The following is a 114,149-nucleotide window of genomic DNA, read 5'->3' on the forward strand; positions in this document are numbered from 1 at the left end:
ATCGTCAGTGAGGCGTCGCGGACCACGGGATCGCGGGAGTCGTATCCGGCCGTGACACGGGTGAGTTCAAGCATGGGCGGACTCCTCCGCGGCTGTCCGCACACCGTGGTGGCAGGCGAGACGGCCGTCGAACGGGGGTGGGACGGAGCACTGTTCGTCGGCGCGGCCGCAACGGGCCGCGAAAGCACAGCCGTCGGGGAGCGCTCCGAGTTCCGGCGGCATTCCGGGGACGGGTGCGAAGGCACGCTCCGGCAGGGCGTCGAGGAGTCCGCGGGCGTACGGGTGGCGCGGTCCCGGCTCTCCGAAGAACGGTCCGCCGTCGGCGAGTTCGACGATGCGGCCCGCGTACATCACGGCGACCCGGTCGGCGATCCGCTCGGCGGCCGCCAGGTCGTGGGTGATGATCAGCAGCGCCCTGCCACCGTCGGTGTGCCGGCGCAGTTCGTCGACGGTCCGCTCGACCAGGTCGCGGTCGAGTCCGGTGGTCGGTTCGTCGGCCAGGAGCAGGGGCGCGTCGCCGATCAGGGCGAGCGCGGTCGCGGCACGCTGGGCGAGGCCGCCGGAGAGTTCGTGCGGGTACCGGTCCAGGTGGCCGGCCGGGAACGCGGCACGCGCGGCGGCCTGCTCGGCCGCGGCGCGCAGGGCGGGCTTGCGGCTGCCGGTCAGCTCACGGAGGGTCTCCTCCAGTTGGGACCGTACGGTGCGGACCGGGGTGAGGTGGGCCGCGGGGCTCTGCGGTACGAGTCCGACGCGGCGTCCCCGTACCGTGCGGGCGAGGGTCCGTTCATCGGCGGTGAGGAGATCGGTACCGTCACCGAGCACCGCCGACCCCGCGGTCCGCGCGTTGCCGGGGAGCAGGCCCAGCAGCGCGGAGGCGAGTACGGACTTGCCGCAGCCGCTCTCGCCGACCAGGGCCAGGCACTCCCCCGCCGCGAGCTCGAAGTGTGCGTCGCTGACGGCCGCGACATGGCGCCCGCCGCGCATCCGGAAGCGTACGGAGAGCCCGCGGACGGAAAGGACCGGAGGCTGTGATTCCGATGTCTGCGGGTCCGGGGTCCGAGTGCTCGGGGTCCGAGTACTCGGCGTCTGCGGGTCCGGGACCTGCGGGTTCGGGGTGCTCTTCACAGCATCAGCTCCGATCGGCGGCGCGGGTTGATCCTCTCCCGCCAGGCACCGGCGAGACCTGCCAGGGCGAGGGTCGGAATGATCAGGAACAGACCGGGGAAGAGCGTCGGCCACCAGTCCCCGGCGAGCAGCGAACCGCGCGCGGTCTGCACGAGGTTGCCGAGGCTCGCCTGGTGGGTGGGCAGCCCGAGCCCCAGGAAGGAGAGCGCGGACTCGTGCCACATGGCGTGCGGCACCATGAGTACCGCGGCAAGGCCCGCCTGCGGGAGGACCGCGGGCAGCAGATGCCGGACGACGACCCGGGCGCGCGAGGCGCCGCCGGAGATCGCCGCGTCGATGTACGGGCGCGAGCGCAGCGACAGGACCTCGGAGCGGACGATGCGGGCCGTCGAGAGCCAGTGGGTGAGGGCGACGGAGACGATCACCGGGCCGACGCCGGGCCGGAACATCGCGACGATGAAGATGCCGAGCAGCAGATGCGGGACGGAGGAGAAGGTGTCCACGAGCCGCATGACGATCCGGTCGGTCCAGCCCCCGAACGCGGCGGCGAGCGCACCGACGGCGGTCCCGATGACGGTGGCGGTGAGTCCGGCGACGATACCGACGAGCAGCGAGACGCGGAGCCCGTAGACGCAGCGCAGGAGCAGATCGCGGCCGACGTCGTCGGTGCCGAACGGGTGCTGCCAGGAGGGTGGCCGGAGTTTGGCCGCGAGATCGACGGCCTGCTGGTCGAGCTGGACCAGGGGCGGTACGAGCAGGATCGCGAGCAGCACCGCGGCGACGATCCCGGCGGAGCTGACCACCCGGATGCGGCGGGTGGTACGGCGGGCGGATCCGAGGACGAGTTCAGCCATCGAAGCCCACTCTCGGGTCGGCGATCGCGTACAGCAGATCGGAGAGGAGGTTGCCGAGGACGACCGCCGCGGTGGCGAGCACGGTGAGCGCCGCCAGCAGTGGGAAGTCGACGGAGGTGGCGGCCTGCACGGTGGCGGCGGCGATGCCCGGCCAGCTGAAGACCGTCTCGACGAGCAGGGCGCCGGTGATGAGCTCGGGAACGCGGGAGCCGATGAGGGTGAGCATGGGCAGCATCCCGGAGCGCAGGGCGTGGCCGAGCAGCACGGTGCGTTCACGCAGTCCGCGGGCGCGGGCGCCGCGTACCGGGTCCTCGCCCAGCGCGTCGGCGACGCCCTGGCGTACGTAGAGGAAGAACCAGGGAAGTTGGGAGATCCCGAGCACGGCCGCGGGGAGCACCAGATGGGAGGCCACCTGCCCGAAGGTGACGGTGTCGCTGGCCGCGTCGGTGAGTCCGCCGGCCGGGAGCACATCGAGTTCGAGGGCGAAGAACCAGATGGCGAGCAGTCCGAGCCAGAAGGCCGGGGCGGCTTCGAGGGTGTACGCGGCGGAGCTGACGCACCGGTCGAGCAGGCCGCCGGGCCTGCGTGCGGCCAGGACACCGAGGCCCGTGCCCAGGACGACGGCGAGGAGGAAGGCGGTCGCGGCCAGCAGCACGGACCAGCCCAGGCGTTCGCCGATGACGTCGGCGACCGGCTGGCGCATCACGCTGGAGTCGCCGAGGTCGCCGCTCAACGCGGAGGTCAGCCAGTTCCACCAGCGGGTCACGAGGGGCTGGTCGACACCGAGATTGGCTCGCAGCTGATCGAGGTTCTCCTGCGAGGCGGTGAGACCTGCGGTGCCCGCGTACGCCTTGACCGGGTCGAAGGGGGAGGCGGCGGCGACGGCGAACACGCCGAACGTCACGGCGGCCAGGACGGGGACGGCGAGCAGCACCCGCCGGCCCGCCATCCTGCCCATCGGCCCCCAGGGGAGGCGGTGGTTCACTTCTTCGGCGTCCAGTCCTCGACGTTCCACCACGGACCGGATGCCAGGCCGTGGTCGTGCGGTTCGACCTGGGTGGTGAGGGCGCCGAAACGGTCCTTCACGACGTAGAGGTGGTCGATGTGGGTGAGGAAGGTGTAGCCGGGGTTCTTCACCAGTTCGCGCTGGACGGTGTCGTAGGCGGCCTTGCGCGCGGCCTTGTCGCCGCTCCTGCGTCCCGCTTCGAGGGCCTGGTCGACGGCCTTGTTGTCGTACCAGGCCATGTTGTTGAAGCCGTCGCCCGCGAGCGAGGACTTCAGCAGGGTGTACTGGTCGAAGTCGGGGTCGGCGGGCGAACCGCCGCCCGCGAGGACCGCGTCCTGCTTCATCCGGGGCTCGATGACCTCCCAGGTCCCGGCCTCGGTGGTGATGTCGATGCCGGCCTTCTTGGCGTCGGAGGCGTAGGCGAGTGCGTGGTCCTGGCGGAGCTTGTCCCCGGTGAGGTACCAGAGCGGAAACGCGGCGCGCACGCCGTCCTTGCTGCGGATGCCGTCCTTGCCCGGCTTCCACCCGGCGTCGTCGAGGATCTTCTGCGCGGCGGTCAGGTCGTGGGCGCGTTCGGTGCCCTTCGCGAACCACTCGCTGTCGGTGGGTACGGGGCCGTAGGCGGGCCTGCCCTCACCGTTGAGGATGGAGGCGACCATGGCCTCGCGGTCGACGGCGACATCGAGGGCGCGCCGGATCGCGGTGTCCCCCGCGACCTTGTTGTGGGTGGGAAGGGTCACGGTGCGGTAGTCGTACGTCGTGGCGGCGTAGGTCCGGGTGCCGCTGCCGCGGGCGAAGCCCTTGGCCAGGTTCGGCGGCAGGATCGCGCCGTCGAGTTCGCCGGAGCGCAGCCGGGTGGCGCGTACGTCGTCGTCCTTGATGATCGCCATGGTGAACTTCTTCACCTTCGGCGCGCCGCCCCAGTAGTCGGGGTTGGCCCGGAAGCTGAGCTTCTCGCCCTTGGACCACTTGGTGAGGAGGTACGGTCCGGTGCCGATGGGACGGGTGGTGAAGGCGCCGGTGTTGACGTCCTGCCGGCCCGCGACATGTTCGGGGGCGATGGGCAGAACGGTGCGCTGGGCGAAGGGTGCGTAGGGGTACTTGAGCGTGAAGACAACCGTGTCGTCGCCGGACGCCTCGACACTCCGCACCGCGTCGAGTTCGGTGCGGGAGGCGTTGTTGGTCTTCTCGTCCAGGATGGTGCGGTAGGTGAAGACGACGTCCTTGGCGCCGAACGGCTTCCCGTCGCTGAACTTCACGCCCCGGCGGAGCTTGTACGTGTACGTCAGTCCGTCGGCGCTCACCGCGGGCAGCGCGGTGGCGAGCGCGGGCCGCAGTCCCATGTGCGCGTCGAGGGCGAGCAGCCCGTCGAAGATCTTGGAGTTGCCGTCCTTGCCGTAGCCCAGCAGCGGGCTGAGGCTGTCGGGCTCGTAGGCGATTCCGACCACCGCCGAGTCCCCCGCACCCGAACCGGAGTCGCCGCCCGAGCCACCCGGCTGTGAGCAGGCTGCCGCGGTCAACGACAGCACGGTCGCCAGTGCCACGGCGACCGCTCCCCGTATCGATCGGCCCGTCATACTCTGCACATCCCTTATTGAAGATCGACTGTTATTGCGAACTGATCGCAATTAAACAACAGGTAAAGGGATGCCCGGTACCACGCCGGACGACCGGAACAAGGGAGCGGAGGTGCGTGGACACGCACCTCCGCTCCCAAGTCCCCCAGCGCCGCGGGCCGTTCGTTCTCCTCTCCTACGGCGCGGGCAGTTCGGCCAGCTCGGCGATCACTTCGCGATGGTGCCCGGCCGTCCCGTACGCGATCGAGTCGGCCTTGGCTCGCTTGAGATACAGGTGCGCCGGATGCTCCCAGGTCATGCCGATGCCGCCGTGCAGCTGAATGCACTCCTCCGCCGCGCGCACCGCGGCCTTCGAGCAGTACGCCTGGGCCACGGCCACCGCCACCGGAGTGTCGGGGCTGCCGGTCGCGAGGGCGTCCGCGGCGTTGCGCGCCGCGGCGCGGGCCGACACCACGTCCAGCCAGATGTGCGCCATGCGGTGTTTGAGAGCCTGGAACGAGCCGACCGGCCGGTTGAACTGGTGCCGTTCCCGGGTGTACCGGACCGTCTCGCTCAGGCACCACTCGGCGATTCCGAGCTGCTCGGAGGCGAGCAGTCCGGCGCCTGTCAGCAGCCCCCGGCGTACGGCGGAGACGGCGGCCGCGCCGTCGGCCAGGCGGGTTCCGGCGGCCCCGGCGAGGGTGGCGGTGGCGAGCGGACGGGTCAGGTCGAGCGGGACGAGGGGGGCGACGGTGACCCCTGCGGCGGCGGTCTCCACCGCGTACAGGCCATCGGTCGTGGGCACCAGCAGCACATCGGCCGCGGACGCGTCGGCGACCCCGGTCACGGTCCCCTCCAGCACGCCGGCCACGACGCCGGCCGGTTGCGCCGCGCCGGGCTCCGGGGCGGAGAACGGCACGGCGAGGACCGCGACCTTCCGTCCGGCGGCGAGGTCGCCGAGGAGTTCGGCGACCGGTCCGTCCTGTGCTCCCAGTCCCAGAAGTGTCTCGGTGGCGACGACCGCGCTGGTCAGGTAGGGCGCGGGGGCGACGCTGCGACCCAGTTCCTCCAGCACCACGGCGGCCTCGCGGTGGCTTGCGCCCTGCCCGCCCAGTTCCTCCGGCACCAGCAGTCCGGCGGCGCCGATGCCGGCGGCGAGGGCCTTCCAGAGCTGCGGATCGTACGGCGTGCCGGACTCGACGCGGGCGAGCACCGCCGTCGCGTCGCACCGGTCGGCGAGCAGCGAACGCACGGCTGCCCGCAGATCCTCCTCGGCCTCCGAGTACAGCAGGTCGGGCGCCTGGGATTCTTCGGTCGGTACGGTCATCGGGCCAGGTCCTTCCAGGGGACGTCCTTGTCGTCGCGCGGCTCGGCGGGCAGGCCGAGGACGCGCTCGGCGACGATGTTGAGCAGCACCTCGCTGGTGCCGCCCTCGATGGAGTTCCCCTTGGAGCGGAGATAGCGGTAACCGGCGTCACGTCCGGTGAAGTCGACGAGCTCCGGTCGGCGCATGGTCCAGTCGCCGTACAGCAGACCTTCCTCGCCGAGGAGTTCGACTTCCAGGCCGCTGATCTCCTGGTTGAGGCGGGCGAAGGCGAGCTTCATGCCGGAGCCCTCGGGGCCGGGCTGTCCGGCGACGAGTTGCTGGCGCAACCGGATGCCGGCGAGCCTGGCGACCTCGGCCTCGACCCAGAGGGTCAACAGGCGCTGGTGGAGGTCGTGGGTACGCAGTTCGGGGCGTTCGCGCCAGGTGCGGGCGACCGGTCCGATCATGCCGCCCTCGCGCGGGACGCGTGCCCCGCCGATGGAGACCCGCTCGTTCATCAGGGTGGTCCGGGCCACCTTCCAGCCTTCGCCCACCGGGCCGAGACGCCTGCTGTCCGGGATGCGTACGCCGGTCAGGAAGACCTCGTTGAACTCGGCCTCGCCGGTGATCTGGCGCAGCGGCCTGACCTCGACGCCGGGGTCGGTCATATCGCAGATGAAGTAGCTGATGCCGCGGTGCTTGGGCCGGTCCGGGTCGGTGCGGGCGATGAGGATCGCCCAGCGGGCCAGATGGGCGCTGGACGTCCAGACCTTCTGTCCGTCGACCACCCATTCCTCGCCGTCGCGGACGGCCCGGGTGCCGAGGGCCGCGAGGTCGGAGCCGGCGCCCGGTTCACTGAAGAGCTGGCACCAGACCTCCTCGCCGACCCACAACGGCCGCAGGAAGCGCTGCTTCTGTTCGTCGGTGCCGTAGCCGAGGATGGTGGGCGCGGCCATGCCGAGGCCGATGCCGATCCGGCGCGGGTCGTTGTCGGGAGCACCCGCGGCGGCGAGTTCGGCGTCGACGGCGGATTGCAGGGTGCGCGGCGCGTCGAGGCCACCGAGGCCGAGCGGATAGTGCACCCAGGCGAGTCCGGCGTCGAAGCGGGCCCTGAGGAAGTCGGTGCGGTCGGTGGTGGCCGGGGGGTGTGCGGCCAGCAGGCCCTGGGTGCGGCGGCGGAGTTCGGCCGCGTCGGGGGTGGTCATCGGGCGGCTCCTGCCGGGAGGACGACGATCCGGCCGGTGCTGGTGCCGTCGGCGACCCGCTGGACGGCGGCCGCGGCCCCGGCCAGTGGGACCCGCTCGCTGATCAGCGGCTTGATGACACCCTGCGCCGAGAGGCGGGTGAGTTCGTCGTGGCAGGCGCGGACGGCTGCCGGGTCCTGGGCGTTGTACAGGCCCCAGTGGAGCCCGGCGATCGAGTAGTTCTTGACAAGGGCGTGGTTCAGCGCCGGGGAAGGGATGACGCCGCTCGCGAATCCGACGACGATCACCCGGCCCTCGAAGGCGATGCACTTGACCGAAGCGGCGTACGCGTCGCCGCCGACCGGGTCGTACACGACGTCGGCGCCGCGTCCGCCGGTGGCTTCCTTGACGGCGGCGACGATGTTCTCGCTGCGGCGGTCGACGACCAGGTCGCAGCCGAGCTCGCTGGCGGCCTCGGCCTTCTCCGGGCCTCCCACGACGCCGATGACGGTGGCTCCGGCGGCCTTGCCGAGCTGGACGGCCGCGCTGCCGACACCACCGGCCGCCGCATGGACCAGGAGCGTCTCGCCCGCCCGGAGGTGCGCCCGGCGGTGCAGGCCGAACCAGCCGGTCTGGTAGCCGATGTGCAGGGCGGCCGCCTCGGCGTCGTCGAGGGCCTCCGGGGCGGGCAGCAGGGCCGCCTCGTCCGCGACGACGTATTCGGCGAGTCCCCCGTCCGGCAGGGCGGGGGTGGCCAGGACCCGCCGCCCGTCCGGTGTCCGGCCGCAGATCTCCACGCCGGGGGTGAACGGCAGCGGTGGCCGCACCTGGTACTGGCCGCGGCAGAGCAGCGCGTCGGGGAAGTTGACGTTCGCCGCGAGCACCTCGATGAGCACCTGCCCGTCGCCGGGCGTGGGCCGGTCGGTCTCTTCGAGCCGCATCACCTCGCTCGGCTCGCCGTTCCGGTGCACTCGCCATGCCTGCATGAGGGGCCTCCACAACACTGTCGGCATTACCACTGCTCCGGCGCATACTAAGCGGTCGCTTGCCCCTCTGGGAACAACCTGCCGTACCGGTTTCGGCCGGGGGCGCACAGGGAGGCGCCCGGTCCGGCCCGAAGCGGTTCGGGCCGGACCGGGCGTGCGGCCGGTGGAGTCGGCGGGCGGCACCCGGCCGTGATTCGCCGGGCGGCCCTCAGCCCTGCCCGGCCACCACTTCGGCGATCTGCGGAGCCGCCGACCCCGCGTTCCAGACGAGGCGGACGGCGTCGGCCGCACTGTCCCCGCCGGACACCACGGTGTACGGGCCGTCGAGCGCACCGATGGTCCGCCACTCCCCATCGGCACCCCGCAGCTGGATGTCGGCGCGGCCCGCGGCCCCGGCCGGCTGGAGGACGGTGACGGAGCGCACGGGACGCCCGGCGGCGAGCCCCACCTCCAGCGACTCCCCGGCCTCCGGGGCACGGGCCGCCCGGTAGACGGTGCCGGGGTCTCCGTCGGAGGCCGCCCGCAGCGAGGATCCGGTCGCGGCGGGCGGCCCGCCCGTCACCGCACCGTCCTCGGTGGCGACGCCGAACTCCCGTACGACGAGCCAGTTGTCCTGGCCCGCGGTCGCCCGCGCCCGCACATAGCGGGCCTTCGTTCCGGCGGGCGCGGTCGTGGTGACGTACGGCTTCCCGGAGAAGGCGGTGAGCTGCTGCCAGCTCTGCCCGTCGGCCGAGTACTCGAGCACCCCTTCGTGGAGGTAGTCCTCGGTGCTGCCGGGCTTGGTCATGGCGAGGGTGATGTCGCCGATGTCCCGCGCCCGGCCCAGGTCCACGGTGATCCCGTCACCGGCGGCGGGCGCCCCGTCGCTCCAGAAGTAGGTGGAGTCGTCGCCGTCCAGCATCCGCGCGAGCGTGTTGCTCTGGTACGTGCCCAGGCTGGTCGACGCCGAGGGCCGCCCGTTCACCCCGAGGATCCGGTCGTGCTCGGCCATCGCCGCGTCGATGAACCGGTCCAGCACCCCGTCCCCGACGACGACCGGCACCTTGCGGCCGTCGAGGCCGGTGTACATGAAGGACTTCGCCGCGGCGACCTGCGCGGGCAGCCGCTGCCGGAGTTCCCAGGCCCGCGCTCCCTCTCCGGCGCGGGCCGCCTCGACCATGCGCAGGGCGGTACGGGCGGCAGCAGCCCAGGACTCGGTGGCGTCCAGCCAGGGGCCGGAGTCGGCGATGAAGCCGCGGTCCGGGAGGTGGCCGCGCAACCGGTCGGGGGCGGAGCCGAGCGCACCGAGCACCGAGCTGAGCCGCGCGGCGTCACCGGATGTCCAGTAGTCGGCGAACTCCGCCGCCAGTTCGGGGGCCTGGTCCTTGTTGAGGGCCGAGCTGTAGTTGACGTCGGCGAAGGCCCGCAGCGCCTTCTCGGTACGGGGGTCTCCGCCCGCGTACTCCTTCAGTCCCGCGCCCCACGAGGTGCGGGGGTCGTACGCGGCGTCGTTCCAGGCGTAGTCGGAAACGGTGTGGAGCGCGATCTTCGAGGCATACGGCTGGATCATCGGGTTGGCGGTGATCCCCGCCAGCTTGCCGGGCAGCCCCTTCTCCCGCCCGTTGAACGGCCCGAGCAGCAAGCGGTCGGTCGCGTAGTCGTTGACCGGGTAGTTGTCCCAGGTCAGGATCGGGTGGTCGAAGACCGTACGGGCCGCCTGGGCCTGCGCGACGGTCATCGTCGGCGCGACGACACCGACCCCGGTCCATTCGACGAGGACATCGGGGTCGAGCTGCTCGGCCAGCGCCTTCTTGTACGGCGACACGGCAACGTCGTAGTACTCGGTGGGGACCATCTGGAGCGGCTGGGCGCCCGGGTGGGTGGAGATGAACTCCTTGTTCACCCGGTTGAGCAGATGGGCCTGCGCCGCACCCGCCGCACTACCGCCGGTCCCCCACTTCGCCTTGTCCTCGGCGCAGTTCCAGTCGGTGTAGCTGATGTCGTCCAGCGGTACGGCGAAGGTCCGTACGCCGATGTCCCAGATCGTCTGGAACTTGTCCACCAGCGCCTTGGCGTCGGCGTCCGAGCTGTAGCAGACGGAGAGGCCGGGCGAGAGCGCGTAGGTGAACTCCACGTGCCGCTGGACGGCGCGGTCGGTGAGCTCCTTGATCTGGGCCAACCGGTCGGCGGGGTAGGCGTCGCGCCACTTCGCGCGCAGATACGGGTCGTCCTTCGGCGAGTACACGTAGATGTTCATCTTGTGCTCGCCGTAGTAGTCGAGCTGATCGAGCCGGGCCTCGTGCGACCACGGGGTGCCGTAGAAGCCTTCGATGACGCCGCGCAGGGCGGTGCCGGGCCAGTCCCGTACGGCGAGTCCGGCGACCCGGGTGCCCGGATGCTTCGCGCGCGGCAGGACTTGACGCAGCGTCTGCGCGGCGTAGTACGTGCCGGTGGTGTCCTTGCCGGCGAGGACGATGCGCCCGGCGCCGACACCGAGGACATAGCCGTCGGCGGGCAGCGCGGACGGGCCGTCGAGGTGCTGGGCGGCGAGCGCGGCGGAGTCGCCGACATGGACGGTGAGCCCGCCCCTGCCGGGTCTGTCGCTGCGCACGACGCGCTGCGCGCCGGCCCGGCGCAGCGCGGTCTCCACCACCTTCAGGGACGGCTCGTCGGAGACCGGGCCCGCCACCAGGGTGACGGTGGGGCTGATGGTGATCCGGTCGGGCCGGCTCTTCACCGACTGCGGGGTCGGTGTGATGGCGGGCGTTCTCCGCCCCTCGGCGGCCTTCGCCGGGCCGGCGGTCCGGGTGGTGTCGGCTGCCTGGGCGGGCGGCGCGGCGGTCAGCAGACCGGCTGCGAGCAGGGTCGCCGCCCTACCGAACGCGGTGAGACGGGGTGGGCGAGGCGTCACAGGTCCTCCATTGATCACTCAGGTCACCGGAGTCGCACAACACAACAACACTGAATTCAACATCGTGTCGCTTACATGTCAATGGTCTGGACAACATCAACACGTGGACCTGCTGTTTTGCCTTCAGAAGCGATACCCATGCATGCGTGACGGAGAACATCCAGACACTTCACTCGGGCGATAAATACCCCCTGGGGTATGAGTGTTAATCTGAAGAACAGATACCCCCCGGGGTAACCCGAATCGGAAGGAGCCGTGTCATGTTCTTCGTCGACACCATGGAGACGGCGGGCCTCGGCAATCGCAGCTATCTGGCGGGCGGCCGGCGGACCGCCGTGGTCGTGGATCCGCCGCGCGACATCGACCGGGTCATATCGGCGGCCGCCCTGCGCGGGGTGCGGATCGCCGTGGTGGTGGAGACGCATCTGCACAACGACTACGTGTCCGGCGGTCTGGAGCTGGCGCGCGTCACCGGGGCCCGGTACCTGGTGCCGGCCGCGGCGGAGGTCTCCTTCACCCGGGTTCCGGTGGCCGACGGCGACACCGCACCGGTCGACGACGGCCTCGTCCTGCGTGCGCTCGCCACTCCCGGGCACACCCCGCACCACACGTCGTACGTGCTGGAGGAGCACGGTCGCGCCGTCGCCGCCTTCACCGGAGGCTCACTGCTGATCGGCGGTGTGGGGCGGCCGGACCTGGTGGAGCCGCGGCTCACCGCCGCACTGGCCCGCGCCCAGCACGCCTCCGCGCACCGGCTCGCCGACGAGCTCGAAGACGCCGTTCCCGTGCTGCCGACGCACGGCTTCGGCAGCTTCTGCTCCTCCTCGCAGACCGGGGGAACGGCGACGACCATCGGCGAGGCGCGCAAGCACAACGACGCACTGGTCAAGGACGTGGACACCTTCGTCGCCGAGCTGCTCGCCGGTCTCGACGACGTACCCGCCTACTACGCGCACATGGGACCGGCCAACGCGGCAGGCCCCGCGTCGCTCGATCTGACCCCGCCCGGCACGGCCGACGCCGAGGAGATCTCCCGGCGGCTGGCCGCGGGCGAGTGGGTGGTGGACCTGCGCAGCCGGGTGGCGTTCGCCGAGGGCCATGTCGCCGGATCGTTCAATTTCGAGGGCGAGGGACAGCTCGCGACCTACCTGGCCTGGCTGATCCCGTGGGGGAAGCCGGTCACCCTGCTGTCGAGCACGGCCGACGAAGTCGCGCGGGCACAGCGGGAGTTGTCGCGCGTCGGCATGGGCCGGCCGGTGGCCGCGGCCACCGGCGGCCCCGAGGACTGGGTACCCGAGCCGACGGATCTGCGGTCCTTCCGCAGGTCCGACTTCGCGGGCCTGGCGGCCGCTCGGGCGCTCGGCGAGGACCTCGTGGTCCTCGATGTGCGCAGGGACGCCGAACACGGCGTCGGCGCCATCACAGGGGCGGTGCACATCCCGGTCCACGAGTTGCCCCGACGGCTGGCCGAGGTGCCGCCGGGCGTCGTGTGGGTGCACTGCGCGGGCGGGATGCGGGCGGCGATCGCGGCGTCGGTGCTGGATGCGGCGGGACGCGAGGTGGTGGCCGTCGACGACGGCTTCGGTGCGGCGGCAGCGGCGGGCCTGAGCCTGACCGTCCCCGCTCCCGCACCCTCCCCCGCGTCCGTGGCCTGACCGCACGGCATCGGCGCCCGCACCCGCGTCCTCACCCTCACCCTCACCCTCACCCTCACCCTCACCCTCACCCTCACCCTCACCCTCACCCTCACCGGAGGATCGTTCTCCATGCCCTTCCTGATGTCCTTCTTCCGACGCGGCCCCGGCCGCGTGACTCCGGCCGAGGCCGCCCGGCGGGTCGCCGACGGCACGGCGGTTCTGCTCGACGTCCGTGAATCGTCCGAGTGGGACGCCGGGCACGCCCCGGATGCGATCCACCTGCCACTGTCCCGGCTCGCCGGGGGTGCGTCGCTGCCGGACTCGGCGGCGGGCCGTCAGGTGGTGGTGATCTGCCGCTCCGGCAACCGGTCCCGGCAGGCGGCCCGGATGGTCGCCGACCGCGGCTCGCGGACCGTCGACGTCGTGGGCGGCATGACCGCGTGGGCCGCCGAGGGGCTGCCCGTGCGCGACCGGCGCGGGGCGGCGGGAACCGTCGCATGAGCACGCTGATCCTGGCGCTGACCGCCGGGGCGGTGGTGGGGCTGGCGCTCGGCGGGCTGGGGGGCGGCGGAAGCGTACTCGCCGTTCCCGCCCTGATCTACCTGCTCGGCTTCACCCCGGCCGCCGCCACCACGGCCGGCCTGCTCATCGTCATCGCCACATCCCTCACCGGACTGGTCGCCCATGCCGGCGAGGGCAGGGTCCGCTGGCGAACCGGCGGGCTCTTCGCCGCGGCCGGAATCGTTCCGGCCGCGGTCGCCGGGGCCCTGTCCGCGCGGATTCCGTCCGGAGTGCTCACGGCGGCGTTCGCCGGGCTCGCGGTGGTCGCCGCGGTACGGATGCTCCGCCCGCGGACCGGGCCGGCGCCGCAGGACGCCGTGTCCGCCGGGCGGGCCGCGCGGGCGGGCGCCGGGCTCGGCGCCGTGACCGGGTTTCTCGGCGTGGGCGGCGGGTTTCTCGCGGTGCCCACGCTGGTCACCGTGGTGGCCGTCCCGATGAGCGAGGCGGTCGGTACCAGTCTGCTGGTCATCACGGTGAACTCCACGGCCGCTCTGGTCACCCGCCTCGCCACACCGACCGCGCTGGACTGGGCGGTGATCGCCCCGTTCACGGCGACGGCGGTGCTCGGTGCCTGGGACGGGCGGCGCCTGGCCGCGAAGGTGTCCACCGCGGCGCTGCAGCGGATCTTCGGCGCGGCGCTGCTGGCCGTGGCCGTGTTCATGCTCGTCGACGCCGTCGTGTGAGCCGCGGCATCGCCCCCGGCCCCGCACTGCCCCTGCCCCTGCCCGGCTCCTGGCTCAGGCCAGCGAGAGAAAGAGCTTCTCCAGTCGCGCCCGCATCTGGTCGCGGTCCGCCGGCTCGGCGCCGCCGTCGGCCATGCAGTGCTGCAGGCCCGTCGCGATGATCGCGAAACCGGCCCGGTCGAGCGCCCGGGACACGGCCGCCATCTGCGTGATGACGTCCTCGCAGTCCCGGCCCTCCTCGATCATCTTGATGATCCCGGCGAGCTGGCCCTGAGCGCGGCGAAGGCGGTTGAGAACCGATTTCAGTTCGTCGGCCGCCATGTCGAGTTCCACAACATCCTCCTCCTGATACCCCGAGGGGTATTCTAACCTGAATGGGGAAGGAGAGGCCGAGTCCCTCCTCATCCCCGGTGAACGAAAGGAAACACTTCTCGTGACCAGCCCCGTCTCCCTCTCCCCCGCCCAGGCCGCGGCCCGTCTCGCGGAGTTCACCGTCATCGATGTGCGAGCCCCCGGCGAATACGCCTCCGGACACGTTCCCGGTGCCCTGAACATCCCGCTGGACCGCCTCCACGAGGCCGTGCCCGCCCTGAAGTCCGTGGCGGCCCGCGGTTCACTCCTCGTGGTGTGCGCCTCCGGTGTCCGCTCCACCCGGGCATGCGACATCCTCGCGGCGGCCGACATCGACGCCGTGACCCTGTCCGGTGGTACCTCCGCCTGGGAGGGCGAGGGCCGCGATCTCGACCGCCCGGCCGGCGGCCGGGCAACCTGGCCGATGGATCGCCAGGTCCGGCTCGCCGCGGGTTCGCTGGTGGTCGCCGGCCTGCTGGCCGGGGTGCGCTTCCCGGCCGCGCGCTGGCTCGCCGCGGGCATCGGATCCGGGCTCGTCGTCTCCGCCGTGACCAACACGTGCGGGATGGCGGCGGCCCTGTCGAAGCTTCCGTACAACCGCGCCCCGCACTCCGCCGCGAACCTGGACGCGACGCTGGACGCCCTCCAGAGCTGACGCGCGCCGCAACGGGAGGAGCCGGTCACGCACCCCGCGCGACCGGCTCCTCCCGTTGCGGGAACGGCTCAGACCTCGTCCCGGACCAGAGCGAGCAGCCGGTCCAGTACCCGCGGTCCCCCGGCACGCAGCCCGTCGTGTTCGTACTCGTCGGTCACCCAGGTCCGCAGCCCGCGGATCGCCGCCGCCGTGCGCAGCGCGTGACCGGTGTCGACGTACATGTCGTCGTGGTAGACAGCGGCGGCGACCGGCACCTCGTTGGCCGCCAGGCGGTCGAGGTCGTACAGGGGCGCCCAGTCGGTGCGGGAGGCCAGCAGCTCGGCGGTCTCGCGCAGCGGGCGCAGCGCCGGGTCGACCTCGAAGTGCCAGGGGTGGATGCTCTCACCGGTGAAGAGCACCGGTCCGTCGCCCTTGAGCGCGGCGGCCGCGTCGAACTGCGGGAATTCGGCACGGACCCGCTCGGCGGCCCATCCGGTGGGCCGCCCGCCCTGGCCGTAGATCGCCTCGTGCATCAGCGCGTACAGCGGATGTCCGGCGAACGAGCTCGCCGTGCGCATGGCCTCCTGGAACGTGTCGGAGAGTTCGGTGCCGAGCGGCGTACGGACGAAGGCGTTCTCCAGCAGGTAGTGCAGTTGGTGGCTGCCGGTGCCGCTGCCCAGCAGGATGCCGAGGGACTGGAAGCCCTCGGGCGTCAGCCGGTGGCCCGCGCTTTCCGGGCGGTGCTCCGCGAGGTGAGCGGTGATCTCGCGGGCACGCTCGACGTCCTGCGGGTAGCGGGCGTAGTGGGCGGCGACCTTGCGCTCGATCCGCGGGTAGGCGGCCCGGTAGACGTCGTCCGCGTGCGCGTCGAGCGCGGGCAGCCCACCGGTGACGAGGACGGCCCCGAGCCCTTCGGGGGCGGCCGACAGATAGCGGACGGCGCAGAAGCCGCCGAAGGACTGGCCGAGGACCGTCCACGGTTCGCCCCCGGTCAGCCGCGGACGGATCAGCTCGCAGTCGCGCACGATGGCGTCGGACCGGAAGTGGGCCAGGTAGTCGGCCTGCTCGCGCGGACCGCCGCGCAGCGGCAGGGTCTGGCGGTTGGCCGGGGTGGACAGGCCGGTGCCGCGCTGGTCGAGAAGCAGTACCCGGAACTCCTGCACGGCCCGTCCCAGCCATGCCTCGGTGCCGATGAAGCGCCGGGCGCCGAAGCCGGGGCCGCCCTCCAGATAGACGAGCCAGGGCAGCTCCTCGCCGGCCCTGCCGCTCGCCACGGCCTCCCTGCCGAAGACCTCGATCTGCTCACCGCCCGGATCGGTGTGATCGAGCGGGACCGTGAAATAGCGGTCGGTGAAGACGATGCCGGGTTGCCGGTAGCTGCTCACAAGGTGCTCCTGAATCAGATGTGCCGCGGACAGTTCAGCACACGGCCGTGACACGGACAGTCGCGGCCCGTGTGCGGCACGCCCTGAGGCCTCCTACCGTGCAGGCATGATCCGGTTCGAGCAGGTCGGCAAGGTCTATCCGGACGGAACGAGCGCGGTCGACGGACTCTCCTTCGACGTGGCCGAGGGGGAACTGGTGACCCTCGTCGGACCGTCCGGCTGCGGCAAGACCACCACGATGATGATGGTGAACCGGCTGATCGAGCCGTCGTCGGGCCGGATCCTGGTCGACGGCCGGGACATCTCCGGCGTCGACCCGGTGCGGCTGCGCCGCCGGATCGGGTACGTCATCCAGCAGGTGGGCCTCTTCCCCCACCGTACGGTCCTGGACAACACCGCGACCGTTCCCGCGCTGATCGGCTGGAGGCGGGCCAGGGCCCGGGGGCGGGCGGCCGAGCTGCTGGATCTGGTGGGCCTCGACCCGAAGACGTACGGCTCCCGCTATCCCGCGCAGCTCTCCGGAGGCCAGCGCCAACGGGTGGGCGTGGCGAGGGCGTTGGCCGCCGATCCGCCGGTGCTGCTGATGGACGAGCCGTTCGGTGCGGTCGACCCGGTGGTACGGGAGCGGCTGCAGAACGAATTCCTGAGCCTCCAGCGGACGGTCAGGAAGACGGTCCTGATGGTCACCCATGACATCGAGGAGGCGGTCCGGATGGGCGACCGCATCGCGGTGTACGGGGCCGGGCGCATCGAGCAGTTCGACAGTCCGGGGGCCGTGCTCGGGTCTCCCGCCACCCCGTACGTGGCACGGTTCGTCGGTGCCGACCGGGGCCTGAAGCGCCTTTCGGTCACTGCGATCGAGCCCGACGATCTGGAGGAGCCGCCGGTCGCCCGGCTGGACGAACCGGTCCGGTCGGCGGCGGCGCGGCTGAGCGGAGCGGGTGCCCGCTGGGCGGTGGTGCTGAACGGTGAGGGCGATCTGCACGGCTGGGTGTCGGCGGACGCGCTGCGGATCGCCGGGGAGCACGGCACGGTCGGCGAACTGGCCCGCCGGATGGACGCCTGGGTGCCGGTCGGCGCCTCGCTGAAGCGGGCGTTCAGCGAGATGCTCCAGCACGACGCGGGGTGGGTCGCGGTGCTGGACGGCTCACGGTTCCTCGGCGTGCTGACCCCGGCCAAACTCCACGAGGCGCTGCGCCGCTCGGTGGACGCGGACGCACGGGGGGTGGGACGGGACGAGGTGCAGTTCGACTCGGTGTCCGACGCGTAGGACACGGTCGTGGGCGCGCCCCGGCCGATCGGGACACGCCGATGTACGGACGCCCCGGCCGGTCGGGACATGCCGTTGTGCGCACGCCCCGTCCGGTCGGGCCCGTTCTACCGGCCGCGCCGGTAGCTGCTGCCGTCCTTGGGCCGGACCAGCAGACCGGCGACGACCAGATGGCGGCGCAGTGCCGAGCAGTCCTCGTGCACCGTGAGCAGTGCCTCGTTGACCTCGCGCTCGGTGTAGGTCCGGTCCCGCTCGAAGAGCGTCTCGGCGAGGTGGACCAGCAGCTGCTCTCGGCGGGCCGTCCTGCGGGGGATCGCCGTCAGGCGGCCGTGCGAGAAGAGGGCGGCGACCGGGTGCTGCGGACCGCTGGGATCGTTGTGGGGCATGGGAGGGAGCGTCGCAGGCGCCGGGCCCGCGGGCAACGTGATTTCGCATCACCCGCGGGCCGGACGGCCCTCACACCGACCGGGCCACCGCGATGGCCCCCTGGGTCCGGGGCCGGTTCACGGGTGAACTCCGTCCCGGGAGGTGTCAGACGAGCGTGATGCCGGAGTCGAAGACGCCGGGGCGGTGCATGCCCCGGGTGAGGATGCGGCGGAAGCCCCACAGCTCCTTGCCGCCCGCGTCCGCGCTCTGGTCGGCGCCGACGGCGAGCGGGTCGATGTCCGGGTGGGGGACGAAGGTGCGCGGTACGGATTCCGGGGAGCGCGGGTCCGGCGCCTGGAAGCCGAGGAGCGGGCCGGACAGAAGCCGGGGCGGTAGGAGCGCCAGAAGTCGTGGTCGGCGGGGCGGTCGACGGTGTGGTTCTCGCCTTCGTGACGGGAGACCGCGAAGCAGACGGTGACGCCCTGCTGGTTGAGCGGCTGTGCCTGTTGCCGGTCGGACTCCCGTCAAGGGGTCGGGCACCACTTCTTCTCCACGCGAGAACACCCTCCTCGGCGCGCCGTCCGCCCCCGTACGGTGTGATCGGCCATTCCCCCGGTGCTCACCCACCCCGCGAAGAAGGCGGTCCCGCATGTCCCTGTTCGATCTTCCCCTCGACGAGCTGCGCGACTACCGCAGCCGGTCGGTGGAACCGGAGGACTTCGACGCGTTCTGGTCGAAGACCCTCGTCGAGGCCGGGTCCCACGACCTCGACGCCCGGTTCGAGCTGCGTACGGGCACGGGACTCGCGACCGTCGACGTGTACGACGTGACGTTCGCGGGCTTCGGCGGGCATCCGGTCAAGGGCTGGTTCGTGCTCCCCGCCGGCACCACGGAACCGCTGCCGGTGGTCGTGGAGTTCATCGGCTACGGCGGCGGGCGGGGCCTGGCCCACACCCATCTGCTCTGGGCGTCGGCCGGTTTCGCCCACTTCGTGATGGACACCCGGGGTCAGGGCAGCGGCTGGCTCGTCGGGGACACCGCCGACCCGGTGGGCAGCGCACCCTCGTACCCCGGTTTCATGACCCGCGGTATCGAGGACCCGCACACGTTCTACTACCGGCGGGTGTTCACCGACGCGGTGCGTGCGGTGGAGGCGGCGCGCTCGCACCCGCTGACCGACGCGGCGCGCACCGCCGCCGTCGGGGTGAGCCAGGGCGGCGGCATCACACTCGCCGTCGGCGGCCTGATACCCGATCTCGCGGCGATCGCACCGGACGTCCCGTTCCTGTGCGACTTTCCGCGCGCGCTCACCGTCACCGACCGGAACCCGTACCGCGAGGTGGGCAACTACCTCAAGACGCACCGGGGCCGGGCCGAGCGGGCGAGGGCCACGCTGTCCTACTTCGACGGGGTGCACTTCGCCGCACGCGGACGGGCGCCGGCACTGTTCTCGACGGCGCTGGAGGACATGACCTGCCCGCCCTCGACCGTCTTCGCCGCCTTCAACGCCTATGCCCACCGGGACAAGGCCATCGAGGTGTACGACTTCAATGATCACGAGGGCGGCGGGCCGTTCCAGCAGGCCGTGCAGCTGGGCTGGTTGCCCGGAAAGCTGCGGGGCTGATCCGCGGGGCAGCCCTCAGCGGCGCGGGACGAGGCCTTTGGACTCCAGATAGGTGCGTGCCACGTCCTCAGGCAGCCGTCGCCGGCTGTCGACCTGCTTGTCGAGCCGGGCCAGGTCGGCGGTGGTGAGCACGGTGTTGAGCCTGCCCAGCGCTCTGCGCACGCCCTCGCCGCCCGCCCGGGACCGGTTGACGACGGGGACGAGGTAGTCGGCGTTCTGCAGGTGCTTGTCGTCGGCGAGCAGGACGAGACCGAAGGAGTCGAGGGTGGCGTCGGTGGTGGTGGTCAGGACCATCTGGTCCTGACCGCTCTGCACGGCCTTCTTGGCCTGGGTGGTGCCGACCCCCTTGGGGTCCACGGCCGTGATGCGGATGCCGTACGTCTTCTTCAGTCCGGGCGCGCAGTAGGGACGCTGTACGCACTCGTCGCCGGCGGCCAGGCGTACGGGCAGCTTCGACCGGCCCAGGTCGCCGAGCGTCCGCAGGTGGTGCTCCGCCGCGTACCGGGCGGCGACCGCGAAGGCGTTCTGGTCGACGGCGCGCCCGGGGTCGAGGACGGTGAGGCCGCGGGGTGCGGCGAGGGAGCGCAGCGCCTTCATGGTGGTGGCGAGGTCGGGCGAGCCGACGGGGGCCGCGTCGCCACCGTTCTTCTTGGCGTTCAGCCAGTCGGCGAAGGTGGCGGCGTACTCCGGCACGACGTCGATCTGGCCGCTCTCCAGCGCCGGTTCGTAGATCTCGCGGTTGCCCACGGAGATGATCTCCGTGGAGTAGCCGGCCCGGCCCAGCAGAGCCGCGTACATCCGGGCGAGCAGATCGCTCTCGGTGAAACCCGCGGAGCCGATGGTGAGGTGCTTGCTGTCGCCCGGCGGCGCGGTGACCTCGCCCCGGCCCTCCAGGGAGGGCCCGGTGAAGCAGGCGGCCGCCAGCAGGAGCACCGCCAGCACGGGGAGTGCTCTGCGCGGACTCGTCATCCGGGTTCCTCGCCGCGGAACCGTTCGGGGGCGAGCCGTCGCCCCGCTTCGAAGAGCCCTTCGACGATCAGGGCGAAGGCGGCGACGAGGACCGCCCCGGCGACCACCTGCGCCGTGGAGGCGAGGTTGAAGCCCGCGGTGATGATGCGGCCCAGTCCCCCACCGCCCGCCAGCGCCGCGAGGGTGGCGGTCGCGACGAGCTGGACGGCGGCGATCCGTACGCCGGTGAGGATCAGCGGCAGGGCGAGCGGCACCTCGACGCCCAGCATCAGCTGCCGGCCCGTCATGCCCATCCCCCTGGCCGCCCGAACGACATCGCGGTCGACATCGCGCATGCCGACGTAGGCGTTGGTGAGCAGCGGCGGGACGGCGAAGAGCACGAGCGCGACGACGGTCGGCCACTCGCCGTGCCCGCCGAGCGGGGTGAGGAGCAGCAGCACCAGCACGGCGAAGGTGGGGACGGCCCGGCCGATGTTGGAGATGTTGACGGCCAGCGCGCCGCCCCTGCCGAGGTGGCCGAGGACCAGGGCGACGGGCAGCGCGATCAGGCAGCTGATCAGCAGGCAGACCGCGGTGAGGAACAGATGCTGGCCGAGGCGGTTCCAGATGCCGTCGTCGCCGGACCAGTGCGCCGCGGTCGTGAGCCAGGACCAGGCGTCGGCGAGGGTGTTCACGACTGCCTCCGGGTCCAGGGGGTCAGGACGCGTTGCACGAGAAGGAGCAGCAGGTCGGCGGCGACGGCGATGACGACGCACAGGACGGATGCGGTGAGCACCTGGGCCTTGAAGTACGTGTTCATCCCGGAGTAGATGAGATTGCCGAGCCCGCCGTGGCCGACGATCGCGCCGACCGTGACCAGGGAGACCGCGGAGACGGTCGCGATGCGCAGTCCGGCCATGGCCGCGGGCAGGGCGAGGGGAAGCTCCACGGCCAGGAGCAGCCGTACGGGGCCGTACCCCATACCGCGTGCGGCCTGCCTGGTCTCCTCGGGCACGGCGCGCAGTCCGGCGAGGATGTTCCGTACGAGGAGGGTGAGCGAGTACAGGACGAGGCCGGCGACGACGAGCGAGGCGGAGAGGCCGTACACCGGCAGCAGCAGCGAGAACATGGCGAGCGACGGCACGGTGTAGAGGATCGTCGTGACACCGAGGACGGGGCCCGCCGCCCAGCGGCGGTGGCGCGCCGCGAGGGCGAGCGGAACGGCGAGGACCAGCCCGATGAGTACGGAGACGGCGGTGAGCTGAAGGTGCTGGACCACGGCGTCCCAGAGAATCCCGCGCCGGCTGGTCAGATAGGCGCCGCAGAGCCACTCGTTGCGCGCGAGGCAGTCGTCGGGAGGCGCGGTCACCCGTCCATTGGAGCGCGGGGGCCGGGCGGACGCGCGTCCTGATCGGCCGTCCGGGGGCGGCAGGGGTTCGTATGCGTGTGGCGCGACCGGGGCGGCAGGGCTCCGGCACGAGCGGTCCGCCGTGCTATGCGAGCGCCGCCGAGGTGTCGGGGCGTTCGACCTTCCTCACCGTGATGTCGTCGGGCCCGAGCCGGCGTCCGTCGGCCGCGTAGACCTCCAGTGCCCGGGGCGTACGGCCGTGGCGCAGGTCGATCATCTCCGAGTGCGGTTCGCCGGGATCGAAGAAGTGGCCCTCGCCCCACTGCCGCAGTGCCACGATGACCGGGAAGAGGTCCCTGCCCTTGGCCGTCAGCACGTACTCCTGGTGGGCACCGCCGTCGGCCGCCGGAACCATGTCGAGGATCCCGCCCGCGACCAGCTCGCGCAGCCGCGCCGCGAGGATGTTCTTCGCCACGCCCAGGCTGCGCTGGAACTCCCCGAAACGGCGGCTGCCGTCGAACGCGTCACGGACGATCAGGAGCGACCACCAGTCGCCGATCGCGTCGACCGAGCGAGCCACGGGGCAGTCGCTGTCGTTGAGGCGTGTCCGCTTGACCATGCCGTTCCCCTTCGCACCTTTGGTTGCAACATGCTACCAGACGGCATTACGGTCTGCTCGGTAGCAACTTGCAACCATATCGATCGAGGGGCACCCGTGACCGGCAGCGAGAGAACGATCAGGACCGACGACACGAGCGGGGAAACGCCCGCGCGCACCCTGTCCGGACGCACCACGCTGCTCTTCGCGGTCGCGTCCGGAGTGGCGGTGGCCAATGTCTACTTCGCGCAACCCCTTCTGGTCACCCTGGGCCAGGACTTCCGGATCAGTGCGGCGACCGTCGGCATCGTCGTCACCCTCACCCAGATCGGCTACGGTCTCGGGCTGTTCCTGCTCGTACCCCTGGGCGATCTGGTCGACCGGCGGAGCCTCGTCGTGACTCAACTGGCGCTTCTCGCGGCCGCACTCGTCGCCACCGGTACGGCGGCCACCGCGCCGGTCCTGCTGACCGCCCTGGCCGCGGTGGGCTTTCTCGCCGTGGTGACCCAGACGCTCGTGGCCTTCGCGGCATCACTGTCCGCCCCGGACCGGCGCGGCCGCGCAGTCGGCCTGGTCACCAGCGGAATCGTCATCGGAATCCTGCTCGCCCGCACGGTCTCCGGTGCGCTGGCCGACCTCGCGGGCTGGCGGTCGGTCTACCTCGCCTCGGCGGCCCTGACCCTCGCGCTCACCGTGGCCCTGTACCGGGTGCTGCCCCGGCGGTCGACACCGCCCGCCTCCATGCGGTACGTGCAGCTCCTGCGTTCGACGCTCACGCTGTTCGCCGAGGAACGCGTACTGCGTGTCCGCGCCCTGCTCGCCCTGCTGATCTTCGCCGCCTTCAGTACCCTGTGGAGCTGCGTCGCGCTCCCGCTGAGCAATCCCCCGCTGTCGCTGTCGCACACCGCGATCGGAGCGTTCGGCCTCGCGGGGGCCGCGGGCGCGCTCGCGGCGGCTCCGGCGGGGCGCCTGCACGACCGCGGTCTCGCCGGGTGGACGACCGGCACCGCACTGGCCCTGCTCACCGTGTCGTGGCTCCCGCTCGCCCTCACCCGGCAGTCGCTCTGGGCGCTGGCGATCGGTGCGGTCGTCCTCGACCTCGCCGTCCAGGCCGTCCACGTGACCAACCAGAGCCTGATCTACGCGGTGCGTCCCGACGCAGGAAGCCGTCTGATCGGCGGCTACATGGTCTTCTACTCGGTCGGCAGCGCCACGGGCGCCCTCGCTTCGACGACCGTCTACGCGATGGCCGGCTGGGGTGCGGTGTGCGTCCTCGGCGCCGCGATCAGCGCACTCGCGCTCCTCGTGTGGGCGGTGACCCGCGAGGGCACGGCCGGAGCGTCCGCAGCTTCCGGTGGATGACGGGCGCCGACCGCGCCTGCGCGGCACACCCGGGGGACCGACGGGCCTCACCGACGCGGGCTGGACCGGGAGGCGGAGCCCGGACCGTCGTACCTGGTCCCGGGGGCGGGCGGTCCCGAGGACAACTTCACCATCCGCAAGCGCCGTTCACGGCCCGGAACCCGACACGGCTCGCCGGGATGCCGAAGGGCGCGAACGGCATCCCGGCCCGGAGCACCGCTGACGGTTGTCCCCGGACTCGCACGGCCGCGGCCCGGGAAAGGCGCGGCGCGCGTCCGGTCCGCGCCTCCCCCGGGCGGTCGTCAGTGCGGCTCGGGCGCCGGTTCCAGGACGAAGACCGGAATCTGCCGATCGGTCTTGAGCTGGTAATCGGCGTAGTCGGGGAACGCCTCGACCGCGCGCTGCCACCACAGGGCCTTCTCCTCGCCGGTGATCTCACGGGCGTTCATGTCCTGGCGGACGGGGCCGTCCTGCAGTTCCGCACGGGGGTCGGCCACGAGGTTGTGGTACCACACGGGGTGCTTGGGGGCGCCGCCCTGCGAGGCGACCACGGCGTACGTGCCGTTGTGCTCGACCCTCATGAGCGGGGTCTTGCGGATCTTGCCGCTCCTGGCACCGCGGGTGGTCAGGATGATGACCGGCAGGTCCCGCATCGTGGTCCCCTCCATACCGCCGGAGCCCTCGAACAGCTCGACCTGATCGCGAACCCACTGCGCGGGGCTCGGCTCGTACTCGCCCTTGAGAGGCATGGCATCTCTCCCATCGTCGACATGCGGATACTCGGTGGCCGGACACGCGGGCCTGCGGGCGTCCGTGCGTCCGGCTGCGAGAACTCTTTCATCCTCGCGCCCGCCCTGGGCCCGGATGGATCCGTGTGTCATGGCGACCACGGGACCGGGTCAGGGGTGCGGCGGGCCCAGCCGCAGTTGCAGCATCGCCTCGAACCGTGCCTCCGGGTCGTCGAGATCGATGCCTGCCACCAAGGCCAGCCGCTTGAGCCGGTAGCGGAAGGTGTTGGGGTGGATGTGCACGGCGGCAGCGGCGGCGGCCACATCGCCGAAGGTGCTCAGCCATGCCTCCAGTGTGTCCGTGAGGGCGGTGTGGTGCTGGGCGTCGTAGGCGCGCAGCCGGACGACCGGGCCGTCGGGGAGATCCTCCTCGGCGGCGATCCGGTCCGTCAGCTCCTCCAGCAGCGAGGCCGCGTAGACGTCCGACAGCCGTGCGGACCGCCGCTGCGAGCGGCCGGAGCCGAGCACCCGCAACGCCCGGTCCGCGTCGGCGCGGGAGCGACGCAGCTCGGCCGGGCGGGCGGCGAGCCGGCCGATGCCGATGACGGCGGGCACCCGGTTGCCTATGCGCCCGAGGAACGCCTCGGCCACCCGTAACGCGTGCTCGTCCGAACTCGTGGGCAGCACGGCGTAGGTGACACCCCCGAGCGAGGCCGTGGCGGTACGGGGATGGATGGCGGCCAGGTGGAGGGCGAGTGCCTCGGCGATGCGGTGGCCCGCGGCCACTCGGTCGGGTGCCGACTGCTCACCGGTCACGGCGAGTGCCAGGACGCAGGCGGGCTGCGCGGACAGGCCCAGCCGTACCGCGGCCTGCGGGGCGTGCGTGCCGCCCTCCAGGACCGTGGCGAGCAGATCCGCCCGCAACCGGCGTTCGATGTCCTCGCCCGTGCGGTGGCGCAGGAGGTGCAGGGCGGCCACCTTCGCCGCCTCGTGCAGGGCCTGCGTACGGTCCTCGCTCAGCGGTCCGTCGACCACGACCCAGATCGAGCCGAGGATCTCGCCGCCCGCGCGGACGGCGATCGCGACCCGGGGCTTGTCGGAGATACCCGCCACGTAGACGGGTTCCTCCTTGCGGTAGAGGGCCTGGAAGGCGCCGTGCTGCTCCAGGGCGCGCAGCTTCTCCGCGGGCACCTGCCGGTCGAGAACGGTGGCGATCCTGGCGTCGTCGCCCTCGTCCTGACGGCTGGAGAAGGCCAGCACCCGCCCGCCGCGGTCCTCCACGGTGACCGGCCCGTCGAGCAGCCCGGCGGTCGCGTTGGCCAGTGCGAACAGGTCGCCGGCGAGCGGCTCGGCGCCGTCGGCCTCGTCGGGGCCGCCCACCGTGCCCAGTTCGCCGGCCGCGAGCAGCGACCGCAGCAGCGCGGCCACCTGGGCCCAGGACGCGCCCGGGGTCAGGCCCAGTACCGTCACGCCGGTGCGCGCGGCCGCCTCGGACACGGCTCCGTCCACCGGCACCGGCGACCGGACTATCACGGCCGCCGCACCGAGCCCGGCGGCCCGGTCGACCAGGGCGGCGACCGGCTCGGCGCCGTACACACCGACGCCGAGCACGACCGCTCCGGGCAGCCTGGCCGGTTCGTCCAGGGGGTCCTGGATGAGCACTCCGGTGACGGTGCGGGCCGGGTCGGCCTCCCCGGCCACCACTTCGATCAGCGTCGATCCCAGATCGTTGAGGATCCGGCCGAGCACGGCTCGCGGCTGCTCCGTCATCCTCACAAGGTAATTGATCGGAGTTCTTCCACGGCCACCGCCGCCACCTGCCCGATCACCCGGTCCGCGCGGGGATCGCGCAGGCCGGGCCGGTCGGACCGGGTGAAGACGGCCACCGCCCAGCGTCCGGCGCCGGGGTCCTCGACGACCCCGGCCTCGTTGCGCCAGCCCGGCAGCGTCCCGGTCTTGCCGGCGACGCGGTAGCTGTCGTCGAAGCCCGACGTCAGCCGGTGCGGCCAGATCTGCTGAGACATCACGGCCCGTACCTCGGCGCAGGCTTCGGCGGGACCCGCCTCGTCGCGCCAGATCCCGGCCAGCAGTTCGGCGATGTCGCGGGCCGTTCCCCGGGTGGTGCGTTCGGGGGCGCACACCGACAGTTCCAGGATCTTCTCCGGCCCCTGCGCGGCCAGTTCCGCCATCCTCTTGTGCGCCTCGACCTCGGTGGTCACACCGAGATCGGCGAAGAGCGACCCGGTCAGGGCCAGGCAGCCGCCGATCAAGTGGGTCCGCTCCCGGCCCAGTTCGGCGAGCATCCCGTTGACCGTGTCGAGTCCGACCCGGTCCAGCACGACATCGGTGGCGGCGTTGTCGCTCATCGTCATCATCATGTGGACCAGGTCGCGCAGGCTCATCTCGATCGGGTCGGCGCAGCCGGAGGTGCCGATGCCGCCGTCGCGGTAGTGCGGGTCCACCGCGTGGCGTTCGGTCCTTTCCAGCCGTCCGGCCGCGGCCTCTCGGGCGTAGGCCAGCGCGATCGGGATCTTGAAGACGGAGGCGAGGCAGACCGGTTCGTCCGCCGCGACGCCGATCGTGCGGTCGCCGTCGATCTCGCGGGCGAAGAAGAACCCCTGGACCCCGGCCTCGTCGAACGCTGCCCGGATCCGCGTCTCTGCGGTGCCTGACCGGAGGGTCGTCATCGGCTGATCCATTCCGTCGATTCGGTCACTTCGGCCAGTTGCCCGGGAACCGGCGAGAGTCCGATACCCGGGGCGTGGGGAACGTCGAGATGGCCGTCCTTCAGCACGAACGGTTCGGTGATGTCGGTCCGGTAGTACCGGTCGGAGGCCGAGGTGTCGCCGGGCAGCGTGAAGCCGGGCAGCGCGGCAAGAGCGACGTTGGCGGCCCGGCCGAGGCCGGTCTCCAGCATCCCGCCGCACCAGACCGGCACGCCGTGCGCGGCGCACACGTCGTGGATCCGCCGGGCTTCCAGATAGCCGCCGACCCGCCCCGGCTTGATGTTGACGACCGAACAGGCGCCCATCGCGATGGCGTCGGCCGCCGAACGGGCGGAGACGATGGATTCGTCCAGGCAGATGGGGGTGCGCACCCGCTCGGCCAGGGCCGCGTGGCCCCGGACGTCCTCCTCGTCCAGGGGCTGTTCGATCAGCAGCAGCCCGTACGGGTCGAGCCGGGCCAGCTGTGCGGCGTCGGCGAGGGTGTACGCGGTGTTGGCGTCCACCTGGAGCAGCACGCCGTCGCCGAAGCGTTCCCGGACCGCGCGCACGGGTTCCACGTCCCAGCCGGGCTCGATCTTCAGCTTGATCCGCAGATAGCCCTCGGACAGATAGCCCTCGACGGCGTCGAGGAGCTCGGGGACCGAGTCCATGATGCCGACCGACACCCCGGCCGGCACCCGCTCGGCCGTCGCTCCCAGCCACTGGCCCATCGACAGGTCGTGGGCGCGCAGCCAGGCGTCCAGCACCGCCGTCTCCAGTGCGGCCTTGGCCATCCGGTGGCCCTTGAACGCCGCAAGTGCCGGGGCGACCGCCCAGGGGTCGAGCGCCGGCAGGGCGGTGAGCGCGGGCACGAGGTAGCTCCGCAGGACGTCCGCCGCGCTCTCGGTGTACTCCGAGGAGTACAGCGGATCGGCCATGGTGACGCATTCGCCGTAGCCCTCGTAGTGCTCGGTCTCGACCCTGACCAGCAGGATCTCCCGTTTGGTCATGGTGGCGAAGGAGGTTCGGAAGGGTGCGACCAGTGGCATCGCGATCCGGCGCAGTTCCACACCGACGAGCTTCATGCCTGCCTCTCCTGACGTTTGTCGATCACGTACCAGCCGTCCCGGGTGAATCCGGTGACGGTGTGCCCCTCGGCCATCAGGCCGCCGAGTACCTCGCGCAGTTGGTACCGCCACGCGCGGGCCAGGGGCGGGTCGGCGCGGCGCAGTGCCTCGATCTCCGCGGGGATCCGGACCAGGACGGTGTCGCCGTCCCGGCGCCCGACGGCGGGGCAGCCGTCGGGCTTGGCGTCCAGACCGACCACGGCGTGTGCGCCCGCGCTGTCGACCGTGACGATACGGGGCACGCCCGCGGCGGCTCCGACGGCGTGTTCGCCGACCAGTTCCCAGTGGACCAGCAACCGGTCCGTCTCGGTCCCGGCATTGACCTCGTCCTGCATCGCCCCGTAGAAGTCGGCCAGGTACTCGCTCGGCACCGCGCCCAGCTTGGCCAGGTTGAAATAGGCGTTGCGGCTGATCAGCGGGTCGAAGGTCCAGGTGACCGCGGTGATGCCACGGGCCAGGGCCCAGGCCCGCTGATGGAGTTTGACGGCGTAGCCGACATTGCGGCCCCGGACGGTGCCGTCCACCCCCGCGATGTGCGAGTGCAGTCCGGCGGTGGCCAGGAAGCCCAGGCAGAATCCGACCATCCGGCCGTCCTGGTGGACCCCGACGACGTAGCTGCCGGAGTGGGCGAAGACCCGTAGCAGTTCGGGGGTGATCAGCGGGTTGCCGGGGTCGGGCCGCCAGACCCGGTCCAGCACCCGGCAGGCCTCCTGCATCTCGTCCAGCCCGTGCAGCTCCGAGACGGTCACGCCCGCGCGGTGCGCGGCCAGGTCCGCGGCGGCGGCCGCTCGGGCCGCCTCGGTGCCGGTCACGATCTCACCCCGCCGGGGGCGGCCGGCGGCTCGCGCACGAGGGAGGCCGCCAGGGCGGCCACCAGCGCCGCGCGGCGGGGCAGTTCGGCGACGAGCACGTGCTCGTCGTCCGCGTGCGCCCCGCCGCCGACGGCCCCGAGGCCGTCCAGTGTGGGCGTGCCCGCTCCGGCGGTGAGGTTGCCGTCGGATCCGCCGCCGACCGCCACGCCGCGCAGGGCGCCGAAGCCCAGTTCCGCGTAGTGTTTCCGGGCGAGTTCGAACAGCTGTGCCGACGCGCTCGTCTGGAGCGGCGGCCGGTCGGGGCCGCCGGAGAGCTTGACCGTGGCGCCCGCGAGGACCGGTGCCAGACCCCGCACGGCGCGGTCCACCCGGTCCTGCTCGGCGGCTGTCTCCACCCGCACGTCGACCAGCAGCCGGGCCGCGTCGGGCACCGTGTTGCGCGTGGTGCCGGAGGAGGCCACGGTCGGTGTCACCGTGGTGCCGGTCGCCGGATCGGCGAGGGTGGACAACGCGAGTACCTGGTGGGCCAGTTCGGTGGTCGTGTTGACGCCGCGGTGCGGTTCGAGTCCGGCGTGCGCCGCGCGTCCGCCGATGTTCAGCTCGTAGCCGGACACGCCCTTGCGCGCGGTCTTCAGCGCGCCGCCCTCGCTCGCCTCCAGGACGAGTACGGCCCGGGTGCGGCGGGCCTCTTCCTCGATCAGGGTGCGTGACGTCGGGGAGCCGATCTCCTCGTCGCCGGTGAGCAGGACCGACACCCCGTCCAGGTCGTCGAGGACCGACAGCGCGTGGAACAGCTGCGCCACGCCCGCCTTCATGTCGAAGCAGCCGGGTCCGGTCAGCCGCCCCCCGGCCACCTCGAAGGGGTGGCCGGCCAAGGAGCCCACCGGCCACACCGTGTCGAAGTGGCCGAGCAGCAGCACTCGGTCGCCGGAGCCGAAGCGCCAGCGCAGAGCGGGCCGTCCCGAGCCGTCGAGCCACTCGGGTGCCGCGCCGGTCAGCCGGGTGCCGAGCCCGGCGACGATCCGGGCGCAGTCGGCGACGGCGGCCAGGTCCTCGCTGGGCGACTCCACGCGGACCAGCGCCTCGATGTCGGCCAGCAGTACCGGCAGCCCGGCCTCCAGCGCGGCGGCGATCGCGGTCACGTCAGCCCACCTTGGGGGTGGCGCGGCCACCGTGGTGGATGTAGGGCGTGCCGTCGGCGAGGGTGTAGAACACGACGGGGATCCAGAGCTTTGTGCCCGGCCGCTGCACCACGAACAGCCCCGGCTCGACCGGGTGCAGCTCGTACTCCTGCTCCGTGTCGGAGATCAGTTCGGCGAGCGGTCCGGTGATCCGGTCGAGCATCACCAGGCCGCCGTCCCGCTCCACGATCTCCACCCTGCTGGAGAGCCGCTGATAGACGCCGACACAGTCGGCGGGGTCCACCGCCACCGGCTCCGTCGCCGGCTGGATCGTGGTGCGCATCGTCACGCCGGCCAGCTCCTGGAGAATCTCCGCGAACACGTCCCGGTAGAAGCTCGCGGTGTCGCCGCCGTTGGTGAGCAGGCAGACCGCCAGATCGGCTTCGGGCAGCACTCGCAGGAACGCGCTCTGCCCGATCGTGCCGCCGTCGTGTCCGTACACCCGCTGCCCGTCCCAGGTGTCGAGGAACCAGCCCAGCCCCCAGGCCTGGGCCAGGAGGTACGGGTCGGGGAGTTCGACCTGCGGGGTCTGCATGGCTGTGACGCTCTCGGCCGAGAGAATCTTGGTGCCGTCCTCGGTGACGCCGTTGTCGAGGTGCAGCCGGGCGAACTTCAGCACCTCGCGCGGCGTCGAGCAGATCAGTCCGGCCGGTCCGGCCGAACGCATCAGCCCCCACTGCGGGGCCTGCGCCGGCGGGTCCCCCAGGTGCCCGATGGCGGCGCGGAAGCGCAGTGCCTCCTCCGGCAGGGTCACGGTGTGCGTCAGGCCGAGCGGGCGGAACAGGCGCTCGCGCATCAGCTCGTCCCACTGGACGCCGGTGACGACTTCCAGTACCCGGCCGAGCAGGGTGAAGCCCGCGTTGCAGTACGACATGGTGGCGCCGAGCGGGTGGTTGGGGCTGGAGTCGCCGAGGAGCGCGACGAACTTCTCCAGGCAGTCGTCGCCCCGGCCGGTGTCGGTGAAGAGGTCGCCGTCGATCCCGCTGGTGTGGTCCAGGAGGTGGCGGAGCGTCACGCCCTGCGTCAGCTCCTCGTCGGCGAGCCGCAGTTCGGGGAGTACGGAGGCGAGGGGTGCGTCCAGTTCGAGCAGGCCCTCGTCGACCAGGGCCATGGCGACCGTCGTGGTCCACACCTTGGAGATCGAGCCGATCTGGAAGAGGGTGTCGGTGGTGGCCTCGATCCCGGCCTCGGTGTTGGCCAGGCCGACGGCGGCCTCGGCGATCAGTTCACCGCGGTGCAGGATACCGAGGTTGGCGCCGGGGACGGAGTGCCGGTCGGCCAGCTCGGCGAGCCGGGCGGTCCAGCGGGCGGACAGGGCGGTGGTGTCGGTCATGTTGGGCTCCCATTCCGTTTTCGTTCAACTGGTTCGGCGGATGCGGCGGTTTCAGCGGTCGGTGTGCGTGGTGACCCATTCGATCAGCCGGCGGGAGTAGTCCTCCCGGTGCGAGGGCCGGCCGTCCAGGAGGAACAGGTGCGAGCTGCCGGGGTACACGACCAGCCGGGCCGGCACGTCCCGGGTGCGCAGCGCGTGGAACCACTGTTCGGCCTGGCCGACCGGGCAGGTGTCGTCGGCGCCGCCGTGCAGGATCAGGGTGGGCGCGCGCACCGCGCCGGCATGGCTGATCGGTGAGAGTTCCGCCAGCCGCTCCGGGTCGCCGATCTCGTAGCCGGCGATCAGGTGTCCTTCCTCGGAGGTGCCGGCCATGCTCTTCAGATCGACCAGGACGCCGCCCGGTACGACGGCGGCGAAGAGGTCGCTGCGGGCGGAGAGCCAGCAGGTCAGATAGCCGCCGTAGCTGTAGCCGGTGAGGGCGATCCGCTCCGGGTCGACGAGCCCCTCGGCGACGAGGGTGGCGACCGGTTGCAGGATGTCCTGTTCGTCCGTCTCGCCCCAGGTGCCCACGGCGGCCGTGTAGAACGCCTCGCCGTAGCCGTCGCTGGCGCGGATGTTGAGCGTCAGGATCGTCCAGCCCCGCGAGGCCAGCTCCTGGTGGTAGAGGTGGACCGGATCGGAGTGCGGGGCCCAGGCGTTGTGCGGTCCGCCGTGCACGTCCACCAGCAGCGGCCCGCCCTCGGGCGTCCGGGCGGCACGGGTGATCATGCCGTGGACCACCGTCCCGTCCGAGATGGTGAACTCGCGTTCGGTGACCGGGTGGAGGGCGATCTCGGGCAGCGACCGGGCCATGTGGCCGGTGAGTCGCACGGGCTGTCGCCCGGCCGACGGCTCGCGCGGTCCCGCGGACGTCCAGGCGTCCAGATCGAGCAGGGCGATCTCGGCGAAGTTCGACGCGTCGGAGACCACCACCGCCGCTCGCCCGGCCTTCGTGGCGACGGAGCAGCCGCTGACCCCGGTGCCCGCGGGCAGCGGGGAGGCACTGATCCCGGCCGCGTCCACCCGGAACAGGCGGGTGGCACCCCGGTCGCGGGCGCAGAACACGATGGCGTCGCCGTGGAACTGCGGCAGGGCGCCCGGGTAACCCGGGCCGCCCGGCAGGACGTTGCGGTCCAGAGCGGCGCTGAGCGACACCGGCGCCGATCCGTCCAGGGGCTGGCGCAGCAGCTCCAGGTGGCCGACGCCGAATGCGGGCCGGCCGACGACGAGGAGCGCGGACCCGTCGGGGAACCAGCCCACCGGACCGGCGAGACCGTCGGCGGGGCCGATCCGGCGGGGCTCGGGCGCGTCGTCCCCGACCCCGACGACATGGGCGGCCGAGGTCCCGAGCACCGCCGCGTCCGGGCCGCTCTGCGCCGGGTAGGCGAGCTGTGTGCCGTCGGGCGACCAGGTGGGCGAGCCGGCTTGCCGGTCGCCGTCGGTGAGTTGGCGGACCTCGCCGGACTCCACGTCCACCACGAACAGCTGGGTCCGGACGGATCCGATCAGGCCCGCCCCGTCCGCCTTCCAGCCGAGGGCGTCGATGACGACGGGGGCGGCGTCGTCGCGCCGGGTCCCGGGGGCCGAGTACGCGATCCGCGTTCCGTCCGGACTCCACACCGGTGCCCCGGCCCCCGCCGGGCACCGGGCGGGCGTGGTGAGCGGCGTGGCCTCTCCCCCGTCGACGGACAGCAGATGCAGCTGCCCCGCGCGCAGGAACGCCAGTCGCGTGCCGTCCGGGGACCAGCGAGGCGCGGTGTCCGCGGGACCGTGGGTGAGCCGCCGGGCCGGACCGCCCCCGTCACGCACCTCCCAGATGGACCGCACGACACGGTCGTTCTCGGCGTCCTGGGTGGACAGTGTGTAGGCGACACGTTCGCCGTCGGGGGAGAGCGCGGGATCCCCGGGGATCTCGAACCGGTACAGGTCGTCGATCGCCAGCGGTCGGGTCATGATGCCTCCTCGGCGAGGGCAAGGGTGGGTACGCAGGAGATCAGGTTCCGGGTCGTCGGGTGCTCGGGGCGCCCCAGCACCCGTTCGGTGGGTCCGCATTCGACGAGATGTCCGCCGTCCATCACGGCGACCTGGTCGGACAGGTACCGGACGACCGCGAGGTTGTGGGAGATGAAGAGCATCGCGAAGCCCAGCTCGCGCTGGAGCCCGCGCAGCAGGTTGAGCACCGCGCCCTGGACGGAGACGTCCAGGGCCGAGGTGATCTCGTCCGCGATCAGCACGGCCGGCCGGGCGGCCAGGGCCCTTGCCAGGGCCACCCGTTGGCGCTGGCCGCCCGAGAGCGCGTCCGGGGTGAGTGCGGCCCGCGCGGGGTCGATGCCGACGAGCTCCAGGCAGCGGGCCACCTCCGCGTCACGTGCGGCGCGGCGTTCGCGGGCCGGTGCCCTGCGGGCGGATGCCTCGCGCGAGCCGGTTTCGCGGGGCAGCGCTTCGGCGACCGACGCGCCGATGGCCATGCGCGGGTCGAGCGAGGCGTACGGGTTCTGGAACACCAGCTGCACCCGGCTGCGTCCGCGCCGTCGGGCGGCCTCGCCGCCGGCGACCAGTACGCGCCCGGAGTGCACCGGTGCCAGGCCGACGACGGCTTTGCCGAGGGTCGATTTGCCCGACCCGGACCCGCCCACCAGTCCGGTGACCGTTCCCTCGGGCACCAGCAGGTCGACGTTCTCCACCGCGGTGAAGCGGCCGTAGCGCACGGTGATCCCCCGCAGCTCCAGTGAACTCATGACGTTGCCCCCGCTCCGTGCGAGGTGGCTTCGGCGGGGGCGCCGACCGTCACCGCGTCCACCGGGTACCAGCAGGCGACCTTGCGGCCCGGTCCGAGGTCCGCCAGCGCGGGAGCCTCGCCGCGGCAGCGTTCCCGGGCGCGTTCGCAGCGCGGCGCGAAGGGGCATCCCGGGCCGGTCTCCCCCGGTTCCGGGGGCCGGCCGGGGATGGTCGCCAGTTCCGTGCCGGGATCCGTGGCCATGGTCGGGACGGCCCCCACCAGCGCGCGGGTGTACGGGTGGGCCGCGCCGCCGGCCAGTTGGGCGACCGGGAGGTCCTCGACAATCAGGCCGCCGTACATCACGAGGACCCGTTCGCAGACCTGGGCGACGACGGCGAGGTCGTGGGAGATCAGCAGCAGTGCGGCGCCGGATTCCTCGCGCACCTCGGCGAGCAGGTCGAGGACCTGTTGCTGGACGGCCACGTCGAGCGCCGTGGTCGGCTCGTCGGCGATGATCAGCTTCGGCTCCCCCATCAGGCCCATCGCGATGACGGCCCGCTGCCGCATCCCTCCGGAGTATTCGTGCGGCCGCTGCCGGGCGCGCCGTTCCGGCGTGGGGATGCGGACGGCGCGGAGCCGGTCGACGGCGCGATCGGTGGCCTGTGCGCGTCTCGCACCGAGGTGCACCTCGGCCACCTCGGCGAGCTGGCGGCCCACCCGCAGGGCCGGGTTGAGCGAGGCCATCGGGTCCTGGAAGACCATGGCCAGTTCGGTGCCCCGGGGCGGTTCCGCCCGCAGGTCGTGGCCGTCGAAGCGGAGCGTCGCCGCGGAGACCTGTCCCAGGGGCGGGACCAGATCCGCCAGGGCCAGCGCGCTCAGGCTCTTGCCGGAGCCCGATTCGCCGACCAGGCCGACGGCCTCGCCCACGGCGATGTCCACGTCGATCCCGCGTACGGCCTGCCGCCCGCCGGGGAACGTCACCCGCAGGTCGCGTGCCCGGACCAGGGCCCCGTCGGCGCCGTCGGCGGCCGCTTCGTCCTGCACCCCCGTCCGCTCCGGCGGCGTCGGCTCCGGTGCCTGTGGCGCCCGTCGGCCACCGGCCTGCGCGAGCACCTCACCGACCAGACCGAACATCAGCCCCGTCAGGACCACGGCCGCGCCGGGCGCCAGTGCCGCCGTCGGATTCACATAGATCCGGTTCAACTGCTCGTTGAGCAGCCGCCCCCAGTCGTATTCGGGCGGCTGTACGCCCAGTCCGAGGAACGAGAGGCCGGAGAAGGCGACGAGGATGCTGCCCGCGGCCTGGGTGGCGAACAGCACCGACGGCTCGGCGATGTTGGGGAGCAGGTGGCGTACCACCAGCTTGAACCGGCCCACGCCGAGGATGCGGGCCGCAGCGACGTAGTCGGATCCGGCGATCGACGCCGTCAGGTTCTGCACCAGCCGTGCCATGGGCGGGACCATGGCCAGCCCCACGGCGAACACCGCCCCGGTGCTTCCCACGCCGAAGATCGTGGCGAGGAAGAGCAGGAACAGCAGCCCGGGGAAGGCGACGAGTACGCCGACGGTCGCGGTGATGAGCCGGCCGAGGCGTCGGCCCACCACCGCCGGTGCCACACCGAGCAGCAGCCCGCCGCCGACCCCGATCAGGGCGGCCAGCAGGGTCAGCCGCAGGGTCAGCCGGGTCGCGACCACCACTCGCGCGGCGATGTCGCGGCCGAGCTGGTCGGTGCCCAGCAGGTGGGCGGCGCTGCTGCCCCGGTTGATCGCGTCCGTGTCGACCCGTGCGGCCTGATCGCCGAGCAGGACCGGCCCGAACACGGCGACCAGCGCCACCAGCAGGCATGCGGTCAGCGCGGTGATGCCGATCGGCGTTCTGAGCGTGCGCCCGAGACGGTGCCGGAGCGAGGTGTCCTGCTTCTGATGAGGCATCGTCAACTCCCGCGGACGGTGGACTGGGGGTCGGCGACGGCCACGGCCACGTCGACGGCGAAGGTGATCAGCAGTGCGGCCGCCCCGTAGACCAGTACGACGCCCTGGACCAGCGGATAGTCCTTCTCGGTGATCGCCTGGACGATCGACGTGCCGAGGCCTGGCCAGGCGAAGACGTTCTCGACCAGTACGGTGCCGGCGAGCAGCGAACTGAACAGCAGGCCGCCCAGGGTGAGCGAGGAGGTGAGCAGGTTGGGCAGCGCATGGCGCAGATAGCGCAGCCGGGCCGGGAGCCGCTTCGCCCGCGCGGTCCGCATGTAGTCCTCGCCCAGCACCCGCAGGGTCTCGACCCGCACGATGCGCGACAGGGTCGCCGCCGGGACGACGGTGAGCGCCAGCACCGGCAGTACGTAGGAGTCCGGGCCGCCCTGCGAGGCCACCGGGAAGACCGGCCATGCCACCGCGAACGCCGCGATCAGGCCGACCGCCAGCAGGAACTCGGGCACCGCGCCCAGAAACCCGGTGACGCCGGTGAAGGCGAGCTCGCCACGCCGCCTGCGTCCGTCCTTGGTCAGCACGGCGGCCGTCATCCCGACCGGGATGGCGAGCAGCAGGATCAGCACGAAGGCGGGAACGGCGATCTGCAGGGTGGCCGGGAGCCGGCTGGAGATGATCTCGGAGACGGGCATCTGGGCGCCGATGGAGTCACCGAGCCGCCCCTGGAAGAGGTGGCCGACGAAGTCGCCGTACTGCTTCAGCAGCGGCTGGTCCAGGCCGAGCGAGTGCCTGCGGGCGGCGATCAGCGCCGGGTCGGCGGCGGTGCCGAGCGACGAGCGCACCGGGTCGCCGGGGATCAGATGGATCATCGCGAACGCGGCCGTGACCAGTGCCGCCAGCGACACCACCAGCCGCCAGGCGCGGCGCAGGGCGAAGCCGACCCAGGGACTGCGGACCGTCGCACCCACGGAGTTCAGGGTGATCGTCGCCATCAGCCGGCGCTCCGCCGCAGCGTGCTGGGGACGACGCCGCCGCCGTCCACCTGGAAGGTGATGCCCTTTCCGTAGTAGCGGACGGGCCTGCTGACGATCGGCACGATGTCGACGTGCTTGACCAGGGCGGCGTCGGCCGCTTCCCACAGGGCGCAGCCCGAGGCGCCGGGCTTCGCCGCGGCCTGCGCGGCGAGGCGGCGGTAGTCGGGGTTGTCGATGGAGCCGAAGTTGTTGCCCTTCGGCGGCGGCGGCCCGTCGTAGAACTGGGTCAGCTGGTCCGGGAGCGCGACTCCGATGGGCGCCCACGCCACGTCCCAGTCGCCGCCGCTGAGGGTGCTGAGGATGCTCGACGAGCCGGTGGGTTTCGCGGACGCCTTCACACCGAAGGACGTCCACTGCTGAACGGCGAGTTCGACCGCCGAGGCGACCTGCGGGCCCTGACTGGTCGGGTAGCTGAGCCCGACGGCGAGCGGTTTGCCGTCCTTGGCCCAGGTGCCGCCGCTCTTCGCCCAGCCGGCCGCGGTGAGTGCGGCGGCGGCCTGCCCGGTGTCATGGGCGGGCAGGTTCCCGGTCACCGTGTCTCCGGAACAGGGAGTGGGGGCGGTCTCACCGATGCCGGTGGCGGGCTTGCCCTTCCCGCCGGTGGCGACGTTGGCGAGCTGCTCCAGGTCCAGTACGGAGACCAGAGCCCTGCGTACGGCCGGGTCGGCGGTCGGGCGGCCGGCTGCCTGGTTGAACAGGAACTGCCCGGACAGCGCCTCGGAACTCTCGTTCTTCACCTTGGCCGCGTCCAGCCGGTCCTGATCGGCGCCGTTGATCACGGCCCCGTTGATCTGCCCGGCCATCAGGAGGTTGGCCGCGGTCGACTCGTTGGCGACCACCTTGAAGACGAGCTTGCCGGGGAGGTCCGTGGCGTGGGATCCCCCGGGCCCCCAGGTGTACTTGTCCCGTTTGACGTACGTGTAGTGGTCGCCCGGAACCGCTTCGGTCAGCCGGTACGGTCCGCTCGCGGCAGTGGCCTTGGCCAGCGCGGCCGGTGATGCGAGGCTCTTCTTGCAGAGCAGCGGCAGCAGCCGGGACATCTCCACGACGAACGGCGCGGGCTTCGTCGTGGTGACGGTGACGGTCCGGCTCGCCCTGTCGGCCTTCGCCACGGCGGTGACGGGGACGGAGAGCCCCAGCAACGGCGACTGGTTCTTCGGATCGGCGATGTGGTTGTACTCGGCGGCCACATCGTCCGCGGTGAGCGGCGATCCGTCCTCGCAGGTCACCCCGGATCGGATGGTGAACTGCGCGGAGGCGGCCGTGGCGGACCATTTCTCGGCCACACCGGATACGACCTTGCCGTCGGCCGCGATGTGCACGAGCGTGTCGTACGAGAAGGAGTTCATCGACAGTGCGGTGCCGGCCAGCGCCATCGTGGGGCTGAGAGTGCCCGGATCGGCGGCCACGGCGAACACCACCGCCGACCCGCCGGCACCGTTGGCGGCCGAGCCGCCACCGCACGCGGCCGCGGTGGCGACCACGCCCAGGACCGTGGCCGTCGCAGCCGCCGACCGGGTCCCTCGCCTCGTTCTGCTTCTCGTCTCCGAGCCTGCGGTGCTGGCCATGGTCACCTCCGAGGGAGCGGCACGCCGCCGCCGAGTGAAGGAACCTTAGGCAGCCGTGCAGCGGGGCCGAATGGTGGCGCCGCACGAAAAACCGCCTCGCCCACGGTGCGCCGCGACGAAGACGTACACAAGGGTGCGAGGGCATGAACAGTCCGGTCGGCGGAGCGAAAACCCGTTCGCGACGGAATCGGGCGCCTGGCAGCCTGTGGCGCATGACTGCCCAGTACCAGGTGCGCGCCCACTTCGATGCCGAGACGATGGTGGTCTACCAGGCCTATTCACCGGCGGTCGCCGATCCGTCCCTGCGGGCGAAACGGTTCGTGACGCCGTTCTCCTTCAACCGGATGACCTGGATCAAACCGTCGTTCCTGTGGCTCATGCATCGCAGCAACTGGGCGCAGAAGCCGGGGCAGGAGCGCATCCTGGCGGTACGGATCACCCGTGCCGGATGGGAGGAGGCTCTCTCCCGGGCCGTGCTGACGACGGCCGACCCGGCGGCCGTCGGCCGGGCCCCCGTACACGTCCAGTGGGATCCGGAGCGCTCGCTTCGCGGGGCGGCCCTCAATCACTACAGCATCCAGGTCGGAATCGGACGCGGGCTGATCCGCACCTTCGCGGAGGACTGGGTCGTCGACCTCACCGACGTCACCCCGCAGGCCCGCAAGATCGCGGCACTCAGGCAGGGCGGCCGGTCCGCCCAGGCCCGGCGGCTGCTGCCGCCCGAGCGGATCTACCCGGTGCCGAGGGACTTCGCGAGGAATCTCCTCATCGACGGATGAGCACCGGGCCCCGCACCGGCCTCGGCCCGTTCACTCGAGGCGTCCCCAGGAGGCGGTCCGGCCGATCGCTCCCAGCCGCCACGCCAGACCCACCGCGCGCCGCAGTTCCGCCTTCGTCCGGCCGTTCCCCGGTCCACGATCTCCGGCGCGTCACGTTGCATCGCGCCGTCCCATCACCGCGGCCGGCCGGCCTCCGCCTGGTTGATGCGGAACGTGCGACGACGGCGATGTTGCCGCTCCCGGCAGTCAACCCCTTGGCCTGGAAGGGAGACCGGCACCGGAATCATCACCTCCACCGCGCCTCGCGGCTGTTGACCGGCTGTCCGCGGATCCTCTCCCCGGTTGTGCGTCCGGCCGGAGGCGCAACCCCCTTCGCGTCCTCGGTGGCGATCAATACCTCAGGCATGTGCCGGAGGCATATGTGAAGATCTGGCCATGAGTACATCTTCGCAGTCGCCGGCCGACAGGCTTCAGACGGACCGGCCGCACTCGGCACGCGTATGGAACTACCTGCTGGGCGGCAAGGACAACTACACCGTCGACCATCAGATGGGCGACATGATCCTCAAGACGTTTCCGGACTTCGCCGACATCGCCCGGCTTCAGCGTGCCTTTCTGGCCCGCGCCGTGCGCTTCCTGACCGCGGAGGCGGGCATCCGTCAATTCCTCGACATAGGCACGGGCCTGCCCACGGCCGACAACACGCACGAGGTCGCCCAGCGGGTGGCCCCGGAGTCGAGGATCGTGTACGTCGACAACGACCCGCTCGTCCTGACCCATGCCCGTGCTCTGCTCGCCAGCACCCCCGAGGGCGCGTGCGCGTACATCGACGCCGATGTGAGGGACGTCGACGCGATCCTTGCCGAAGCGGCCAGGACACTGGACTTCAGCCGGCCGATCGGGCTGACCATGCTCGGGATCATGGGCCAGCTCCCCGATGAGGACGACCCGTGGTCGCTGGTCGACCGGCTGCTGGACGCACTCCCCTCGGGAAGTTACCTGGCCCTCAGCGACGGCACGAACACGAGTGAAGCGCTGAACCTGGCCGTTGCCTCCTACAACGCCAATTCGGCCAGCTCGTACCATCTGCGCAGCCCGGAACGGATCGCCGACTTCTTCCACGGCCTGGAGTTGGTGGAGCCGGGCGTCGTCAGGACGTCGACCTGGCGCCCCGACCCCGCCCAGAGCCCGGCGGACGCCCAGCAGGGGCACGCGGTGAGCGGCATTGGCCTCAAGGTCTGAAAGGCCGGGCCCCCGGACGCCGAGGCCATGTGGTCCATGACCTCGGCCCCGGAGGACCAGGGGGGCCGGCACGGGCGTCGGAGCACACCGACGCCCCGAGCGGGCAACGGGCTTGCGCCCGAGGGGAGTTCTACCGGCGTTCGAGCGAGCCCCGGACGAAGGCCGCCTGGCCTGCGTGCTGCAGGTCGTCCGCGATGACGCTGATCAGGCGGACCCCGAGAGTGACCGGCGGCGACCACGCCTCGTCGACGACGCGGTTCAGTGCCCTGCCGTCGAGTCCGCCGAGGAAATCGAGGGTCTGTTCATGGACGTCGTCGTAGTAGCCGAGCAGGAGTTCGGGCGAGCCCACCCGCACGGCCGCGACGTCCGCATCGCTGTGTCCGTACCCGGTGGCATTCTTCTCGAAGGGCAGGTCGAAGCGGGAGGCCCAGTCCCGGGTGAACCAGACCTGCTCGATGCCGGCCGCATCGGAGACGTGGTCGTCCTGAATTCGGGTGAGGTGCCACACGAGCCAGGCGATCGTGTTCGCTCCGGCGTCGAGGCGGGCATGGAGGTCGGTGGGTGACAGCCCCTCGACCGCCGAGTGCACCGTCTCCTGGACGCGGTTGAACGCGTCCGTCACAAGGTCAACGCTGTTCATGCCTTCACGATCCCCGTTCTTCCGCTCGTCTCCTGCCATCGACACGCGCCGCACCCCGACGTGTCGTGCGGTCATCGCCCTTGACGCGCGGGGCAATTCGGCGTCCCGGGTAGCATGGAGGCATGCTTTGACGCCTGCCCGGAATCCGGGCACCCCCGACCTCCTTCGTACCTGAGCGAACCCGATTCCGGCGAAGGAGAAGAACCGACATGAGCACGACGAACCCCATCGACGTCCCCGAAGCGTTCGCCGCGTTGTACGAACGGCACAGCGGCGCGTCCGGCCGTGCCTGGATCACCGCACTGCCGGGGCTGGCCGCGGAGTTCCTGGACCGTTGGACGCTGCGGCCGGACGGCCCTCCAGGACATGGCATGGCCTCACTCGTACTGCCTGTGACCCGCGCCGACGGTGCACTCGCGGTGCTGAAGCTCCAGCAGGTCACCGAGGACAACATCGACGCCGCACCGGGCCTGCGGGCCTGGAACGGCAACGGAGTGGTGCACCTGCTCGACCACGACCCGGACACCGGCACCATGCTGCTGGAACGGCTGGACGCGGCCCGGCCGCTGTCGTCGGTGGCCGACGACGGCGCCGCCTTGCAGATCCTGGCCGAGCTGATGGCCCGCCTGGTCGCGGTACCCGCGCCACAGGGCTTCCGGCACCTGGCCGACATCGCCGCGGCCATGCTCGACGAAGTACCCCGTGCCGTGCCGGGTCTGCGCGACCCCGCCGAGCGGCGGCTGGTGCGCACCTGCGCGGCCGCGGTCGCCGAACTGATCGGCGAACCCGGCGACCGCTTGCTGCACTGGGACCTGCACTACGACAACATCCTCGCCGGGCAGCGGGAACCCTGGCTGGCCATCGACCCCGAACCCCTGGCCGGCGACCCCGGGTTCGAGCTGCTGCCCGCGATGGACAACCGCTGGCAGGAGGTCGTGGCGACCGGCGACGTGACACGCGCGGTGCTCCGCCGCTTCGACCTGCTGACCGAGGTACTCGGCCTGGACCGGCAACGAGCGACGGGCTGGACGCTCGGTCGCGTCCTCCAGAACGCGCTGTGGGACATCGAGGACGGCAGGACCGCGCTGGAGCCGGCCCAGGTCGCCATCGCCACAGCCTTGTTGAACCGCTAGGACCTCTCGTTGTTGAACCGCTGGGACCTCTCGTTCGGGATCAGGCCGGGCTCGCGGGGGCCGGCCTGATCCGAACGGAAGACCCTGGGCGCGGAACCGGCCGGGGCCGGCCGGTGGTCCTCACCGGCACCCGGCCGGAGGTGCCGGGAACCCTCGATTTCCCTCATGTGCCGTCGGGGGCCGGTCGTTGGCAGGGCCACCGGGACCTTCCGGGACCTGCCCCTCGCGATTTCCGTTCAGGCCGCGGGGGCCGCGGTTGCCGGGGCCTCGGCCGTTCCGAGGTGGTCGGCGCCCGAGCGCACGGCCCATACGAAGACACCGAGGGACACGGCCCCGACCGCCACGGAGTCGTAGGGTGCCGGCAGCCGCCCCGAGCCGCCGAAGGTACCGAGCCAGGACAGTACGGTCAGCGCGGCCAGATGGACGACCAGCCAGGCACCGTGGCGCAACTGGGCACGTGCCGAAGGCCCTTCGGCACGACGCTGCTGGAACAGGAACAGCGGGACACCGAGCAGAACGAGCGGCAGGGCGAGCCGCAGGTCGTGCCAGCCCGACCAGAAGACGAACTCGGCGGCCACGACGAAACTGACCGGCGCGATCCAGCGCACCCCCGGCACCTCGCCCGCCCTCCGCGGCACCCCGCTCCCGCGCTCGTGTGCCCGGAACACAGCGACGGCGACGGCCGAAGCCGCGTAGGTCAGCAGATACATGTCGCCCATCACACTCACGATGTCCTGCCAGCCGCCGAAGGGCAGCATGAAGACGACGATGACGGCGAGGTTGAGCACCAGTGCCCGGTGCGCCATGCCGGAACGGGCATCGATCCGCATGAAGTAGCGGGGCAGCAGTCCGTTCTTCGCCAGGGCGTACGTGTGCCGGGCATCGATCGCCACCCCCACATAGGCCGAACCGCCGGGAGAGATCACCGCGTCCGCGTAGAGCAGCGTGGCCAGCCAGTGCAGATTGAGCACCAGGGCGAGCTGCCCGAACGGCGACTCGAAGTCGACTCCCTGCCAGCCGCCGCCGAGCAGGGACTCGGGCACCGTGAACAGGAACGCCAGTTGGAGCCCGAGGTAGACCAGCACGGCGAGGCCGATTCCGGTGAGGACGGCGGCCGGCACGTTGCGGCGCGGGTTGCGGGCCTCCCCCGAGAAGTCGAGCGGGGCCTGGAACCCGTTGACGGAGTAGACGATGCCTCCACCGGCGAGAGCGGTCAGACATGCCGCGTAGCCGTACGGCGCGAAGCCGCCGTGGTCGGTGAGGCGCCCGGAGTGCGTGCCCGAGAGGAACAGCGCGACGACCGTGACGACGGGGACGACGACCTTGAACACCGACACCAGGTTGTTCAGCCGGGCGAACATCCGCACGGCGAACCAGTTGAGCGCGGTCAACAGGACACTCAGCCCGACGGCCACACCGAGGCCCGGGGCACTGAGCCTTCCGCCCGCGTGCAGCCCCGGCAGATAGTGCGCGGCGTACTGCATGATCGCGCTGATCTCCGCCGCCGTCCCGCCGACCGACAGCAGGACGGACCAGCCGATCACCGTGCCGACCAGCCGCCCGCTCGCGTACAACGGCCAGCGCACGGTGCCGCCGCCCTCCGGACGGGTGGCCCCGAGTTCCACCATGACGAGGGCGACCAGGCCGCACAGCGCGCCGGCCGCGATCCAGGACAGCAGAGCGGCGGGGCCGGCGGTCCGGGCGGCGTACATGGCCGCGAACAGCCAGCCCGACCCCAGGATGTTGGAGAAGCCGATCGCGGTCAGGGCCCAGAATCCGAGCTCCTTGCGGAGTCGGCGCTCCTCGGCCAGCACGGCCGGGGTGGCGAGGGACTCCGCCGGCTGGTTCCGCGGCACGTGGCACGTCTCCTCGGATGGTCCGGGACATACGGGGGCCCAGCGTGCCACGTGTGACGGCGGGAACCACCGGAGGATTGCCGCGCGCTGCGCGGATACGGGCGATACGGGTGAGCGTCCCGCAGCCACCGGGTGCACCCCCGCAGGCGGCCCGGTGGGCAGCGACCGGGGCGGTCGGACGCCCTGGTGGTCAGACGGTCAGCTCCGCGATCCGGGCCAGCCGGCGCAAGGAGTCCGTCAGTGCCGCGCGGTCATAGGTGCTGGTGGTGACGAGCACCTCGTCCGCACCGGTCTCCTCGATGGCCGATTCGAGCGCTGCGGACACGTCCTCCTCCGTGCCATGGAGGTGACCGCGCAATCCGCTCTCGTAGAAGCCGCGTTCCTTCTCCGTCATGGCCAGCGCCTCGACCCGCTCGGCGGGGGCGAGCGGCGGGAACACGCCGTGCGCCCGGGAGTACGCCATGGCCCAGGCTTCCGGAATCAGGAGGCGCCGGGCCTCCTCCGGGGACCCCGCCGGCGCGATCGTGCCCGACACGACCACATAGGGCCGCGAGGCCCAGGAGGAGGGACGGAACTCCCGGCGATAGCGATCGATCGCCCGCAGCAGTTCCTCCCGGCCGCGGAGGTCCCCGACGACCAGTGGCAGCCCGGCCGCCGCCGCGATGCCCGCCCCCTCACCGACGGCCAGCACGAACGGGGGGACCCGCAGCCCCTCGGCGGGGCGGGCATGGACCTGCGGGTGGACGCTCTGCGTGCCGTCCAGCCAGCCGAGCAGCTCGGTGAGCTGCCCGGCGAACCCCTCAGCCGCCGCCTTGTCCCGGCCGAGCGCCTTGCGGACACCGCCGGTGAAGCCCACCGAGCGTCCGAGGCCCATGTCGATCCGGCCGGGGAAGAGGGACTCCAGGACCCCGAACTGCTCGGCCACCACCAGCGGTTGGTGATTGGGCAGCATCACACCGCCCGTACCGACCCGAATGGTGGAGGTCGCCGCCGCGACCGCCGCGGCCAGTACCGTCGGCGCCGACCCGGCGACCCCGGGCACACCGTGATGCTCGGACACCCAGAACCGGTGGTACCCGAGCGCCTCGGCCTCCTGGGCGAGGCGCACGGTGTCACGCAGCGCCTCCGGGCCGTCATGCCCCTCACGGGTGCGGGAACGGTCGAGTACGGAAAACCGGGTCGATGCGATCACAGAGCTCACGCCCTTGTTCAACGCGCGGCCTCTGCCAGGATTCCCCGGCCCGTGGACGGAACCGGCGCGCGGCCCCTGAACGGCGGCGCTCAGGGGCCGGCTGCGGCGGCGCGCCCATGGCGGCGGCGTGAAACGGCCGGGGCAGGCGGTCGCCGCCCGGCTCGACCGCCCCGCAGGGGCGACTACTCCATGGGGTAGATGTCCCCGCTCGCCATGCCGCTGACCTGGTCGCTCTCCGCTTCGATCCTGCGGGCCTTGTCCTTCAGGCGCTGGCGTTCCTTGGGGTCGGTGGTGCGCTCGGCGGCGTCCTGGAGGTCCTTCGCCTTGGCGCGCATCTCCTTTATGCGACCGCGGTATTCCTCTGACTCGCTCATGATCACTCCTTGGATCTGTGGGCGGAGCGGACCCCGCCACGGAACCAGGTTTTCCGGTACACCGCACTCCGGGCAGTTACCCACCGTTACGCATGCGGCAACGGAGGGCCATCCGTCAGCCCGGCGTCCCGGGCGGCCAGAGCCGCTCGGACACGGTTGCCCACTCCCAGAGTAGTCAGGATGCGACTCACATGAGCCTTCACCGTGCTCTCGCTCGTCCGGAGCCCGTCGGCGATCTCCGCATGGGTGGCGCCCTCGGCCAGCAGCGCCAGCACATCCCTCTCGCGCGGTGTCAGGCGCCCCACCCTGCCCCGGGCAGCGGCGGCGCCCGGCCGGGCGCCGCGGTGGTAGCGGTCGATCAGCCGTCGGGCGGCGGTCGGGTGCAGCATCGCCGATCCGCCGGCCACGACATGCACGGCCCGCAGAATCTCCGCGGGGTCCGAGTCCTTGAGCAGAAACCCGTCGGCGCCCGCCGCCAGCGACTCGTACACGTATTCGTCCAGGTCGAAGGTGGTCAGCGTGATGATGCGCGGCGGGTGGGGCAGCAGGCGCAGCCGTTCGACCGCCGCGATGCCGTCCATCCGGGGCATCCGTATGTCCATGAGGGCTACATCCACTCGGTGCGCTGCGGCTGCCGCCACCGCCTGGAGTCCGTCGGCCGCCTGAGCGACGACCTCGACGCCGGAGTCGGTCGCCAGCAGGTCGGTCAGAGCCAGGCGGACCAGGGCGTCGTCGTCGACCACCATCGTTCTGATCACCGCGCTCACCACCGGGCTCCCGTCCGGAACCATCCGCTGCGTCTCGCGGACCGTGCCACCGGCATCTCTCCGGTCTCCTTCCGCACCGGCGTTCCGCGAGCGCCGTTCGGCGTCCGCTCCCTGTCCCCGCCCTGTGCGTGCAGGGGCGATCGGCCGCTGCCGGTCCGGGCGCCGGCTGACCCTTCAGCCCCGGGTCCGCCGCCGGGGACACCGGGACGCGCACCCGTCCGCCCAGCGGAGGTCCGCGGCCAGGAATCCGAGTCCGATACCCAGCATCCAGGAATCCTTGGCCAGCGGGACGCCGTTCTCGGTGGGCCGCAGGCTGCCGGGCTTCCGCATCCCCGGCACCCGCAGGTAGAGACCGAGCAGGCCGCTGGAGAACCCTGTCAGTGCCAGTCCGGCCAGCCGGGTCGGCACGAAGGGGGTGAGCAGGGTTCCGCCGACCGCGATCTCCGACCAGGCGAGCAGCCGGGTGAATCGTCCGGCTTCGATCTTCTTCAGGAACGGGTAGGCGATACAGGCCATGCCGTGCACGCCCTGCGCCGTCTCGTCGTCCGCCTTCAGCTTGCCCAGGCCGGAGTTCAGGATGAACGCACCGACGGCCAGGCGAGGGGCCACATCACGTGGTTCGAGCGTCGTCATGGGAGCCTCCGTCGTTCTGGTACTCGGCCCCTCGTCGAGCTTAACCAGAAGGCGTCGGCGGCGCTTCGCAGGGCGTCCGACCACGCCCTGTGCGGTGCGCCGCCAGGCGGTCCGGCCTCCTGTCGCCGCCGCCGCGTTGCCCGTGACCGGCCGGCCCCGGTCCATCGTCTTCGAGGTGGTGCTCAAGCAGCTTGCGAAGCGTGGTGAGGGGCGGATATCAGGGCAGAGCGCATCCGGAGACTGCCCTGGGATCCACAGCATCGGAGTGACGTACGGGCTGCGTGCCGGGATGTAAGCGATTGCCGCGAATCCACGAGAGCTTCCCTCGTGTTTCTGTCCTTTACCACGGCCAGAGCCTGCGGAGGCATCAGTAACCGCTCACGTTCTCGGGGTGCCGCGGAAGGTGATGGCAGCGCCGAATCACTTGCGGTCGTGCGACTCGGCGGAAGTCGATGTCAGGTAGTTTTGGCCGGATGACGACGTATTACCGGAACGAGCAAGCGGCAAAGGACCAGCCGGCGCTGATGCCCGTGCGGTCCCAGGACGTGGACGAGGGCTACCGGCTCGTCGACCCGGGCGGTGTCCTGACGGCCGTGGTGGAACACGTGCAGTGGGTCGACAACCACCCGGCCGGCCCGGACACGCATGCGGTCGTCTCCTTCGAGGACGGCTCTGACATCGAGTTCCCGTTCGACGTTCCTCTCACCGTCGTCTGGCACGACGAGCGGCGCCCCGTTCTCCGGACCGATCTCGCCGCGGTCGCCCCCGCCTCGTGGGGCAGGCCGCTCGGCAGTTGACGCGTGGAGCCGAGGACCCGGCGCCGGTCCGACGCGCGTGCGCGCAAAACGCGCTTGACGTGTGGTCATGCGTGCGGATTCCCTGCCCCGGTGAGAAACCTTCGAATCGAACAGCCGGACAGTGACGCCGCTCTCAAGGACTGGCAGCACGTCCACAACGCGATCATCCCCACCGCACCCTTGCCCCTGGACGAAGTCCGTGAGCGCGCTCGGCGCAACCACTTGGAGGTTGCGTATCTCGACGACGTCCTGGTGGGGTGTTCGACCGTGCGTCCGCCGACGAGTGCCGCGGATTCCGGGCCGACGACCGTCACAGTGATCGCCCGCGTGCTCGCTCCTCACCGCCGGCAGGGCTTCGGCGCGGAACTCTACGCGCGAGGACTGGATCGAGCGCGGGCGTCCGGCGCCGACACCATCGAGACGGTCGTCCTCTCCTCCAACGCCGACGGGCTGCGGTTCGCACTGGCGCACGGGTTCGTCGAGGTCGAGAGGTACCTGCTGCCCGGCGACAGCATCCCCTGGGTCGAGCTGCGAATGCCCTGACCGGCCCGGCCAGCCCCAGCCGCCCCGCACACCCGCGGCCGGGCGGGGGCGACTCGACACCGGCCTCCTGCACGGGGCCACCGCCCCCTGGCGCGAAGGCCACCACTCATCTGACGCAGCGTCACGGGACGTCGCGACGAGCGATGTTCGACTTCTGTTGACCGCGGAGCAACCTCGGACACACGAGCACCGTCTTGATCTACAGCAAGGCGGTTCGCCGCAAGTGACAAGCCCCCCACCACGAGTGCCCGGGGCCGACCACCAGTCGACTATGCACTTCATGTATACATGAAGAGAATAGTCGCTCTGCCGTCGGCCCGGCCACGCGCGAAAGGCTCCCATGCACAGCAAGGCACTGGCGCCCGAGTACCAAGGCGCCCTCACCAAGATGTCGGTGAACTCCTCTCTCACGGATGTACTGGCAGAAGGAGTACGCCACTTGAGGGAGGCCGAACTCACCGGGTCGCAGCAGGAAGTGGCGCGGTGCGGGCTGGCAGTGGCCGAAGCACATCGCAGGCTCGGCAACGTGAAGGACGCGGATCGGGCCTGGAAGGCCAGTTACCGGGCCGCCCGCTCGGCCGGTGACCAGGGAGCGATGGCCTGGGCCCTGTGGAGCGGCGGGACACTCGCCCGGCAGCGCGGTGAACTCCGGCTCGCCTTCAGGCTGTTGGGCCTCGCAGCCGACATGGGGAAACGCGGCGGGGACATCGTCGCCCGTGGCTACTCCCTCGCCGGCCTTGCCGAGACCGGGCGAATACAGGGCGACTACCGGACCGTTGCGGCTCTGCACGAACAGCTGCTCGCCGAGGCGCGTGCCCGTGGCGAGGCACGCCACACCGTGTGGGCCCTGGAGGGCATCGCACAGATCCACCGCAACACCGGATCGCTCGACAGCGCCCTGGCCATGTTCGAGGAGGCGGCCGAACTGGCCGGGAACGCGGACGACCGGCGCGGCCGGGCATGGGCCCTGCGGGGCATGGCGGACATCGTCTCCCTGCGGGACGACGACCCGGAGCGCGCACTCACCCTGCTCTCGGAAGCCGAACTCACGTGCCGTGAGATGAAGTTGTCCAGTGCGCTCGCGTACAACCACAAGATGCGTGCCAACGTGTTCTACCGCGCCGGCCGATACGAGGAGGCGCGCGAGGTCTACGAGGAGGCGCTCGCCGAATTCCGTGCCATGACCGAACCCCGGGGTGAGGCGCTGGCCCGGCTCGGTCTCGTCAAGTCGCTGGCCCGGCTGGGCCGCGACCTCGACGAGACCGCCGCCGACCTGGACGAACTGCGCCGCACCCTCAGCCGGATCGGGCTGCTCAACGCCCGGGACATGGTGGACAAGGCGTACGCCGAACTCGGTGTGGCGCCGGTCCGCGGACGGACGCACGAGGAAAGCGGACAGCGATGACACCAGGGTCCGCAACCCAGCAGGCCCCGGCACCGCAGATCCTCGCCCGCTGCCGGGACCTCGTACGCCCGGCGCTCGTGCAGGCCGTGCAGCGTCTGCACCCGTGGCACACGGAAATGGCCGCCTTCTCCCTCGGGTGGGTCGCGGCGGACGGCAGTCCCGTCCCGGGCTCTCAGGGCAAGGGCGTACGCCAGGCTCTCGCGCTGCTCGGCGCCGAAGCCGCCGGGGCACCCGCGGAGGAGGCTGTCGTCGGCGCGGTCGCCGTCGAGCTGATCCATGTCTTCTCCCTCCTCCACGACGACATCATGGACGGCGACGAGACCCGCAGGCAGCGCGCCACCGTCTGGAAGGAGTACGGAACCGGCCCCGCGATCCTGGCGGGCGACGCGCTCTTCGCACTGGCTGTACAGACGCTGGCCGAGGCACCCGGTGTCCACGGCGCGGTGGCGGTGCGGCATCTCGCCGCAATGCTGACCGACCTGGTGCGCGGTCAGGCCGAGGACCTGCTCTTCGAGACCCGTCCCTGGACCGGACCCGAAGCGGTGAGCCCGCAGGAGTACCGGTCGATGGCCGAGCACAAGACGGGCGCGCTGCTCGGCTGCGCGGCGGGGCTGGGCGGAGTGCTGGCCGGAGCCCCGGCCTCGACCGTCGACGCCCTCGCCGGGGCCGGGCGGCATCTCGGCGTGGCGTTCCAGGCCGTGGACGACCTCCTCGGAATCTGGGGAGATCCGGAGGTCACGGGAAAACCCGTGCACGGGGATCTGCGCCGGCTGAAGAAGACGTACCCCGTGCTCGCGGCCCTGGCCGCCGGCCACCCCGCCGCCCGGCGCCTCGCCGCACTTCTCGGCACCGGCGATCCGCTCGATGCCGCCGGCGCCCGGCGGGCAGCCGATCTCGTCGAGGAAGCCGGTGGGCGCACCGCGACCCTGGCCGAGGCGCAACAGCACCTGGACAGCGCGCGTCGCAGCCTGGAAAGCGTTCCGTTGGCCCCGGCCGCGCTCGGTGACATCCTCGCGCTGCTTCCGTTCCTCGTGGACCGCACCATGTGACCCGGCGCGGGGCCCCGGCCTCTCCCCCGGATGTCCCGTCGGCGTGCCGGTGGCGGCAGCCCCGCCACCGTTCTCCGGCCACCGGCACGTCCTGGACGGCGCCCGGAGAGCGGGCCGGCCGCCCGTGAACCCGCCGGGCGCGGGCTACTCCTCGATGGCCCCGCCGGTCCGCCGCAGGTGCTGCCGGAAGGTGTACGAGGGATCGGCCGAGCGCCGTGCCAGGTAGTCGTCGAAGGACGTCTGGTCGCGCAGTGTCTCGCCCGCCCCGATCCTGCGGGCCTGCTCTCGCTCGGTCCGCCGGATCGCGTGCGCGGTCGTCAGCACTTCCTCGGCGCGTTCGGCCGGGACGAACAGCACGCCGTCCTCGTCGCCGAGGACGAGGTCCTCCCCGCTCACCAGGTGCGGGCCGAAGCGTGCCGTGGCCAGGGCCTCGGGCTCCCGCTCGTCCAGCCGGACCGGGCCGAGCGGGTGGTTGCCGTAGCTGAACACGGGAAGGCCGACCTCCACCAGTTCCGGCGTGTCCCGGTGCAGCCCCCACACCACCAGGGCTGCCACGCCCGCCGCCTCGGCCTCGAGTACCGCCAGGTCACCGATGCATGCCTCGTCCGACCGGCCGCCGTTGTCGATGACCAGCACGTCACCCTGCCGGGCCCTGCCGAACGCCTCCAGGAACACGTCCACGCTGCCGTAGTGCCGCACCGGCAGGGCCCGGCCCGCGATCCGGTGGCCGGGAATCAGGGCGCCGATGCCGGCCGGTGCGGCACGCAGCGGCACATCGACGCGGAGGCAGGCGTCGGCCACCAGTGGTGTGGACAGGTCGTCGAAGATCTTCAGCATGACGTTCTCCCTGGCACGGTGCCGTTGCCGCACCTCGGCGGCGGGCGACAACAGCGGGTCGGGGCCGCGATGTTACTGGCACGGGCTCAGCCCGTCGACGGGAGGACGGGAATCGTCAGCCGGTGAGCCGGACGATGAGGTCCTGGGCGATGGCCGCCGGGGACTTGAGGACTGCGCTTCACCGGTGTCGACGATGCGGGCGACGTCCGTATCGCCGGACCCCCGGCACAGCTGATGGGGCCCGGGACGGCACCTCTCGGGGCCCGACGGCTCGGGTGAAGGCCGTGGTGGCCTCCTATGTGCGCGCCCTGCACGGTCCCCGACGCCCACGCCACCAGCACCCTCGCTCCCGTGCCGTGCGCCGCACTGGCCGCCTTCCGCACCGACGTGCCGGGAACCTACCCGGGCACCCCGGAGCGCTGCGCGGATGCCACGTCCACCGGCGCGTAGCGAGTGGTCCAGCCGCGGCGCAGGTACCAGGTACCACCGTCGGCGAAGACGCCGCGCAGGCCGTGGACCGTGTCGGCACCGGCGAGTTCGACGAGCCGCGGGGCCGAGAGCGAGGCGAAACCGAAGGTGCGGGCCGGATCCCAGTCGGTGGAGTGGCGCAGCCGCCGGACGAGTTGGGCCGTGCCGAGCGGCGCGGCGGCCAGCACCCACGCGTCCGGGGCCTGGGCGGTCAGCCGCCGGGCGGGGCGGAGCCACGAGGCGGCGTCCTCGGGCCAGTCGACGACGGCGAGCACGTCCCGGTGCAGGGAGCCCCATGCGCGCACGAACGCCTGCGCGGCGGTACGGGATTCGGCGTCGCGCCCGTGCCCGACGGCGACGGACCGGATCCGCGAGCGGGGCGCGGTCAGCAGTCCGATGAGCGCGGTCAGTTCCGCTGCGGTGTGGGGAACGGGCCCGGGGCTGTCGGCGACGGGGGTGCAGAGCCTGGGCGAGCCGCTGCGCGCGGCGTCTTCGAGCGGGCTCCAGGCGTCCTCGACCGGGCTCATGGGGGCCTCCCCCGGGCTCCGCTTCCGCTTCTCCTTCCAGGGGGCGTACGCGTCCGGCAGGCACACCGCGCGCGGCCGGTGTCCGGCCTCGTCGCCGCCGTTCACGCGGCGTCGTGGAAGACGAGGCCGAGGGTGCGGCGCCGACCGGAGCGGACGGTGCTGACACCGTGCCGCATGGGCGCGGTCGACCAGCCGCGTCTGGAGGCCACGGGGCGGTCACGGGTGGTGAAGACCAGCCCGTGTCCCCGGAGGAGGGTGGTGGCCGTTCCCCGGGACTGGGCGCGGGGGCGCTGTTCGGTCATGAGGAACTCACCGCCGGTGTAGTCGGTGCCCGGCGTATCGAGTCCGATGACGACCTGGAGCGGGAAGAGCATGTCGCCGAAGACGTCCCGGTGCAGGGCGTTCCAGTCTCCGGCACCGTAACGCAGCAGGATCTGGGCGGACTTGGACTGCCCGGCCTCGTGGCACATGCCGAGCCACTCCTCCAGCCCGTCCGGCCACGGAGCGGGCCGCCCCAGCCGGGCGGCCCAGTCGCGGGCGATCGGCAGCAGGTGCGGGTAGAACGCTGCCCTCAACTCCCGTACCGTTTCGGGCAGATCATGGGTGAAGTAGCGGTACTGGCCGGAGCCGAAGCGGTGGCGGGCCATGTCGACGGTGGTGCGGAAGCGTTCGGTCTCGTCGTACAGACCGGCGATCGCGCGGCACTGGTCCGGAGTGAGCAGCTGTCTGGTCGGCGCGCTGCCGTGCGCGTCGACTTCGTCGGCGAGTGCGGTCCAGTCGGTGGTGTCGACCCGGTCGGTCGGGGTTCCGGTCGGATGTGGAGTGGTGTCGATCACGGGTCTGGTTCCTCAGTACGCGGTCGGTGGGAGGCCGGCCGACCGGGCGGCTGCCCGGCCGACGCCCCGGATGCCGCCTTGGGCGGCACCTTCGTGGAACAGCGGCCGCCGCGTGCGCTCCGTCCCTCCGGCGCGGCCTGCCGGGGGACCGTCCGCGCCGCTCACCCGGTGGAAGGGCCGGATGACCGGCAGGGGGTTCGCGCACTTCTCGCCGACGTGCAGCAGTCCACCCGGCGGGGCGTCCGTGGTCGTGCAGAGGATCATCGGGCATTCCTTCCGCGGGGTTCGTCGGTCCATGGACGATTCTGCGGCGCCCGGCCGGACTCGTCCGGCGGATTTCGGACGGCGCGTCCGGACCGGACGGCATGGCCGGGCACCCGAGGGCGGGCGGGCAGGAGGACGTGGCCCCCCTCCCCGCCCGCGGCGTTCGAGGACGATCCGTTCTCGGGGGTTCATGCCGGAGGATGCCGCGTCGGAGCGTCTTGACCGTGCCGCCGTCGACGGCGTGGTCCGCGCCGCATCCGCCGGGGCACGTCCCGGAGCGTCGAGTGACCCGTGACTCCGCCCGTGGGGTGACATCCCGCGCATGTCGCCGTGCCGCCCCGGAACGACGCGGCCCCTCCTGGTACCAGCAGGGAATGCCCAGGCCATCGCATCCGCAGCCCGACAACACGGACCCCGGCGTACCGTACGGAGGACGACGGCACCGGATCCGCGCCGCGTCACGCCGGGCGCTGCGCGGCGTGTCCCGCCCCGCAGCCCGGAACACGGGCGCGCGGAACGCGACGCCCGCCCCACGGGGCGAGCCGCGCGTGAACGCCGCACTCAGGACGGCCGCCGCCTACGCCTGGCGAATCCTCGTCGTGGGGGCCGTCGTGTACGCGGTCTTCTCGGTGGTGGGGCGGTTCCACGAGGTGGCGGCGGCCGTTTTCCTCGGCCTGGTCGTCACCGCGGTGCTGCGCCCCATCGCCGACCTCCTGGCTCGCCGGATGCCGCGAGCGCTCGCCGTCGCCGTGGCACTGCTCGGCAGCATCGTGCTCGTCCTCGGCGTGCTGAGCCTCGTCGGCGAGGTGGTCGCCGGAGAGCGCGCCGGACTGGAGCGGGAGTTCAGCGACGGACTCGGCAGGATCGAGCACTGGTTGGAGGGGCCGCCGTTCCGGCTGAACCGGGGAACGCTCGACGACCTCCAGTCCCATGTCGGACAGTTCCTGTCCGGCCATCGCGCCGCTCTCATCAGCACAGCCGTCAGTGGTCTGGGCCGGCTGGTGGAGGTGGTGACGGTCTTCGCTCTCGCGTTGTTCTGCTCGGTCTTCTTCATCCACTCGGGCGGTCGGCAGTGGGACTGGTTCTGCGACCAGCTTCCGGAGACGGCCCGGACCGGTGTGGTGATCGCAGGCCGGGCGGCGTGGCGGACGTTCACCGGGTACACCCACGGCATCATCCTGGTGGCGGCGACCAACGCCGTACTCGTGGGACTGGCCCTGTTCGTCCTCGGAGTGCCGCTGGCGCTTCCCCTGGCACTGCTGGAATTCTTCGCCGCCTTCATTCCGCTGGTCGGCTCGCCGATCGCCCTCTCGGTCGCCGCCGTGGTGGCTCTGGCGTCGAAGGGCCCGGTCGTGGCGGTCGTCGTCATCGCGCTGATCGTGGTGATCGGCCAGATCGAGGGACACCTCCTGCACCCGATCGTGATGAGCTGGGCAGTCCGCCTGCACCCGGTCGTGGTCGCACTCTCGGTGATCGGCGGCGCCATCGCGGCGGGGGTGCTGGGCGCGGTGGTGGCCGTACCGTTCGTATCGGTCGTCTGGTCGGTCCGTCAGGCCCTGCGCCGGGCGGGCGAGTCGGCGTGCTCGCAGGTGTGAGCGGTGCGCGAGGGCGGCGCGCGCCGAGGTGGCAGCGCGGCACCGGATCCGCGGGCCGTCCGGTCCGAGGCAGGACCTCGCCCCGCACCGCGGGGTCATGCCTCGGACCGGGCGCGTCGGACCGCGTCAGCGGGGCGTCATGTGCTGCCTCCTCACCTCCAGGCCCTGCGGCGCCTCCACATGCGCCGTTCCGTCGGCGTCGACGGAGATGTCCAGTCGCCCGCCCGCGATGTCGAGTCCCTCGACCTTCAGCGGACGGTAGGCCTCCGCGAACCCGGGCGCGACCGTGAGCGTTCCACCGGGGACATCGGCGGAGAGACCCAGCACCGACTGGAGGACCATGACGGACGAGGCCGCCGCCCAGGCCTGGGGGCGGCAGGACGCGGGATAGGGCGCGGGCCGGGCGTCGGTCGCCGCTCCGTGACCGGCGAACAGTTCGGGAAGCCGCGCGTCGAAGGCCGCCGACGCGGTCAGCAGCCCCTCGGACAGGGACGCGGCCGCTTCCGGGAAACCGGCCCTGACCAGGCCGTGCACGGCGATGGCCGTGTCGTGCGGCCAGATGGAGCCGATGTGGTAGCCGTACGGGTTGTAGGCCACGGAGTCGCTGCTCAGGGTCCGCAGACCATGGCCCGAGTCGAGGTCGGGCGCGCTGAGCCTGGCGGCGAGCAGGGCGCTCTCCTCCTGGTTGAGCAGGCCCGTTCCCAGCAGGTGTCCGAAGCCCGAAGTGGCCGAGTCCACCGGCCTCTTCTCCCCGTCGAGCGCCACGGCCGGGTACGGTCCCCGCTCGTCCTCCACCCAGAAGTGGCTGCGGAAACGGTCACGCAGCCGTTCGGCCCACTCCTCCCACCGGTCGGCGCCGGGCCGGCCGAAGGCGCGCAGCAGGGCCGCGCCGCCCCGCGCCGCCTCGTAGGCGTACGCCTGGACCTCGCAGAGTGCGATCGGGGATGTGGCGAGGCGTCCGTCGCGATAGCGGATGGAGTCGCCCGAGTCCTTCCAGCCCTGGTTGGCCAGGCCGCGGCCGGTGTGGTCGATGTACTTCAGAAAGCCGTCCCCGTCCGCGTCCCCGTGGTCGCGCATCCAGGCGAGGGCGGACTCCGCGTGCGGCAGGAGCTGTTCGACCTGGTCGGGTGCGAGGCCCCAGCGCCAGGAGTCGTGCAGCAGGGTGATCCAGAGGGGCGTGGCGTCGACCGTGCCGTAGTAGCAGGGCGGCAGGGAGAAGTTCTCGTTGAAGTTCTGGGTGGCGCGGCGCACTTCGTGCAGGATCTTGCCCGGCTGCTCCTCGGTGTCCTGGTCGGACTTCGTGCCCTGCCTGCGGGCCAGGGTGCGCAGCGTACCGGCGGCGAGACCGGTGCCCAGCGGCAGCAGCATCCGGGCCGCCCACAGGGAGTCGCGGCCGAAGAGGGTGAGGAACCAGGGGGCCCCGGCGGCAAGGAACTGGTCGGCGGGGTTCTCCGGGTCGGTCAGCCGCAGCCGGTCGAGGTCCGCGGCCGACTGGCTCAGCCAGTGGTCGAAGCGCCGGTCGGCGCTGCGCAGCCGCGGCGTGCTCCAGGGCAGGCTGCCGGCCGGGGGCGCGGGGAACTGGTCGCCGTCCTGGTGTGCCGCCTCGCAGTGCAGTACGGCGGTCCAGGACGAGCCGGGGGCGAGTTCGACCTCGTACTCCAGCCGTCCGGTGGCCGGGTCGGCCGCGGCGGGCTGCGGGGAGCTCGTGAGGCGCACGGCGATGCCGTCCCGCGACCAGTCGAGTCCGCCCCCGGCGGCGGTGGCGGTGACCGGGCTCCGCGCGTGTCCGGACTTGACGCGCTCGATCGGGGCGAGGTCCGACCCGGCGGTGACGATCAGCCGGACCCGGACGTGCCGGCGCCCGGCGTTGCCGACTTCGAGGGTCTCCTCCAGGTGCCCGGGGGTGACGCGGCGACGCCGGTGCAGGGTGACGGCCGGGTCGGGCGTCTCCTCGCCCAGCCCGCGCAGCACACTGCGGAAGGCCGCGCGGTCCGCTCCCTCAAGGGCTCCGCGCACCGGGGCGAGCACGATTCCGTCCGCCGCGACGGTCAGCCGGGACAGTGCCCTGCTGTCGCCGTGGTAGAAGCCGTCGGCGTCGCCGTCGATCTGGCCGTCCGCGTGCGAGATGGCGAAGCTCGGGGCGTACAGCGTCACACAGGCGTCGTGCAGGAACGGCTGGAGGCCTTCGACCGACGGACCGGCCCCCGTCTCGGAGTTCGTTATGTCGTGGGTCTTGACAGTGGTGTCCAAAAGAGCAGAACCTCTCAGGCATTGGAGCGTTCCAAGAACCCTAACGACGACCTCAGGGCGTTGACAACGCTTTTGGAACGCTCCAATGAACTCATCCGTTCGCACAACCGGTTCCGGAGACGCTCATGCCCCGCTCCCCCAACAGCCCCGCGCCCAAGGCCGCTTCGGTCACCCTGGCCACGGTCGCACGGCGGGCCGGAGTCTCTCCGCAGACGGTGTCGAACGCACTCAATTCGCCCGAACTGCTGCGTCCGGAGACCCTGGACCGGGTCCTGCGCACCATCGACGAGCTGGGCTACCGCCCGCACCGAGCGGCGCAGACCCTGCGCACCCGCTCCAGCAAGCTCATCGGGTACGGCATCCGGCCCACCGCCCCCGGCACCTCGGCACCGGTCTTGGACCGGTTTCTGCACGCCCTGTCCCAGACCGCCGACGAGGCCGGCTACCGGATCCTGCTCTTCGCCTCACCTCCGGGCAGCGCCGGCCTCGACGGGTACGAGGAGCTCCTCGACCTGCACAACGTGGACGGTTTCGTGCTGAGCGGCACCGAACGCGGCGACCAGCGCCAGGCCTGGCTGGAGAAGCGCGGTGTGCCGTTCGTGGGCTTCGGCCGGATGTGGTCCGGCCGGCAGATCGGCGACTGGGTGGATGTCGACGGCGCCTCGGGCACCGACGCCGCGGTCGAGCACCTGGTGGGTCTGGGGCATCGCAGGATCGCGTTCCTCGGCTGGCCGCGCGGCTCCGGGGTCGGCGACGACCGCGCCACCGGATGGCAGCGCGCCATGGGGCGGCACGGCCTTCCGGTGCGCGGCAGGCGGGCGCGGAGCGTCGACGACATCGCCTCGGCGCAGGCCGCCGTCGGTCCGTTGCTCGACGGAGGTGCCACGGCCGTGATCGCCGCGAGCGACATGCTCGCGCTCGGCTGCTACCAGGCCCTGCGGGAGCGACGGGCCGTGCCGGGCGCGGACGTCGCGGTCGTCGGCTTCGACGACTCCCCCACGGCGGCGCTCCTGTCCCCCGGCCTGTCCTCCGTCGCCCAGCCGCTGGAGGCCGTCGGCCGCGAGTGCGTCCGGCTTCTGCTGGCCCGTATGTCGGGACCCGGCGCCCCACCCGAGCGCGTCCTGCTCGAACCGTCCCTCGTCGTGCGCGACAGCACATCCGCGTAGGGCCACCGAACCACCCCGTGCCCGTTCACGGGCCGCCGGCCCGTCCGCGGACCGGCGATTCACCCCACGCCCCTTCCGGGCAACCGAGCCGCAAGTCCTATCCCCCCTGGAGGAATTCATGGCAACCCGTACCGCCGTCGCAGCCCTCGCCACCTGCGCGGCGCTCCTGGCCGCCACCGGCTGCTCGTCCAGCTTCGGCAGCGACAAGGAGCCGGAGCAGGACAAGGCCGCCAAGCAGAAACTGACGGTACTGATCGCCACCTCGGGGGACGCCGAGACCCAGGCGGTCAAGGCCGCCGCCGCCGCGTACGCGAAGAAGTCGGGCAACTCGGTCTCGGTCGAGATCGCCAAGGACATGAACCAGCAGCTTGCCCAGTCCTTCGCCGGGCACAAGCCGCCGGACGTCTTCTACGTCAACTCCGACCAGTTCGCGAACTACGCGAAGGGCGGCTCGCTCTACCCGTACGGGGACCGGATATCCGACGCCGACGACTTCTCCGCGCAGTTGCGCACCTCGTTCTCGTACGACGGGAAGCTGGTCTGCCTGCCGAAGGACACCTCGACCCTCGCTCTCGCCATCAACACCGACCTGTGGAAGAAGGCCGGGCTGACGGAGAAGGACTACCCCAAGAGCTGGGAGGAGCTGAGGACCGTCGCGGACAAGCTCACCGGCAACGGCGTCACCGGTCTGGTCACCAGCGACGAGTACCAGCGGCTCGGCGTCTTCATGAAGCAGGCGGGCGGCTGGCTCACCGACCCGGGCCAGAAGAAGATGACCGCCGGCACCCCGGAGAACGCCAAGGGGCTCGGCTTCGTCCAGTCCCTGCTCAAGTCCGGCTCGATGAAGTTCGCCAAGCAGGTGGACACCAGCTGGGGCGGTGAGGCGCTCGGCAAGGGCAAGGCCGCCATGACCATCGAGGGCAACTGGCTCGAAGGGGGCATGAAGCTCGACTACCCCGATGTGAAGTACGCCGTCGCACCACTGCCCGAAGGACCGGCCGGGAAGGGCACCCTCGCCTTCAGCAACTGCTGGGGCGTCGCCGCCGACAGCGCGCACCGCGAGGCGGGCGTCGACCTCGTGAAGCACTTGACGTCCGCCAAGCAGCAGCTCGCCTTCGCCGACGCGTTCGGTGTCATGCCGTCGCGGACGAGCGCGCTCAAGACGTACGCCGGGAAGGTGCCGGCCGCCAGGGCCTGGGTGGACGGCAGCACCTATGCGCAGGGCCCGGTGACGATCGCCGGCTTCGACAAGGTCCTGAGCCAGTTCAACACCGATCTGCAGTCGCTGCGCACCGCCGACCCGAAGAAGATCCTCGCCGACCTTCAGCGCAACGGCGAACAGGCGATCGCGAAGGGCAACTGAGCCCCCATGCCCATCCGCACGATCCGCGCGAGCGGAACCCGATCGACCGGCTCGACCGGCGCACCTGACGGCGCACCCGGCGAAACCGGCACCCCCGCGAAGGCCCGCGCCCGGCGCGCGGGCCTTCGCGGGGAGGGCGCCTGGGGCTGGCTGTTCGTCAGCCCGATGGTGCTCGTCCTCGGCCTGTTCATGGTGCTTCCCATCCTGATGGCTCTGTGGGTGAGCCTGCTGCACTGGGACGGGCAGTCCAATCCGTTCTCCGGCCAGGCCGATTTCGTCGGCCTGGACAACTACCGGGCACTCCTGACGCAGGACGGCCTCGACCGCACGCTCTTCGCGACGTCCCTGCGCAACAACGCCTACTACGTCCTGCTGACCGTTCCCCTCCAGACCGGGCTGGCACTGGGCCTGGCCCTGATCGTCAACCAGAGACTCCTGCGGGGGCGCGGCGCGCTCCGTACGACGTTCTTCTTCCCGTCGGTCACCAGCTCCATCGCCGTCTCCACGGTCTTCCTCTTCCTCTTCCAGGGCAGCGGAGCCGTCAACTCCCTGCTGTCCTGGATCGGGGTCAAGGGACCGAACTGGTTCGCCGATCCCCGCGGGGTGCTCTCCCTGGTCCTGGGCGGGCTGGGAATCGTCGATCCCGATCGGCCCACCGGGTTGCTGGCCGAACACTCCACGCTGGGGCTGTCGTGGTTCGAGTGGCTCTCGGGTCCCTCGGTCGCGATGTGCACGCTCATCCTCCTCGCCGTGTGGACCACTTCCGGCACGTTCATGCTGATCTTCCTCGCGGCACTTCAGAACATCCCGCGGGAGCTGGAGGAGTCGGCAGCCATGGAAGGGGTCGGCCGCCGCCAGATGCTGTGGCATGTGACGCTGCCCGCGCTGCGTCCCGTGCTGTTCCTGGTACTGACGCTCGGGCTGATCTCCACCTGGCAGGTCTTCGACCAGGTGTATGTGATGGGCCAGGGCGCTCCGGGCAACACGACGCTCACGCCCGCCTTCCTGTCGTACTCCGCGGGCTTCGACAACGCGGACTTCGGGCAGGGCGCGGCAATCGCCTTCATCCTGCTCGCCCTGATCCTCGTCCTGACCGCGTTCCAGCGCTGGGCGCTGCGGGAGCGTGGTGTACGCACCGGGAGGAACCGATGACCGCCACTGGCACGGCCGTACGCGAACGGACCCGGCGTTCCCCGGGCCGGCGCAACCCGCACGACCGGGGACGTCCCGTCCTGAGCCGCTTCCGCCTGCCGTGGCGGCTGCTGGGGTACGCCGCGGTGCTGGGGCTGGGGCTGCTCTACCTGCTCCCGTTCGTCCTCCAGTTGGTGACGGGCTTCAAGACGGATGCGGACGCCGCCGCGCATCCGCTGGCCCTGCTGCCCACCACGCCGACCACGGCCGCGTACCAGCGGCTGCTCGGCCTGAGCCAGGCCGCCGACGGTGTGCCCTTCCTCCGCTGGCTGGGCAATTCGGCGCTGGTGGCGGTGCTGGTGACGGCGGGCCGGGTGCTGTTCGACTCCATGGCCGGATACGCGCTGGCGCGGCTGCGCTTCCGGGGCCGCTCGGTGCTGCTGGGGTTTGTGCTCGCGGTGATGGCGGTACCCGGAGTGGCCCTGCTCATCCCGAAATTTCTGGTGCTGAACACCTTCGGGCTCTTCGACACGTACACCGGCATGGTCCTCCCGTTGCTGGTGGACGCGGCGGGCATCTTCATCATGAAGCAGTTCTTCGAGTCGGTGCCCCGCGAGGTCGAGGAGGCCGCACGGGTCGACGGGGCGGGGGTGTTCCGGATCTTCTGGTCCGTGGTCCTGCCGATGGCCAGACCGGCATTGATCACCCTGACGATCCTGTCGTTCCAGGGGTCGTGGAACGAGTTCACGCACTTCCTCGTCAGCACGCAGTCCGGCCGGTACGAGACCCTCACCACGGGCCTGGCCCGCTTCGTCTCGGGCGGGCTGGGCGGCGGAACGCAGTATCCGCTGAAGCTCGCGGCGGCTCTGCTGTCCACGATTCCGGTGGCCGCGATGTTCTTCTGCTTCCAGCGCTACTTCGTGAGCGGCGCCAACGCGGGCGCGGTCAAGGAGTGACCCGCGGCCGGACCGGGCCCCGCCGCTCCGGGTGCGATGCCGTTGATCGCCCAAGGGCGGTCCCGTAGTCCCTGGCGGGCGTGCGACGACAGCTACGGCACCTCGCCGCGTCGTCAACGCCCGAATACATCCAGTATTCGGGCGTCCCTCCGCCGTGCGGTGCACCGCGTCCGACGCCGCACGCCGATCCACCAGGGACTACGGGACAGCCCTTAGACTCGGCGGATGGCGAAGTATTTCGACGTGCACCCCGAAAACCCTCAGCAGCGCACCATCCGCACCGTGGCCGACAGCATCCGGTCCGGCGCGCTCGTCGCGTATCCGACCGACTCCTGTTATGCGCTGGGGTGCCAGCTGGGCAGCCGTGACGGCATCAACCGGATCCGGTCGATCCGGAACCTGGACGACCGTCACCACTTCACCCTCGTGTGCCAGAACTTCGCGCAGCTGGGTCAGTTCGTGCACATCGACAACGATGTGTTCCGCGCGATCAAGGCAGCGACGCCCGGCAGCTACACCTTCATCCTCCCGGCGACGAAGGAGGTGCCGCGTCAGCTGCTGCACCCGAAGAAGAAAACGGTCGGCGTGCGGATTCCCGACCATGTCGTCGCTCAGGCTCTGCTCGCCGACCTCGGTGAGCCGCTGCTCTCCAGCACCTTGCTCCTGCCCGACGAGGACGAGCCGCTGACCCAGGGCTGGGAGATCAAGGAACGGCTCGACCATGTGGTGGACGCCGTGGTCGACTCGGGCGACTGCGGCACCGAGCCGACCACGGTCATCGACTTCTCCGGCGGCGATCCGGAGATCGTGCGCCGCGGGGCGGGCGACACCGCACGGTTCGAGTAGCCCGCACCGGCGGTCACAGGGTGCCTCTCGCCCCGCACCGGCCCGCGCGACCGCACCGTTCCCACGTATGCCGGGTCGAGGACGGAGAGGCTTGCTCCTTCGGGCCCGTACGGAAAGGTGTGAGACGGAGCCGCCGCCGTGTCCACCCCGGAGGACGCCTCGTCCGCCGGGCCGGGGCGCCGTTGTCGCCGGGCGGGAAGTTCCTGACGGGCCGGACGTGTGCGCCGGGCCGGGCGTTCCGGCCCGGCGCACAGTCGACGCCGAACTGCGGGGGTGCGACCCGAGAGCCGCTACGCCACCGTGATCGCCTGCACCGGGCAGACCCGTACAGCCTCCTTGATCATCGTGTCGGTGGCGCCCTCCTCGTGGCCCGGCAGCAGTTCGCTGAAGCCGTCGTCGTCCTGGGTGAAGACCTCGGGGGCGGTCAGCACGCACTGGCCGGCACCGATGCATACATCCCTGTCGATACTGATCCGCATCAACACGGCATCCTTTCCTGGAGGGTTCCGGTCACCACGCCACGGGCAGTTCGAGCATGCCCTGGAGCGTGTCGCCGGGCTTGAACGGGATCTCTTCGGCCGGTGCCGCCAGCCGCAGCCCCGGCAGCCGGTCGAAGAGGGTGCGCAGCGCGATCTCCATCTCGGCCCGCGCGAGGTTCTGGCCGAGGCACTGATGGATGCCGAAGCCGAAGGCCACGTGGTGGCGCGACCGCCGGCCGAGGTCCAGCTCGTCCGGCGTCGGGTACGCGGCCTCGTCCCGGTTGATCACCGAAGTGGACAGCACGACGCCCTCACCCGCCCGGATGGTCACCCCGCCCACCTCGATGTCCTCCGTCGCCAGCCGTGCGAGGCTGTCGACGATGGACAGGTAGCGCAGCAACTCCTCGACCGCGGTGGGCATCAGCTCCTCGGAGCCGCGCAACCGGTCCAGCTGGTCCGGGTGTTGAAGGAGGGCGAACGTCCCGAGCGAGATCATGTTCGCGGTCGTCTCGTGGCCGGCGATGAGGAGGATCTCGGACAGCTGGACCAGTTCGTCACGGTCCACGGCCCCGGATTCGAGCTGCTGGGCGATGAGCTCGTCGAGCAGCCCCTCGCCCGGGTCGGACCGTTTGCGCTCGATCAGCACCCGGAAGTACTCGTCGAGCGCGTTGCGCGCTTCTTCGACATCGGCGGCCCGGGGGCCGCGCAGCAACTTGCGCGACTGGGACTCGAAGAAGTCGTGGTCGGCGTACGGAACGCCGAGGAGCGCACAGATCACCATGGAGGGAACCGGGAGCGCGAAGGCGCTCACCAGATCGGTGGGCGGCCCCTGTTCGATCATGGTGTCCAGCAGCCGGTCCACGGTCTGCTGGATCCTCGGCCGCAGTGCGGCGATCCGCTTCACGGAGAAGCTGGGGATCAGCATCCGCCGCTGCGCGTTGTGCTCGGGATCGTCGGTGCCGATCAGTCCGACCCGCCGCCTGGCGCTCAGCGCCAGCCGCTCGGCGATCACCGGGAACTCGGGGTTCTCCCGAGCGGACGACAACCGCCGGTCGACCAGCAGCGCACGCGCCTCGGCGTGCCCGGTCACCAGCCAGACCCGGCGGCCGTCGAAGAGTCTGGCGGGAGACACGGGAGACAGCGGGGGTTGGCCGTCGTTCTGGGGCCGGTACTCCGTCGGAGGGTGGTAGGGGCAGGTACGGTCCTGCGGAAAGGAGACGGTCTCGGTGTCTGCCATGCCGGGCCTCGCAAACAGAATGGAGGGGTTCTACCGATCTCCCTCCACTAGATGCCTCAGTCACCTAATTGGTCTACGCGATGTTCGGCCAACTCGTCGGGAATACACGCCATGAGGCCGGAAGTGCTCCGGCCCAAACGTGCCCCCGCTCCGTCCGAGCGGGTCCGGGGCTCGTCACTCCCTCCGCGGTCGGCCGTCCGCACTCCTTCCGCGGTCGGCCGTCCGGGCGGCCCCGGGTCCCGTACAGCGTTCGTCCGAGGTCAGTCGGAGGTCCGACGCAGGACCAGACCGACGAAGCCCCAGGTGTCCCGGTAGACGCGCAGCCATTCCGCGCGGCGGATGGCGGCCGTGTCGAGCACGTGGGCGCTGTCCGGGTCCTCGGGGTGGTCCAGAGCCCAGGAGGCCAGCGACCCCCAGCAGGCCCACTCGTAGTCGTCCAGCTCGCGTCGCGTGCTGACATGCCCGTGGACCGGAGTCCATCCGTCGGCGACGACGCGGTCCACGGTGGCGGCCAGGTCGGTGAAGTCCCCGAGCATCTCGACGGCCTCCGGCGACGGCGGACGCTCCCAGAAGCCTTCGCCGATCAGGACGCGTCCGCCCGGGGCCAGGTGCTCGCGCGCCGCCGCGAGGGTGGGCAGCAGTCCACCGAACGCATGGGTGGCCCCGACGCTGATCACCACGTCGAACGGGTGCGCGGAACGGAATTCCGCGGCCTCCTGGTGGTGCAGCACAAGCCGGTCCTGGACGCCGCGGCGGCTCGCCGCCTCCCGGGCCTGCCCCAGGGCGTCCTCGGAGAGGTCGACACCCTCGGCGAGCAGGTTCGGGTACGCGGCGAGGGCACGCAGAAGCCATTCCCCGCCACCGCACCCCAGGTCCAGTACCCGCTCGTCGCCACGCGGCATGCCGCGTTCCAGTAGTTGCCGTACCGATGCGTCGTCGAGTGGGGACCTGATCGGGTGGTCCACATGGGCAAGGCCGGAGATCTGTTCACGGTTCACCGGCGCAGCCTGACAGTGCCGGAGGCCGTTCGCATGTCATTAAATCCGCGGACCGGACCGGGCCGGGCCGGGTGGCCGGACGGCCGCGCGCCGGCAATCGGCCCACCGGTACGGACCGTTGCTCCTGCTCCGTCGAACGGAACGGACACCCCCGTTCCGTGGCCGCCGCATCGGGGCCGAGCCGGGTATCGACCGGCGTCCGAAAATCGTTCCCGAGTGCCCTGGTGGCCGACGCGACGCGGGCACGCCTCTGGGCGACGCCCCTCTGCGACGCGCGGCAGCAGTCGAACGTGGCCGGGGGACGGTCCTGCCGTTCTCGTCACGCGTCCGGATGCCGGCGCCGCAGGCCCCGAAGGTGCCGCGGTCCGGAACGGAGGAGATCTGCCGCCACGCCCACTGGCCGGCCACACCTCGATGCCATGGGCGAGCTGTTTCGTGGCGCGGCCGAAGCCGGTCCGGACGACGGGCGGTCCGTCGGAGTACGCCTGGACGGCTCGGAGCGCTCAGTCGGTGCGAGGAAGCGGAACCGGCTGCCCCCAGAGGCCGGCCAGGTGCGCATGGAGGACGTCCTGCGCCTCCTGCCGGGTGAGATGCCCGATGAGGACGTGCGCGGTGAGGCCGTCCGCGAGGGCGAGCAGAGTGCGGGCCTCCCGTTGCGGATCGAGGGAGGCCGCGCGGTCGGAGCCGTCACCGGCTTCCGTGATGAGACGGGTGAACGCCTCTTGCAGCGACGCGTAGTTCGCCCTGAGCATCCCGGCGAGCGGCTCACTGACAGCCGCCTGCGCGATGAACGCGAGCCAGACCCTCGCCTCGGCACGGTGCTCTTCCCGGAGCAGCGAGAGTTCGGTGACGGCGTGGCCCAGGGCGGTGCCGGCCGACTGCGCCGGACTCCTGACGAGGCGGGCCCGTACACGCTCGCCGATTCGCTCACCGATGTGCCCGAGAGCGAAGACGAGCATCTCCTCCTTGGTCCGGAAGCACCGCTGCACGGCGCCCATCGACACCTGTGCACAGGCGGCGACGTCGCGGAGGGTCACGCCCTCCAGGCCGCGTTCGTCGGCGAGGCGGCAGACGGCCTCCGCAATCCGGCGACGCCGGTCCGTGTGATCGACCTGCCTGGGCATACCCGGTCGCCTCCCTGGTTTCGCTGGTTTCGCGGTGTTCTTTCGTGGATCACTTTATTCGATGCGCACGTATCGGATCCCGGGTTACAGTACCGATGCAAGTGCATCGGTACGTGGAACACGGATGGAAAGGGATACGAGCGCATGCAGGATGCCCTGTGGAAGATGTCTGCCGCCGCGCAGGCGGAGGCGGTGCGCAATGCCGAGGTCTCGGCGGCCGAACTGGTCGACAGTCACCTGGAGCGCATAGCCGAGGTCAATCCGCACGTGAACGCGATCACGCAACTCCTGGCGGAGCGCGCACGCGCCGCCGCGGCGCAGACAGATCGCCGGCGGGCCGCCGGTGAGCCGTTGGGGCCGCTGGCGGGGGTTCCGTTCACGGTAAAGGAGAGCACCGCCGTCGAAGGCGTGCCGACCACGTTCGGTACGCCGCGCTTCCGCGATCTGGTGGCCCCGGCCGACGCGCCCCCGGTGGCACGGCTGCGCGCGGCCGGGGCGATCCCGATCGGGCACAGCAACCTACCGACCCTGATCCTGGCGGGGATGCACACGCGGAGCGAGCTGTTCGGGGACACGGTCAACCCGTGGGACCGCAGCCGGACCCCGGGCGGATCCAGCGGGGGCGACGGGGTGGCCGTCGCCACGGGCATGGCAGCGCTCGGACTCGGCAACGACTCCGGTGGATCGGTGCGCGTCCCGGCCCAGTTCTGCGGCGTGGCCGGGCTGAAGCCGACCAGCGGACGCTTCCCCGCGGATCACCGCTTCCTCGGCCCGGACGACCCCGGGCCCGCGTCCCAGATGCTGGTGACGGACGGTCCGCTGGCACGGAGTGTGGGCGACCTGCGGTTGGCGTACGAGGTGTTGGCGGGGGTCGATCCGCGTGACCCCCGGGCCGTACCGGTGCCCGCGTACGGTGAACCGCTTCCCGGCCCGGTGAAGGTCGCGGTCGTGCCGGACCCGGGCGGGCACGGCGTTCACCCCACGATTCGCGCGGCTGTCGAAACCGCGGCCGGGGCCCTGCGTGACGCGGGGTACGACGTGCGGGAGGCAGAGGACGTGCCGAGGCTGGACGAGGCACTCGACGCGTACGGCCGGATCACCGTGACCGAGTTCGCCACGACCTGGCCGGTGGTGCGGAAGCTGCTCGGAGAGGGCGGGGACCGCTATATCGAGATGTCGATGGAGCAGACCCCGCCCGCGAGCGCCGACGAGTTCATGAAACTGATGGGCACCTGGTTGAACATCCGCCGCTCCTGGGCCGAATTCCTCGACGAGTACCCGCTGCTGCTCGGCCCGGTCTTCACCGAGCCACCCGTCGAGCCGGGGCTGGAATCGCGGGACAGGGCCGGGCGGGACCGGGTCGGCTCGGCGATGCGTCTGTGCACCGTGACCAGCTTCGTGGGCGTGCCCGGCGTGGCCGTACCGACCGGAGTGGTCGACGGGCTGCCGTCGGGAGTGCAGATCGTCGGACGCGCGTTCCGGGAGGATCTGTGCCTGGCCGCGGCCCAGGCGATCGAGGCCAGGCTCGGCGTCTTCACACCGGTGGACCCGCGTGTGGGGAATGAGGTCCGCGTGAGCCGTTGACCCCCACCCGGTCGGGCCGATCTGCCCGCCACCGGGGTACGTCGACGGGGCGGCTCCGCCCCGGATCCCGTCCGCCGCCCCGGAGGCGGCCCGTCCACCGTCCACTGCCCTGTGCTGTGCTGTGCCGTGGAGGCGGAGACGAAACGCCGGGCCCCCTCGTGGGCGCGGATCCGGAACGGCGGCTGCGGCGGCGGCCCGCGCCCGCTGGCCCGACCGCTGACGACGCGGTCGGTCAACTCCCGGGCGGCGGCGCCGCGTTCGCGCAGTGCGTCGTCCGCGCGAAAGCGGGCGGGCGGCCTGCCCCGCCGCCGGGCACGCGCACCGTCCCGGCGCGGCGAGCGCCGGCCAACAGCCTTTGTCCGGAGGCGAGGAGGAGGCGGTGGCCCGCTCCCCCGCACACGGTGCGGCCCGGTCGCGGACCGCGACGCTCCGGGGTTCCCGCCGTACGGACCGGCCGCCCCTCCGACCGGCCTACGGTCGCGGGTCCGAGGTGCCGGTGTCGATCGCGGCGAGCCAGGCGTCGGCGATCAGTCTGTGCCCGTAGGGACTCGGATGGACCCCGTCCGGGGCCAGTTCGGCCGCCCCCTTCTCCTCTGCGGCGCGGAGCAGGGTGAGGTCCGCGCGGACCACCTGGGCTCCGTTGGCCAGCGCGGCGCGAAGGACGGCGTCGGTACGGGGCGACAGGTCCTCGTACCAGTCCTCCTGGCCGGGGGTGACCGGGAGGAGGAAGGGGGTGATGACGACCAGCCGTGCGGCCAGGGTCCGTGCGGTGTCCGCGAGGAGGCGGCCGAGGCATGCCTCGAACTCGCCGACCGGGCTGACGAGTCCGCAATCGTAGCGCCGCCAGGTGTCGTTGATGCCGATCTTGACCGTGACCACGGTGGGCCGGTGGTCGATGACATCGGTGGTCCAGCGGGATTCGAGGTCGTACACGCGATTTCCGTCGAGGCCCTTGTTGATGACGGTAGGACCGGCTCCGGTGCCCGTCCGGCCGCGCAGCGTCCGCGCGATCTCGTGGACGTATCCGCTGCCGAGCGACGCGGGATCCGTGCGGTCGCGGCCCGCGTCGGTGATGGAGTCACCGATGAACAGGAGTGTGTCTTCTTCTTTGATGCGCATGTCTACCGTTCTGGGTCGGGTGGGAACCGGGGGCGCGCATGCCGTCCGTCCCCCGGTGAATAACGTCGGTACCTCGCGGGCTCGGGCGAGCGCACACCTGGTTGATCGTGGCAGCCGCCACGCGGTGGCCGCCACGCGGTGCTCCCGTCAAACCCACTCGGAGCGGTCGACTACGCCCCGGGGCCCGGCCGGTGAGCCGCCGCGCGGCGCAGCGTCGCGGCCTCGCGCGCCAGCACGGCCGGATCGTCACCGGGCACGAACTCCACGAGCGCGTCGAGCCGGGCACGGCGCCGGTTCAGCAGGTCGAAGACCCCGGCCCACAGATCCTCACGGTCTGCCAGCCGCAGTCGGCGGTTGCCCGGCCACCACGAGAAGACGTGCACCGCGGCAACCCGGTCGCCGAGCTCGGCAAGCCCCGCCAGCGCCTCCTCGTCGGGGGCGTCGAGCGGCGGCTGCCAGTAGGTGCGGAGGTTGTCTGCGCCCACCTCGTCCAGCAGCCGGAGGGTCGAGGCGACGGAGTCGGTGAGGGTCTTCGAATGGAACTCCAGTGCGAGCTCCAGCCCGTGGTCCGCGGCGATCCGGGCCGCCTCCCGCAGGCGGGTCGCGGTGCCGCGCCGCTCCTGCGGCGTGGCATCCCGCGATCCGGTGCCACCCGCCCAGACCCGCACCCGCGGCGCACCGAGGAGCACCGCGGCACGGGCGACCGCCGGGAATTCAACCGAATCGTCCGGGGTGGCACGGAAGTACGAGCCGTACGAGCAGCAGGCGAGCCCGTACCTGTCGGAGGCGTCACGGGCCGCTCGGACCGTGCCGGGCTCCTCGGGAGGCGCGTGCACGTCCGCTCCCCACTCGACCACTTCCAGGCCCGCCTCCGCGGCGCGGCGTGCGACCTCGGCGGCAGGCAGCCGCCGGAAGGTGACGGAGCACAGCCCCAGTCTCGTCACGGCGCCACCCGGCCCGGTCGGCGAGCGGCTCGGAACGCGGTCCGCCGCATGGCGTCCCCTCTCCTCACGGTCACGACATCCCTTTCCTTCGGCCGCCTCGCGGCGGCCCGTGTGCGGCCCTTCCCGGGCCCGTTCGGCGACAGCCGGCCGGCCACGGGCGGGCCTCCGGCCGGCGGGGGCCCGGCAGGAGGCCCCGGCGCCCCTCCTGGAGGACGGCCGGTCCGCGCGGAGGGACGGGCCGGACAGTCCGCCCGGAGCGGTCGGGCGGACCGTCTCACCGGTGGCCGCTCACGCTGCGTTCGGCCCCACGTCCGCGGTCGTGAGCGGGTGGCGGAGGGCGGGCAGCGTCGAGTACTCGTCAGCGCCGATGTCGCGCGTGCTGCCACGCGAGTCGCCGTCGATGTCGTCGTCCACGGCCGGGCTGCCCAGCGTGGCCGCGCCGATCGCCGGGCTTCCCGCCGACAGCCGCGACACCCCGTCGGATCCCTGGCTGAGCCGGGGGTCGGCCCGGGTGCAACCGCCGGAAGGGATGTTGCCGTCGGACGCCGCACCCCACACCATGTTGCTCTGCCAGGTGAAGCCGGTGGTCTTCCCCATCGCGACGAGGCTGCCGGAGTCGCCGACGAACAGGTTGTCGGCGATGACGGCGTCCCGTGGCTCGTACTCCCGGGTCTCGCCCGAGAGCGTGCTGGAGTTGCCGAGCAGGGTGTTGTGCACGATCACCGCGCGGTCGCACGCGTCGTTGCCCCGCCTTTCGTCCGGCGTCTCACCGGAGTTGTGGTCGCGGGTGGTGCCGCTGCCGACCACCATGGCCCGGCCCGACAGACCGTTGAGGTAGTTGTTGACGATCAGGTGGTCGTTGCCGTACATGCGCACCCCGTCGGTGCCGCCGATCAGGTAATTGCCCTCCACCGTGGAGTGGTTGCCGTGGCGCAGCACGATCCCACCGCGGCTGTTGCGGATGGTGTTGTACCGGATCGTGTTGTCGGAGGACTTCACCGAGATGGCCTCGGGGTCGCCGTCGCAGCGCTCGAAGAGGTTGTACTCCACGACCGCGTGGGCGCTGGACAGCGCCCGGCCGCTGACGCCGAGCCGGATCGGCTCACCGCCGTTGGCACCGGTGAAGCTGTGGTCGGAGAAGTGGTTCCTGAAGATGTGGAGGTTCTGGGCCATGTCGGTCGAGCCGGGGCCGTCGACGACGATGAAGATGCCGGCGGTGGTCTTGTCGTGGAAGTGGTTCCGGTCGATCTTCGAGTCGTTCGCCCGCACGACGACCCAGTAGAGGCCGTCGATGTCCGCGAACTGGAAGTCGTTGCGGGTCAGCCGGATCGTCGAGCAGTTCGCCGGGATCTCCATCGTGGCGCTCTGCCGGAAGGCGAATCCGCTGACGGTGATGTTGCTCGAATTGTTGAAGACGAAGCTGCGTTCGCCGCGCAGCACGGCACCGCCGCGGGTCTTCGAGACGATGGTGATCGGTGCCGCGCCAGTGCCGTTCTTGCCGGAGACGTTGATCGCGCCTCCCGAGGGAACGGTGTAGGTACCGTCGGCCAGAACGATCCGGTCACCGGGTGCGGCACTGTTGATCGCACTTTGGAGTTCGGCCAGGGAACCGACCGGTGTGTCGGCCGCCGAGGCGCTGCCCGACAACGTGGTGGTGAGGGGCACGGCGGCAAGCGCTGCCACCGCGGTGCTCCTGAGGAACGTGCGTCGTTGCATGATGGCCTCCTGTTGCGACAAGGACGTACCGGGCCGGATCCGTACAGCCCCCGCGGCTGGACGTACCGGTGGCCCGTGGTGGGGACAGCCGGGGGCGAACCCGTCCGGCTGTCCCTCTCGTGGGCGTGCTCAGCGAGCGTAGGGGCCGACGTCGGCAGGGTTCAGCGGCCGGCGCCTGGGGGGCCTGTTCACGTACTCGTCCGCGCCCACGTCCCGGGCCCGCCCGCGCGGCTGGCCGTCGATGTCGTGGGTGACGGGCGGCCGCCTGAGCGTGCCCGCGTCGATCGCCGGACTGTCCGCCGCCAGCCGGGCGACGCCGTCCGGGCCGATCACCAGCTTCGGGTCGACACGGGTGTAGCCGTCGGCCGGGATGTTGCCGTCGGCGGCGGCGCCCCACAGGATGTTGCCCGACCAGGTGAAGCGTAGGGTGTTCGCCATCGCGACCAGTTCGCCCGAGTCCGAGACGAACAGGTTGTCGGCAACGGTCACGTCCCGCGGCTCGTGCGGGCGCTGGCTCTCCCCGGAGAGCGTGCCCTTGTTGTTCACCAGGGTGTTGTACGCGATGAGGACTCGGTCGGGCGCGTCGTTGCCGCGGCGCGCTTCGGGTGTCTCGCCGGGCAGGTGGTCGCGTTCCGAACCGCTGCCGATCACCAGGGCCCGCCCGGACAGACCGGCGAGGTGGTTGTTGACGATCACATGGTCGTTGCCGTAGATCCGGACGCCTTCCGTGCCGGCGATGAGGTGGTTGCCCTCCACCCGGTTGCGGTTGCCGTGCCGCAGGACGATCCCGCCGAAGCTGTCGCGGATGGTGTTGTACCGGATGGTGTTGTCCGAGCTCTTGACGGAAATGGCCTCCGGGTCGCCGTTGGCGCGCTCGAACAGGTTGTACTCCACGACCGCGTGGGCGCTGGACAGTGCCCGGGGGCTGACGCCGAGGCGGATCGGCTCTCCGCCGTTGGATCCGGTGAAGGTGTGGTCGGAGAAGTAGTTCCTGAACACATGGACGCGCTGCGCCATCTCCTCCGTGTCCGCGCCCTCGATGCCGAGATAGATGCCGAGTGTGGACTTGCCGTGGAAGTGGTTGTGGTCGACCTTGCTGTCGTCCGCACGCACCATCACCCAGTGCACGCCCTCGATGTCGGCGAGCTGGAAGTCGTTGCGGGTCAGCCTGATGTGCGAGCAGTTCGGGGGGACGTCCAGGGTGCTGCTCTGGCGGAAGGAGAAACCACTGAGCGTGATGTGGCTGGACGCGTCGAACACGAAGCTCTGCTCGCCGTCGAGGACCACACCGCCACGGGACCGGGCGACGACGGTGATGGGTGCGCGCTCGGTGCCCTGCTTGTTCCGGATGGTGAGGGGCCGGTCCGAGGGGACGGTGTAGCTGCCGTCGGCCACGACGATGCGGTCACCCGGTCGGGCCCGGTCGATCGCGGCCTGGAGCTCGTCCAGCGAACCGACGGCGGCCGTGGCCGCCTTCGCGCTCGCGGTCGGGAGACCGCCGGTGGGGGCGACGGCCAGCGCCGCCCCTGCCGCGGTGCCCATGAGGAACGTGCGGCGTTGCATGATGCCTCCGTGAGTGTGGTGGATCGGGGGGCCGGGCCCGTCTCAGCCGTCGGCCCGGTCGGCCGGAGTGTCCAGGAAGAGCTCGATGACGGGCACGGGGGTGTCGGGGCGCTGGACGGGGATTTCGAGCGTGAGCGTTCCGGCGGGCTGCCCGCCCATCTCGGTGTTCTGCGCGGGCCGGTCCGGGTCGATGTGGACCTGGACGATCTCTGAGGCGTCGTTCAGCAACTGGGCGTAGCGCACCCGGCCGGCGAGTCCCGGCAGGTGCAGATGGCGCAACGGCCAGGCGAACAGGTGGACGTAGAGCCGGTCGCCGCGCTGGGTGTACCGGCACTCGGTGGGGGCGGTGTACGGGGACGGGCCGCAGCCGCGGACCGACCGCTCGTGCAGGTCCATCCACCGGCCGATTTCCGCGAGGGTGGCGACGGCGCGCGGGTCGAGGTCGCCGCGGCCGGTGGGGCCGACGTTGAGCAGCAGGTTGCCGCCCTTGGACACCCCGTCGACGAGCATGCGGATCAGCAGGTCGGCGCTCTTGTGGTCGAGGTTGTCGCGGTCGTAGCCCCAGCTTCCGTTGAGCGTCTGGCACGCCTCCCACAGCACGGGCTGCCCGTCCTTGGCCATGGTGCCGGAGGGCTGGTACTGCTCGGGGGTGACGAAGTCGCCGGGAAGGCCGGTCCGGTCGTTGACGAGGACATGCGGCTGGAGTTCGCGGATCATCTCCAGGAGCTTCGGGGAGTCCCAGTCGTCCGGGCCCTTGCCGCCCCACCAGCTGCGGCCCTTGTACGAGAAGTCGAAGAACAGGTAGTCGACGCGTCCGAAGGACGTCAGCAGCTCACGGACCTGGCCGTGCAGGTGGCGCCGGTAGTCGCGGATGTCGCGGTCGGCGGTCGCGGCCTTGAACTCCTCGTCGTCGCGCTGCGGATGGGTGCCGTCCACGGGAAAGGACGGGTGGTGCCAGTCGATCAGGGAGTGGTAGAGGCCGACCTTGAGCCCTTCGGCGCGGCACGCCTCGACGAAGGGCCCGACGAGGTCGCGGCCGTACGGGGTGTTGGTGACCTTGTAGTCGGTGAGGGCGCTGTCCCACAGGCAGAAGCCGTCGTGGTGCTTGGTGGTCAGGACGACGTACCGCATGCCCGCCGCCCTGGCCGTCCTGGCCCACTGGACCGGGTCGTAGCGGTCGGGGTCGAAGTGGTCGAAGTAGACCCGGTACTGCTCGTCGGTCAGCTTCTCCCGGTTCTTGACCCACTCGTGCCGTGCGGCCAGGGAGTACAGCCCCCAGTGGACGAACATGCCGAACCGGTCGGTGGTGAACCAGGTTGTCTCCGGGGCCGCCGCGGCGGCCTGGGGCCCGGCGGGCGCGGACGGGTACGCCGCGGGTGTGTCAGCGCTCGAAGTCATGGGGAATCGCTCCTTGTCGTCGGCATCCGGTGGTGCATTCGGTGCGGTGTTCGGCACTCCGATCGGCGCAACCGGAGGGCTGGTCGTGCGGGGTGGTTCGGGGCATGGCGGGCGTCGGCGGGTGCGGACCGGTCGAGAAACGTCCTCCTGCGGCCGGCCGCGGCGCGCGACACGTGCCGCGCCCGGCGGTGTCGGCGGGACGGGCCGGCCCGTGGGCCTGGCACGGCTCGTGGGCCTGGCACGGCTCGTGGGCCTGGCACGGCTCGTGGGCCTGGCACGGCTCGTGGGCCTGGCACGGCTCGTGGGGCAGAGCGTGTCGCGGTACGGCGACGCCGTACCCGGTGAACTCCCGGGTACCGATGGCGGCTTCGCCGCGCGGCGCGGGGCGGACGGCTTGCCGGGTCAGCCCTTCAGCGCGCCGGAGGACAGGCCGTGGACGAAGGAACGCTGGAAGAACAGGAAGACGATCACGGAGGGCAGCAGGGCCAGCAGGGAGGCGGCCATCACCACTCCGGGGGTGACGGCGGGGTCGATCCGCAGGGTGCGGAGCGCCAGCGGGAGCGTGTAGGAGGAGGAGTCGGTGGAGACGAGGAGGGGCAGCAGGTACTGGTCCCAGATCATGGTGAAGCCGAAGACTCCGATGACCCCGAGCGCGGGCTTGCACATCGGCAGGATGATCTGGGCGAAGATCCGCAGATCTCCGGCACCGTCGATGCGTGCGGCCTCTTCGAGTTCCCGGGGCACGTCCTTCATGAACTCGGTCATCACCAGGATGGAGAAGCCCCAGGCACCCAGCGGGACGATCATTCCGGCCAGGGTGCCGATCAGGTTGAAGTGGACGACCGGCAGGTCGGAGAGGATCACGGACAGCGGGAGGGCCAGGATCTCCTCGGGCAGCATCAGCGTTGCCAGGATGGCGACGAGCACCAGCGTCATGCCGGGGAAGACCTTCCTGGCCAGCGCGTATCCGGCCAGGACGGAGACGGCCACCTGGAGGAGCAGTCCGAAGCCGACCACGAAGAACGAGTTCAGCAGGTACGCGAGCACGCCCCGGTCGAAGGCGATCCTGAAGTTGTCCAGAGTGGCGCCCGAGGGGATGACGCTCAGCTGTGTCGGGTCCTTGACGTGGCCGAAGGCACTGACCAGCAGGGCCAGCAGGGGCCCGGCGAAGACGATCAGGACCAGCAGGTAGGTGACGGCCTTCAGGATCCGCCCACCCGGGCTCCTGCTCTCGGTCAGGCCCAACGCGGTCTCGGTCGGCGCGTTCACTTGCTCTCCCTCCGTCGCAACAGGTGGACGACGATGGTCAGGATCAGCGTCGCGATGAACAGCAGGACCGCTCCGGCCGCGCCGACGCCGAGGCGGTTCTGCTCCAGACCGAGCTTGTAGATGAGGGTCATCACGACCTCGGTGGAGCCGTCGGGTCCACCGTTGGTGAGCAGGAACACCTCGGTGAACACGCGCAGTCCGCGGATCGCGGCGAGGATGAACAGGATCGAGAACACCGACCGCAGTCCGGGCACCGTCACATGCCACACCCGCTGCATCCTGGAGGCGCCGTCGACCTTCGCGGCCTCGTACAGACCGCGGTCCACGCTCGTGAGTCCGGCGAGGAAGATCATCATGTCGTAGGGGGCGCCCCGCCAGATGCCGGTGAGCATGATGGAGGCCATCGACGTGTCGGGGTCGTTGATGAATCCCGAGGGGCCGAGACCCACCAGGCCGAGGATGGAGTTGACCATGCCGTCCTCGGTCGGGTGGTACATGATCCGCCAGAGTTCGGCGACGACCGCGATCGGCACCACCACCGGCAGGAACGCCGCGGAACGCACGAATCCCAGTCGGCGGCCCTGCCCCTCCATCAGCAGCGCCAGTACGAGGCCGAGCGCCATCGAGCCGGCCGTCTGCCCGGCGGCGAGGACGACGGTGTGCCAGGCGGCCTCGCGGAAGCCGTCGGAGTGGAGCACCGTGGAGTAGTTCTCGGTGCCGACCCACTTGTTCCCGAGGTAGGGCTGAACGTCCTGGAAGGACATGGTCAGCGCACTGGCCATGGGGATGAACTTGAAGTACAGGAAGAGGAGCAGTGCCGGGGCCAGGAACAGCCACGGAGTCCACCATCGGCCCGCCCGGCGGCGGCTTCCGCGACGGCCGGTGACGTCCTTGCCGGCCGGGCGGCCCGGTGTCCGGTCGGGAGGGCCGGCCGCCGCGAGGGCGGCGGGATCCGCCTGGTCGAGGCTCATGACGCGGCGATTCCCTGTTCCTTGAGGATGTCGGCGAGCTGCTTGTCGAGCTCGCCCAGCTTGGTGTTGATGTCCAGGTCGCAGTCGGCCATCAGCGCGTTGATGGTCTCCGCGGTCGTCTGCCGCACCGGGGTCCAGTTGGGGATGGACGGCGCGTACCGCCCGGACTTCTGGTAGGCCTCGGCGTAGGTCGACCAGCGGGGGTCGGGGCGGACCTTGGATATGTCCACCGTCTTGTTGACGGGCAGTTGCACGGTGTATCCGGTGTCACCCTGCATCCCGGTCTTCTGGCCCTCGGCCGAGAGGGCGAAGTCGGCGAAGGCGTCCTGGCCCACCCGGTTCTCGGAGCCCGCCATCAGATAGATGGAGCCGCCCTCGGCGAGCACGGTGGCGTCCTTCGGCCCCTTGGGCATCGGCACGACCTCGTACTTGTCCTTGCCGAGAGTCTCGTCGAAGCGGGGCAGCAGGTACGGGCCCACGACGAACATGCCGGCCCGGCCCGCCTCGAACGTCTCGTTCGTGGGCGGGGTCTCCATGGTCACGGCGCCGGGCTGGATGACCTTGTCCTTGCAGCCGAGGTCGCGGAACCACTGCACGGCCTCGACCGATTCCTTCGTGGTCATCGCGGGCTTGTACGTGCCCTTCCCGGTCTCGGTGATGAAGTCCCCGCCCGCGGCCCAGAGGAAGTTGGAGAAGTACCAGGAGGCGTATCCGCGCTTGGTGGAGAGGGGGGCGGCGAGGCCGAAGGTGTTCTTCTTGCCGTCGCCGTCGGGGTCCTTGGTGGTGAAGGCTTCGGCCATCGCGGCGAAGTCGTCCCAGTTCTGCGGGACTTGCAGCTTCAGCTTCTCCCGCCAGTCCTTGCGGATGAGCAGCGCGGACGCCTGTGCCGAGTACGGCAGGCCGAACTGCTTGCCGTCCACACTCTTGCCGGAGTCCAGCCCCTGGCCGATGATCTGCTTGCCGCTCTTGACCTTGTCCAGGTCGATCTCCCGGAGCAGGCCCTGGCTGTGCATGGCACCGAGTTGCGTCACGTCGTTCATGACGATGTCGGGGAGGTTCTTCTGTGCGGCCCGCTGCTGCAGCTTGGTCTCGAAGTCGTCGAAGATGGCCGTGACTTTCACCTTGTAGCCCGTGGCCTTCTCGAAGGCGGCCGCGAGCCCGAGCGCGCCCTGCTCTCCCGGTCCGCCCGGTGTCGTCCTGGTCCATAGTTCGAGCGGTGCCTTGGAGTTCTGCTTGGCGTTCACTCCCGCAGGCCCGGATGTACAGCTGGTGAGGACCAGTGCGGAAGCGAGGAAACCCGCACCGATCCACCGCGATCTCTGCATGACAACTCCTGTTTCGCCGCATCACAGCTGGCCTGGAAAGCGCTTGCTGGGGACGCTAACGGGGGTCTGAATCCGCGGTCAATAGTCCGATGAATACAAAAATCTTGCGATGCCTTGCGACAGTCACGGCAGACACGCCCGCGCACACCTCCCCTGCGGCACGACGCTCCCGCGAGGGAAGCGCTCAGCCCGAGATACTGCCTGCTGGAAGGACAGATCAGTCACCCGGGGCACCGATCGCCCCACTTCGCGACGATCGCACACGATCCTGACGGCCGCCGTGACGGCAAGAACAAGGCAACTGTACTGAACCCAAGGGCTTCTACAGTCCTCCGATGTATCGTGCTTCAAGTGCGCTGACCAAGGTACTGAACAAGCCACGTCAAGATCTGACATTCAGTCAGACATTTCCCCACACGCCCGATCAGGGGCCGCGGGTCGGTTCACCGACGGCCCGTGAGCGGAAGAGCTGAGGAGTGCGACGTACATGAACGAGCCGGCAACCAGACCCACAGCGCTGCTGGTCATGGAGGAAGAACGCAGGTCGGACGTCTATCCTCGCGAGGTTCTCGCCGAAATCGACCGGCTCGTGCAGCGGCAGGGTCCGCCCCTCACACGGCAGCAGCTCGACGAAGACCCCGAGGCTCTGCGGCGGATCGACGTCCTGCTCACGGGCTGGGGAGCACCCGTCCTCGATGCCGCCTTCCTGTCGCACGCCCCTCGCCTGCAGGCCGTCCTCGTCGCGGCGGGCTCCGTGCGGCACCTGACCACACCTGCCTTCTGGGCACGCGGCATTCCGATCGTCTCCGCGGCGGCCGCCAACGCCGTCCCGGTGGCGGAGTTCACCCTCGCCCAGGTCCTCCTCGGGTTGAAGCAGGTGCACCGCATCGCCCGGGACGTGGCGAGCAGCCGTCACTACCCTCGGAACCCCAAGGTTCCGGGCGCCTACCGGTCACGCGTGGGCCTGATGGGGCTCGGGCACATAGGCCGCCTCGTCGCGGCCCACCTCAGCCGCTTCGACATCGAGATCCTCGCCACGGACCCCGTCGCCTCCGCGGACACCGCCCGGCGGGCAGGCGTCCGGCTCGTCGGTATCGAGGAGCTCTTCGCCACCTGCCACGTCGTCAGTCTTCATGCCCCGCTCCTGCCCGAGACCCGCGGTGTGATCGGAGCAAGGCTGCTGAACTCCCTGGGGCCGGGCACGACACTGATCAACACCGCGCGTGGGGCGCTCGTCGACGAGGACGCCGCGGCGGCGGTCCTGCGCGCCAGACCCGACCTCACCGCCGTGCTCGATGTGACACATCCGGAGCCTCCGGTCCATGATTCACCGCTCTTCACCCTTCCCAACGTGGTGTTGACGCCCCACCTCGGCGGAGCGCTCGGGGCCGAACGCCATCGCCTCGGAGAGCTTGTGCTCGACGAGCTCCGCCGCTACACGGCGGGCCGGCCTCTCCAGCACGCCATCGATCCCGCCCTCGCCCCGTCCCTGGCCTGACGCCCCGGAGGCCGGACGTCCGGAGTTCTCCGAGTCCGCGCCCCCCACACCGCATACCTGGATCCATGTCCGTACGCACCCCGCCGCTCCATCTGTGCCGGTGAGCGGCGTACGGCCGGTTCACGACCGGGGCGATGACGACGAGCGGAGCGATCGGCCGGTGCCTGCGGCCCTGAGGGGCGTCCGCGTGGAAGCAGCGGGAGCCGGCCCGTGAACCCGCTCCAACGATCAACCCCGAGCCCCGTGTTCGGCGTCACTGGCACCACGGGGCCATGACCTGCCCCCTCGGCGACCCGGAGGCAACGCCCATGACGCAGCGGACCGCACGCATCCCTTCCCTCGCTCTGGCAGTGGCCGCGGCGGTGGGAGCGGCCACACTCGCACCGTCCGCGCACGCGGCGCAGTCGGACCACGGCCACGACGCGACGCGGATCGCGCTGCGCGATCTGACCGGGAGGGGCGAACTCCCCGGAGTCGCCGCGACGTCCCGTGACAGCAAGGGGAGTTGGTTCGGCACGTCGGGATACGCGGACACCGCCACGGGCCGCGGGCGTTCGCCCGGCGACCACTTCCGCGGGGCCAGCATCACCAAGACGTTCATCGCGACCGTCCTGCTCCAGCTGGAGGCCGAAGGGCGCCTGAGCCTGGACGACACGGTCGAGACGTGGCTGCCCGGCCTGGTACGGGGCAACGGCTACGACGGCAACGAGATCACTCTGCGCCGACTCCTCAACCACACAAGCGGCATCGCCAACCACACCGACGACCCCGCATTCCTGCACGACGCCGCCGGCCCCGGCTTTCCGGAGCACCGGTACGACACCCATACACCCGAGGAACTCGTGGCGATCGCGCTGAAGTATCCGCCGCGGCCCGATCCGGAGAAGGCGCCCCGGTACTCGAACGCCAACTTCGTGATCGCCGGGATGGTCGTGGAGAAGGCAACAGGGCATTCGTACGAGCAGGAGGCCGCCCGCCGCATCATCCAGCCGTTGGGACTGCGCGGGACATCCTTCCCCGGCACGTCGCCGCGGATGCCGGACCCGCACCCCATCGCCTACTCCCGGCTCCACGAGGACGCCCCAGACGCCGCGATCCACGACGCCACCGAGCAGAACATGACCTGGCTGGGCGCGTCGGGCGACATCATCTCCACCACCGAAGACCTCAACCACTTCCAACGCTCCCTGATGCGCGGCAAGTTGCTTCCTCCCGCGCAGATGGAGGAGATGCTCGACGAGGTGCCGTCGGGCGAGGGAATCGGCTACGGACTCGGGGTCGAGTTCGCGGAACTGTCCTGCGGTGTGAAGGTGGTGGGCAAGAGCGGCCGTACGAACGGCTCCCTGTCCGCGATGGTCGGCACGGAGGACGGGAGGCACCAACTGACGTTCAACGTCAACGGTGACTGGATGCGGGACAGCTCGCTCTACGTCAATGTGATCGAGGCGGAGTTCTGCGGCAAGGCCCCGGCGCCGACCGGCCGGCCGTCGTCTCCGGCGGGGCGACTCCCCGCCCTCCTCCCAGCCTTCCCCCACCGGGCCGTGCCCGGTGGATCGTAACGACCGGCCGGCGAGAGGTGTTCGATCGATGGCCGGGCTCCCGTAATGAGATGCCGCACAGGACACCCCTTCTCGGGATCCTCCCTTGCCGAGGCGGCGTAGGGGCCGACCGCGCGAGCGGCCCGCGAGTCACCGGCCCGAGGCACGACGAGCACCGGGGAGGGCGCCGGGACCGCTCACGGGGTGTCGCCGCACCGGTCCGGGTCGCTGCCTGCTCCCTCCCCCACCGCCGCTCCGACGCCCTTGCCGTGGCATCGCGTCGGCGGTCGGGCCCCGGGATCGCCCTTCGCGCCGCAGCGGGGCTCGCGCCTCCTTTGACGGGTGGAGGACGCCCCTCGGGTGGCCATTGCCGCAGGAAACCGCATCCGGATGCCCGCCGTCGGCGCCTGCCCGACAGGGCGGTGCGGGATCTGCCGGGAGCCTGCGCGGGGGCGACGGCAAGGTGGCGGGCGCGAGTAGATCAGCCCCGGACGGCCGTACCCGACGCGGCCCGTCCCCGGTTCGGCCCCACCCCGGTCGTCGCCGAGCGGATGGCGGGTGACGATGGCCGGTGACAGCACTGCGGGACGGGTTCGGCGGGCGACATGAAGCATGGTGACAGGCAGGACACCGGGACTCCCGGCCGGCTGGACCGCAGGCTCTTCCTCGCCGCCGCAACAGGCGGTGTGCTGGCCGGTGGCGTCGCGGCGACCGGTTGCCACTCCGCAGCGACCGGGCGGTCCGGCACCGGATCCGCCACGCCCGGCACCGGCCGCCGCGCCGAAAGTGGGGAGAGTGCCCGGACGGGGGACCCCGACTGGCGCATCCGTTCGGTGGGACCACCGGAGGCCATCGAGGGCTATACCGACCAGGTGAGCGTGTTGCCGGGCGAGGAGTTCGGCCTGTACGTCTCCACCACCGCCCCGGGGTTCCGGGTCTCGGCCTACCGCGTCGGCTGGTACGGCGGAGCCCAGGCACGAGCGGTCTGGCGTTCACACCGTGTGGCCGGTTCGGTCCAGGCCCGTCCCCGGCTGCTCCAGGTCACCCGTACCGTACGGGCGGACTGGCGACGCAGCCTCCTTGTCCGCACCAGCGGGTGGCCGGAGGGCGCGTATCTGCTCCGGCTGGACTCCGAGGACGGCCACCAGCGCCATGTGCCGCTGATCGTCCGATCGCCGAGCGCGGCGGGCAAGGTCGTGCTGGTGCACGCCCCGGCGACCTGGCAGGCGTACAACAAGTGGGGCGGCTACAGCCTCTACCAGGGTGAGAACGGCGCGTACGGCACACGGTCGCTCGCTGTCAGCTTCAACCGTCCCTATGACAGCAACGGCGCCGAGAAGTTCATGGTCTACGAACGGGCGGCGGTGGTCCTGGCGGAGAGGCTGGGTATCCCGCTCGCCTACACCACGGGCATGGACATCCATCGTGATCCCGGCATTCTCCGCAACGCTGCCGGAGCACTCTCACTGGGACATGACGAGTACTGGACGCCGCAGCAGCGGGCGCACATCACCCGGGCGCGCGACGCGGGCACGAACGTGGCCTTTCTCGGCGCCAACGCCTGCTTCCGCAGGGTCAGACTGGAGCCGGACGCCACCGGCGCCGACCGCACTGTCGTCTGCTACAAGACCGACTACCGCAACGACCCGTACCTTGCCGACCATCCGGACATGCCGACCAACGACTTCCGCCGGCCGCCCGGCGCCTCCCCCGAGTCCTCCCTGACCGGTGTCCTCTACGAGGGCTATCCCGTGGACGCCCCATATGTCGTCCACCGCGGCGACCACTGGCTCTTCGAGGGGACGGGGGTGAGGCAGGGAGACTCCTTCGACCATCTGGTCGGGGTGGAGTACGACCGGGTCACTCCGGGCGTGCCCTCCCCGGCGCCGATCGAGATCATCGCCCATTCCCCTCTCGTGTGCGCGGGCAGGCCCAGCCATGCCGATTCCGCCTACTACGCCGTGCCGAGCGGAGCGGGTGTCTTCGCCTCCGGGACGATGCGGTGGGTCGAGGCCCTGATGGCGGGGACCCGGGAGAACGGACGCAACCACGGCATGGACGCCCGTACAGGCGCCTTCGTCACCCGTGCCACGGAGAATCTGCTCCACGCGTTCGCGGCGGGCCCGTGCGGCCGGATCCGGCCGAAGCCGAGAGGCAATGTGGGAGACGTGTACGCGTCCGCACCACGCTGACACCGTGGGTACGGCCCCGCCGCCGGACACCGTGTGCCGGGCGGGTCCGCACAGAGCGGCACCGGCGGTCCGGGCGGGCGGCTGCTCCGCACCGTCCGTGGCGACGTGCGCGATCGCGTAAGGAAGCTCCCCGGCGACCCGGCCCCAGGGACAGCAGACGCCCCTCCTGCGGGTGGTCGCCCCGGGCGTCAGAAGCCGACCGCGTCACGGACGAGCGGGCAGGTCATGCAGTGGCCTCCGCCGCGTCCGCGGCCGAGTTCCGCTCCGACGATGGTGATGACCTCGATGCCTGCCTTGCGCAGGAGCGCGTTGGTCTGGGTGTTGCGGTCGTAGGTGAAGACGACGCCTGGCTCCAGGGCCACGGCGTTGTTCCCGCTGTCCCACTGCTGGCGCTCGGAGGCGTAGACGTCGCCACCGGTCTCGATCACCTGGAGCCGCGGCAGGCCGAGGCCCTCGGCCACGACCTCGACGAACGGTGTGGTGCCCTCGTCGGTGATCTCGATGCCGGGGGCCTTGTCGCCCGGACGCAGGGAGAAGGTGTGGACCGCGTCCATGATGCGCGGATACAGGGTGACGATGTCGCGGTCGGCGAAGGTGAAGACGGTGTCGAGGTGCATGGCCGCGCGCAGCTTGGGCATGCCGGCGACGATGACGTGCCGGGCCGCGCCGTGCTCGAAGAGAGAGGCGGCCACCTGGGTGATCGCCTGGCGGGAGGTACGCTCGCTCATACCCATGAGAACGACACCGTTGCCCACGGGCATGATGTCGCCGCCCTCGAACGTGGCCTGGCCCCAGTCCTGTTCGGGGTCGCCCCACCACACCGTGCTCTCCCTGAAGTCGGGGTGGAACAGGTAGATCGCCTTCATCAGCAGCGTCTCGCCGTGCCTGGCGGGCCAGTACAGCGGGTTCATGGTCACGCCGCCGTACAGCCAGCAGGTGGTGTCCCGGGTGTAGAGCGTGTTGGGCAGCGGCGGCATCAGGTACTCGCGCGCCCCGGTCGCCTCACGGGCGAGGACGACGTACCCGGAGCGGAACTCGTCGGGCAGGTCGGCCGTGGACAGGCCCCCGATGAGGTACTCGGCGAGGTCGCGGGGTGCGGTCGACTCCAGGAAGGCGCGCGTGTCGTCGATGAGGCCCAGACCGACCTCATTGGCGGTGATCTTCCGGTCCAGCAGCCACGTTCTCGCTTCGGGGATCGCCATGGTCTCGGCGAGCAGGTTGTGCAGTTCGACGACCTCGACGCCGCGCCGGGTCAGTTTGTCGACGAAGTCGGCATGGTCGCGCTGTGCGTTCTCCACCCACATCACGTCGTCGAAGAGCAGATCGTCGGAGTTGGTCGGGGTGAGACGCCGGTGCGCGAGCCCGGGTGAGCAGACCAGGACCTTGTGAAGCCGTCCGACCTCGGAATGAACGCCGAAGGCCGGCTTCGACGTGGCGATGGTGTGGCTCGTCATGGTGAACCTTTCCGGAGGATGCGGCACGCGGAGGAGGACCGGTCGGCCGGTTCAGAGCTCGATCCAGCCGGCGGCCAGGGCGACGATGCCCACGACGGCGCCGACAACCGACACGGCGCAGATGACTCCCTCGGCCGGGGAGAACAGACGCCGGTTCTGCTCGCGCCTGGCCTTGACGAAGAGGAAGGTGGCGGGCGCGTAGAGGACGAAGGAGACCAGGACGAACTTCAGGCCGGCGGCGTAAAGAAGGAATGCCGTGTAGAGGGTGGCGAGGACGGCGATGACCGGTTCCCGTCGTGTACCGCGTCCCACCGCCTTCTCCCGCTGCGCCCCGAGAGCGATCTTCACGGCGAAGGCGGCGGCCAGAAGGAAGGGGATGAGGCTCAGAGCACTCGTCAGGTCGAGGGCGAAGTTGAACGCGTCGTCGGAGAAGGCTGTGACGATCAGGACGACCTGGCTGAGAGCCGTGGTCATCAGCAGGGCCGGGACCGGCACGTCGTCACCGCTGGAGCGCCCGAGGAAGCGGGGCATGTCGTCGTCCTTGGCCGCGACGAACAGCACCTCGGCGGCCATCAGGGTCCAGGCGAGATAGGCGCCGAGGACGGAGACGATGAGGCCGACGCTGACGAAGACCTTGCCCCAGGTGCCGACCGCCGCCTCCAGGACGCCCGCCATCGAGGGCTGGCGAAGTTCCGCGATCTCACTCATCGGCATGAGTCCGTACGACACGATCGTCACCGAGGCGAAGATCGCGAACACACTGAGGAAGCCCAGGACGGTGGCCCGTCCGACGTCCTCCCGGCGCCTGGCGTGCCGCGAGTACACGCTCGCTCCCTCGACGCCGAGGAAGACGAACACCGTGGCGAGCATCGTGCCGCGGACCTGGTTGAACAGCGAGCCCGCGTAGTCGGCGCCCCGGAAGTTGTCCGCGAACACGGACGGCTTGAAGAAGAACAGGGCGAGGAGCACGAAGACGAGGATCGGGACGATCTTGGCCACGGTCACGATCTTGTTGATCGCCGCCGCCTCCTTCACGCCTCGCCGGATCAGCAGGAAGAACGACCACAGGCCGACGGACGACAGGACCACGGCGAGGGCTGTGTCCCCGTCACCGAGGGCGGGCGCGATCGCCCCGATCGTCGACATGATCAGAACCCAGTAGGTGACATTGCCGACGCAGGCACTGGCCCAGTAGCCGAAGGCCGAGAAGAAGCCGAGGTATTCGCCGAACCCCGCCTTGGCGTACGCGTACACACCGGCGTCCAGGTCGGGGCGCCGCACCGCGAGCGTCTGGAAGACGAAGGCGAGCATCAGCATGCCGACGCCGGCGACCGCCCATGCGATGAGCGCCCCGGCGACCCCGGTCTCCTGCGCGAAGCGACGCGGCAGGGAGAACACCCCGGCGCCCACCATCGAGCCGACGACCATCGCGGTCAGTGTCAGGAGCGTCAGCTTGACCGCGGGCGTGGCACCGGAGGATGCGGCGTCTGTTCTGGAATCAGCGTTCGTCATGACCTGTCTCGGAGGCGCACTCGGGGTCGTTGTGGGGGCTACTGGCCGGGTCGGTCCCAGGTCGGCCGTTCGGGGCCGGATCGGCCCCGTCGCTCTCGAAGCGGTACGTGTCACGGCCGGTACGTGTCACGGCTGCCCGCGCCGGTATGTGTCGCAGCCGCAGGATGGCGGGGCCTCGCAGTACCGACCGACCGGCCGCCGAGGCCCTCGGGTCGGCGGCCTCCGACGAGCCTTCCGCCCGCCCCTGCCGGATCTGTACGTATCCGACAAGCCTTCCCGGCCGTTGCCGAGAGCCGGTGCGCGCCGTCCACTCCTCCAGGCGCCCGTTCACCCCTTCCGGGCGCCCGTCGCCGCGCGGTCGGCGGCACTGCCCCGCCTGCGTCATCCGCCTCGCCAGATGTTGTCGAAGGCCGCGTCGTCGATGGCTCGCCGCTGCCGCTGGAACTCCAGGTCCCTCAGCGCGTCATCAACGGCGGCGAGCACCGTCTCCACCGCGTCGTCGGCCACGCCCGGGGAGTCGCCGGCCGGCCTGTCGCGTATCCCGACGGCCGCCGCAAGGGCGGCGAGGACGGGCTCGCCGGACGCCCAGCGGCCAGCCGCCTCGCGGCGATCGGGTGAATCGGCCAACACCATCTGGCTGGTCAGGGACGGTATCCAACGGGAGTGCCGTTGCCGAGTGAGCTGCCCTTCCGCCTCAAGAGCGTCCAGATAGGCCGCGGCCAGGCCGCGGCCTCTGCGCCAGAGCCAGTCGTCGAGCGTCTCGTACGGTGCTTCTCGGACGAGCGACGCCACGGCCTCGTCCAACAGGCGATCAGCCATCGCCGGCGGGTGGCCCGGCACGATCCGATCGCCGTCCAGCCTGATGGCCTCGGCACCCAGGAGATCGATCACCTCGGCTCCCGCGAGCGCCAGCGACAGATTGCCTTGCTCCACAGGACGCCTGGTCGACATGTCCATGGCGGCAATCAGAAGGTCCCTCGGTGTGGTCATGAATGGCTCCACGCTTCAAGGGCATCGGCGGCGATGCGTCACTGAACGTCTGGTCCGGCGCCCGGCGTGACGCCGAGCGGCGATGCGGGCTTCCACAGCGGTGGCCGCCGCGATCGCCGCACGAATGCACTGTGCGCAGCCGGCAGGTGTGAAGCCCGGTCCGCCGTGGCCGTAACCCAGCTTACGGAGCACGGGCGGCACCTGCATCCCGCGCCGCCCGCCCTGCCGACGCCCAGGCCCCGGCTCCCGGCGCATCGGGCGCACCTCGGCGCACTCGCGGGGCCGTCGTCGAACCGGGCGGCCGGGCAGGTGCGGCACCGGTCGTGCCCGAGCTCGCCAACGGGCTCACCGCAGCCGGTCCCCGCGCCGTACCAGGGCACCCCGATCCCGTCGGGCCCCCTCGGTCAGACGCCCTCCGCGGGAGCGGCCCGGCCCGCGTGGGGAGACATTTCCGCCGTCAGCCAGCGGAAGACATACGGCACCTGGCGTTTCCACAGCCCGGTGGTGTGCGGCCCGCTCACCTCGGCCACCGCCACCCGGGTCGGGGACACCGCCGCCCGCCGCAGCGCCAGGCCGTCGCGGTAGCCGTCGTTGCGCCCGCCCGAGAGGTAGAGCGCGACGCGCGGCGGGGTGGTGGCGTGGCGCAGGATCCACAGCGGGTTGTTGACCCGTCGCAGCTCCGGGTCCCGGCCCGTGAGGGAGACCCGTTCGGCGGCCGGGTCGTTGTAGCCGGAGAGGCCCACGGCGGCCCGGTACCGGTCGGGGTGGGCGAGCGCCATCTTCACGGCGCAGTGTGCGCCGGCCGAGTACCCGGCCACCGCCCAGCCCCTCGCACGGCTCTGCGCGCGGAAGGTGTCGGTCACCATCTGCCGGACGTCCACGCTCAACCACGATTCGGCGTCCACGACACCCGGCACGTTCGCGCACCCGGTGTCCTGGCCCGCCAGCAGGTTGGTCCGCGGCTCCACCAGGATGAACGGGGCGATCTTCCCCGTGCGCATTCCGCCCTCCAGCTGCGACTGCACCCGCAGGCTGCTGAACCACGCCTGCGCCGATCCGGGGAAGCCGCCGAGGAGCTCGACCACGGGGAACTTCCGGTGCCGGAAGGCCGGCTGGTCGTACTGCGGCGGCAGCCATACGTACACCTCGCCGCGCACCCCGGACACCCGGCCTCGCAGCTGGGTGACGCGGACACCCGGGCCGATCCGGGGATCGTGCATCGGGCTGAACTTCTGAACGGTCTTCGGCTCGCTCGCCAGGCGCTTGCGATCTCCGAGTCCGTCGCGTCCGAGGTCCGGCGCGGCGACGATGTGGTGTCCGGTGCCGAGCAGGTCGGCCCAGCTGTCGTACAGACCGTTGGTGTTGTTGACCATCACGAAGACGCTCAGCACGGCCGCCGCCTGCGCGAGGACGACCATCACCAGGCGGGCCGCGCCGCGCAGCACGGCGGGGCCGCGTACCCGGCCCCACAGCAGTAGGGGAATCAGCAGGGTGACTACGGCCAGCGCGATCGTGGCCAGGAAGAAAGGTGTCCCCGTCAGGCTCATCACGCCAGGGAGGATGCCGTACGCGCCTCGATGGTTTACCCGCTTTCCACCTTTTTACGTCGGACGCGACAAACCGGGTAGCGCCGTGTTGACGCCAGGAACCGTCGGCCCGTACGCCCTGGCCCGGTCCGCGCGGCGCGCCGGTGCGCCGCCGTCCCGTTCAAACGAGCGGGCTGGCGGCGGCTCGGCGGGGCACTCCGTGTCGGTCGGCCCGACCATTTCGCAGGAGCTCCGGCAGAAATCAGTCCGCGTCGTCCCCGTGTTGATGAATGAGACCACACGCCGTTGACAGCCCGGCGCCGCGGGGTCGGGCGCGTCACCCGGTCGGCCGCCTTCCCGGCCTGCCGGGCCCCGGCGGGACGCGCCGTCGCCGGCGGCGCGGTCACTGGGTGACGGTGACGGGGAGGCCGCGGTGGATGGCGGCGAAGTCGAGGACCGGGCCGGCCGCGATGTCGGCCATGTCGTCATGCAGCATGTCGGTGGCCTTCGGGGCCGTGCTCCAGTCGCTGAACTCCACGGTGATCGCCGTGGCCCTCATATCGGTATCCGCGAGGACTTCGGCGCGGGGCGGTCGGTCTCCTGGCCCGTCACCTCGTTGTGCCTGACGTCGTCGGTCCACGCCCCGGCCATGGACCGCATCGCGGACCTCGTGGGCACGCGCAAGGTCTTCCTGGCGGGGCTGTGCTTCGTGATCGTCAGCTCCTGCGCGGCACCGTTCACCCCCGGCCCTCGGGGCGTCGCATACCGGCGGGAGCCAAGTAACCGGTCCGGCGGCGGAGTTCAAGGGTGCGAGCGTGTGCAGGACGACCGCTTCCTGAGCGGCCGGCCGGGTCTCGCGCCGGCCGCGGGGACGACGTCACGCCCCAGGAAGGGCCTGCCCGGATTCCTGTCCGGAGTGCAGGAGCGGAGAGCGACGCGCCTGCGCGTGACCGGGGGGACGCGGACGCCGGGGCTGCGCGGGGAAGCCGTCCCCGGGCATTGGCGGACGTCAGCGGGACGTAGGCGGCGCGGCAGCAGGACGTGAGCGCCGGCTCGGAGAATGATGGCTGTCAGCAGGTCGAGGGCGGGTGCCGCCACAGGACCTGATTCCCTGTCACACCTCGACCCTGGGGGAGATCTCCATGCGTACGTTCCACAACCGCAACCGCGCCACCGTCCTCGGCGCCGCCGCCACCGCCGTACTTGCTCTCGCACTCACCGCGTGCGGCGCGGAGGGCACCGGCACGAAGGAGGCCGGCCCGGCGAACGGCTCCGCACCGGTGGCTGCTTCCGTCGGGTCTTCGCAGTCCACGGCGTCGGTGAAGACCGGCGGCGCCGTCGAGGGCACCGGCGCCGTGCAGGCGGCCGCCGTGAGGACGCGCACCGCCGAGGCGGGTGGCAACAACGACACCGACAGCTACGCCTACAAGCACCCGTGCGCCATCGAGAAGCTCTCGGTGCGCGTGACCGGCCGGTCGGGTGCGCCCACTCAGCGCGTGATCAAGGTGCGCAACACCGGCGCGAGCGCCTGCGGCCTGAGCTACCACCCGCGGGTCAGCCTGGGCAACTCCCATGCCCCGGACCACAGCCACGACGTCCTGCCGCTGGTCCCCGGCGGGCTGGGCGGTGCACCCGCGTACCCGGTCCACGCCGGACACACCGCCTACGCCGTGATCGACCTCGACCCGAGCGGCGCGACCACCGGGACCGTACCGGGAATCGACGAGATGAACGTGCTGGCCGACGGCGACCACATGCCCAACGCGGCCACGCTCAACTTCCCGCTCGGCTCCGGCGCCAAGGTGCTCAGGCCGAAGCTGGGCCTCTACAGGAGCACCATCGCCGACGCCGTCCGCTCCATGACGCAGGCGGACACGCAGTCCTGAGCGACTCGCCCACCGCTCCCCCGCCCCCGAGCGCCCGCCCCGCCCGCTGTGGAAGCCCTGCTTTCCGTGCGCGCGGGGCGGGGCCTTCGAAACGCGGGACGACGTGGCGGGACGACGCGGACGTGCAGGTGGTAAAGCCTGCTCGGGTGGTGGGACCCTTCGCACGAGCTCGTCGGAGCGTCACCCGGCCGTTCGCCGCATGGTGAGGGCCAGGTGGACCTGCAGTGCGTGGTCGCCGCGGCGCCACCGGGGGCCGAGAAGCGCCGAGATCCGGTCGATGCGCTGGTAGAGCGTGTTGACGTGGACGTACAGGGCGGTGGCGGTACGGCTCAGGTTGCCGTCGCAGGCGAAGTAGGTGAGCGCGGTGCGCACCAGGTCGCTGCCGCGCGTCTCGTCGTGCTCCACCAACGGGCCGATCGTGCGGCGGACGAAACGGTCCAGTTCGTCGCGGCCCGCGGGGCCCAGCAGGATGCCGTGGATGCCGAGGTCGTCGCGGCAGGCGCCCTCACCGGCACGGTCCAGCGCGACCAGTACGTCCAGGCAGCGGGCGGCGTCGCGGTGTGCTTCGACGACGGCTGCCGCGCCGGGTGCCGCGGGCTCTGCGCCGACCGTGACGGGGTGTCCGATCCCGGCGGCCAGCAGTTCGGCGAGGGTACGGGCAGCGCCGCCCGGGTCTTCGGCGGCGGGCAGGACGACGACGGTGTTGCCTCCGTACTCGCCCGCGATGCCACCGAGCCGGGTGGCATGGCCGCCCGCCAGTTCCGTGACGCGGCGGCGCCTGGCGTTGTTCCCGCCCCGGGCCACCAGCACCACATGGTCGCGCTCCAGGTCGAGGCCGACCAGCGCGGCCCGTCGGCGCAGCCCTTCGGGGTCGCGGTGCGGGGCGCCGAGCAGGTCTTCGAGGATCTCGCCGCGCAGCCGGTGCTCGGCCTCCGCGACCGTGCGTTCACCGAGCAGCATGAGGGCGGCGGCCTGGGCGGCCCGTTCCAGGGCGTGGATGTCGGAGGCGTCGAGTCCGCCGCGCACCAGCAGCAACGTGCCGAGGTGTTCGTCGGCGGCGGCGATCGGGGTGACGCAGACGGTTCCGCGGGACGCGGAGCCGCGGCGGGTCCGGGCCTGCGCCATCTCCCGTGCGAAGTCCGCGGGTTCGGGCGGGGTGTCGCCGGCCGAGGCGAGCGGCCGGTCCTGGGCGTCGAGGACGAGGACGCTGCCGCGCAGTACGTCGGCGAGTTCCGTGGCCAGCCCCGTGGGGCCGCCGCCGTCGAGGGCGACGTCGGTGAGCCGCTCGTGGACGGCGGCGGTCTTGCGGACCTCTTCGAAGAGCGTGGCGTTCTCGATGGCGAGGGCGGCGTGGTTGGCGAGCGAGATGAGCAGGTCGACCTCGTCCGGCGAGAAGGGCCGCACCCGGCGGTTGGCGGCGAACAGCACCCCGTACACCTGGTCGCCGAACTTGAGCGGCACGCCCTGGATGGCCACCAGCCCCTCCGCCCCGATGACGCCGTCCACGTACGAAGTGTGCGCGAAGCGGGCGTCGTTGGGGTAGTCGGCGGTGTGGTACGGCACGGCGGTCGCGGCGACCAGCCCGCCGAGTCCGGTGCCGGCGGCGAGCCGGCCGGTCTTGAACCCGTCCGTCGTGATGCCGTCGGTGACGCGTACGTACGTGTCTCCTTCCTCCGGGTCGGAGAGCAGCAGATACGCGACATCGGTGCCGATGAGGGTGCGGGCACGGCTGACGATCGCCTGCAGGACGTCTTCGAGGTCGCGCAGCGAGGCGAGGTCGCCGGCGGTCTCGTAGAGCGCGGCGAGCGCTGCCTCCCGGCGGCGGTGGGCCGCGAGTCTGGAACGTATCTCCAGGGCCTCGTCGACGAGTTGCGGTTCGGCGGCAACGGCACGGAAGTCCGCCTCGTCCGCCTCCTCGCGCAACAGGCGGAGCAGAGCACCGGTGGTCGCTGGCGTCGTCGTCACCCGGCCAGTGATACCGCACCGCTGCCGCCGCGCACACCGGGCGACGGAGAGAATCTCCACTCCTCACCCGTCGACGACGTGGCACACCTCCATTTCCCGCAGGGCGGTGCGCGGCCAACCATGGCCCCGTCCGTCTCCGTACCCCCCACTTCCGATCCCGTTCCCCGAACGGACACCAGCCAAGGAGAGCGCACGATGAAACTCCGTTCCCTGCGGGCCGCCGCCGTCACCCTGGCCGCCGCCCTGGCCGCGACCCTGGGGCTCACCGCCCCCGCCCACGCGGGCGAACCCGGCCTTCCCCGGCTCAACATCACCGATACGTACGTCACCGGAATCTCTTCCGGCGGATTCATGGCCTCGCAGCTCCAGGTGGCCTATTCCGGCACCTTCAAGGGCGCGGGCATCGTCGCCGCGGGTCCGTACTACTGCGGCAAGGGCGGCATCATCGTCGGCCTGATCGCCTGTGGTACGGGGCTGATCTCCACCGATCCGGAGGGCATCGAGCAGATCGTCCGCCGTTGGTCGGCCGAGGGACGGATCGACCCCGCGTCGAACCTGGCGGGCAAGCCCGTCTATACGTACCACGGCACCAAGGACCCGCTCGTCCGGACGTCGGTGAGCGACGAAGGCGTCCAGCTCTACCGGGACTTCGGGGCCCGGATCGCGTACCACGACACCGATCCGGCAGGGCACGGCTGGCCCACTCCGAACGCCCCGCTGAGCTGTGGCACCACCTTCTACCCGTTCCTGATCAACTGCGGCAACGACCCGCAGGGCGAGATGCTCGGCCACTGGCTGGGCCAGGTGAACGCACCGGCCGCCACACAGTCGGGCACGGTCAGCCGGCACGACCAGAACCGGTACGTGCCCGGCGGTCTGGCCCAGTGGTACAGCATGGGCAGCAGCAGCTTCCTCTACACGCCGGACTCCTGCGCGGCGGGGGCCGCGTGCAAGCTGGTCGTCGCGCTGCACGGCTGCATGAGCGACAACAAGTTCGTGGGCGACCGGTTCGCCCGTGAGTCCCATCTCAACGAGTACGCCGACACCAACAACCTGGTGATCCTCTATCCGCAGACCGACATCAGCCTCCTGCGCGGCAATCCCCAGGGCTGCTGGGACTGGTGGGGCTACACGGGCAGCGACTACGCCCAGAAGTCGGGACCGCAGATGCGCGCCATCCTGAGCGAGGTGCATGCGCTCGGCGGCTGACGGCGAAAGGCGCCGGACGGGGCGTCGGGTGCGGCAGGACGCGATCCGGCCGGGGCGGGCGGGAGGCAGCACCGCTGATGGGCCGCGGGGCGCACCGGGGGCCGCACAGCTGCCCATCGGGGCCATGGGGCCGGGCCGAACCGGCGTACCCGGTGGGCGCTGTGCACCCCATGGCCCCCGGGGCGCCGGGGTCGGTCTGCTGCTACCCCTCCCCCGCCAGCTTCTCGGTCGCGGCGGCCAGCAGTTCGGCCGCTCCGTCCCAACGTACCTGATGTTCCGTCACATCTGCTTCCAATGTGTCGAGTTCCGAACGCAGCAGGTCAATCCCGGCGCCCGTGGTTCCGGGGCCTCCGCCGTGGGCGCAGGCCGCGGCCACGGCCCCGGGCGCCAGCCAGTCGTCGGCGTAGCCGGCGGCGGCGCGGGCGACGCCGGGGTGGCTGCGAGCCGCGTGGGCGAGCGGATCGCCTCCGTCCAGCGCGGCAAGGACGGTCTCGCCGACCAGATGGTGGGCGGCGCGGAACGGCATGCCGTCCGCGACGAGGCGTTCGGCGAGATAGGTCGCCGACGTGAAACCGTCGACGCACCGCTCGGTCATCCGGTTCCGCTCGGGCTCGGTGCCCGCGACCACGAGCCTGAGCAGGGTGACCGCGTCCGTGGTGGCACGCAGCCCCGGCCACAGTTGGCGGACCGCCTCCGTGCCGACGGCGATCGCGTTGGTGTAACCGGCCGTGGCCATCGCCGAGGCGGCTCCGACGAAGCTGCCCAGGCTCGCCGTGGCCCGGCCCTGGATGTGCTCCAGCAGGAACGGGTTGCGTTTCTGCGGCATCATCGAGCTGGATCCGACGAGGTCGTCGGCCATGTGCAGCAGCCCGTACTCCTCCGATGTCCAAGTGCTGAAGTCCTTGGCGGTACGGGCGAGGGCGATGCCCAGCACCGATGCGGCCGAGAGCAACCGCAGCACGAAGTCGCGGGAGGCGACCGCGTCGACCGAGTTGGGTGCGACGGTGGTGAAGCCGAGGAGCCGGGCCGTGCGCGAAGGGTCGATCGGCACGGACGTCCCGCCGACCGCGCCGGCGCCGAGCGGGTTGACGTCCAGCTCACGTCCGGCCTCCAGCAGGCCGCCGAGACCGCGCAGCACCGCCCCCGCCACCGCGGCCAGGTAGTGGCCGTAGCCGAGGGGCACGGCGGGCTGGCCATGGGTGTACGCGGGCATGACGACGTCCTGGTGCGCCTCCGCACGGTCCAGCAGCGCACGTGCCAGCCCGGCCGTCTCGACCAGCAGCCGGCGGTAGGGGGCGCGCGCCCTCAGGCGCACGGTGGTGGCGTTGAGGTCGTTGCGGGAGCGGCCGGTGTGCAGCACCCCGCCGGTCTCCTCGCCGAGCCGCTCGGTCAGCCACCCCTCGTACGCCAGATACACCCCGCGGGGCATGGGCCGCTCGCGTACCGCGTCGAAGTCCTGCGCGCGCAGGTCCGCGATGGTCTTCAGCAGGGCCGCGGCCGTGCCGGCGGGGACGATGCCTCGTTCGGCGAGCATCACCAGGTGCGCCCGGTCGACTTCGCTGATCAGCCGCAGCTCGGAGACCAGACCGTCGGTGACGGGCCCGGAGAGGTACTGGTCGTAGACGATGGCGTGCGCCTCGTCGTGGAGGCCCGTACGGAGCCGTCCCGTGTCCACGCCGCTCATACGGTCACCACCCGGACGGCGGGGAGGGCGGTCTCGGGGGCGAGGACCACGGCGGACAGCAGGGCGTCACGGGCGGTTTCGGCCTCCAGTGCGCAGGAGTCCGGGGTGGCTCCGGTGGTGATCACATGGCCGAACCTGCCCCGGAAGTCCTCGGCGGGGGCGACCGGGGCGCCGGGCGGGCGGTAGAGCGCCGCATCGGCGACACCGGGCGACCGGGCGGCCACCGCGCGCGCGGCGTCCAGTCCGGGTGCGTCGGCCAGCACCCCGCCACGACCGGCGATCAGGAACCGGATCGCCGCCGCGTCCGCCTCGGGGCGCGCCGGTCGCCCGGGCGGCAGTCCCAGGGCCGCTCGTACCTGGTCCCCCACCAGGTCGATCCCGGTGACCCGGCGCACCAGCTCGGGGATCATGCCGCCGGCCAGCCGCGGGTTGACCTCGATCACCCGGGCGGACCGGCCGTCGAGCCGGAGCTCCACGTGGGCGGCGCCCCACCCGAGTCCGAGCGCGGCGACCGCGCGCAGCGCACTGTCCGTCAGCGCCTCCTCCTCGTCCGCGGTGAGCGCGGCCGGGACGTCATGACCGGTCTCGACGAACACCGGGGGCGCCCCGATCCGCTTGGCCACGACGGCGACCGCCCGGTCGCCGAACACCTCGACGGAGAACTCCCGGCCGGTCAGGAACGACTCGACGAGGATCCGGGACGGAACGGCGGCACCGCGCTCGTCGGTCGTGGCGGCCAGCAGCACCTCGGCGTGCTCGGCGACCTCCCGCCGCGTGGCGCACAGCCGTACACCGAGGCTCCCGGAGCCCCGGACCGGCTTGACGACCACCGGAAGGCCCAGCCGCTGGGCGGCGGCAACCGCTTGGGACACGTCGGCGGCCGTCGAGAATCCGGGGACGGGGACTCCCGCGCCGGCGAGGACCCGGCGCTGTGTCGGTTTGTCCCTGCAGGCCGCCACCGCCTCGGCGGACGGGCCGGGCAGCCCGGTGCGGGCGGCCAGCGCGGCGGCGGCCGCCACGAAGTACTCCGAGCTCGACAGCACACCGGCCGGCGGCACCTCGGAGGCGAGCGCGCGGACCGCGCCCTCCAGCGCTTCCGGGTCGGTGGTGTCGACGACCACCGTGCGGACCGCGTCCGTGGCGATGTACGGGTAGCGGCCCGGATCCGCGGCGAACAGCACCGGTTCCACGCCGTGGGCCCGGGCGCGCTGGGCGAACTGGCGCCCCGTACCCGTGGTGTTGGACTCGACCAGTACGAGTGTGGGGGTGTTCACGCTTCCGCTCCCGGCATCATCACGTCGTCGAAGTTCCGGCGCGCCCACACCAGGCGCGCCCAGGCGGGCGGTGCCTCCAGCGGGTGGTGGACCAGGACCGGGCCCGCCGCACCGGCCGCCGGCACGATGCCCTGCTCGTCCAGCCACGCGGCGTTGTAGACGGTCGACTGGTAGCGGTAGCCCTCGTCGGGAAGCACCATGACGACCTTGCTCCGCGGGTTGCGCGCCGCCCACCAGGACGCCACCTGGAAGGACGCGCCGCTGGTGGGACCCATGAACAGGCTGTGGGCGCGGAAGAGTTCGTGGGTCGCGTGGAAGGCCTCGGCCGCTGTCACCCAGTGCACCTCGTCGTACGCCGTGTGGTGCACGTTGCCCGGGTGGATGCTGCTGCCCAGCCCGCGCAGTGTCCGCTTGCTCTCGGAGGTTCCGAAGATGACGGACCCGTGGGTGTCGACGCCCACGAGGTGCAGCGCCGGGTCGGCGGGACGCAGGGCCTCGGCGAGTCCTCCGGTGGAACCGCCGGAGCCGACCGGTCCGACCAGGCAGTCGACCGAACCGACCGTCTCCCCGATGAGCCGGGCGACGGACTCGTAGGCCGCCGGGTTGTCGGGGTTGTCGTACTGGCCGGGGACGAAACTGCCCGGGTGCGCCCGGCGCAGCTCCTCGATCCGGGCGAGCCGGGCGCCCTGGATGCCGCCGGGAAGGCCGGTGTACTCGACGATCTCCACGGTGGCGCCCAGCATCTCCAGCCGGGTGCGCAGGTCCTGGTCGATGGCGGAGTCCCCGACGATGGTCAGCGGGTAGCCGCGCAGCCGGCACACCATGGCCAGTCCCAGACCGAAGGTGCCGGAGGAGGTCTCGATGATGCGGGTGCCGGGGGTCAGCAGGCCGGCGGCCTCGGCCCGGTCGATGATGAAGCGGGCGGGCAGCAGCTTCATCAGGCTGAACGCGGCCGCGTAGAGGTTCTCGGTCACTTGGATGATGCGGGGCAGTTCGGTGGCTTCCACCACCGAGGCGTGCACCTTCGCCGCACCGGCGATCGTGGTCGTAGTCATGTCAGTCACCCGTCGTGAAGATCCACTGCTCGTGGATGCCGATACTGTGCAGAAGCCGCTGCGCGTGTGCGAGGCAGCTCTCGACCTCGGGGTCGTCCCGGTCGAAGAGGATCCCGGCGATGTCTCCGCTGTGGGCCGCCTGCACGCCCAGGGCGCCGGCCTCACGCACGATGTGCCGGATCCCGTCGAGCCGGGTGATGGGCAGGTACCGCTGGTTGATCTCGGTGCTCCCGCTGGCCACCGCACCCATGAGCGCCACGTCCTTGGTGTGGATGGCCTCGCGGAGCATCACCTGGAGGTCGGCGAAGAGCCGGGCCTCCCCGCGGTCGTAGCGGGCGGGCGGGAACGCGAGTGTGTCCACGCCCCGGCTGTCGTTCTCGGGCCGGGATCCGAAGCCGAGCACCCGCACGGGCGGCAGCCGGTAGCCGAAGTCCTCGATGACCTCCCCCTCCCGCTGGGCGAAGAGCACCGCGCTCTCGTCGAACATCAGGGAGTCGGAAGCGGTCTCGGCCCTTACGGCGAGCCGGGCCACCTCCTGCGGCCCCAGCGGGTCGGCGAAGGCGTCCTTCACCGCCCGGATGGCGGCGAGGACATCGCTGGTCGACGAGCCGAAGCCGCGGCACAGCGGCACGTCGCCGCTGAGTTCGAGGCACCCGCCCACCTTGTGGCCGGGGGGTGCGACCGAGTCGACGGCCAGCTGGGCGGCTCGCCGGGCCTTGGTCTTCCAGGCGGGGGACACACGGACGTCGGTGCCGGGGGCGGGCACGAACGTGGCATGGGTCATGTGGACGGTGCAGGGAAGGGTGACAAGGCCCCGGGTGAGTCCGCCGTCGTGCGGGAACACGCCCTGGAGAATCTCGCCGTGATGTATGGGAGCGGAAGCGACGCCGACGCGCCAGTCGGATTGATCCACCATGTCCCTTGACTTCCTCTGGGGGCCGGACCGCTCGCGGAGGCCTGACCGGACGTGCGGACGCTGCTCAGGCTAGGGATCCCGCAGAGCCGGATCCGGCTGCTCCGGCGGCAGGATGCGGGCAGTTCCGCACGGCGACCGCCTGCGGGCGGCTTCGAGCCGGTGGACCGGACGGTCCCGGTCCGGCCGGTGGGCCCGGGAGCGGGCGGTGGGCCCGAGAGCAGGCGGTGGGCCCGAGAGCGGGCGGTGGGCCCGAGAGCAGGCGGTGGGCCCGAGAGCAGGCGGGGCCGCCGCCCCTGCGACGGCCCCGGCGGTCGGCGGCGAAGGCCCGGCGGGGACGGGAGGGATCCGGCTCGGCGGCGAAATCCCGGCGGGCCGGGGCGGGACGGGGCCGGCTCGGCGGGATGTCGGTGCTCCGCCCGGAGGTGTGCGGCGGGGGCGGATCTGCCGGCGGCCCGGCGAGGTGGTCAGGAGCCACCGCATCGAACGGCTCCACCGGATCAGCGGTGAACAGCGGCGGGTCGCTCGCGGGGGCCTCGCCCCGGAGCGGCGTCCCGTGCTCGACCTGCTACTCCGCCCGGCCCAGATACTCCAGCGCCCCCAGGTCGTTCCAGCGCGCGAGATCGCCCGTGCGGTACATCCGGCAGCCCGACGGGCCGTACGGGTCGGCCACGAACCGCTCGGCGGTCAGCGCGGGCCGGTTGAGATAGCCGTACGCCAGTCCCTGGCCGGCCACGTACAACTCCCCGGGCGCACCAGGCGGTACGGGCTCCAGGGCGCCGTCGAGCACATACGCGCGCTTGCCGGCGACCGGGGTACCGATCGGGACCGGTCCGGCGGCCGCGTCCCGGGGGCGGACAGCCGACACCGCAGTGATCCCCGCCGACTCCACGAGACCGTATCCGCGCACCAGACGCATCGCCCGACGGCCCGTCGGCAGCTGGGCGCAAGGCTCCGGCGACGACGGCTCCCCCACGGTCATCGTCTCCCTGACCCTGGCGAACACCGCCGGGTGTTCGTTCACCATGTGCCGGTACAGGCTCGCCGTCATCTGCAACGAGGTGACCCCGTGGGCCTCGACCAGTTCGTCGATCTGCTGGGGATCCGGGCGCTGCCCCGGTTGGAGCACACACGTGCCGCCGTGCAGCAACGGCCCGAACACCTCCCGTTCGAACGCGTCGCCCGACACCGGCGAACACTGGAGGAACACCGTCCGCGGTCCGAAGTCCGGACAACCGGCCGCCGACAGAGCGGCAGCCGTCGCGCGGGGGGACACCATCACCCCCGTCGTCCCCTCGTCCGGGACCGGCGCGAGCACCACGCACACCGCCGGGAGGGGGCCTTCGCCCGTCTCGATCGCCGCGCCGGACATCGCGCTCACCGCAACCACCGCACGGGTCAGATCAACCACCACGGCATCCGTGCGGAGAGCGGCCAGGTGGGTCTGCGTGAGCAGCGCCACCGGCTCGACCTGCTCCAGCACGCCGTTCAGCCGCTCGGCGGGGAACTGCGGATCCAGCACCGTGTATCCGGCGCCCGACTTCAGTACGGCGAGCAGAGCCGCGACCAGGTACGGCGACCGCTCCAGGTGAATCGCCACCAGATCGCCCGGCCACACGCCCGCCTGCGTCAGATGGCGGGCCAGACGATTGGCCCACGTCTCCAACTCGGCGTAGGTGACCCGTTGTTCCTCGAACACCAACGCCAGCGCATCGGGTGTCCGGCCGGCCTGCGCGGCGAACAGTTCGTCCGGAGCGGGCCCGAAGGTCCCCCTCCTCATCCCGGCTCACCCCGCCCGCCCCTTCCCGGACGGGCTCTACGGGGCAGGTGGCCTGCGGCCGGGGCGGACAAGGGGCCTTTCACGGCCGTGCACGGGGCGAGGGCGGGGAACACCTGATCGGCTCGGGGCTCGGTCATCTGGCACCTCTCGTGGATCGGATCTGCACGCTCCGGCAGGGCCACGGGGAGGGGCGCTGCCGCTGCCGGGACGACCGGCCGGCGGAGCCCGGGGCCTGTGCCGTCGCCGCGGGCGGGCCGGACACCGCGCGTCACGGCGACGCCCGGTCAGGCGGTCCCGGCTCGGGCGGCCTCCGCCGGCAGCAGAAGGTCCTCCGGTGCCAGGGCGCCGACGTGGTACTTGCCAACGGCGCTGATCAGCAGGCGCAGTTCCAGAGCGAGGGCCTCCGCCGTCCGGCGCAGTCCGTGCTCCCGGTCCTCGTCGACGGCGATCAGGGCCGCGCGGCCGAGGCCGACCGCGCGGGCGCCGAGGGCGAGCGCCTTGACCGCACGGGTGCCTTCCCAGATCCGTCCGCTGGCCAGCAGGCAGTGGCCGCTCGGGCCGATCCGTCGCAGCGCCTCGCCGAGCGGCAGCCCGACCTGGCCGAGGAAGCAGGCCGGGGCCCAGGCCGTGCCTCCCTCGGCACCGTCCACGGTGACCGAGTCGGCCCCGGCGGCCCAGGCGGTGGCGGCGGCTTCGGCCACGTCGCGGCCGGGGTGCAGCTTCACCCAGACCCGGGCCCGCGGGAAGTTGTTCCGCATCAGCCGGATCTGCTGGCGCAGGATCTCCTGTGTGAACGTCCCGGGGCTGCTGATCCGCAGGACCGCGTCGCTGTCCGCGCCGAACACGTCGTCGGCGGCGTACTGCTCGGCGACCCGTGCGGCCGCTTCCCTGCTCAGTACGGTCAGCCCGCCCAGGCCCGGCTTGGCTCCCTGGCCCACTTTCAGTTCGAAGGCCAGTCGCCCGGTGGCCAGCAGGGGTTCGGACACGGGGTCGCTGTAGACGAGGTTCCAGACCTCGGCGTCGGCGTCCTCGGTGGACTGCTGGACGACCACCCCGCCGTGCTCGTCGTCGGCGGCCGCCGTGTAGGCGGCGATCCGGCCGAGCAGCGGGGAGACATCGGTGTCCGCGGCCGCCCGGTAGCCGTTGACGGGGACCACGTTCTCCCCGATCACCAGGGGCACGCCGAGCCCGCCGGCCTGTCGTCCCGCCGCCTCGCCGAGGTCGTGGCTGGCGACCCGGGTGGACCCGAAGGCCGAGACGTACAGCGGCAGCCGGGAGCTGAACCCGCCTACGGAGGTGGCGAGTTCGACGTCGGTGTACAGCGGCTCACGGGCGAGTTCGATGAGCTTCTTCAGCCTTTCCGGCATGAAGACCGGGGGCACGATCCGGCTCCGTTCCAGCAGGTCGTCCGCGTGCGGAGCGACCGGGTCGGCGCCGAGGAGCCCGCTGCCGTAGCCGTCCAGGGAGGGAAAGACCGCCGCGGCGCCGTGCCGGGCACGCTCGCGCACCCGTTCCTCGGGAAATCCCGCGGCGCTCAGCCCGCTCATGCGGACACCACGCCCGGAAGCTTCGGGTAGGCGCTGGCCTCCCACACGGCGCTGCGGCCCGTGACGTACCGGGTGAAGCGTTCCAGACCGATGCCGAAGCCGGCGCTGGCCGGTATTCCGCGCCGGGCCAGGTCGAGGTACCAGCCGTACTTGGCGGGGTTCTCGCCCGTCTCCCGCATCCGGGTGACCAGGGTCGCGTAGTCGTACTCGCGCTCGCTGCCGCTGGCCAGTTCGCCGTACCCCTCCGGGGCGATCAGGTCGAAGTTGCTCAGGATGCCCGGTGCCGCCGGGTCCTCGCGGTCGTAGAAACCGCGCGATCCCTTGGGGTAGTCCACGACGAAGAACGGACGGCTCGACTTGGCGGAGAGGATCTCCTCGCCCTCCCAGTCGATCTCGGCGGCCGGGTCCTGCGGGTGGCCGAGCCCGTTCAGATCGGCCGTGGCCTCCCGGTGGCTGATGCGGCCGAAGGAACCGGCGACCACCTCGCGGAAGGCATCGGCGTCCCGGCCGAGCAGTTCGAGGTCCGCGGGCATGTCCCGGACCACGGCGGACACCACCGCGGACACCAGTTCCTCGGCGACGGCGACCGCGTCGTCGCGGCGGGCGTCGCGGATCTCGACGTCGATCTGGTGGAACTCGGCGAGGTGCCGGTGGGTCACCGCCGTCTCCAGTGGTTCCAGCCGCACGTTGGGCGCGATGTAGAAGATCTTGTCGAAGGCCGGCAACGACGCCTGTTTGTAGAGGATCGCACTCGTCATCAGCTTGTACTTGTGGCCGTAGAAGTCCACGTCCACCTGTTTGGATCCGCGGGTACCGGGGTCGGTCACCGGGCCGATCAGCGGTGGCAGCAGCTCCTGGAAGCCGCGTGCGGCCAGGTGCTCGCGGGTCGCGGCCAGCATCCGGCTCTGCACCCGCAGCGTGGCCCGGGTGGCCTCCCGCCCCAGGTGCTGGTCGGGTGACGACGGGAAGGACGGGGCGGACGCCCCCGCGGTCGCGGCGGATGTCACGGTCATGGTGCTACCTCCTGGAAGTGCCGCCGGACGGGCCGGCGGGGAACCATCGGTGCCGGTGGCCCGGGACGTTCGGGGGACGGGGATGCTCCGTCGTGCCGGCGCTGGACGAACGAGAGCGCCTCGTACAGGCCGGCCGCGGTGAGCCGCGGGCCCCGCCCGGCGGCCCGGACGAGGGGCATCGCGCCGGTCTCGGTCCAGGCCAGCCGACCGGCGGAGTCGATGTGGCTCCGGGTGCGGCCCGCGTTGTCGGGGTGCAGGCAGTAGGGGACGTCCAGACAGCCGCGCTCGAAGGCCTTCAGCAGGCCCTGGCCGAGATCGGCGTCGAGGCCGAGTACCGCGTCGACCAGGGCCCTGGCCTCCGCGTACACCTCATTGTCGGCCGGTGTCCCGCCCATGACCGGCAGTTGGGGAGGAACTGCCGGTGAGGTGCGGCGGGCCCGGTCCGCGGCGGCGGCCGCGGTACGCAGAGCGGCCACGTTCGCCGCGACGGTGGGGATGCGGTGCGCCTCGTCGGCCGTCTTCACGATCAGCCGGGCCGCCCCGGTGCGCACCGCGAGTTCCGCGGACTGTTCGAGCAGGCTGCGGGCGCCCTCGGCGGTGCGCGGGTAGAGGCCCATGTAGGTGTAGAGGACGATGTGCCAGTCGGTGTCCGGCAGCAGTTCGGCGGCCAGCCGCCGCAGCGCGGCCACCGCCTCGGTGTCCTGCTCCGGGCTGGTCTGCTGGGCGTAGCTGAGCGAGATGCTGCGCAGCCCGGCCCGGTGGAAGAAGAGTGCTTCCAGTGCGCTGATCGCCACCAGGAGCCCGGGTGGGCAGAGCTGGCCCAGCATGCAGCCGCCGAAGGTCTCCAGGTGGGGTTCGGCACCGGTGGCCCGCAGCTCCGCGAGCCGCTCGCAGCTCTCCTGCCAGTTGCGTACGGAGTCCACCAGCGGGGTGCGTCCGTACGGCAGGCAGTACGAGACGGGGCCGCCCTCCGTGGCGTCCAGGCCCAGTCGGCCGAGCGCCGCGACGATCCGCTGCGGCCGCGCCGAACCGTGCCGCACCTGGACCGGGAACCCGGCGTCGTGCACCCCGTCGAGTACCCAGCCGGAGGTGTGGGGGCTGTACGAGGTGATCGGGTATCCGTTCAGAGGGGTGCGGGCGGCGAGCGCGCGCACGACGGACGGTTCGTCGGCGACCCTGGTGTAGCTGTCGATGGTGAGGGTTCCGGCCACCGCGTCGCAGGCTCCCTTGGTGGCGAGGAGTCCGCGGCGCATCCGGGCCGGGTCGGAGAAACCCATGCGGGGCTGGACGACCAACCGTCCGCGGGCCTGTGCCTCGGCCACGAACCGGCCGAAGGAGGCGGGGCGTCCGTGGACGGTCACCGCACCCGGCACACCCGGCTGCCCGTTCACCGGGCCACCGCTCGGGGCTCGCGGGGCAACGCGCCGACGAATTCCTCGAAGGAGGCCAGGGCGACGCCTTCCTGGAAGACCGCGTCGAATCCGGCGGCCATCAGCTCACGCGCCTGCCGCTCCGCTCCCTCACCACCCGTCACACCGAGGTTGCCGCCGATGACGACCGGCAGCCCGGCCAGTTCCCAGCGGGCCCGCACGGCCCCGATGAGGGGCTTGGCGTCGTGGAAGCCGTGTCCGTTGACGCTGCTCACGACGAGCAGATCGGGCCGGTACTTGCAGCAGGACTCCACGACTTCGTCCTCCGCGATGCAGGGGCCCAGATTGACGACCTCGTGTCCGAGGTCTTCGAGCAGCAGTTGGATGAAAACGAGATTCCAGGTGTGCGCATCGGACGGGAGTCCGGTGACGACGACGTCCAGCGGCCCGGATCGATTGCGGGACACCATTTCTGCAGGCTTCATGGTTCGCTTCGTCCACATCATTGGAAGACCTTCGAAGAACGAGTCCTGGCTCGCTCGGGACATCCCTTCGGCCACGAGCGTAGGGACGGTGACCGGGGTTCACCGGCGTGCCGGGCGGCAGCCGAGCGGCAGTTGGAACGTGCGGGGGCGGGGGTCAGCCGACCGGCACCGCGGTCGCGTCGAAGGCCGTGGTACGGGCGGCATCGGTCACGGCGCGGACCAGCCGCAGCACCGCGTACCGGGGCGTCTCCCCGGTGCCCGGCCCGGCCGGCACCTGGCGGAGCAGTCCGCGCACCAGCAGCGCGTGGACGTCGCGGGCGGCTTCGGCGGGCCCCCGTCCGAGCAGCGGCGCGGCGTCCTGGACCGTCCACGGTTCCGGTACGTCGCCCAGCTCGGCCACGGCCGTGCGGAGACGGTCGGGCAGCGCGTCGACCGCCGCGGTCAGCAGGACGCTCAGCTCGGGTCCCGCGCCGGGGGCCGGCGGGGCGGTGCCGCCCACGAGGCTCAGCGGGTTGCGCCGGGCGATCTCCAGCAGTTGCCGGGGCGAGTACATCAGCAGCCAGGAGGCCGCCGCCTCCATGGCCTGCGGGAGTCCGTCCAGGGCCCGGCAGATCCGCGCCACGGTGGTGATCACGGCGTCGGTGGGGAGGAGGTCGGGGCGCATCAGGCCGACACACGCCATCATCAGCTCGACCGCGGGGCGCCCGGCGGTCAGCGAGTCACCGGGGGCGGCGGGAGCGGCGGCCGGCAGGGGAAGCGGGGCGAGCGGCAGCAGTCGGCCGCCCGGGGCGGGGTGCGGGGCGCGGGCCGTGATCAGCACCTTCAGCCGCTCGCAGGAGTGCAGCAGCCCCAGGAGCGCGGGTTCGACGGCCGGTGCGACGTCGTGACCGTCCAGAACGATCAGAGTGGCCCTGTCGCGTATGACGGCGGCCAGTTCGTCCGCGCCTCCCTCCTGCGCCACCAGTGCCCGGACGCCCCGCACCAGTGCCCGCTGCGCACTGTGCGCGGCCGTGCCGGCCGGGCTGCCCGCGGCCGGCCGGTCCCGCGGAACCCACAGCACCGGGATGCGGTCGCGGGTGTGCAGCCGCAGCGCCGCCTCCTGGGCCAGGCGGGTCTTGCCCACCCCCGGCAGACCCACCACGCTGAGCAGCCGCTCGTGATCCGTGGCGAGCAGTTCGGTGAGCGCCCGGAGTTCGGCGCGCCGTCCGGCCAGCGGGCCCAGCGGCACGGGCGGCGGGGCCAGCTCGGCGCCGTACACATCGCGCAGCGCACTGCCCACGGAGGCTCCCGCGACGGCCAGTTCGAGTGCGGCACGGCGCGGGCCGCTGAGCCGCAGGGCGTCGGCCAGCAGGGGAAGGGTCTCCTTGCGCGGGTGTTCCACCCGCCCCTGTTCCAGGTCGCGGATGGCCCGGACGCTGACGGTGGAGAGTCCGGCGAGCTGTTCCTGTGTGAGCCCGGCCCGTCGGCGCGCACTCTGCAGCAGGCTGCCGAGTCCGTCGGAGGGGGTCTGAGCATTCATCACTGTCTCCTTGTCGCAAAAAAAGGGGGGTGGCCTGGTGCTCAGTCAGTCGGCGCAATCGGGGTTCCCCGATGCCGCACCCCCGGGTGGGGCCGGGTCCTTGTGGTACGGGAAGGGCGGGTGCGCTGTCCGCCGTCGGGCGGGGTGGAAGGGAACGGGACGCATCCTCCGGCGGGTGATTCCCGTTCGATTCCCGGCTGGATACCGCCGGTACCGTACGTACAGGTATCCGCATATGATCCCGGGACAGCGGGATCGAGCGGGGGTTGCGGGGGCCACGTGACAGCGGATGCCGAGAGACCTCTGCGCTTCAACATCCTCGGTCGGCTGGAGGGCTGGTCCGGTGACACCCGGCTGAGGCTCGGCGGGATGATCCAGGAACGTGTGCTCGTGACCCTGCTGCTGGAACCCGGCAAGGTGCTGCCGGTCAGCCGGCTCGTGGAGGCCGCGTGGGCGGACGACCCGCCCGCGACCGCCTCCCACCAAGTACGCAAGGCCGTTGCCGACCTGCGGCGGCGCATCCCGGACGGGGCACGTGTCCTGGTCACCGACGGCCCCGGCTACCGTGCGGCGGTCGGTGAACGGCAGCTGGACCTGGCCGCGTTCGACCGGCACACCCGGGAGGCGAAGCGGGCGGCGGGTGAGGGCCGCCCCGCCGACGCGGTGGAGGAGTTGCGGTCCGCGCTCGCCCTGTGGCGGGGCCCGGTGCTGTCCGGCACCGGAGGCCCGGTCGTCGAAGCGGCCGCGACCGCGCTGGAGGAGCGTCGCCTCAATGCGGCCGAGCAGCTCTTCGAGCTTCGCCTCTCACTCGGTGAGGCAGCCGAACTCGTGGCCGGACTGCGCGCGTTGGTGCTCCAGCATCCGCTGCGCGAAACGCTTCGAAGCCAGCTGATGCTGGCGCTGTACCGCTCGGGCCGGCAGGCGGAGGCGCTGGAGGAGTTCGGCACGGTGCGTGAGCTGCTGGTCGAGGAACTCGGCATCGATCCGGGCGCCGGGCTCACCCGGGTGTACGAGGGCATCCTGCGGGATTCTCCCGAACTGGCGGCTCCGGAGCCCCCGGCCCCGCCCACGGCAGCACCCTCACCCATGCCGCCGCCCGCCGACGCGCCCTGCACACTGCCCTACGACCTGGCCGACTTCACCGGACGTGAGCGGGAACTCCAGGTGCTGCTGGAGTTCGCCGCGAAGAGCGGTGGGCGCGGCACCCGGATCGTCGCTCTGGACGGGATGGGCGGCAGCGGCAAGACCTCGCTGGCCGTACGTGCCGCACACAGCCTCGCCGGCACCTACCCGGACGGCCAGCTCCACATCGATCTGCGCAGCTACACCCCGGGCGAGCAACCGGTCACGGCCGGCCCGGCACTGGGCAGTCTGCTGCGCGCGCTGGGCCTGCCCGGTGGCCGCATACCCGACGACGTCGCGGGCCGCGCCGCCCTGTGGCGGACCGCGCTGGTCGGCAAGCGGGTCCTGCTGCTGCTGGACAACGCGGCCGACGCGGCCGTCGTCCGCTCGCTGCTGCCCAACTCGCCGGGCTGCCTGGTGCTCGTCACCAGCCGGGCCCGTCTGGTGGAGCTGGACGGTGCCGACTGGATCTCCGTCGACGTGATGACGCCCGAGGAGAGCGCCACCCTGGTCTCCGAGACACTGGCGGCCGGGCGGGTGGCGGCGGAGCCCGAGGCGGCGGCCGAACTGGCCCGGCTGTGCGGCTATCTGCCGCTGGCCCTGCGGATCGCGACGGCCAGGCTGCGCAACCGGCCGCGCTGGACCCTGCAGTACCTGGCCGACCGGCTGCGCGACGAGACCCGCCGGCTCGACGAGCTCAGTTCCGGGGAACGCAGTGTCGCCGCCACCTTGCGGCTGTCCTATCAGGTCCTGGACGAGGACCACCGGTGGGCCTTCCGGATGCTGGCGCTGCATCCGGGCGGGAACATCGATGTGCACGCCGCGGCCGCTCTGCTGGACACCGGTCTCCGCGACGCCGAGGACGTCCTTGAGCTGCTGCTCGACGTGCATCTGGTCCAGCAGCCGGAGATCGGCCTCTACAGCTTCCACGACCTGGTGCGCAGCTTCACCCGCAGCCTGCGGTCGGATCCCTCGGCCGAGGAGGAGACAGCAGCCGTGGAACGGCTCCTCGACTACTACCTGGCCACGACGGAAACAGCCTGCGAGACGCTCTTCCCGGGCCGGCACCGCCGCCCCACCGGCATCCCGGCCTCCACGGCCGAGCTCCCGCGTCTCACCAGCACGGAAAGCGCCCAGGCGTGGTTCGCCCGTGAGCACACGGCGCTGCTGTCCGCGATCACGACGGCGGAGCGCCTGGCGCGCGACCGGCACGCGGTCTGCCTCGCCCGCAACGTCGTGTTCGAGCTGAACTCGCGGGGACACCTGGAGGAGTTCCGCGACATCGGGCGGGTCGCGGTGACCGCGGCGCGACGGCTCGGCGACCTGTCGCTGCTCGGGGTGAGCCTGGCGAATCTCGGGGTGGCCTGCTGGAAGCTCGGCCTGTTCGCCGAGGGCATCGAGGTCGCCTACGAGAGCCGGGACGTGGCCGCCCGGCTCGGCGACCGGGCGACCGAGGCGCACAGCGAGGGCACACTCGGGCTCTTCAAGAGCCTGCTGGGCCGCTTCCCCGAGGCGCTCACCCATCTGGAACGGGCCATCGGCTACGAGCGCGAGCTCGGCACACCCCGCGCGGAGGCCGAGAGCCTGACGGTGCTCAGCACGCTGTACGAGCAGTGGGGCCGGTACGAGGAGGCCGCGGACGCGGCGCGGCGGGCCCTCGACCTGGGCCGTCGACTGGGTCAGCACGAGAACGAGCTGGTGGCCCTGACCGACCTGGCGTTCGCCCATCTGGGGCTCCACGCGTACGACCGTGCGCGGGAGTGCCTGGACGCGGCACGGCACCTGTGCGACGAGGCACGGGAGCCGGGGCAGGTGGCGATGGCGCTGGCTCTCTCCGCGGAGGTGGCGCACCGGCTGGACCGGCCCGACGAGGCTTCGGACCACGCGGCGCGGGCGCTGCTTCTGATCGGTTCGAGTGCGTCGCCGCTGCGCCGGGCGAAGGTCAAGAACATGGTGGGCCGGCTCCGGCAGCGCCAGGGGCTTCCTGAGCAGGCTCTCGAACTCCACGTCGATGCCTACGAGTTGGCAGCCGCGCTCACCTACCGGGCGGAGGAGGCATACGCGCTGGCCGGGATGGCCCGGGCCGCGGCGGCGCTCGGTGATCTCGCGGCGGCCGACGAACACACCGCGGCGGCCGAGGAGTTGTTCGCCGAGATGGGCGTACCCCAGGACCGGCGCCGCGGCTGACAGGGGCCGCGGGCGGGTCAGGCCGCAGGCCGGTCCGGGGCGGTGGTGGGGCCCTTGTCCTCGGCGGTCACGGGGGCGACGACAGTGGGGCCCTTGTCCTCGGCCCGGACGACGGTGGGGCCCTTGTCCTCGGCTCTGATGTGCTGCCCGGCTCCGTGTCCGGCGGCACCGAGGCCGAGGACCAGAGCCGCCACGAGGATTCCGACGAGTTCCGCGAGCTTGCGTCCCATTGCACACCCCTCAGGTGGTTTACCGCTTCCGTTTCCGACACCACTGATGCTGCGACGGGGCGTTCCCGATCGATTCCCGAGGCGTTCCCGCCGCCCGGACAGCTGCGGGAACGGCACGGTAAGGGGGGTTCGACCTGGGACGGAGCGCGACCGTTCGGGCGAGGCCGCCCGGCGGTGAGTCGGGGGACGGGTCGGGTCGGGTCAGGTCGGATTCGGGTACCTGGTCCGGACGCGGCACACGGCACACGGCACGGGAACGGACGGGCCGCCGTGCAGGGCAGCGCGGAGCGGCCAGGGCCGAACTCCTCCGCGGGGTATGTGAAGAGCGGGCCCTGGCCCGCTCTTCACATACCGGTCCGTCAGTGGCGCAGCCGCACCTCCTCACCCTGCGCGCCATGGGACGCGGAGCCGAGCACACAGGCCACCACACGAGGGCCGTACGGTGTCAGCACCACAGCCGTGCGGGCCGGGCCTTCCTGATGGCCGGCGAGGTCGAGCAGCGCCCTGACCGCCGAGCGCAGCGCGGCCAGCTCGTCCTCGTCGCACGGATCGGGCACGGCACCCGCGCCTCCCTGGGGCCCGTCCTTGGCCGGGCAGCCCTCCGGGGCGGCCCGAGCCACGGTGACGACCTCGTGCATGCCGTTCGTCGTCCTCGTCTCGACCGCGAACTCCCTCCCGCTCCAGGATTCTTCGGCCCGGTACGGAAGCGTCTGCGGGTCCGCGCCCGTTCTGGCTCTGATCGCCCACCGCTCCACGACGGACAGCTCATGAGCGAGTCGGCGCGCCCTCGCCTCTCCGGCCCTGCGGTCCGGGGGATGCTTCACTGGATACTCCTCCTGCAGACACTCACAGGGGCACGCTCCCCCCGCCCGGTCCCCATCCCTTCCCGCTCCGTTCCCGGTCGTCCGGCCGTGGGCGCGGTGGCCTCGTGCCGTGGGCGGCCGCGGTCGTGCGGCCCGTTCCTCGCCCCCTCCTCTTCCGGCCGGCCCGTCGGGATGCGCGGTGGCGGCGCCGCGGCTCGGGCAGTCCGACCGGACACGGCACGCGGCCGGCGCGGGGGCGCAAGTGCCCGGCAGTTGCCGTTCCTACTGCCGGTCGGGGCATACGGGGCCGCCTAGCGTCGGTCGTGCCCCGTTCGGCGGGCCGGTCGGCCCCGCCCCTGTTGCAGCATCGCTGCGCGAAACCCCGAGGAGACCCCATGTCCGACTCGCTCTTCGACGACGTGGACGGCACGTTCGTCGTGGTCGTCAACGCGGAGAACCAGCACTCGCTGTGGCCCGTCCGGCTGGAGGTCCCGGCCGGCTGGGAGGCGGTCACCGAGCCCGGGACCCGGCAGGCCGCGCTCGACTACGTGGAAACCCACTGGACCGACATCCGTCCCGCGTCCCTCGTACGGACCTGATGCCTGTCACAACCGGACGGGCCGTCCCGCACCGGGATGCCTGACCGGACGCAACGCCCCGCGGGCAACGTGCTCGTCCCCGAAGAGTCTTCTCATGGCAGCTGGAGATGGTTGAAGTGACCGGGTCGGTAAGGACAGCGGAGCGGTTGGCTACCGCGTGCGTACACGAGAGGTTCGAGGAGCAGGCAGCGCGGACACCGCATGCCACCGCCCTCGTGTTCGGCTCCGAGCAGATCGGGTACGGCGACCTCGACGCCCGTGCCGACAGGCTGGCCCGGCAGCTGCGCGCACACGGGGCGCGGCGCGGTGTGCTGGTCGGAATACACCTGGAGCGCGGCCCCGGCCTGGTCACGGCGCTGCTCGCCGTCCTCAAATCCGGGGCGGCCTACACGTTGCTCGACCCCGGTCATCCGGACGAGCGGCTGCGTGCCGTGGTCGCAGCCACCGGGCTGACCGTCTGCGTCACCAGCGCCGACCTGGCCGACCGGGCGCACTGGCCCGGGGTCGGCATGCTGATCCCGGCGCATCTTCCGGACGGGGCGGCGGACTTCGGCGATCCACGGCCGGAGGTGTCCCCCGAGGACGTCGCCTGCGTGATGTTCACGTCCGGGTCGACGGGCACTCCGAAGGGTGTGGTGAGCCCCCACCGCGCCCTGGTGGCCTCGCTCACCGGCCAGCGGTACGCCTCCTTCGGCCCCGGTCAGGTCTGGTTGCAGAGCGCCCCCGTCTCCTGGGACGCCTTCGCCACCGAACTCCTCGGTCCGCTGCTCTCGGGCGGTACCTGTGTCCTTCAGCCCGGCCAGCTCCCCGACCCGGAGCTGATGGCCTCGCTCGCGCGGGAGCACCGGGTCACCGTGCTCAAGGCCTCCGCGAGCCTGTTCAACCACCTCCTGGACGAGCACCCGGAGATGTTCGCCCGGCTCCAGCACGCGATGACCGGCGGCGAACCGGCCTCCACGACGCACGCGGCGAAGGCCCTGCGCGCCTTCCCGCACGTGCGGCTGACCAACGGATACGGCCCCGCCGAGAGCATGGGCTACACCACCGCGCACACCATCCGCGCGGCCGACCTGACCGGCCCGTCCGTCCCCATCGGCGTCGCCGTCGCCCACAAGCGGGCGTATGTGCTCGACGCGGAGCTGAGGCCGGTGGCCACCGGCACCACGGGTGAGCTGTACGTCGCGGGCGACGGTCTCGCGCACGGCTACCTGGGACAGTCCGCGCTCACCGCCGAACGCTTCGTGGCCGACCCGATGGGCGCGCCGGGTGAGCGGATGTACCGCACCGGCGATCTCGCCCGCCACCGGGCGGACGGCGCGCTGGAGTTCTGCGGCCGTAGCGACGAGCAGGTCAAGATCCGGGGGTTCCGGGTCGAGCCCGCGGAGGTGCGGCACGCGCTCGCCGGTCATCCGGCGGTGACGCAGGCGGCCGTTGTGGTGGCCGAGGCTCCGCAGGGCGGGAAGCGGCTGCTGGCCTACGCCGTCACGGACGCCACGCCCGAGGAACTGCGCGGGCATCTGGCGCGGATGCTTCCCGCGCATCTGTGCCCGGCCGCGGTCCTCGTCCTGGACGA

99 protein-coding genes and 1 pseudogene (2 of these 100 cut by a window edge) are annotated in these 114,149 nt (G+C 71.8%); 29 read left to right on the forward strand and 71 right to left on the reverse strand.

Annotation, left to right across the window (positions count from 1 at the left end; genetic code table 11):
* The 9 genes from ACFVT1_RS08140 to ACFVT1_RS08180 all read right to left on the reverse strand — a co-directional run.
* Positions 1–74 carry the start of an ABC transporter ATP-binding protein gene (locus tag ACFVT1_RS08140; protein ID WP_389793539.1) on the reverse strand. It extends 619 nt beyond the left edge of the window, so the window shows 74 of its 693 coding nt (coding positions 1–74); the start codon lies at positions 72–74; its stop codon lies beyond the left edge, outside the window.
* Positions 67–984, reverse strand: coding sequence for an ABC transporter ATP-binding protein (locus tag ACFVT1_RS08145; protein ID WP_389793540.1), 918 nt, complete (start codon positions 982–984; stop codon positions 67–69). The genes ACFVT1_RS08140 and ACFVT1_RS08145 overlap by 8 nt, the downstream gene beginning before the upstream one ends.
* A gap of 137 nt (positions 985–1,121) precedes the next feature.
* Complete coding sequence (locus ACFVT1_RS08150) at positions 1,122–1,979, reverse strand: ABC transporter permease (protein ID WP_389793542.1); 858 nt, start codon at positions 1,977–1,979, stop codon at positions 1,122–1,124.
* Positions 1,972–2,937, reverse strand: a complete 966-nt coding sequence (locus tag ACFVT1_RS08155) for an ABC transporter permease (RefSeq protein ID WP_389794060.1) — start codon at positions 2,935–2,937, stop codon at positions 1,972–1,974. Before ACFVT1_RS08155 ends, ACFVT1_RS08150 begins: the two co-directional genes overlap by 8 nt.
* Before the next feature lie 23 nt (positions 2,938–2,960).
* A complete protein-coding gene (locus ACFVT1_RS08160) occupies positions 2,961–4,562 on the reverse strand; it encodes an ABC transporter substrate-binding protein (protein WP_389793543.1) in 1,602 nt (533 codons plus the stop codon).
* Between the two features lie 175 nt (positions 4,563–4,737).
* Positions 4,738–5,868, reverse strand: a complete 1,131-nt coding sequence (locus ACFVT1_RS08165) for an acyl-CoA dehydrogenase family protein (protein ID WP_389793544.1) — start codon at positions 5,866–5,868, stop codon at positions 4,738–4,740.
* Complete coding sequence (locus ACFVT1_RS08170; RefSeq protein WP_389793545.1) at positions 5,865–7,052, reverse strand: acyl-CoA dehydrogenase family protein; 1,188 nt, start codon at positions 7,050–7,052, stop codon at positions 5,865–5,867. Before ACFVT1_RS08170 ends, ACFVT1_RS08165 begins: the two co-directional genes overlap by 4 nt.
* The gene (locus ACFVT1_RS08175) at positions 7,049–8,017 is read right to left on the reverse strand and encodes an NADPH:quinone oxidoreductase family protein (RefSeq protein WP_389793546.1); all 969 of its coding nucleotides are present in this window, start codon (positions 8,015–8,017) and stop codon (positions 7,049–7,051) included. The genes ACFVT1_RS08170 and ACFVT1_RS08175 overlap by 4 nt, the downstream gene beginning before the upstream one ends.
* Positions 8,018–8,225: 208 nt before the next feature.
* Positions 8,226–10,907 (reverse strand): beta-N-acetylglucosaminidase domain-containing protein, encoded by a 2,682-nt coding sequence (locus ACFVT1_RS08180; RefSeq protein ID WP_389793547.1) that lies wholly within the window; start codon positions 10,905–10,907, stop codon positions 8,226–8,228.
* A gap of 260 nt (positions 10,908–11,167) precedes the next feature.
* On the opposite strand from ACFVT1_RS08180, the gene ACFVT1_RS08185 reads away from it, so the two are divergent.
* The 3 genes from ACFVT1_RS08185 (at position 11,168) to ACFVT1_RS08195 (ending at position 13,788) form a co-directional block, all read left to right on the forward strand.
* A complete protein-coding gene (locus ACFVT1_RS08185; RefSeq protein ID WP_389793548.1) occupies positions 11,168–12,562 on the forward strand; it encodes a rhodanese-like domain-containing protein in 1,395 nt (464 codons plus the stop codon).
* Between the two features lie 123 nt (positions 12,563–12,685).
* Entirely contained in the window at positions 12,686–13,045 is a 360-nt protein-coding gene (locus ACFVT1_RS08190; RefSeq protein ID WP_389794062.1) for a rhodanese-like domain-containing protein, read from the forward strand.
* Positions 13,042–13,788, forward strand: a complete 747-nt coding sequence (locus ACFVT1_RS08195) for a sulfite exporter TauE/SafE family protein (protein WP_389793549.1) — start codon at positions 13,042–13,044, stop codon at positions 13,786–13,788. The genes ACFVT1_RS08190 and ACFVT1_RS08195 overlap by 4 nt, the downstream gene beginning before the upstream one ends.
* 54 nt (positions 13,789–13,842) lie before the next feature.
* On the opposite strand, the gene ACFVT1_RS08200 is transcribed toward ACFVT1_RS08195, so the two are convergent.
* A complete protein-coding gene (locus tag ACFVT1_RS08200) occupies positions 13,843–14,121 on the reverse strand; it encodes a metal-sensitive transcriptional regulator (RefSeq protein ID WP_389793550.1) in 279 nt (92 codons plus the stop codon).
* A 100-nt stretch (positions 14,122–14,221) separates the two neighbouring features.
* Between ACFVT1_RS08200 and ACFVT1_RS08205 the strand changes: the two genes are divergently transcribed.
* Positions 14,222–14,794, forward strand: a complete 573-nt coding sequence (locus ACFVT1_RS08205; protein ID WP_389793551.1) for a rhodanese-like domain-containing protein — start codon at positions 14,222–14,224, stop codon at positions 14,792–14,794.
* Between the two features lie 68 nt (positions 14,795–14,862).
* On the opposite strand, the gene ACFVT1_RS08210 is transcribed toward ACFVT1_RS08205, so the two are convergent.
* The gene (locus ACFVT1_RS08210) at positions 14,863–16,158 is read right to left on the reverse strand and encodes an alpha/beta fold hydrolase (protein WP_389793552.1); all 1,296 of its coding nucleotides are present in this window, start codon (positions 16,156–16,158) and stop codon (positions 14,863–14,865) included.
* Positions 16,159–16,264: 106 nt separating this feature from the next.
* Between ACFVT1_RS08210 and ACFVT1_RS08215 the strand changes: the two genes are divergently transcribed.
* The gene (locus tag ACFVT1_RS08215; RefSeq protein WP_389793553.1) at positions 16,265–17,428 is read left to right on the forward strand and encodes an ABC transporter ATP-binding protein; all 1,164 of its coding nucleotides are present in this window, start codon (positions 16,265–16,267) and stop codon (positions 17,426–17,428) included.
* Between the two features lie 107 nt (positions 17,429–17,535).
* Here the strand turns inward: ACFVT1_RS08215 and ACFVT1_RS08220 are convergent, their stop codons facing one another.
* Both ACFVT1_RS08220 and ACFVT1_RS08225 read right to left on the reverse strand, forming a co-directional pair.
* Entirely contained in the window at positions 17,536–17,814 is a 279-nt protein-coding gene (locus ACFVT1_RS08220) for a DUF2087 domain-containing protein (RefSeq protein ID WP_389793554.1), read from the reverse strand.
* 148 nt (positions 17,815–17,962) lie between these two features.
* Positions 17,963–18,303, reverse strand: a pseudogene (locus tag ACFVT1_RS08225) (FAD-dependent oxidoreductase); the annotation flags it as partial.
* Between the two features lie 140 nt (positions 18,304–18,443).
* Here ACFVT1_RS08225 and ACFVT1_RS08230 point away from each other — a divergent pair.
* Positions 18,444–19,418 carry an acetylxylan esterase gene (locus ACFVT1_RS08230; protein WP_389793555.1) on the forward strand — a complete coding sequence of 325 codons (975 nt, stop codon included), beginning with the start codon at positions 18,444–18,446 and terminating at the stop codon, positions 19,416–19,418.
* A 15-nt stretch (positions 19,419–19,433) separates the two neighbouring features.
* Here the strand turns inward: ACFVT1_RS08230 and ACFVT1_RS08235 are convergent, their stop codons facing one another.
* The 4 genes from ACFVT1_RS08235 to ACFVT1_RS08250 form a co-directional block, all read right to left on the reverse strand.
* A complete protein-coding gene (locus tag ACFVT1_RS08235; RefSeq protein WP_389793556.1) occupies positions 19,434–20,387 on the reverse strand; it encodes an ABC transporter substrate-binding protein in 954 nt (317 codons plus the stop codon).
* Positions 20,384–21,061 carry an ABC transporter permease gene (locus ACFVT1_RS08240; RefSeq protein ID WP_389793557.1) on the reverse strand — a complete coding sequence of 226 codons (678 nt, stop codon included), beginning with the start codon at positions 21,059–21,061 and terminating at the stop codon, positions 20,384–20,386. The genes ACFVT1_RS08235 and ACFVT1_RS08240 overlap by 4 nt, the downstream gene beginning before the upstream one ends.
* The gene (locus ACFVT1_RS08245; RefSeq protein ID WP_389793558.1) at positions 21,058–21,735 is read right to left on the reverse strand and encodes an ABC transporter permease; all 678 of its coding nucleotides are present in this window, start codon (positions 21,733–21,735) and stop codon (positions 21,058–21,060) included. Before ACFVT1_RS08245 ends, ACFVT1_RS08240 begins: the two co-directional genes overlap by 4 nt.
* 124 nt (positions 21,736–21,859) lie before the next feature.
* Positions 21,860–22,333 (reverse strand): winged helix-turn-helix transcriptional regulator, encoded by a 474-nt coding sequence (locus ACFVT1_RS08250; protein WP_389793559.1) that lies wholly within the window; start codon positions 22,331–22,333, stop codon positions 21,860–21,862.
* A 96-nt stretch (positions 22,334–22,429) separates the two neighbouring features.
* Here ACFVT1_RS08250 and ACFVT1_RS08255 point away from each other — a divergent pair, with 96 nt between their 5' ends.
* Entirely contained in the window at positions 22,430–23,674 is a 1,245-nt protein-coding gene (locus ACFVT1_RS08255) for an MFS transporter (protein ID WP_389793560.1), read from the forward strand.
* 302 nt (positions 23,675–23,976) lie between these two features.
* Here ACFVT1_RS08255 and ACFVT1_RS08260 read toward each other — a convergent pair whose 3' ends face one another.
* From ACFVT1_RS08260 to ACFVT1_RS08315, 12 genes are all read right to left on the reverse strand, one after another.
* Entirely contained in the window at positions 23,977–24,423 is a 447-nt protein-coding gene (locus ACFVT1_RS08260; protein ID WP_389793561.1) for a nitroreductase family deazaflavin-dependent oxidoreductase, read from the reverse strand.
* Positions 24,424–24,573: 150 nt separating this feature from the next.
* On the reverse strand, positions 24,574–26,172 hold the full coding sequence (locus tag ACFVT1_RS08265; RefSeq protein WP_389793562.1) for a PucR family transcriptional regulator: 1,599 nt from the start codon (positions 26,170–26,172) through the stop codon (positions 24,574–24,576).
* 2 nt (positions 26,173–26,174) lie between these two features.
* Entirely contained in the window at positions 26,175–27,089 is a 915-nt protein-coding gene (locus tag ACFVT1_RS08270; protein WP_389793563.1) for a serine hydrolase, read from the reverse strand.
* Positions 27,086–28,192: an o-succinylbenzoate synthase gene (menC, locus tag ACFVT1_RS08275; RefSeq protein ID WP_389793564.1), complete on the reverse strand. Its 1,107-nt coding sequence runs from the start codon at positions 28,190–28,192 to the stop codon at positions 27,086–27,088. The genes ACFVT1_RS08270 and menC overlap by 4 nt, the downstream gene beginning before the upstream one ends.
* A complete protein-coding gene (locus ACFVT1_RS08280; protein ID WP_389793565.1) occupies positions 28,189–29,046 on the reverse strand; it encodes a GNAT family N-acetyltransferase in 858 nt (285 codons plus the stop codon). Before ACFVT1_RS08280 ends, menC begins: the two co-directional genes overlap by 4 nt.
* Positions 29,043–30,188 carry a M20 family metallopeptidase gene (locus ACFVT1_RS08285; protein ID WP_389793566.1) on the reverse strand — a complete coding sequence of 382 codons (1,146 nt, stop codon included), beginning with the start codon at positions 30,186–30,188 and terminating at the stop codon, positions 29,043–29,045. The genes ACFVT1_RS08280 and ACFVT1_RS08285 overlap by 4 nt, the downstream gene beginning before the upstream one ends.
* A 1-nt stretch (position 30,189) precedes the next feature.
* The gene (locus tag ACFVT1_RS08290) at positions 30,190–31,560 is read right to left on the reverse strand and encodes a serine hydrolase domain-containing protein (protein ID WP_389793567.1); all 1,371 of its coding nucleotides are present in this window, start codon (positions 31,558–31,560) and stop codon (positions 30,190–30,192) included.
* Between the two features lie 51 nt (positions 31,561–31,611).
* Positions 31,612–33,552, reverse strand: a complete 1,941-nt coding sequence (locus tag ACFVT1_RS08295) for a S9 family peptidase (RefSeq protein WP_389793568.1) — start codon at positions 33,550–33,552, stop codon at positions 31,612–31,614.
* Positions 33,549–34,337, reverse strand: coding sequence for an ABC transporter ATP-binding protein (locus ACFVT1_RS08300; protein WP_389793570.1), 789 nt, complete (start codon positions 34,335–34,337; stop codon positions 33,549–33,551). Before ACFVT1_RS08300 ends, ACFVT1_RS08295 begins: the two co-directional genes overlap by 4 nt.
* Positions 34,334–36,250, reverse strand: a complete 1,917-nt coding sequence (locus ACFVT1_RS08305) for a dipeptide/oligopeptide/nickel ABC transporter permease/ATP-binding protein (RefSeq protein WP_389793571.1) — start codon at positions 36,248–36,250, stop codon at positions 34,334–34,336. Before ACFVT1_RS08305 ends, ACFVT1_RS08300 begins: the two co-directional genes overlap by 4 nt.
* Before the next feature lie 2 nt (positions 36,251–36,252).
* Positions 36,253–37,239, reverse strand: coding sequence for an ABC transporter permease (locus ACFVT1_RS08310; protein WP_389793572.1), 987 nt, complete (start codon positions 37,237–37,239; stop codon positions 36,253–36,255).
* On the reverse strand, positions 37,239–38,849 hold the full coding sequence (locus tag ACFVT1_RS08315; RefSeq protein ID WP_389793573.1) for an ABC transporter substrate-binding protein: 1,611 nt from the start codon (positions 38,847–38,849) through the stop codon (positions 37,239–37,241). The genes ACFVT1_RS08310 and ACFVT1_RS08315 overlap by 1 nt, the downstream gene beginning before the upstream one ends.
* A gap of 212 nt (positions 38,850–39,061) precedes the next feature.
* On the opposite strand from ACFVT1_RS08315, the gene ACFVT1_RS08320 reads away from it, so the two are divergent.
* Complete coding sequence (locus ACFVT1_RS08320; RefSeq protein WP_389793574.1) at positions 39,062–39,628, forward strand: DUF4291 domain-containing protein; 567 nt, start codon at positions 39,062–39,064, stop codon at positions 39,626–39,628.
* 435 nt (positions 39,629–40,063) lie between these two features.
* Positions 40,064–40,870 carry an SAM-dependent methyltransferase gene (locus ACFVT1_RS08325; protein WP_389793575.1) on the forward strand — a complete coding sequence of 269 codons (807 nt, stop codon included), beginning with the start codon at positions 40,064–40,066 and terminating at the stop codon, positions 40,868–40,870.
* Between the two features lie 130 nt (positions 40,871–41,000).
* Here ACFVT1_RS08325 and ACFVT1_RS08330 read toward each other — a convergent pair whose 3' ends face one another.
* Positions 41,001–41,510, reverse strand: a complete 510-nt coding sequence (locus ACFVT1_RS08330) for a DUF664 domain-containing protein (RefSeq protein WP_389793576.1) — start codon at positions 41,508–41,510, stop codon at positions 41,001–41,003.
* 209 nt (positions 41,511–41,719) lie between these two features.
* Here ACFVT1_RS08330 and ACFVT1_RS08335 point away from each other — a divergent pair, with 209 nt between their 5' ends.
* The gene (locus ACFVT1_RS08335) at positions 41,720–42,643 is read left to right on the forward strand and encodes an aminoglycoside phosphotransferase family protein (RefSeq protein WP_389793578.1); all 924 of its coding nucleotides are present in this window, start codon (positions 41,720–41,722) and stop codon (positions 42,641–42,643) included.
* A 236-nt stretch (positions 42,644–42,879) separates the two neighbouring features.
* Here the strand turns inward: ACFVT1_RS08335 and ACFVT1_RS08340 are convergent, their stop codons facing one another.
* From ACFVT1_RS08340 to ACFVT1_RS08360, 5 genes are all read right to left on the reverse strand, one after another.
* Positions 42,880–44,499: an APC family permease gene (locus ACFVT1_RS08340; RefSeq protein ID WP_389793579.1), complete on the reverse strand. Its 1,620-nt coding sequence runs from the start codon at positions 44,497–44,499 to the stop codon at positions 42,880–42,882.
* A gap of 190 nt (positions 44,500–44,689) precedes the next feature.
* Positions 44,690–45,700, reverse strand: a complete 1,011-nt coding sequence (locus tag ACFVT1_RS08345) for an MsnO8 family LLM class oxidoreductase (protein WP_389793580.1) — start codon at positions 45,698–45,700, stop codon at positions 44,690–44,692.
* 173 nt (positions 45,701–45,873) lie between these two features.
* A complete protein-coding gene (locus ACFVT1_RS08350; protein ID WP_389793581.1) occupies positions 45,874–46,065 on the reverse strand; it encodes a DUF6381 family protein in 192 nt (63 codons plus the stop codon).
* Positions 46,066–46,151: 86 nt separating this feature from the next.
* Positions 46,152–46,823 (reverse strand): response regulator, encoded by a 672-nt coding sequence (locus tag ACFVT1_RS08355; RefSeq protein ID WP_389793582.1) that lies wholly within the window; start codon positions 46,821–46,823, stop codon positions 46,152–46,154.
* Between the two features lie 183 nt (positions 46,824–47,006).
* Complete coding sequence (locus ACFVT1_RS08360; RefSeq protein WP_389793583.1) at positions 47,007–47,465, reverse strand: hypothetical protein; 459 nt, start codon at positions 47,463–47,465, stop codon at positions 47,007–47,009.
* 473 nt (positions 47,466–47,938) lie between these two features.
* Between ACFVT1_RS08360 and ACFVT1_RS08365 the strand changes: the two genes are divergently transcribed.
* The 4 genes from ACFVT1_RS08365 to ACFVT1_RS08380 all read left to right on the forward strand — a co-directional run bounded on the left by ACFVT1_RS08365 (position 47,939) and on the right by ACFVT1_RS08380 (position 51,259).
* Positions 47,939–48,262 carry a hypothetical protein gene (locus tag ACFVT1_RS08365; RefSeq protein WP_389793584.1) on the forward strand — a complete coding sequence of 108 codons (324 nt, stop codon included), beginning with the start codon at positions 47,939–47,941 and terminating at the stop codon, positions 48,260–48,262.
* Positions 48,263–48,352: 90 nt separating this feature from the next.
* Positions 48,353–48,805, forward strand: coding sequence for a GNAT family N-acetyltransferase (locus ACFVT1_RS08370; protein WP_389793585.1), 453 nt, complete (start codon positions 48,353–48,355; stop codon positions 48,803–48,805).
* Between the two features lie 340 nt (positions 48,806–49,145).
* Positions 49,146–50,210, forward strand: a complete 1,065-nt coding sequence (locus tag ACFVT1_RS08375) for a tetratricopeptide repeat protein (RefSeq protein ID WP_389793586.1) — start codon at positions 49,146–49,148, stop codon at positions 50,208–50,210.
* Positions 50,207–51,259 (forward strand): polyprenyl synthetase family protein, encoded by a 1,053-nt coding sequence (locus ACFVT1_RS08380; protein WP_389793587.1) that lies wholly within the window; start codon positions 50,207–50,209, stop codon positions 51,257–51,259. The genes ACFVT1_RS08375 and ACFVT1_RS08380 overlap by 4 nt, the downstream gene beginning before the upstream one ends.
* A gap of 144 nt (positions 51,260–51,403) precedes the next feature.
* Here ACFVT1_RS08380 and ACFVT1_RS08385 read toward each other — a convergent pair whose 3' ends face one another.
* From ACFVT1_RS08385 to ACFVT1_RS08400, 4 genes are all read right to left on the reverse strand, one after another.
* Positions 51,404–52,096 carry an RraA family protein gene (locus ACFVT1_RS08385; protein ID WP_389793588.1) on the reverse strand — a complete coding sequence of 231 codons (693 nt, stop codon included), beginning with the start codon at positions 52,094–52,096 and terminating at the stop codon, positions 51,404–51,406.
* A gap of 398 nt (positions 52,097–52,494) precedes the next feature.
* Positions 52,495–53,091 carry a hypothetical protein gene (locus tag ACFVT1_RS08390; protein ID WP_389793589.1) on the reverse strand — a complete coding sequence of 199 codons (597 nt, stop codon included), beginning with the start codon at positions 53,089–53,091 and terminating at the stop codon, positions 52,495–52,497.
* Positions 53,092–53,192: 101 nt separating this feature from the next.
* Entirely contained in the window at positions 53,193–53,927 is a 735-nt protein-coding gene (locus ACFVT1_RS08395) for a 2OG-Fe(II) oxygenase (protein ID WP_389793590.1), read from the reverse strand.
* A 12-nt stretch (positions 53,928–53,939) separates the two neighbouring features.
* On the reverse strand, positions 53,940–54,191 hold the full coding sequence (locus tag ACFVT1_RS08400) for an MGMT family protein (RefSeq protein WP_389793591.1): 252 nt from the start codon (positions 54,189–54,191) through the stop codon (positions 53,940–53,942).
* A 548-nt stretch (positions 54,192–54,739) separates the two neighbouring features.
* On the opposite strand from ACFVT1_RS08400, the gene ACFVT1_RS08405 reads away from it, so the two are divergent.
* Positions 54,740–55,786, forward strand: coding sequence for an AI-2E family transporter (locus ACFVT1_RS08405; protein WP_389793592.1), 1,047 nt, complete (start codon positions 54,740–54,742; stop codon positions 55,784–55,786).
* A 126-nt stretch (positions 55,787–55,912) separates the two neighbouring features.
* Here the strand turns inward: ACFVT1_RS08405 and ACFVT1_RS08410 are convergent, their stop codons facing one another.
* Positions 55,913–58,036, reverse strand: a complete 2,124-nt coding sequence (locus ACFVT1_RS08410; RefSeq protein WP_389793593.1) for a glycogen debranching N-terminal domain-containing protein — start codon at positions 58,034–58,036, stop codon at positions 55,913–55,915.
* Between the two features lie 125 nt (positions 58,037–58,161).
* Here ACFVT1_RS08410 and ACFVT1_RS08415 point away from each other — a divergent pair, with 125 nt between their 5' ends.
* The 5 genes from ACFVT1_RS08415 to ACFVT1_RS08435 all read left to right on the forward strand — a co-directional run bounded on the left by ACFVT1_RS08415 (position 58,162) and on the right by ACFVT1_RS08435 (position 63,498).
* Positions 58,162–59,202 (forward strand): LacI family DNA-binding transcriptional regulator, encoded by a 1,041-nt coding sequence (locus ACFVT1_RS08415; protein WP_389793594.1) that lies wholly within the window; start codon positions 58,162–58,164, stop codon positions 59,200–59,202.
* A gap of 118 nt (positions 59,203–59,320) precedes the next feature.
* Positions 59,321–60,565 carry an extracellular solute-binding protein gene (locus ACFVT1_RS08420; RefSeq protein WP_389793595.1) on the forward strand — a complete coding sequence of 415 codons (1,245 nt, stop codon included), beginning with the start codon at positions 59,321–59,323 and terminating at the stop codon, positions 60,563–60,565.
* 6 nt (positions 60,566–60,571) lie between these two features.
* Positions 60,572–61,717 carry a carbohydrate ABC transporter permease gene (locus ACFVT1_RS08425; RefSeq protein WP_389793596.1) on the forward strand — a complete coding sequence of 382 codons (1,146 nt, stop codon included), beginning with the start codon at positions 60,572–60,574 and terminating at the stop codon, positions 61,715–61,717.
* Positions 61,714–62,652 carry a carbohydrate ABC transporter permease gene (locus tag ACFVT1_RS08430; RefSeq protein WP_389793597.1) on the forward strand — a complete coding sequence of 313 codons (939 nt, stop codon included), beginning with the start codon at positions 61,714–61,716 and terminating at the stop codon, positions 62,650–62,652. The genes ACFVT1_RS08425 and ACFVT1_RS08430 overlap by 4 nt, the downstream gene beginning before the upstream one ends.
* Before the next feature lie 225 nt (positions 62,653–62,877).
* On the forward strand, positions 62,878–63,498 hold the full coding sequence (locus ACFVT1_RS08435) for an L-threonylcarbamoyladenylate synthase (protein ID WP_389793598.1): 621 nt from the start codon (positions 62,878–62,880) through the stop codon (positions 63,496–63,498).
* Positions 63,499–63,788: 290 nt separating this feature from the next.
* On the opposite strand, the gene ACFVT1_RS08440 is transcribed toward ACFVT1_RS08435, so the two are convergent.
* The 4 genes from ACFVT1_RS08440 to ACFVT1_RS08455 all read right to left on the reverse strand — a co-directional run bounded on the left by ACFVT1_RS08440 (position 63,789) and on the right by ACFVT1_RS08455 (position 67,336).
* The gene (locus ACFVT1_RS08440) at positions 63,789–63,977 is read right to left on the reverse strand and encodes a ferredoxin (protein WP_389793599.1); all 189 of its coding nucleotides are present in this window, start codon (positions 63,975–63,977) and stop codon (positions 63,789–63,791) included.
* A 31-nt stretch (positions 63,978–64,008) separates the two neighbouring features.
* A complete protein-coding gene (locus tag ACFVT1_RS08445; RefSeq protein WP_389793600.1) occupies positions 64,009–65,214 on the reverse strand; it encodes a cytochrome P450 in 1,206 nt (401 codons plus the stop codon).
* Between the two features lie 260 nt (positions 65,215–65,474).
* A complete protein-coding gene (locus ACFVT1_RS08450; protein ID WP_389793601.1) occupies positions 65,475–66,212 on the reverse strand; it encodes an SAM-dependent methyltransferase in 738 nt (245 codons plus the stop codon).
* 503 nt (positions 66,213–66,715) lie between these two features.
* Complete coding sequence (locus ACFVT1_RS08455; protein WP_389793602.1) at positions 66,716–67,336, reverse strand: TetR/AcrR family transcriptional regulator; 621 nt, start codon at positions 67,334–67,336, stop codon at positions 66,716–66,718.
* Between the two features lie 144 nt (positions 67,337–67,480).
* Between ACFVT1_RS08455 and ACFVT1_RS08460 the strand changes: the two genes are divergently transcribed.
* A complete protein-coding gene (locus tag ACFVT1_RS08460) occupies positions 67,481–68,920 on the forward strand; it encodes an amidase (protein WP_389793603.1) in 1,440 nt (479 codons plus the stop codon).
* A 471-nt stretch (positions 68,921–69,391) separates the two neighbouring features.
* Here ACFVT1_RS08460 and ACFVT1_RS08465 read toward each other — a convergent pair whose 3' ends face one another.
* From ACFVT1_RS08465 to ACFVT1_RS08500, 8 genes are all read right to left on the reverse strand, one after another.
* Positions 69,392–70,039 (reverse strand): SGNH/GDSL hydrolase family protein, encoded by a 648-nt coding sequence (locus ACFVT1_RS08465; RefSeq protein ID WP_389793604.1) that lies wholly within the window; start codon positions 70,037–70,039, stop codon positions 69,392–69,394.
* A 170-nt stretch (positions 70,040–70,209) separates the two neighbouring features.
* Positions 70,210–70,983, reverse strand: coding sequence for a sugar phosphate isomerase/epimerase family protein (locus tag ACFVT1_RS08470; RefSeq protein WP_389793605.1), 774 nt, complete (start codon positions 70,981–70,983; stop codon positions 70,210–70,212).
* A gap of 288 nt (positions 70,984–71,271) precedes the next feature.
* The gene (locus ACFVT1_RS08475; RefSeq protein WP_389793606.1) at positions 71,272–72,699 is read right to left on the reverse strand and encodes a polysaccharide lyase 6 family protein; all 1,428 of its coding nucleotides are present in this window, start codon (positions 72,697–72,699) and stop codon (positions 71,272–71,274) included.
* 129 nt (positions 72,700–72,828) lie between these two features.
* Entirely contained in the window at positions 72,829–74,262 is a 1,434-nt protein-coding gene (locus ACFVT1_RS08480) for a chondroitinase-B domain-containing protein (RefSeq protein WP_389793607.1), read from the reverse strand.
* Positions 74,263–74,304: 42 nt separating this feature from the next.
* Positions 74,305–75,660, reverse strand: a complete 1,356-nt coding sequence (locus tag ACFVT1_RS08485) for an alpha-L-fucosidase (RefSeq protein WP_389793608.1) — start codon at positions 75,658–75,660, stop codon at positions 74,305–74,307.
* A gap of 402 nt (positions 75,661–76,062) precedes the next feature.
* Entirely contained in the window at positions 76,063–76,929 is an 867-nt protein-coding gene (locus tag ACFVT1_RS08490) for a carbohydrate ABC transporter permease (protein WP_389793609.1), read from the reverse strand.
* Positions 76,926–77,900, reverse strand: coding sequence for a carbohydrate ABC transporter permease (locus tag ACFVT1_RS08495; RefSeq protein ID WP_389793610.1), 975 nt, complete (start codon positions 77,898–77,900; stop codon positions 76,926–76,928). The genes ACFVT1_RS08490 and ACFVT1_RS08495 overlap by 4 nt, the downstream gene beginning before the upstream one ends.
* Positions 77,897–79,225, reverse strand: coding sequence for an extracellular solute-binding protein (locus ACFVT1_RS08500; RefSeq protein ID WP_389793611.1), 1,329 nt, complete (start codon positions 79,223–79,225; stop codon positions 77,897–77,899). Before ACFVT1_RS08500 ends, ACFVT1_RS08495 begins: the two co-directional genes overlap by 4 nt.
* Positions 79,226–79,712: 487 nt before the next feature.
* On the opposite strand from ACFVT1_RS08500, the gene ACFVT1_RS08505 reads away from it, so the two are divergent.
* The 3 genes from ACFVT1_RS08505 (at position 79,713) to ACFVT1_RS08515 (ending at position 84,453) form a co-directional block, all read left to right on the forward strand.
* Positions 79,713–80,723, forward strand: coding sequence for a hydroxyacid dehydrogenase (locus ACFVT1_RS08505; protein ID WP_389793612.1), 1,011 nt, complete (start codon positions 79,713–79,715; stop codon positions 80,721–80,723).
* A gap of 308 nt (positions 80,724–81,031) precedes the next feature.
* Positions 81,032–82,282 carry a serine hydrolase domain-containing protein gene (locus tag ACFVT1_RS08510; RefSeq protein ID WP_389794064.1) on the forward strand — a complete coding sequence of 417 codons (1,251 nt, stop codon included), beginning with the start codon at positions 81,032–81,034 and terminating at the stop codon, positions 82,280–82,282.
* Positions 82,283–82,866: 584 nt separating this feature from the next.
* Positions 82,867–84,453, forward strand: a complete 1,587-nt coding sequence (locus tag ACFVT1_RS08515) for a N,N-dimethylformamidase beta subunit family domain-containing protein (protein ID WP_389793613.1) — start codon at positions 82,867–82,869, stop codon at positions 84,451–84,453.
* Between the two features lie 188 nt (positions 84,454–84,641).
* On the opposite strand, the gene ACFVT1_RS08520 is transcribed toward ACFVT1_RS08515, so the two are convergent.
* From ACFVT1_RS08520 to ACFVT1_RS08545, 6 genes are all read right to left on the reverse strand, one after another.
* Entirely contained in the window at positions 84,642–85,907 is a 1,266-nt protein-coding gene (locus ACFVT1_RS08520) for an arginine deiminase (RefSeq protein WP_389793614.1), read from the reverse strand.
* A gap of 51 nt (positions 85,908–85,958) precedes the next feature.
* On the reverse strand, positions 85,959–87,419 hold the full coding sequence (locus ACFVT1_RS08525) for a basic amino acid/polyamine antiporter (RefSeq protein WP_389793615.1): 1,461 nt from the start codon (positions 87,417–87,419) through the stop codon (positions 85,959–85,961).
* A 381-nt stretch (positions 87,420–87,800) separates the two neighbouring features.
* Positions 87,801–88,409 (reverse strand): GPP34 family phosphoprotein, encoded by a 609-nt coding sequence (locus tag ACFVT1_RS08530; RefSeq protein WP_389793616.1) that lies wholly within the window; start codon positions 88,407–88,409, stop codon positions 87,801–87,803.
* Between the two features lie 404 nt (positions 88,410–88,813).
* The gene (locus ACFVT1_RS08535) at positions 88,814–89,956 is read right to left on the reverse strand and encodes an alpha/beta hydrolase (protein ID WP_389794066.1); all 1,143 of its coding nucleotides are present in this window, start codon (positions 89,954–89,956) and stop codon (positions 88,814–88,816) included.
* A gap of 382 nt (positions 89,957–90,338) precedes the next feature.
* Positions 90,339–90,494 (reverse strand): hypothetical protein, encoded by a 156-nt coding sequence (locus ACFVT1_RS08540; RefSeq protein WP_389793617.1) that lies wholly within the window; start codon positions 90,492–90,494, stop codon positions 90,339–90,341.
* Complete coding sequence (locus tag ACFVT1_RS08545; RefSeq protein WP_389793618.1) at positions 90,491–90,613, reverse strand: hypothetical protein; 123 nt, start codon at positions 90,611–90,613, stop codon at positions 90,491–90,493. The genes ACFVT1_RS08540 and ACFVT1_RS08545 overlap by 4 nt, the downstream gene beginning before the upstream one ends.
* 464 nt (positions 90,614–91,077) lie before the next feature.
* On the opposite strand from ACFVT1_RS08545, the gene ACFVT1_RS08550 reads away from it, so the two are divergent.
* Entirely contained in the window at positions 91,078–91,821 is a 744-nt protein-coding gene (locus ACFVT1_RS08550; RefSeq protein ID WP_389793619.1) for a DUF4232 domain-containing protein, read from the forward strand.
* Between the two features lie 180 nt (positions 91,822–92,001).
* On the opposite strand, the gene ACFVT1_RS08555 is transcribed toward ACFVT1_RS08550, so the two are convergent.
* Positions 92,002–93,786 carry a helix-turn-helix domain-containing protein gene (locus ACFVT1_RS08555; RefSeq protein ID WP_389793620.1) on the reverse strand — a complete coding sequence of 595 codons (1,785 nt, stop codon included), beginning with the start codon at positions 93,784–93,786 and terminating at the stop codon, positions 92,002–92,004.
* Positions 93,787–93,981: 195 nt separating this feature from the next.
* On the opposite strand from ACFVT1_RS08555, the gene ACFVT1_RS08560 reads away from it, so the two are divergent.
* Complete coding sequence (locus tag ACFVT1_RS08560; RefSeq protein ID WP_389793621.1) at positions 93,982–94,995, forward strand: hypothetical protein; 1,014 nt, start codon at positions 93,982–93,984, stop codon at positions 94,993–94,995.
* A 202-nt stretch (positions 94,996–95,197) separates the two neighbouring features.
* On the opposite strand, the gene argH is transcribed toward ACFVT1_RS08560, so the two are convergent.
* From argH to ACFVT1_RS08610, 10 genes are all read right to left on the reverse strand, one after another.
* Positions 95,198–96,679, reverse strand: a complete 1,482-nt coding sequence (gene argH / locus ACFVT1_RS08565) for an argininosuccinate lyase (protein WP_389793622.1) — start codon at positions 96,677–96,679, stop codon at positions 95,198–95,200.
* The gene (locus tag ACFVT1_RS08570) at positions 96,676–97,953 is read right to left on the reverse strand and encodes an ATP-grasp domain-containing protein (RefSeq protein ID WP_389793623.1); all 1,278 of its coding nucleotides are present in this window, start codon (positions 97,951–97,953) and stop codon (positions 96,676–96,678) included. Before ACFVT1_RS08570 ends, argH begins: the two co-directional genes overlap by 4 nt.
* Entirely contained in the window at positions 97,950–99,008 is a 1,059-nt protein-coding gene (locus ACFVT1_RS08575; RefSeq protein WP_389793624.1) for a PLP-dependent cysteine synthase family protein, read from the reverse strand. The genes ACFVT1_RS08570 and ACFVT1_RS08575 overlap by 4 nt, the downstream gene beginning before the upstream one ends.
* Position 99,009: 1 nt before the next feature.
* A complete protein-coding gene (locus ACFVT1_RS08580; RefSeq protein ID WP_389793625.1) occupies positions 99,010–99,924 on the reverse strand; it encodes a kinase in 915 nt (304 codons plus the stop codon).
* A gap of 565 nt (positions 99,925–100,489) precedes the next feature.
* Positions 100,490–101,701 carry an AMP-binding protein gene (locus ACFVT1_RS08585; RefSeq protein ID WP_389793626.1) on the reverse strand — a complete coding sequence of 404 codons (1,212 nt, stop codon included), beginning with the start codon at positions 101,699–101,701 and terminating at the stop codon, positions 100,490–100,492.
* Positions 101,702–101,985: 284 nt separating this feature from the next.
* Positions 101,986–103,248 (reverse strand): glutamate synthase-related protein, encoded by a 1,263-nt coding sequence (locus tag ACFVT1_RS08590; protein ID WP_389793627.1) that lies wholly within the window; start codon positions 103,246–103,248, stop codon positions 101,986–101,988.
* Entirely contained in the window at positions 103,245–104,261 is a 1,017-nt protein-coding gene (locus ACFVT1_RS08595; protein WP_389793628.1) for an asparagine synthetase A, read from the reverse strand. Before ACFVT1_RS08595 ends, ACFVT1_RS08590 begins: the two co-directional genes overlap by 4 nt.
* The gene (locus ACFVT1_RS08600) at positions 104,258–105,652 is read right to left on the reverse strand and encodes a methylaspartate mutase (RefSeq protein ID WP_389793629.1); all 1,395 of its coding nucleotides are present in this window, start codon (positions 105,650–105,652) and stop codon (positions 104,258–104,260) included. Before ACFVT1_RS08600 ends, ACFVT1_RS08595 begins: the two co-directional genes overlap by 4 nt.
* Entirely contained in the window at positions 105,649–106,116 is a 468-nt protein-coding gene (locus ACFVT1_RS08605) for a cobalamin B12-binding domain-containing protein (protein WP_389793630.1), read from the reverse strand. Before ACFVT1_RS08605 ends, ACFVT1_RS08600 begins: the two co-directional genes overlap by 4 nt.
* A 154-nt stretch (positions 106,117–106,270) precedes the next feature.
* Entirely contained in the window at positions 106,271–107,635 is a 1,365-nt protein-coding gene (locus ACFVT1_RS08610; RefSeq protein ID WP_389793631.1) for a helix-turn-helix domain-containing protein, read from the reverse strand.
* Positions 107,636–107,914: 279 nt separating this feature from the next.
* Between ACFVT1_RS08610 and ACFVT1_RS08615 the strand changes: the two genes are divergently transcribed.
* On the forward strand, positions 107,915–110,944 hold the full coding sequence (locus ACFVT1_RS08615; RefSeq protein WP_389793633.1) for a BTAD domain-containing putative transcriptional regulator: 3,030 nt from the start codon (positions 107,915–107,917) through the stop codon (positions 110,942–110,944).
* Positions 110,945–110,961: 17 nt separating this feature from the next.
* Here the strand turns inward: ACFVT1_RS08615 and ACFVT1_RS08620 are convergent, their stop codons facing one another.
* Entirely contained in the window at positions 110,962–111,174 is a 213-nt protein-coding gene (locus tag ACFVT1_RS08620; RefSeq protein ID WP_389793634.1) for a hypothetical protein, read from the reverse strand.
* 359 nt (positions 111,175–111,533) lie between these two features.
* Complete coding sequence (locus ACFVT1_RS08625; RefSeq protein WP_389793636.1) at positions 111,534–111,998, reverse strand: hypothetical protein; 465 nt, start codon at positions 111,996–111,998, stop codon at positions 111,534–111,536.
* A gap of 374 nt (positions 111,999–112,372) precedes the next feature.
* Here ACFVT1_RS08625 and ACFVT1_RS08630 point away from each other — a divergent pair, with 374 nt between their 5' ends.
* Positions 112,373–112,576, forward strand: a complete 204-nt coding sequence (locus tag ACFVT1_RS08630; protein WP_389793637.1) for an MbtH family protein — start codon at positions 112,373–112,375, stop codon at positions 112,574–112,576.
* Between the two features lie 146 nt (positions 112,577–112,722).
* A protein-coding gene (locus ACFVT1_RS08635) for an amino acid adenylation domain-containing protein (protein WP_389793639.1) crosses the window boundary here: on the forward strand, positions 112,723–114,149 show its start. Its footprint extends 6,580 nt past the window's final position; 1,427 of the gene's 8,007 nt are visible here — the first part of the coding sequence; its start codon is at positions 112,723–112,725; the stop codon falls past the right edge of the window.

The organism is Streptomyces sp. NPDC057963 (assembly GCF_042887155.1).
In the GTDB taxonomy this organism is placed as follows: domain Bacteria; phylum Actinomycetota; class Actinomycetes; order Streptomycetales; family Streptomycetaceae; genus Streptomyces.

Excerpts from the sequence above, each read along its gene's own strand:
- ACFVT1_RS08530 (WP_389793616.1), bottom strand. The coding sequence starts at position 88,409 with ATGACCACACCGAGGGACCTTCTGATTGCCGCCATGGACATGTCGACC.
- ACFVT1_RS08310 (WP_389793572.1), bottom strand. The coding sequence starts at position 37,239 with ATGGCGACGATCACCCTGAACTCCGTGGGTGCGACGGTCCGCAGTCCC.
- ACFVT1_RS08495 (WP_389793610.1), bottom strand. The coding sequence starts at position 77,900 with ATGAGCCTCGACCAGGCGGATCCCGCCGCCCTCGCGGCGGCCGGCCCT.
- ACFVT1_RS08520 (WP_389793614.1), bottom strand. The coding sequence starts at position 85,907 with ATGACGAGCCACACCATCGCCACGTCGAAGCCGGCCTTCGGCGTTCAT.
- ACFVT1_RS08175 (WP_389793546.1), bottom strand. The coding sequence starts at position 8,017 with ATGCAGGCATGGCGAGTGCACCGGAACGGCGAGCCGAGCGAGGTGATG.
- ACFVT1_RS08580 (WP_389793625.1), bottom strand. The coding sequence starts at position 99,924 with ATGGTGGATCAATCCGACTGGCGCGTCGGCGTCGCTTCCGCTCCCATA.
- ACFVT1_RS08590 (WP_389793627.1), bottom strand. The coding sequence starts at position 103,248 with ATGAGCGGGCTGAGCGCCGCGGGATTTCCCGAGGAACGGGTGCGCGAG.
- ACFVT1_RS08475 (WP_389793606.1), bottom strand. The coding sequence starts at position 72,699 with ATGCAACGACGCACGTTCCTCAGGAGCACCGCGGTGGCAGCGCTTGCC.
- ACFVT1_RS08155 (WP_389794060.1), bottom strand. The coding sequence starts at position 2,937 with ATGGGCAGGATGGCGGGCCGGCGGGTGCTGCTCGCCGTCCCCGTCCTG.
- ACFVT1_RS08165 (WP_389793544.1), bottom strand. The coding sequence starts at position 5,868 with ATGACCGTACCGACCGAAGAATCCCAGGCGCCCGACCTGCTGTACTCG.
- ACFVT1_RS08510 (WP_389794064.1), top strand. The coding sequence starts at position 81,032 with ATGACGCAGCGGACCGCACGCATCCCTTCCCTCGCTCTGGCAGTGGCC.
- ACFVT1_RS08415 (WP_389793594.1), top strand. The coding sequence starts at position 58,162 with ATGCCCCGCTCCCCCAACAGCCCCGCGCCCAAGGCCGCTTCGGTCACC.
- ACFVT1_RS08440 (WP_389793599.1), bottom strand. The coding sequence starts at position 63,977 with ATGCGGATCAGTATCGACAGGGATGTATGCATCGGTGCCGGCCAGTGC.
- ACFVT1_RS08390 (WP_389793589.1), bottom strand. The coding sequence starts at position 53,091 with ATGAGCCCGGTCGAGGACGCCTGGAGCCCGCTCGAAGACGCCGCGCGC.
- ACFVT1_RS08190 (WP_389794062.1), top strand. The coding sequence starts at position 12,686 with ATGTCCTTCTTCCGACGCGGCCCCGGCCGCGTGACTCCGGCCGAGGCC.
- ACFVT1_RS08160 (WP_389793543.1), bottom strand. The coding sequence starts at position 4,562 with ATGACGGGCCGATCGATACGGGGAGCGGTCGCCGTGGCACTGGCGACC.
- ACFVT1_RS08455 (WP_389793602.1), bottom strand. The coding sequence starts at position 67,336 with ATGCCCAGGCAGGTCGATCACACGGACCGGCGTCGCCGGATTGCGGAG.
- ACFVT1_RS08585 (WP_389793626.1), bottom strand. The coding sequence starts at position 101,701 with ATGAGGAGGGGGACCTTCGGGCCCGCTCCGGACGAACTGTTCGCCGCG.
- ACFVT1_RS08435 (WP_389793598.1), top strand. The coding sequence starts at position 62,878 with ATGGCGAAGTATTTCGACGTGCACCCCGAAAACCCTCAGCAGCGCACC.
- ACFVT1_RS08445 (WP_389793600.1), bottom strand. The coding sequence starts at position 65,214 with ATGGCAGACACCGAGACCGTCTCCTTTCCGCAGGACCGTACCTGCCCC.
- ACFVT1_RS08170 (WP_389793545.1), bottom strand. The coding sequence starts at position 7,052 with ATGACCACCCCCGACGCGGCCGAACTCCGCCGCCGCACCCAGGGCCTG.
- ACFVT1_RS08235 (WP_389793556.1), bottom strand. The coding sequence starts at position 20,387 with ATGACGAGTCCGCGCAGAGCACTCCCCGTGCTGGCGGTGCTCCTGCTG.
- ACFVT1_RS08560 (WP_389793621.1), top strand. The coding sequence starts at position 93,982 with ATGAAACTCCGTTCCCTGCGGGCCGCCGCCGTCACCCTGGCCGCCGCC.
- ACFVT1_RS08350 (WP_389793581.1), bottom strand. The coding sequence starts at position 46,065 with ATGAGCGAGTCAGAGGAATACCGCGGTCGCATAAAGGAGATGCGCGCC.
- ACFVT1_RS08620 (WP_389793634.1), bottom strand. The coding sequence starts at position 111,174 with ATGGGACGCAAGCTCGCGGAACTCGTCGGAATCCTCGTGGCGGCTCTG.
- ACFVT1_RS08525 (WP_389793615.1), bottom strand. The coding sequence starts at position 87,419 with ATGACGAACGCTGATTCCAGAACAGACGCCGCATCCTCCGGTGCCACG.
- ACFVT1_RS08145 (WP_389793540.1), bottom strand. The coding sequence starts at position 984 with ATGCGCGGCGGGCGCCATGTCGCGGCCGTCAGCGACGCACACTTCGAG.
- ACFVT1_RS08380 (WP_389793587.1), top strand. The coding sequence starts at position 50,207 with ATGACACCAGGGTCCGCAACCCAGCAGGCCCCGGCACCGCAGATCCTC.
- ACFVT1_RS08630 (WP_389793637.1), top strand. The coding sequence starts at position 112,373 with ATGTCCGACTCGCTCTTCGACGACGTGGACGGCACGTTCGTCGTGGTC.
- ACFVT1_RS08295 (WP_389793568.1), bottom strand. The coding sequence starts at position 33,552 with ATGACCCGACCGCTGGCGATCGACGACCTGTACCGGTTCGAGATCCCC.
- ACFVT1_RS08270 (WP_389793563.1), bottom strand. The coding sequence starts at position 27,089 with ATGACGACCCTCCGGTCAGGCACCGCAGAGACGCGGATCCGGGCAGCG.
- ACFVT1_RS08315 (WP_389793573.1), bottom strand. The coding sequence starts at position 38,849 with ATGGCCAGCACCGCAGGCTCGGAGACGAGAAGCAGAACGAGGCGAGGG.
- ACFVT1_RS08535 (WP_389794066.1), bottom strand. The coding sequence starts at position 89,956 with ATGAGCCTGACGGGGACACCTTTCTTCCTGGCCACGATCGCGCTGGCC.
- ACFVT1_RS08400 (WP_389793591.1), bottom strand. The coding sequence starts at position 54,191 with ATGATCCTCTGCACGACCACGGACGCCCCGCCGGGTGGACTGCTGCAC.
- ACFVT1_RS08550 (WP_389793619.1), top strand. The coding sequence starts at position 91,078 with ATGCGTACGTTCCACAACCGCAACCGCGCCACCGTCCTCGGCGCCGCC.
- ACFVT1_RS08515 (WP_389793613.1), top strand. The coding sequence starts at position 82,867 with ATGAAGCATGGTGACAGGCAGGACACCGGGACTCCCGGCCGGCTGGAC.
- ACFVT1_RS08460 (WP_389793603.1), top strand. The coding sequence starts at position 67,481 with ATGCAGGATGCCCTGTGGAAGATGTCTGCCGCCGCGCAGGCGGAGGCG.
- ACFVT1_RS08290 (WP_389793567.1), bottom strand. The coding sequence starts at position 31,560 with ATGACCGACACCACCGCCCTGTCCGCCCGCTGGACCGCCCGGCTCGCC.
- ACFVT1_RS08420 (WP_389793595.1), top strand. The coding sequence starts at position 59,321 with ATGGCAACCCGTACCGCCGTCGCAGCCCTCGCCACCTGCGCGGCGCTC.
- ACFVT1_RS08320 (WP_389793574.1), top strand. The coding sequence starts at position 39,062 with ATGACTGCCCAGTACCAGGTGCGCGCCCACTTCGATGCCGAGACGATG.
- ACFVT1_RS08610 (WP_389793631.1), bottom strand. The coding sequence starts at position 107,635 with ATGAATGCTCAGACCCCCTCCGACGGACTCGGCAGCCTGCTGCAGAGT.
- ACFVT1_RS08575 (WP_389793624.1), bottom strand. The coding sequence starts at position 99,008 with ATGACTACGACCACGATCGCCGGTGCGGCGAAGGTGCACGCCTCGGTG.
- ACFVT1_RS08305 (WP_389793571.1), bottom strand. The coding sequence starts at position 36,250 with ATGCCTCATCAGAAGCAGGACACCTCGCTCCGGCACCGTCTCGGGCGC.
- ACFVT1_RS08260 (WP_389793561.1), bottom strand. The coding sequence starts at position 24,423 with ATGCCTCTCAAGGGCGAGTACGAGCCGAGCCCCGCGCAGTGGGTTCGC.
- ACFVT1_RS08485 (WP_389793608.1), bottom strand. The coding sequence starts at position 75,660 with ATGACTTCGAGCGCTGACACACCCGCGGCGTACCCGTCCGCGCCCGCC.
- ACFVT1_RS08150 (WP_389793542.1), bottom strand. The coding sequence starts at position 1,979 with ATGGCTGAACTCGTCCTCGGATCCGCCCGCCGTACCACCCGCCGCATC.
- ACFVT1_RS08505 (WP_389793612.1), top strand. The coding sequence starts at position 79,713 with ATGAACGAGCCGGCAACCAGACCCACAGCGCTGCTGGTCATGGAGGAA.
- ACFVT1_RS08215 (WP_389793553.1), top strand. The coding sequence starts at position 16,265 with ATGATCCGGTTCGAGCAGGTCGGCAAGGTCTATCCGGACGGAACGAGC.
- ACFVT1_RS08250 (WP_389793559.1), bottom strand. The coding sequence starts at position 22,333 with ATGGTCAAGCGGACACGCCTCAACGACAGCGACTGCCCCGTGGCTCGC.
- ACFVT1_RS08385 (WP_389793588.1), bottom strand. The coding sequence starts at position 52,096 with ATGCTGAAGATCTTCGACGACCTGTCCACACCACTGGTGGCCGACGCC.
- menC (WP_389793564.1), bottom strand. The coding sequence starts at position 28,192 with ATGAAGCTCGTCGGTGTGGAACTGCGCCGGATCGCGATGCCACTGGTC.
- ACFVT1_RS08220 (WP_389793554.1), bottom strand. The coding sequence starts at position 17,814 with ATGCCCCACAACGATCCCAGCGGTCCGCAGCACCCGGTCGCCGCCCTC.
- ACFVT1_RS08300 (WP_389793570.1), bottom strand. The coding sequence starts at position 34,337 with ATGAGTTCACTGGAGCTGCGGGGGATCACCGTGCGCTACGGCCGCTTC.
- ACFVT1_RS08335 (WP_389793578.1), top strand. The coding sequence starts at position 41,720 with ATGAGCACGACGAACCCCATCGACGTCCCCGAAGCGTTCGCCGCGTTG.
- argH (WP_389793622.1), bottom strand. The coding sequence starts at position 96,679 with ATGAGCGGCGTGGACACGGGACGGCTCCGTACGGGCCTCCACGACGAG.
- ACFVT1_RS08265 (WP_389793562.1), bottom strand. The coding sequence starts at position 26,172 with ATGACGGAGCAGCCGCGAGCCGTGCTCGGCCGGATCCTCAACGATCTG.
- ACFVT1_RS08605 (WP_389793630.1), bottom strand. The coding sequence starts at position 106,116 with ATGAAGCCTGCAGAAATGGTGTCCCGCAATCGATCCGGGCCGCTGGAC.
- ACFVT1_RS08330 (WP_389793576.1), bottom strand. The coding sequence starts at position 41,510 with ATGAACAGCGTTGACCTTGTGACGGACGCGTTCAACCGCGTCCAGGAG.
- ACFVT1_RS08500 (WP_389793611.1), bottom strand. The coding sequence starts at position 79,225 with ATGCAGAGATCGCGGTGGATCGGTGCGGGTTTCCTCGCTTCCGCACTG.
- ACFVT1_RS08365 (WP_389793584.1), top strand. The coding sequence starts at position 47,939 with ATGACGACGTATTACCGGAACGAGCAAGCGGCAAAGGACCAGCCGGCG.
- ACFVT1_RS08465 (WP_389793604.1), bottom strand. The coding sequence starts at position 70,039 with ATGCGCATCAAAGAAGAAGACACACTCCTGTTCATCGGTGACTCCATC.
- ACFVT1_RS08325 (WP_389793575.1), top strand. The coding sequence starts at position 40,064 with ATGAGTACATCTTCGCAGTCGCCGGCCGACAGGCTTCAGACGGACCGG.
- ACFVT1_RS08195 (WP_389793549.1), top strand. The coding sequence starts at position 13,042 with ATGAGCACGCTGATCCTGGCGCTGACCGCCGGGGCGGTGGTGGGGCTG.
- ACFVT1_RS08480 (WP_389793607.1), bottom strand. The coding sequence starts at position 74,262 with ATGCAACGCCGCACGTTCCTCATGGGCACCGCGGCAGGGGCGGCGCTG.
- ACFVT1_RS08230 (WP_389793555.1), top strand. The coding sequence starts at position 18,444 with ATGTCCCTGTTCGATCTTCCCCTCGACGAGCTGCGCGACTACCGCAGC.
- ACFVT1_RS08540 (WP_389793617.1), bottom strand. The coding sequence starts at position 90,494 with ATGAGGGCCACGGCGATCACCGTGGAGTTCAGCGACTGGAGCACGGCC.
- ACFVT1_RS08430 (WP_389793597.1), top strand. The coding sequence starts at position 61,714 with ATGACCGCCACTGGCACGGCCGTACGCGAACGGACCCGGCGTTCCCCG.
- ACFVT1_RS08185 (WP_389793548.1), top strand. The coding sequence starts at position 11,168 with ATGTTCTTCGTCGACACCATGGAGACGGCGGGCCTCGGCAATCGCAGC.
- ACFVT1_RS08360 (WP_389793583.1), bottom strand. The coding sequence starts at position 47,465 with ATGACGACGCTCGAACCACGTGATGTGGCCCCTCGCCTGGCCGTCGGT.
- ACFVT1_RS08375 (WP_389793586.1), top strand. The coding sequence starts at position 49,146 with ATGCACAGCAAGGCACTGGCGCCCGAGTACCAAGGCGCCCTCACCAAG.
- ACFVT1_RS08425 (WP_389793596.1), top strand. The coding sequence starts at position 60,572 with ATGCCCATCCGCACGATCCGCGCGAGCGGAACCCGATCGACCGGCTCG.
- ACFVT1_RS08595 (WP_389793628.1), bottom strand. The coding sequence starts at position 104,261 with ATGACCGTGACATCCGCCGCGACCGCGGGGGCGTCCGCCCCGTCCTTC.